We start from the raw sequence: 111,158 nt of genomic DNA on the forward strand, positions 1-111,158 counted from the left end.
GCCGACGGCATCCTTGCCGTTGGTGCGCACGATGGTGCTGTCATCGGCGACGCCGGGCGCGATTCGCGCCACATCGCCAAGGCGCACCGGGTATCCGGCAACGCGATCCAGCACGATATCGCGAAAATCCTCGATGCTGCTCATGCGGCTGTTGAGACGCACGGAGAGTTGGCGATTATAGGATTCAACCTCGCCTGCGGGCAGTTCGATATTGTTGCGCCTGAGCGCGGCCTCGATATCCGACACCGCCAGATTGCGCGCGGCAAGGGCGCGCCGGTCGATCCAGATCCGCACCGCGAAAGGGCGCGCGCCGTAAATGTCGACATTGGCCACCCCGTCAAGCGTGGCAATGCGATCAACCACGAAACGGTCGATATAATCGGTGATCTCGGCGGTGGTCATCCGGTCAGAGGTGATGGCAAGGCGCATCACCGGGTCGGCGTCGGCGTCGCTTTTGACGACCTGCGGCTCGTCGGCCTCTTCGGGGATGTCGCCGCGCACTCGCCCGACCGCGTCGCGCACATCATTGGCGGCCACGTCGATATCGGTGCCGCTGTCAAATTCGATGGTAACGCGCGAGCGGCCCTGACGGCTCTCGGAGCTGATCGAGCGGATGCCCGAGATCGAGGCAATCGCGCCCTCGATGGTTTCGGTCAGATCGGTGTCGATCACCTCGGGCGCGGCGCCGCGATAGGTGGTGGTGACGGTGACAACCGCATTGTCCACATCCGGCAGTTCGCGCACCGGCACCGAACGCAGCGCGGCGAGGCCGAAAATCACGATCAAAAGGCTGACGACAGCGGCCAGAACCGGGCGGCGGATCGAGATATCCGAGAGCGTCATGTCGCTTTTTCCGGGGTCCCGGCGTTGGATTTGGCAGTGGCGCCCTTATCCTCGCCCTTGATCTTGAGGTCGCTGCCGGGGCGGACCCGTTGCAAGCCGCGCGTGATCACCTCTTCGCCGGGCTGAAGCCCCGAAGTCACGGCAATCATGCCGTCAAGCCGCTGACCTGTGACCACCACGCGGCGCGCGGCCTTGCCGTTTTCATTCACGAAAACATAGGTTTCGGCCGCCTGAAAGATGATAGCCTCTTCGGGCACGACAAGCGCCTCTGCCTCTGACAGGATCAGCTTGAGCGACAGGAACATGCCGGCCGGCAGGGTGCTGTCGGGGTTGGGAATAAGGGCACGGGTGCGAAAGGCGCGGCTCACAGGATCAATCCGGTTGTCAACCGCATCAATCGTGCCGGTAAATTCGCGGCCCGGAAAGGCGGCGCTGAGCGCGCTCAAGCGTTGACCGCGCGACACTTGCGCAAAGACGGTTTCGGGCAGCGAGAATTCGACCTCGATTTCGCTCAGGTCATCCAGCCGGGTCAGAACCTGCCCCTCCGAGACCCGCGCGCCGACATCGTAGTTGGTGAGACCGACAACACCGGCAAAGGGGGCCTTGATCACCCGGTCTTCAAGACGGCGGCGGGTGCGTTCAACCTCGGCGGTGGCCTCGGCCAGGCGGGCGGTGGCCTCTTCCTGACTAGCCTTTGAGACGGCATTGGTCCGGCGCAACTGGCGGATACGCTCGACGCTCTGGCGCTGTTCGGTCAGCATAGCCTCGGCCTCGACCAGATCGGCGCGCTCGATGGTATCGTCAAGCCGGGCAAGGATGTCGCCCTTTTGCACGCGGGCTCCGGAGGTGATCGCAAGTTCGACAAGGCGGCCATCCACCTCGGGCACGATATCAATGGATTGCAGCGCGCGGGTGGTGCCGACTGCCTCTATGGTTTGCTGCAAGAGCCGGGTTTCGGCGATGGCCAGCTCGACCGTAACCGGGCGCGGGCCGCCGGAGGGGGCCTCGGCCACGGCATCGGTGGCGAGATAGGTCTTATAGCCCTCAAAGCCGCCATAGGCGACGCCCCCGAGCAGACAAAGCAGCAAGAGTTGTTTCCAGACTGACATGGATATCGGGGCCCCGTTTACCAAAACATGCCCTTCGCGAAGACGGGCACCGTTGACGCATTCTAAGTCATAAGAAGTATAGTAAGCTGGGCGAAAGGCAACTCTTTGTGAGGGCGCGGCGCAATCCCTGTTCAGGCAGCGCGATGGCGGGCCAGCAAATGCGCCATGGTTTCTTGCCAGAGGGTTGGCAGATCGCTCAAGAGCCTTTCTGCCTTTGCCAATTCGCCTTGCCTTAGCGCGGTTTCGGCCTGCACCAAAAGCGCTTGCAGGGCGACGGCGCCGGTTGTGGCGGCAGAACCGGCGAACCCGTGCAGCCGGTCGGCAAGTGCCTCTGGCGGCAGGGTGTCGAGGGCTTGCACATCCTCAACGATCTGCGTGCCTTCGGCCTGAAACCTGTCGAGCAGGCCGATGATGCTTGCCGCGGAAAGCGAGGTGCCAAGATGCGACAACAGGCTGTTGTCGACGCAAATCGACGGATTTCTGGCCTGCATCGGCGTGGGAATGCCCGCCAGAAGATCCCGCAGGGTCGCCCGCCGCAGAGGCTTGGTTTCTACCGCATCCATGCCCGCCGCGCGCAGCTCGGTGGCCTTTTCCGCGCTGAAATGCGCGGTGAGGGCCACGATACGGGTGCGGGCCGAGGCGCCATTGCCCTCGCGTATGCTGCGCGTGGCCTCGATCCCGTCCATGCGGGGCATGTTGATATCCATCAGGATCAGATCGTAGTGGCGCTCGCCCGCGAGTTTGACCCCCTCAACGCCGTCGCAGGCCAGCGTGACGCGGTGGCCATCGTTCTTCAGCATCGCCTCGATCACCAGCCGGTTGTTGGCGTTGTCCTCGACCACCAGCACATCGAGCGGTGCGATGATGGCGGCGGCCGCTTTGGCGCGCGGGGCAGGGGCGGCGTGGTCCTTCACCGGCAGGGGCATGCGGATCCAGAACAGGCTGCCTTCGCCGGGCACACTTTCGGCCCCGATTTCACCCCCCATCAGGGTCACGAGATGGCGCGCGATGCCAAGGCCAAGGCCGGTGCCCTCGGGTTGATTGGCATCAGATGATCCGACGCGCACGAAATCATCAAAAACGCGGGCCAGGTTGTCTTCGCTGATCCCGCCGCCGGTATCGCTGACCTGAAATTCGACCATCGGGTTCCCACCGGGCGAGGATGCGGCGCGCACCGCCTCGATGGTGATCTGGCCATTTTGGGTGTATTTGATCGCGTTTGACACCACGTTGAGAAGCACCTGATAGACCCGGCAACGGTCACCCTCGACACGGCCAAGGCCATCCTTGGCGATCAAAAGCTCAAGTGTGTTGTTTTGAGCCCGCGCAAGGGCCTGTTGGTTCTCGATCAGCTCCTGCAGCATCTCGTCAAGATCGAACACGCCCATCCGCAGGACCATCTTGCCGACCTCGGCCTGGGTCATGTCAAGGGCATCGCTGATCTGTGTCAGCAACATCTGCCCCGAGGATTTCATCACTTTGGCATAGCGTTCCTGTTCCTGGCTTAGGCCGGTGTCCTGCAATAGATCAAGCGCGCCCAGAATGCCGTGCAGCGGCGTGCGCATCTCGTGGCTGATCATCCCGAGGAAGCGCGCCTTTGCCCGCTCCCCCGAGAGGGCGCGATCACGGGCCGACAGGATCTCGGCCTCGGCGGCAAGGCGTTCAGAGAGATCGCGCACAAAGCAGATGCACACCGCAATGTCACCGCGCCGCGCGATATCGGCCGAAATTTCCGCCGGAAATTCGCGGCCATCCAGGCTTCTTACAACAAGGTCGTCAAACCGTTTCGATCCCTGTTCGCACTCCGCCAAGAGCATCCGCCCGGTCAGAGGCGTAAGGCCGCCATCCGGGTCGGTTCGAAACAGGAAGTTACTGACCGGAATGGATAATTTATCGGCGCTTGGCAGGGCGAACATGCGGTCGGCTGCGCCGTTGGTATCCTGCACCTCGCCGGTCGGTCCGACCACGAGAATGCCATCCTGCGAGGTGTTGAGAATGGTCGTCAGCCGGTTGGTGGTGTTGCGGCTTTCCTTGGCCTGCCTGCGCGAATCCTTATACAGGCGCCAGACAAGCAGGAGCGCCAGGAAAAGCGCGCTGACCATGAGCAGGGCCAGCAGCGTTAGGGTAATGATCTGTTGGGTGAGCGCGCCGCGCTCGGCATCCGCACGCTCCGCCCCGGCGGCGATGCCTGCCAGGGCAATGTCGCGAATGCTACCGGTCATGCCCATCACCAGAGACAGGATGTGATCGTTTGCCTCGAGAAGTGCTGCATCATCGCTGTCGATGATTACCACCATCTGATCCAACAGCCCGAAAACGACCTCAAGGTCGGGTTCAACCTCGGTTCCGAGCAGGATGCTGCGGTAAACGGCGCCGTTCTTAAGTGTCATCACCCGGCTGTAGAAAAGATCAAACCGCCGCCGCAGCCCATCAAAATCCGGGGTTTGGTCGGCCTTCATGCGCTCAAGCTCGACGATCAGCTTGAGTTGATCGACCTCGATCTGGGACATCGTCCAATACACGTCGTCCTGGCTTGCGGTGCTATATCTGTCGAGCTTTTCAAGAACCGTATTGATCAGGACGGACGCCGCCAGAAAGCACAGGGCGACGACCACACTGAGCGCGGTCAATTGAACGCGGCGGCTCGCGATGAATTTAAGCGCCGTACCGACAGGCATTTCCACCATCCCTTCGGGATATCTGACCCTCTCGGGTATAAGGGATTGTCCTAACGGATTATCGCCATCCGGTCGAGTTGCCATATGCTGCGGGAATAGACGGTTTCCGTGCGGTAATCGGCATTGGCGTCATAGTTATAGATCAGCCAAAGCGGCCCGTTATCGCGCAGTTTCATGGGTTTTCCATTGCGCTCATAGGCAATGATCGGCGCCCCGGCTGTGATGCCGTCAACTGGCATGGTGATGGAATAGTCGTTCACCGCCTGCATCTGAAGTTCGCGCGCCTCGATCTTGAAATGTTCAAGCAAGGCCAGAAGGGGCACGCCGGTAAAACGCTGTACTCCACTGGTCCAAATCGTGGAGGTTTCAAAGGAAATAGCGGGAAACGCGCGCAAATCCTGCTCGCTCAGGGCGATGACGGCTGTGTCACCGCTTTCGGCCTGTGGCAGGGTGATCGTCAGGACGACCGGGGCCTCTTCGGTGGCAAAAACCCCCGTTGTCGCCCCGAAAACAGTAAGAAAACAGCCTATCAGGCCAGACATGAACCAACGTTTACGCATGTAACACCCCTCTGAACGCAGATACGCCATCTTGACGGCAATAGATTTCAAATCCATCCCCCTATGCACCTGGATAGGGGCACTATATATACGTCATTATGTGCAGGGAGTTAACGCCCAACACATTCTAAACGATTTTCGCCTTTCTTTCTTTGGGTGAGTCGATATGTACCGGAACGTCCAAAGGTTGAATGAATGAAGAAACTATTGCTGGCAGATGACCATGACCTGGTCCGGGAAACCATCGCGGAGTTTCTGCGCGCTCAGGGCAATTTTGATGTTTTTGCTGCCGAATCTCTGGAAACGGCGCTCGAATGTTACGATCGCCATGGGCCCTTTGATCTTGTCCTGCTGGATTTTGTGATGCCGGGGATGGAGGCGCTTTCGGGTCTTGCGAGGATGAAGGCGCGGGCAACATGCCCTGTGGCAATTCTCTCGGGAACGGCGCCGCCGGATGTGGCGCGCCGCGTCTTGCGCTCGGGAGCGGCGGGGTTCTTGCCCAAAACGCTTGACCCGAAATCGCTGATCGCGGCGGTGCGCCATATGCTCTTGGGCGAAATCTATAAACCGATGGATTTCTTGAGCCTGGACGACAGTGACCTCAACCAGATTAATCTGACGCCGCGCGAAACCGATGTTCTGGTGGGCATTTCAGAAGGGAAATCCAACAAGGAAATCGCCCGCGACCTGGATATTCGGGAGGTGACGGTCAAGCTTCACCTCAAGACGATGTCGCGCAAACTGAACGCAAGGAACCGGACCCATGCGGCGATGCTGGCGCGGGATATGGGCCTGGCCTGACGGTCCTTATTAACATTAGAATTGTATTTTAACTCGTTGGTATAAATGAAAAAAGGCCCCGTCGATGACGAGGCCTTTTTCTGTTTGTGCTCAGGCGCGGCGGCTGCGGCTGCGGCTGCCCGCGCGACCACCGGTACGCGCGACCTCGCCGGGCTTGGGCGGGGCTTTATTGAACTTGATCCAATTGCCGCCGTGCGGGTCGTTGTTGGTCAGGAAGTTGGCGGCCATGATGGCTTCCATCTCCTTGCCCGCGCGCGGTTTGGTCGAGCCAAGGCCAAACAGCTGACAGAAGGTTTCGTCATCCATATCGGCGGGAAGCACCAGACCGGTGGCAGCAACCTCGGCCTTCTTGGCCTCGATCTCGGCCTGTTTCACCGGCAGGGCGATCGGGTTCATGATCGCGCTGGTCATGCCGGCGGCCATGGCCATCGGCAGGAAGGCGTTGTTGATGCCGTGACGGTTGGGCAGGCCAAAGCTGATGTTTGAGGCGCCGCAAGTGGTGTTCACCCCAAGCTCGTCGCGCAGGCGGCGCACGAGGGTAAAGACCTGAAGGCCGGCGGTGCCCATGGCGCCCACGGGCATGACCAGCGGATCAACCACGATGTCATGCGCGGGAATACCGAAATCGGCGGCGCGCTGAACGATCTTCTTGGCGACCTCAAAGCGTACATCGGGGTCCTCAGAGATGCCGGTATCGTCGTTCGAAATCGCCACCACCGGCACGTTGTACTTTTTGACCAGCGGCAGAACGTATTCAAGCCGATCCTCTTCACCGGTGACCGAGTTCAGAAGCGGGCGGCCTTCACAGGCCTGAAGGCCGGCCTCAAGAGCGGCGGGCACCGAGCTGTCGATGCAGAGCGGCAGGTCCACAAGCCCTTGAACCAGCTCGATGATCTTGGTCATCAGCGGCGGCTCGGTCTCGTTGGGGTTGGGGTTCGAGTTGTAAACCACGCCCGCATTGATATCGAGAACGGTGGCGCCGGCAGCGGCCTGGGCAATCGCGTCGGCCTCGACGGTCGAGAAATCGCCCGCCTCTAGCTCGGCGGCCAGTTTCTTGCGGCCCGTGGGGTTGATGCGCTCACCGATCACGCAGAACGGCTCGTCAAAGCCGATAACGGCGGTTTTGGTTTTGCTCTCGACGATGGTGCGGGTCATATGAGGTCCTTCAGGATACGTTTGCAGGTTTGCCGGCGTCGCCGCCGTTTTCGATGGCCCAGGTGGCGTTGGTCTTGATCCCGCCAAGCGGGAAGAAGTGGACCTTTTCGATGTTGAAATCGGGGTTTGCGGCCTTATGCGCGGCCAGCTCTTTCAACACGTCGTTGGGCTCGTAGGGCAGCAAAAGCTTGGTGACATCCATCGCCCGCTTTTGCAGCACCTTGAGAGAGGGGCCGACACCACAGGCAATCGCGAACTTGATCAGCGTCTGAAGCTTGGCCGGACCAGCGATACCGATGTGGATCGGCAGGGTGATGCCGGCGGCCGCAAGGTCATCGGCCCATTTGATGATCGGCTTGGCGTCAAAGGCAAACTGGGTTGCAAGCGCCATTTCGGCATCGGTGGTCTCGTTGAATTTCTGCTTCCAGCGCAGCGCGTCCATGACGTTTTGCATGCCGCCCTTGGGGTCGATATCCTTGTTGCCCTCGGGGTGGCCGGCCACGTGCAGGCGCTTGAACCCGGCGCGATCAAATTCACCGCTTTCCAGAAGTTGCATCGAGGAGTCGAAATCGCCATGCGGCTCCGTGACGCCACCGGCCAGAAGAAGCCCCTGATCGACGCCGGCCTCGCCCTGATAGCGCGCGATCCAGTCGGTGAGGGTCGCCTTGTCCTTGATGATCCGCGCCGGGAAGTGCGGCATCACCGGATAGCCATCGGTGGCCAGACGCTTGGCGGTCGCGACCATCTCTTCGATCGGGGTGCCCTCGATATGGGCGATATAGACGCGGGTGCCCGTCGGCAGCAGATCGCGAAAGTTCTCGACCTTCTCGGCGGTGCGCGGCATCACCTCGATCGAATACCCCTGCAAAAACGCCTCAAGCTGGCCATTGGCCGGTGCGGCGGTCTTTTCACGCTTCTTGAAATTCAACAAAGCCATTGCGGCCTCCCATAGCGATCCGGGGCGCATCACGCCCAGCCATTATTGGCAATCAGGGTCTTTATCCGGTCCTGATCATACTCTGCATCAAGCCGGGCCGCCTCTGATTTGGCGACCTCATCCTGATCTCCGTCAACGGAATAGGGATCTGCCTTGCGCCATGCGGCAAGATAGTCATCCGTCCCCGCCGCGCCGGTCTTCATGGCGGCGCGGTCAATCGCCTGCTCAAAGCGTTCGGGCAGCTGTACTTTGCTGCCGCGGCGGCCTTTCCCGGCGATAACCTGAGCGGGGATGTCCCGCCAGTAGACAATGGTGACGTCAACCATGGCTGATTCCTTTTCCTTAAGGTCTTTTCCTAATGCAGGCGGCCGCGTGCTCAGGGTTCGATTTCGACAGAACGGACGCGTCATGCGACCTAGCGACACTAACCGGGGGGCGCAGAGGTGACCACGGCGAGACATGCGAAAAATATTCATCATCGTTATCAAGATCGCGCTTGGGGCCTTCGCGGCGCTTGCGCGGGACCACGTAAGCCACTACCTTGGGGATAACTTGAAATGGAGGGCGTGTCGTTATGGCGCCCAAGCGTCCCGAAAGTGCGGGCGCGGTCCCGAAACCGGTTGAGAGCCCCGCACTGAACCAGCCGGATCAGATGCCGCTTTATGCGGCGCTTGATCTGGGAACAAACAGTTGCCGCATGCTGATTGCCCAACCGCGGGGCAATCAGTTCAAAGTCGTGGACAGCTTTTCCAAGTCGGTCCAGCTTGGCGCCGGGCTTGGAAGCTCGGGGCGGTTGTCGCGCGCCGCGATCTATCGCACCATTCAGGCGCTTCGGGTCTGTCGGCAAAAGCTCAAGCGCCACCGCGTGGAGCAGATGCGCCTTGTGGCGACCGAAGCCTGTCGGCGCGCCACCAACGGCGCCGATTTCATGCGGCGGGTGGAACGCGAAACCGGGTTGAAGCTTGATATCATCGCGCCGCAGGAAGAGGCCCAGCTTGCGGTCGTGTCCTGCGCCCCGCTGGTGAGCCCGAATACCGATCAGCTTTTGGTGGTTGATATCGGCGGCGGCTCGACCGAATTGGTCTGGATCGACCTGACCGGCGTGCCGCGCCCTGAACGGCGCCGCGCGATCATGCGGATGCATCTTGGCTTTAACGCCTGCGACAGCCGCTTTGCCGCCGCGCGGGTGGTCGATTGGATCAGCGTGCCGCTTGGGGTGGCGACGCTGCGCGATCAGTTCCGCGATGTCGAGGACGATTCTGCGCGCTTTGCCCTGATGAGCTGGTTTTTCGAGGAAAACCTCGCCGAATTCGCCCCCTACAAGGACGAGCAAAAGCGCGAGGGCTTTCAGATCATCGGCACCAGCGGCACCGTCACAACGGTCGCCGCCAGCCATCTTAACCTCAAGCGGTATGACCGCAACAAGGTTGACGGGATGACCATGACCAGCGACGAGATCGACCGCGTGATCCGGAGCTATCTTGCGCTTGGGCCTGCGGGGCGGCGCGCCGATCCGCGCATCGGGCTTGACCGGCAGGCGCTGATCATGTCGGGCGCGGCAATTTTACAGGCGCTTTTGCGATGCTGGCCAACCGACCGTCTGTCGGTGGCCGATCGCGGTTTGCGCGAAGGCATGCTCTACGCCCAAATGGCGGCGGATGGGGTTTTCAAGGACGGAACAGACTGATGGCCAAGACACCGGATGGCAAGAACACCTCGGGGCGCGGACAGCGTGAACTGACGGTGCAGGTAAAGACCGCGCGCGGGCGCAAACCCTCGTCGACACGCTGGCTTCAACGCCAGTTGAACGACCCCTACGTCAAGCGCGCTCAGGTCGAGGGCTATCGCGGGCGCGCGGCCTTCAAGATCATGGAGGTGGACGACAAGTTTCGCTTTCTGGTGCCGGGCGCGCGGATTGTCGATCTTGGCTGTGCGCCGGGGGGCTGGTGCCAGGTGGCGGTGCCACGGGTCAACGCGCTTGGCGAAAAGCAGGGCAAGGCGGTGGGGCGCATTCTTGGCGTCGATCTGCAAGAGGTCGAGCCGATTCCGGGCTGTGAAATCCATCAGCTTGATTTCATGGCCGATGATGCCGACGAACAGGTCAAGGAATGGCTTGGCGGCAAGGCCGATGTGGTGATGTCGGACATGGCCGCGTCAAGTTCGGGCCACAAACAGACCGACCATTTGCGCATCATCGCACTCTGCGAGGCGGCGGCTTACCTTGCCTTTGACGTGCTCGAAGTCGGCGGCACCTTCGTGTCCAAGGTTCTGGCCGGGGGCGCCGAGGGCGAGTTGCAGAAGATTCTGAAAACGCGCTTTGAAAAAGTGCATAACGTCAAACCGCCTGCGTCACGCGCCGACAGTTCGGAAAAATTCGTCGTCGCCACCGGGTTTCGCGGTTGAGTTCATAAAACCGGCGGTTGGGTCTCTGGGGGCAAGCCAAGCGAGTGTTCCGCTGCGCGGGCGATCGCCGCAAGGTCGCCCGGATCATGCGGCGGTCGGCTCAAAACCCGTTTGTTGACGTGTTTCGCCATGCTGCGCTGACGGATCAGTTCGAACAATAGCGCATGGCGCGGCGGTTTTTGCCGTAACGATGACGCGGGGGCGTGAAAAGACATACCGAACCTCTTGCGTGACTGCGGTAACGTGACGTCAATTGATTGGCATGAAATTAAGGCGGATTTGGCCCCTCACCGGTGCAATCGCGTGGCAAAAGGCGGAATTCACGTTAAAAGGGGCCAAAAATTGCGGTGACGCTGGCGATCGGCGGCGTGTCGCAGACCTGTTTGCACCGGGGCGCAAGTTGCGAGATAGTCACGTCAAAGCGACCCCGAGTCTGGTGCAAACGCGCCACGGGCCGCAAGCAGGGAAAGGACATCAAAGATGCGATATGAGGCGCCAAACAGCGTTGAGGCCGCGGTTGATCTATTGGCCGCGACCGAGGGGGCTTATGTTCTGGCCGGGGGCACCGATTTGCTGGTGAAACTGCGCGCCGAGATGCTTGAGCCGGACCTTGTGGTCGATATCAAGCGGATTGCCGGCATGAAGGACATCACGGCCGAAAACGGCGGCTGGCGCATCGGCGCGGCTGTCTCGGGGGCCGAGATGGGCGAGCATGCCGGGCTTCTCCGCGATTGGCCCGGCGTGGTCGAGGCCGTGGGTCTGATCGGCTCGACCCAGGTACAGGGCCGCGCGACACTGGCGGGCAACCTCTGCAATGCTTCGCCGGCCGCCGATAGCGTGCCCGCGATGGTTGCGGCCAATGCCACCCTGCGGATCGTCGGCCCCAAGGGCAGCCGCGATGTCGCGGTGATCGACGTGCCCGCAAGCCCGGGCAAGACCACGCTGGCGCCGGGCGAATTCATCGCCTCGGTGTTTTTACCCGCAAAGCCCGAGCACGGTGGCGATGCCTATCTGCGCTTTATCCCGCGCACCGAGATGGATATCGCCGTGGTCGGCTGTGGCGTTTCGCTTGTGCTTGACGGCGCGGGCAAGGTCAGTGCGGCGCGCGTCTCGCTTGGCGCGGTTGGCCCCAAGGTGATGCTGGTCGAGGCGGGCGCCGAGGCCCTGATTGGCCGCGCGCCCAAAGGCGACGCTCTGGAGGATCTGGCCGCCGTCTGTTCGGCTGCGGCCACCCCGATTGACGACAAACGCGGCACGGTTGATTTTCGCCGCCACGTCGCGGGCGTTCTGGCCCGCCGCGCGACCGAGATCGCCGCGATCCGCGCAAAAGGAGAAACCGCATGAGCCAGATTCACGTAACAACCTCGATCAACGGCGACGCCACGGAATTTCTGTGCGAGGCCGAAGACACGCTTTTGGATGTGCTGCGCGACCGGCTTGGCATGACCGGCTCGAAAGAGGGCTGCGGCACCGGAGATTGCGGCGCCTGTTCGGTCACGGTTGATGGGCGGCTGGTCTGTTCCTGTCTGATGCTGGGGGCCGAGGCCGAGGGCCGCGAGGTCACCACCATCGAGGGCATGGCCACGGGCGATCAACTGCACCCGCTGCAACAGAAGTTCATCGAGATGGCCGCCCTGCAATGCGGCATCTGCACGCCGGGCATCCTTGTGGCGGCGAAATCGCTTCTGGAAAAGAACCCCGATCCGACAGAGGAAGAGGTGCGCTATTGGCTGGCGGGCAATCTCTGCCGCTGCACCGGATATGACAAAATCATCCGCGCCGTGATGGAAACGGCGGCGGATCTGCGGAGGGCTTCGTGATGGCATTGGACAGCTCAGACAAACCCCGGACCTTCAAGGTTGTCGGCACGCGCCCGCTGCGCCCCGATGGCATTGACAAGGTCACTGGTCGCGCCCGCTTTGGCGCCGATATCGTTGCCCCCGGCATGCTGGTGGGGCGCGTGTTGCGCAGCCCGCATGCCCATGCCCGGATCGTCAAGATCGACACCTCGAAGGCGCGCGCACTTTCGGGCGTCAAGGCCGTGGTGACACGTGCCGATTTCGGCGCTGTGCCCGATAGCGTGGCCGATGTGATCGACAATTGCATGGCCGGTGACAAGGCACTTTACGACGGGCACGCGGTGGCCGCCGTTGCCGCCTCAAGTGCTGCCGTGGCGCGCAAGGCCCTGCGCCTTATCGAGGTCGAATATGAGGTTCTGGCGCATGTGAGCGATGTCGACGCGGCGATGAAACCCGACGCGCCGGTTCTGCACAGGGGCCGTCAGGAAGAGAGCGTGCCCGAAGGCTATTCGCAAAACGTGATGTCGCGGGTCGAGTTCGGGCATGGCGATATCGACAAGGGGCTGGCTGAGGCCGACCGCGTGGTCGAGCGCACCTATCGCACCGGCGCCACCCATCAGGGCTATATCGAGCCGCATGCGTGTTTGGCGACGATGGGCCCGGACGGGCAGGCCGATCTGTGGTGCTGTACGCAGGGCCATTACATGGTGCGCAACACCTGCGCGGCGATCCTCGGCATGGAACAGGGCCAGCTTCGCGTCACCGCAAGCGAGATCGGCGGCGGGTTTGGCGGCAAGACCACGGTCTTTCTGGAGCCTGTTGCCTTGTTGCTGTCGAAACTTTCCGGGCGCCCGGTCAAGATGGTGATGAGCCGCTCCGAGGTTCTGCGCGCCACCGGGCCGACCTCGTCAAGCTCGATTGATGTCAAGATCGGCATGACCAAGGATGGCCGCATCACCGCCGGTTTCGCGCAATTGCGCTATCAGGGCGGGGCATACCCCGGCTCGCCGGTCGATATGGGCTCGATGTCGGCCTTTGCGCCCTATGACCTTGAGAACGTGAAAACCGTCGGCTTTGACGTGGTCACCAACCGCCCCAAGGCCGCCGCTTACCGTGCGCCGGGCGCGCCGATGGCGGCCTTTGCCGTGGAAAGCGCGGTGGATGAGTTGGCCAAGGGCTTTGGCCTTGATCCGCTTGAGGTGCGCCTAAAGAATGCCGCGCGCGAGGGCACTGTTGCCTCTTACGGGCCGACCTTTCCGGCGATCGGCCTTGAGGCCACGCTAGAGGCGGCCAGGGCACATCCGCATTGGACCGCGCCCTTGGGTGAAAACCAGGGGCGGGGCGTTGCCTGTGGCTTTTGGTTCAACTTCGGTGGCGATACCTGTGTGACCCTCAATGTTACCCCCGATGGCACGGTCACCGTCTCCGAGGGCAACCCCGATATCGGCGGTTCGCGCGCCTCGATGACGATGATGGCCGCCGAAGAGCTTGGCATTCCTTACACACAGGTCCGCACGATCATCGCCGACACCGGATCGCTTGGTCAGAACGAGGTGACCGACGGTTCTCGGGTGACCTTTGCCGTTGGTCTTGCCACGATTGAGGCCGCCCGCAACGCCAAGCGCGAGATGTGCAAACGCGCCGCGATGGTCTGGGGCATCGACGAAGAGGCGGTCGAATGGGTCGATGGCGCGGCGCGCCCGGCGGGCCCGAATGCGGGCAAGCATGACCCGATGACCCTAAAGGAAATCGCCGCGATTGCCAGCAACACCGGCGGGCCGATTGCCGGGCATTACGAGGTCAATGCCGAGGGCGCCGGCGTCAGTTTTGGCACCCATATGGTGGATGTCGAGGTCGATCCCGACACCGGCGCGCCGAAAATCCTGCGCTATACGGTGTTTCAGGATGCCGGCAAGGCGGTGCATCCGGCCTATGTCGAAGGCCAGTTTCAGGGCGGCGCGGTGCAGGGCATCGGTTGGGCGCTGAACGAGGAATACATTTACGGGGAGGATGGCGTTCTGCAAAATGCCGGCTTCCTCGACTACCGTATTCCGGTCGCCTCGGACTTGCCGATGATCGACACGGTGATCCTTGAGATTGCCAATCCGGGGCATCCGTATGGTGTGCGCGGGGTTGGCGAGACGCCAATCGTGCCTCCGCTTGCGGCCATCGCCAATGCCGTGTCGGCGGCGGCGGGGGTGCGGATGACCGACCTGCCAATGTCACCGCCACGCATTCTTGCCGCCATTCAGGGGCAAAAGGGCGGCTAAGGGCATGGTCAAGGTGCGCGTCTGGGGCTCACTCGCCGAATTTACCGAAGGCCAAACCGAGGTCGAGATCAAGGCCGACACCCTGCGCGAGTTGCTGGATGGGCTGGCCGGGGAATATCCCGGCCTGCGCCCGCAGCTTGAGCGCGGGATTTCGGTGGCAATTGACGGCCGCGTTTACAACGACAGCTGGTTCACGCCAATCTCTGAGGAGAGCGAGGTTGTCTTGTTACGCCGCCTCAAGGGTGGTTGATGTAATGCATCAACAGTGACAGTTATGCCTTTATTATAAATCTACTTTACCAGCTTCACAATATCACGGAATTCAGGGTGCTCGGCAGTTGTCATCCACTCGAAGATCACCATTTCCGTAGTTACAATCTCGGCCCCGTGATGCGCCATACGCCCCAGTGCGGCGCGCCGGTTTTCCTCCATACGCGACCCGATGGCGTCTGCCACCACATAGACGCGGCGGCCATCGGACAAGAGGCCAAGCACGGTTTGAAGCACGCAGACATGCGCCTCGCAGCCCATGACGACAAGCGCCGTGTTATCGGCAAGATGTGCGGTCACCTCGGGGGTGCGACAGGCATCAAACGTCATCTTGTGGAGGACTTCTTCGCCCGGCTCGGGCGCAAGCTCGGGCAGGGTGGTGCCAAGGCCCTTGGGGTTCTGCTCGGTATAGGAAATCGGTAATTCAAGGCGCCGCGCCGCCGATAACAGGCGCCCGGCGTTCTGCACCACCGGCGCGCTGTCGTGAATGGCGGGCATAAGGCGCGCCTGAAAGTCGATCACCAAAAGGTGCGAGGTGCGCGCGTCAATTGTCAGCATGGGCCGTGTCCTGTCGTAAGGGTGGCGGTTTTCTCGGCGATATAACGCGCCATCATATCGGGGGCAGAGGCGCCGAACATACGAATGCGTCCGGTGTGCAGCAACAACAGCAATCCGGTGGCATGGGCAAAAAGATCGACGGTCAAAAGCTTGGCGTCATGGTCTGACACACCAAGATCAATCGCCGCGCGCGAGATCGGTGCAAGCGCGTCCTCAAGGGCCGCGTTGAGCGCCTCGTCGTGGTCACGGCCAAGGCCGGCGGGCTTCATGCCGCCGCGAAACAGGTAGAACCCGAGGTCAAGATCGCGGGGATGGTCGGCGTAATAGGTGAAAAACGCCATCGCCGCCGCGTTAAGGCGTGCGGAGGCGGTTTCGCCGGCCTCGCCCGCCGTGGTCGCCGCGCCAAGGCGTGCCAGCGAGGCCATCAGAACCTCGGCGTAAAGCGCCTCTTTCGAGGCGAAATGAAAGTAAAGCGCCGCCGGAGTATAGCCTGCACGCGCCGCCACCGCCCGGAGGCTTGCGCCTTCAAGTCCGTCCTGCGCAAAAATCTGCGCAGCGGCATCAAGGATCAGCGCGCGCTTGGCCTCGGTGTCTGCGCGCGGGCGTTTGGGGCGGGGGGCTGGCATCTGGCGGGCACCGCTTTGGGGAAATCGAACACCGTTCAATTTCTAGCATGCGGGCAGGCGGATTGCCAAGGGATTAGCCGCGAAATGCCGCCATCCAGCCAAGCCCTTCGGCGGTGGTCGCGGCGCGCGGCCGATATTCGGCGCCAAAGGGCGCGCTGTACCCCGCCGCCGCCATCGCGGGCAAGAGCCAGGCGTAATTGATCTCGCCGCTATCCGGCTCACCGCGATCCGGCACAGCGGCAAATTGCACATGGCCGATGAGCGGGCGCAGCACCTGAAACCGGGTAAAAAGGTCGCCTTCCATGATCTGCAGGTGGTAGCAATCAAACATCAGCTTAAGATTTTCGCGGCCAAGATCGGTGATGATCCGCGCGGCGTGGTCCGTGCTTGAGAGGTGATAGCCCGGCACGTCGCGCCGATTGATAGGCTCGATCAGAATAGTGATCTCATGCGGCGCGGCGCGATCGCAGGCATAGGCCAGATTGGCGCGAAAGCTGGCCTCGGCCGCCTTACCGCCATCGGTAACTCCTGCCATGACATGCACGGCGCGCGCCTTGATTTGTGTTGCATATTCAATCGCTTGGTCAATCGCAACGCGGGCCTCATGCTCGCGACCGGCAAGGGCCGCAAGGCCAAAATCCCCCGCGGCGCGATTGCCCGGCCAGGTGTTGAGGCCAAGCATCGAAAGCCCGGTGTCGCGCAAGGCCTGCGCCACTTCGGCGGCGGGCGTGTCATAGGGAAAGTGACATTCGACCGCGTCAAACCCGGCTTTGCGGGCCGCGTGAATCGCCTCGGGCAAGGGCAGATCGGTGAACAGAAAGCCAAGGTTGGCGGAAAATTGCATCAGTCCCAGTCCAGCTTGAATTTATCCACGACCTGCGCGATTTGATCGCCGCGCAAGGGGCGTGCCCCGGTGCCGCGCAGCAAGAGCGCGAGTTTTGCGGTTTCTTCCAGCTCTTCCATGGCAAACACCGCCGCCTCAAGGTCTTTGGACGCCACCACAGGCCCGTGATTGGCGAGCAAAACCGCCGAGCGCCGCCCCCCAAGCCCGCGCAGCGCATCGGCCATGGCCGGATCACCCGGCACGAAGAACGGCAAAAGCGCCACCTTGCCCACCCGCATCACCGCATAGGCGGTGAGCGGCGGGATTGCATCCTCGGGGTCGGTCTCGGGCAGCATCGAGAGTGCGACGGAATGGGTCGAGTGCAGATGAACCACCGCGCCGGCATTGGTGCGGGTCTCGTAGAACGCCGAATGAAGCGGCATTTCCTTGGTCGGGGCAGGGCCGTCGATATGATTGCCCTGCGCGTCAAAGCGGCTGAGCGCGGCGGGATCAAGGCGGCCAAGGCTGACGCCGGTGGGCGTGACAAAAAGCCCGCCATCGGGCGTGCGCACCGAGATATTGCCCGAGGCCCCGCCGGTGAGGCCGCGATCAAACAGGGAGGCGGCCCAAAAGCACAGATCCTCGCGAAGTTTGCTGTCGCTCACGCTGTGCCCTCCATCATGGCGGCGGCCTTGGCAAAGAAGTCCGCTGCGCCGAAGTTACCGGATTTGAGGGCCAGAACAAGGCTGTCATTGGCGCGGATCATCGGCACGCCGGGATCAATCTCGGGGCCGATTTCAAACTCTGTCACGCCAAGCCCCGACACCACTGCGCCAGAGGTCTCGCCGCCGGCACTGATCAGGCGGGTCACGCCCTTGGCGGCGAGCGCGCGGGCAAGATCGGCAAACAGGGTTTCAATGGCCTCGGCCAGCGGCGCCGCACCGTGGCGGGCCTGCGCGGCGCTCACCGCATCCGGGTCAGCCGAGGAATAGATCAGCGGCACGCCGTCCTGGCCAAGTGCCCATGTGGCGAGAGTGTCGGCATCCACCTCGTCGCTGATCACCTCGTCGGCGGTGATTTCGCGGCTAGGGTGGCTGGCGGCATGCGCCGCGACCTGCGCGCGCGTCGCGCCAGAGCAAGAGCCGGACAGCGCGACCACAGGGCCGCCTTGGCCGCGCCATTCCCCGGCGCGCCCCGACAACAGCCCCTTGGCGCGGAAATTCTCGGGCAGTCCCATGGCGATGCCCGACCCGCCCGTGATCAGCACGTGATCAGCCGCCGCATGGCCAAGCGTGATCAGGTCCGCATCGGTGATCGCGTCGGTGACGATAAGGCGATGGCCCTTTGCCGCCTCGCCGCTGAGGGCCGCGCGCACGCGTCCGACCCCGCCCATCACGGCGGTGGCGGGGACATGGCCGACGGTGCCGCGGGTCTGATGCGCGAGCCAGCGGCGCAGATCCGGGTCGCGCATCGGGGTGAGCGGGTGATGTTGCATGCCGCTTTCGCTGAGCAAGTGATCACCGACAAACAAATGCCCCTGGTAGATCGAGCGCCCGGTGGCGGGAAAGGCCGGGCAGACGATGACCTCTGTTGCGCCAAGCGCATCGGCAAGCGCTTCGGCGACAGGGCCGATATTGCCCTCGGGCGTGGAATCAAAGGTCGAGCAGTATTTGAACAAAAACTGCGTACAGCCCTGATCGCGCAGCCATTTTAACGCGGCCAGCGATTGCGCCACGGCCTCGGCCGCCGGGATCGAACGGGATTTGAGCGCGACAATCCCGGCCTCGACATCGGGCGCGGCGGGCGCATCGGGCACGCCGACATATTGCACAGACCGCATGCCCGCCTTGGTCAGCGTGTTGCCAAGGTCCGACGAGCCGGTGAAATCATCGCCGATACAGCCCAAAAGCATCACGCATCCCCCGGCAGTTTGAGCCCGGCGCGCGCCGTGATATGGCGGGTGATCGCGGCATCATCCATCGCCCCCATGCCGGCGGCAGAGGCGGCGCGATATTGCCCGAGCGCGGCTTGTGTCAGGGGCAACTCAAGCCCGGACTCGCCAGCGATATCGGTGACAATCCCAAGATCCTTTGGCCAGATGTCGATGGTCGAGCGGGGCGTATAATCGGCCTCGATCACATGCGGGGCGCGGTTTTCAAACATCCATGAGGTTCCGGCCGAAACCCCGATCACATCAAGCACGCGGGCCAGATCAAGCCCCTGCGACGTGGCAAAGGCAAGCGCCTCGCCCATGGCGGCGATGTGCACGCCCGCGAGCAGTTGATTGACCGCCTTCATCGCCGATCCGGGGCCGGCCGTCTCGCCCAGACGGTGGAGGGTTTCGGCCATGGCCGCAAGTGCCGGTGCCGCGCCGTCAAAGGCCGCCTGCGTGCCAGAGGCCATGATCGAAAGCTTGCCCTCTGCCGCCTTGATCGCGCCGCCGGAAATCGGTGCATCAAGATAGGTCAGCCCGCGTTCATGGGCGATCTCTTGCATCTCAGCGGCGAAATCCGGCGCGACCGTGGCGCAGCTTATGATCGTGCCACCCGCCACAAGGCCGCTGGCCCAGCCGGCATCGCCAAACAGCGCCCCGCGGGTCTGATCGGCGTTCAGCACGACACAGACCAAGGCCTGCGCCGCCGGGCTTTCGCGCGTCAGCGCCGCGCCACCGGCGGCGCGAAACTCTGCAAGGCGGTCGGAATTGGTGTCAAAGCCGTAAACCTCGTGGCCCGCGCGCAACAGCGATTTGGCCATGCCAAGCCCCATAGAGCCGAGGCCAAGGATATGGATGATCTGCGTCGTCATGGTGTGATTCCCAGAATGGTTTGCATCGGCCAGAGGGTGATGGCGGGCACATAGGTGATGATCATCAGCGCGCCAAAGACGGTGAGCACGAACCACAAAAGCTGTGGGATGATTGCCTCGACCGGAAGCTTGGCCACCGCGCAGGCGGCAAAGAGGTTCACGCCAAGCGGCGGGGTGATCATGCCAAGGGCGAGATTGACCACGATGATCAGGCCAAAATGCACGGGATCAACGCCGTAGGCGACGGCAATCGGCGCAAGGATCGGCGCCAGAACAAGGATCGCCGCCGAGGTCTCGATGAACATCCCCACGATCAGCAACAGGACATTCACCGCCAGAAGAAAGGCGATCCGGCTTTCGAATACATCCTTGAACCAGGCGGCGATTTCATTGGGCAGGCCAGAGCGCGTGATCAAGAAGGAAAACAGCGCCGCCCCCGAAATGATCAGCATGATCGCCGAGGTCGAAATCACCGTTGCCTTCAGGATGTCTGGCAGATCGGCGAGCTTGAGCTCGCGGTAAAACGCCATGCCGACAAGGATCGCGGCGGCCACGGCGGCGGCACTTGCCTCGGTCGGGGTGAAGACGCCCGAATAGATGCCGCCGATGATCACGAAAGGCACCACAAGTGCCGGCAGGGCAGCGACAAAGGCGGTGCCAAGGCGCGGGCGATCGGCGCCGTCGGTCTTGCCGATGCCGCGCAGCCGACACAGGATCAGCACCAGCGCCATCAGCGAGCCGGCCACCAGAAACCCTGGCCCGATACCGGCCAGAAACAGCTGACCGATCGAGGTGTCGGTGGACACGCCATAAAGGATAAGCGGGATAGAGGGCGGAATTAACACGCCCAACTCGGCAGAGCTGGCCTGAACCGAGGCGGCCATCGGCGCCGGATAGCCGTGCTTGACCATCGCCGGAATAAGGATCGCGCCGATGGCAAAGGTGGTGGCGACCGACGAGCCGGACACGCTTGCAAACATCATGCAGGTCAGCACGCAAGAGGCCGCAAGCCCGCCCTGAATGCCGCCGACGATGGATTTTGCCAGCTCAACCAAGCGGTGCGAAATCCCGCCCGCCGACATCAGGTTGCCGGCCAGAATGAAAAGCGGAATCGCCATCAGAGGAAAGCTGTCGACCCCGGTGAACATGCGCTGCGCCACAAGCAGGAGGGGCAGGCGGCCCTGCACCTCGATCCCGATGATCGAGGCCAGACCAATCGCCACGGCAATCGGCACCCCAAGCAGGAAAAAGATCGCAACCGACAGGGCGAGGGCGGTATTCATGCCTTCACCTCGGTGAGCGGCTCAAGCCCGTCTTGCCAGGCCCGCAGCATGCAGGCCAGAACGGCGATGATGGTAAAGACCGAGCCCACCGGCAGCGCCGCATAGACCCAGGCGATCGAGATTTCCAAAGCCGCCAATTTCTGGCGCATGACTCGTTCGGTCATCGACCAGCCCTGCCAGAACAGGATCGAAAAGAAGATGACCGAAAGCGATGAGGCAAAGAGGTAGAGAGCGAGCCCAAGCCGGCGCGGCAACATGCGCTGAATGATCTCGACCGCGATCATCGAGCCATGGCGAAACGCCACCGCGACGCCGGTAAAGATCGACCAGATCATGGCCGAGCGGGTGATCACCTCGGACCATGTCGAGGGGTGGCCAAAGACAAAGCGGGTGGTGACCTGATAGAGCGCCAGCGAGGTGGCAATCACCAGAAACAGGATCGACAGACGCAGGGCGATGCCGGTGGTCAGATCCTCGAATTTCAGAAACAGGCCCATGCGGATCCCCAGTAAAGACAGAACCGGCGCAGAGTGGTCCGCGCCGGTCCATTCACTTTAAATACGTTACTTAACGGCCTGAATACGCTCAACCATTTCGGTGCCATATTGGTCGGTATAAACACTATAGGACGAGGCCGCCGCCAGCTCGGCAAAGGGGGCCTTGTCGATATCGGTGATCACCTCCATGCCGTTTTCACGCAGGAGCGCAACGCCGGCCTCTTCAAGGCGGTTCACCTCGGCGCGGGTCGCGGCGGCCGAGGCATCGGCGGCGGCCTGAAACCAGCCGCGCTGTTCGTCGCTCAGCCCATCAAGCAGGATCGGCGAGGCCAGCACGACGGCGGGCGAATAGACATGGCCGGTGAGCGAGACGTATTTCTGCACCTCCCAGAATTTCGAGGCGGTGATCACGGTCACTGGGTTTTCCTGACCGTCGACAACGCCCTGTTGCAAAGCGGTGAACAGCTCTGGAAAGGCCATCGGTGTGGGCGAGGCGCCCATGCCCTGGAACGCGGCCATATGGACCTTGTTTTCCATCGTGCGCAGCTTGAGCCCGTCAAGATCGGCCGGGGTGCGAACGGCGTGCTGTGAATTGGTCACGTGGCGAAAGCCGTTTTCCGACCAGGCAAGGCCGACAAGGTTGTTCTCACCGATCTTGTCGAGCAATTCCTGACCGATGTCGCCGTCAAGCGTGGTGCGGGCATGGGCGTAATCGCGAAACAGGAACGGCAGGTCGAGCGCATAGATTTCCGGCACGAAGTTGCCAAGCGGGCCGGTCGAGGTGATGACCACGTCAAGCGAGCCGATCTGAAGCCCCTCGATCATGTCACGCTCGCCGCCAAGCTGGCCCGCAGGGGCCTGTTCGCCGGTAAAGGCGCCGCCCGAAAGCTCGGTCAGGGTGTCGATGAAGGCCTGCGCTCCGACGCCGTAATGCGAGGCGGTCGACAGGGCATGGCCGACGACGATGTTTTGCTGGGCCTGGGCCGAGGTGGCCAGTGCGGCGGCGACGATGGCGCCGGTTAGGAAATGTTTCATTGGTATCCTCCCTGGAATTGACTGTGGTTAGCTCTGGCTCAGGCCCATGGCGGTCATGTGATCCTGAACAAGATTGGTAAAGGCGGCGTCGGGGGTAAAGCCAAGCGCGCGGGCGCGCGGCGTGATGATCTCGCCCGGCCAGCTATTGACGATGGCGGCAATGGTGGCGTCGGGGGCGGGCCTGACGCGGTCGGCAACCCGGTCGCCCGCAACCCGGCGCAGGGTTTCAAGCATCTCGCCCACGGTGACGGTAATGCCGGGCAGGGTGATGGTCGTTGTCTCGCCAAGCGCATTCTGGTCAAGGCCACAGGCGGCCAGCGTATACTCAAGCGCCTTGGCAGGCGAAGCAAGGTGCAGCCGCAGATCGCGCCCCACCGGCAAAGGCGCCTCTTGCCCGGCCAAAGGTTCGCGGATGATACCGCTGGCAAAGCTCGACGCGGCCTTGTTGGGCGCGCCGGGGCGCACGGAAATCGTTGGAAACCGAAGACTGCGGCCAAGGATAAACCCCTTGCGCGTGGCGTCGCGCACCAAGAGTTCGCCCATGAGCTTTTGCGTGCCATAGGACGAGCGCGGCGCAGGCAGGGTATCTTCGGAGATGGTGTCATTCGCAGCGCAGGAAAACACCGCCACGGAGGACGAAAAGACAAACACCGGCGGGCGCGCCATGCCTCGGCAGGCGTTGATAAGGTCGATGGTCGACTGCAGGTTCACCGCCATGCCAAGGTCGAAATCGGCCTCTGCCTGTCCCGAAACCACGGCGGCAAGGTGGATGACAAGTTCGGGCGAATCTTCGGTGATACGCGCCAATATCGCCGGATCAGAGAGCGCGCCGGGCAGGGCATGCACGCGGCGATGGCTGGCGGCAAGATCGGCGAGCGGCGCTTCGGCCATGTCGCAGGCAAGGATCGCCGAAATGCATCGCTCTTGCCCGTTCAGCACAAGCGTATCGCGCGCCGCAAGCGCGCCGACAACCATACGGCCAATGAATCCGGCAGCACCGGTGACGAGTATCCGCAAATGTCCATCCTCCCGAGCGGCAAGCTTGCACTCAATGACAGCGCTGTCAATAGGGTCGGTTCTATGCTGAAAAGTGATGACCACAAGCCAAAAATATGTGACAGCCCTGTCATTTTTACGCATGATGCCCCCACCATGGACGAAAACAACATCCCGAAAAACACAGCTTCAAACCGCCGCCCGACCCTGTCGCAGGTGGCCGCCGCCGCCGGCGTCAGCGAGATCACTGCAAGCCGCGCCATGCGCGGGGGCGGGCTTGTGGCCAAGGCCACGGCGGACCGGGTGCAGGCAGCCGCGCGAGAGCTTAACTATGTGCCCAACCGCCTTGCGGGCACGCTTGCGGGCGGGGCGTCGCGACAGGTGGGGGTGATCCTGCCGTCGCTGTCCAACAGCGTCTTTGCCGATGTGCTGAAAGGGCTTGAAGATCGCCTTGAGGAGGCCGGCTATCAACCGGTTCTGGGGATTTCGAACTATGATCCGACCCGCGAAGAGCGGCTGATCGAGAACCTCTTGTCGTGGCGTCCGGCCGGGATCGTGATCGCGCCTGCAGATATGACCGCAGCAAGCCGCGCCTTGCTTTTGCGCGCTGGATTGCCGGTGGTTGAAATCATGGATGTCGATGCCACCCCGACCGATATGGCGGTGGGAATCTCGCACCTTTCGGCAGGGCGCGCGATGGCGCATTACCTTGTGGGGCGGGGCTATGAACGCTTTGCCTATCTTGGCCATTCGATAGACAGCGACCTGCGCGCCCTGGCCCGTCTTGAGGGGTTTCGAGGCGCCCTTGGCGAGGTCGGCAGAGAGCTTGCACAGTGCCTGACGCTTGCGGGGCCGTCCTCTGTCAACCTTGGGCGCGAGGGGCTGGCGCGGCTTTTGGCCGAGGCCGAACAGCCGCCCGATCTGGTTTATTTCTCGAACGACGATATGGCCGTGGGCGGCATGTTTCACTGTATGGCGGCGGGGATTTCGGTGCCGGGTGATCTTGCCTTGGCGGGGTTCAACGGGCTTGAGATCGGTCAGGCGCTGCCGGTGCCGCTGACCACCACCGCCTCGAACCGCGCCGCCATCGGCACCGAGGCCGCGCGCCAGCTGTTGCAGCGCTTCAAGGGCGGCATGCCGGAAAAGATAAGCGATGTCGGCTTTCGCCTGATCCCCGGCCAGACGGCCTGAGACGGCTTAGGGCCTGGTCAAAAGCCACCGCTGAGTGTCATGATCATACCGCAGCATCCGCGCCGCCTTTTTCTGCGGACGGGTGCGCTTGACATACTGGCGATAAAGCAGCGCGTGCAGGCGCTCCAACAGGTTGGGGCGACGCCGCAGGGCGCGAATTTCGCGGCGATACCCACCGGGCGTCTGCTTCGAGAGCTGATCGGGCTCGACCGTGAACGATCCGATATGGGTGTCGATCACGTAAAGCTCTTGGTGGCGCGCGAGCGAACGCCAAAGGAAATAGTCGCCCGCCAGCTTGCACGTCGCCAGCTTTTCCAGATCGAAATGCGTATTCAGGCCGCTGCGCCAGAGCGTGCTTTCCTGCTGCAGGACGGTCAGACGCGTGCCGTACATGCCGCAATCGAAAAAGGAGCGTCGAAAAGGATGCGGCAGGCGGCAATTGATGATCTGCCCCTTTTCATTGCGCGTCACCTCGTGCCCGGTGACCCATTGAACCTCGGGGTAGCGCGACAAGACCTCGGTGATCACGGAAAACGCGTGGGGATCAAAGGTCTCTCCCGCGGGCAGATAGCCGGTGACGTCGCCCCCGGCGCGCGCAAGCCCCTTGGCAAGCGCGTCATACATGCCGCTGTCTTGTTCCGACAGGATGGTTATGCGCGGATCGTCAAAGCCGCGTACATGATCAAGCGTGTCATCGCTCGAGGCCCCGTCGACGACAATGCAACTCAGGCGCGCCTCACCTGTGGCAAGCGCTGTCTGGGACAGCAGGCTTTCGATGGTATGCGCGATTTTGGAACCGGCATTGAAAACCGGAATGATGATGGTGAACTCCATCAGCCTGCACCACCCGTTGAAATAGCGCCTGACGCCATCTGGCGAGCCCGGTCATGCATCTCGGCGGGTTCCTGCAATCTCGTTCAAAAGCAATGTGTTATACAGAGACGTTTCGCGCAGAACCCGGCGGGTGTGGGTCTTGGACATGGGCAGAAACATTGCAAAAAGTCGCGCCTCAAGGGCACGAATGGAAGAAGAGCCATAATGCCCCCGCCCAATCCGCGCCAATTCCGCCACGTGTTTGTTGACGAAAGCATTCTGCCTCAGGCTTGGATCGGCGGCCCCAAGCAGGCGGCGGAACTCCTGACCAGAGCGGATATACTGTTTCTTGTTCCAGCGTCCGTCATGGGCAAGGTGCCAGATCTTGATACCCGTTCCGGGCAGAAATTCGCAATTTTGCCAAAACAGCATCAGCGGCAGATAATGATCCCACCACGGCATGCCATAGATCAACTGGCCACAGTCGATATTCGCAAGCGCCTCGCGCCCGGCCCCAAGAAGGTCGATGCCACCGTCATAAGGCGCATCCGCCTTGGTGTTGTCGCCGTGGTAATCGCGGCGCCGCACGCCGATTGCCTGGGTCGGGCCAAGGTTGGCGAGGCGCTGTTTTGCGGTCTCGTCCATCTCAAGCTCGATATCGGCATTGATGATGAAAATCCGCTCGCTCTGCAATGACAGGGCGGCATTCAGAAGGTCGTTCATGAACACATGCGGGCGACCGGTGAATTCCGAGGCATCGCGCGTCACACGCACAACCCTGACGTCATGTTCTTTGATCAGCGGATGCAGCGCTTCTGTCTCGGCGTTGACGGTGACCGGCTCGAACCCGCAGGCGCGCCAGGATTTTATGCAGGCCGAAAGATGAGCATCACCGATTTCCTGACCCATCGCATCCTTGCGCGAAAAGAACGGCGGTATCGACGTGACAATCGGACAACCCATAGGTGGCTTCCTTAATCCCTAAATTTAGCCGAGGCTATGACATACTCTAACTTTGGCTTCAAGTTTGCGAGCGGCGCCGCTCAAAGCCCGAGATCCGCGCGCAGCCGCGCACGCGCGCGCGCCAGACGTGACATGACGGTGCCGGGTGCAAGCCCGGTGCGACGGGCCAGATCGGCGGGGCTGGTCTCGCCCGCAGCCACCATCCGCATAAGGCGCTCCTGATCGCGCGGCAGGCGCCTGATGGCGCAGAGTGTCTCGCTTAGCGCGCAGGCATCAAGGGCATTGGGCAGGGTCATTGTCTCGACCTCTGGTGCGCCAAGCGGGATCTGGTCACGGCGCAAGCTCTGACGGTGCTGATTGCGCAGCGCGGTCATGGCATAGGCGCGCAGATCGTCAATTTCGGCGCCCGCATCAAGCCTCACCCACAGCTTTAGCAACACCTCCTGGCAGAGATCCTGCGACCGGTCCGTTTCGCGGGTAAGACGACGGGCCACCCGCATCAGGTCGGGCATCAGGTCGGTCAGGGGGGCAGTCAGCGGGTCGGGCTGGGGCATCGCAACCTCTTGGGTGAGGCTCGAGTTTTGCGACTTTCCTTGCGCGCAATCAAATGGGCAGATTCCGCCGATGCCACTTGAAGGGCCTTTTTGGGCAAGGCTTCGCCGGTTCGCAAGCCTGTGATCGGCGGGGCCTCGCGCGTTCGGGCCTGTTGCCGCTATCGGCGGGACGCCCCGGCCATCTCGGGCGTCTTGGGGTGTAAGGTTCGCGGCTGTCGCGGCCTTTCAACCTGACCTTCTAAGGAGAACAGACATGATGAAATTCATCGTACTTGTGCTTGGACTTGGCGCGCTGGCAAATGCGGCGATCGCCATGGGCGAAGCCATGGCCGAGCTTGATGCGAACGGCGATGGCATGCTCAGCGTAAGCGAGGTGCAGGCCGCCTATCCCGACATCAGCGCCGAGACCTTTTCCGAGGTCGACACCAACAGCGACGGCGCGCTTGACGAAGCAGAGCTTATCGCGGGCCAGGAACAGGGCCTCTTGCCGGATATGTCGGTGAACTAAGCGTTTTCCGACATCCCCCCGATTGGTTGCGCAGTTTCCCCAGAGTGCGCAGCCGCTCAAGGGGGGGGCGGGCCGTGTCCTTAGGCGGGTGCGGCCCGTTGTACCATCCCGAAAAGATCGCGCGGATCATCGGGATCGGCCAAGAGATCAAGGTCGATGAAAAGATCGGTGCCGTTGATATTGTCACGCACATAGCGCAGGGCAGAAAAATCCTCGATGGCAAAGCCGACACTGTCAAACAGGGTGATCTGTTCGGGCGAGGTGCGCCCCTTGACTGTGCCGTTGATCACCTCCCACATCTGGGTGACGGGGTGATCGGCGTCGAGTTGCTGAATTTCGCCTTCAATCCGGGTTTGCTCGGGGTATTCCACAAAGATATCGGCGCGATGCAGGATCGCCGGGGCCAGTTCGGTCTTGCCGGGGCAATCGCCGCCGATGGCGTTGATATGCACGCCCGCGCCGACCATGTTGTCGGTCAGGATGGTGGCATATTGCTTGTCTGCGGTGCAGGTGGTGATGATCTGCGCGCCTTCCATGCTTTCCTCGGCGGATGTGCAGGCGACAACGTCAAGACCCAGCCCCGACAGGTTGCGCGCCGCCTTGGCGGTGGCGGCGGGATCGGTGTCATAAAGGCGCACGGTTTTGATGCCACAGATCGCCTTCATCGCCATGCTCTGAAATTCGGATTGCGCGCCATTGCCGATCATCGCCATGGTGTCGGCGCCCTTGGGGGCAAGATATTTCGCCACCATCGCCGAGGTGGCGGCCGTGCGAAGGGCGGTCAGAACTGTCATTTCCGACAGTAGCACCGGATAGCCATTGCCGACATTCGCCAAAAGCCCAAAGGCGGTCACGGTCTGCAAGCCATCGGCGGTGTTCTTGGGGTGGCCGTTGACGTACTTGAACCCGTAAACCTCGCCATCCGAGGTCGGCATAAGCTCGATCACACCCTCGGCGGAATGGCTGGCAACGCGGGGCGTTTTGTCAAACAGCTCCCAACGGCGGAAATCAGCCTCGATGTACTCGGCCAGCCCGCGCAGCATCGGTTCGATCCCGATGTGATGTACCAGCTTCATCATGTTGTCGACGGAAACAAACGGCACTAGGGCCTTTTCGGAGGGGGTCAGGGTGGTCATGCGGATACCTCTTGGGAATGTCGCCTGTGGCGAAATTGGATCAGGAAAAGGCGCGGGTTGGGCGGTCAAACACGCGGCGGCCAAGCGCCGAGGCGGCGAGATCGACCATCACCTGCGCTGTGCGCCCGCGATCATCGAGGAAGGGGTTGAGTTCGACCAGATCGAGCGAGGTCATCAACCCGCTGTCGCTTATCATTTCCATCACCAGATGGGCCTCGCGGATGGTGGCGCCGCCGGGCACGGTGGTGCCGACCGCCGGGGCAACGGAGGGATCAAGGAAATCGACATCAAGCGAGACATGCAACGCGCCATTTGCCGCCGCCACATCGTCAAGAAAGGCGGAAAGCGGCGCGGCGATGCCCTGCTCGTCGATCGCGCGCATGTCGTGATAGCGGATATCGCTTTGCTGAAGCGCCTCGCGTTCGGCCATATCGACCGAGCGCAGGCCCAGAATGCAGATGTTTTCCTGCGCCACCGGATGCCTGACCTCGGGAAAGCCATGAAAGCCCTCGCGCCCGGTCACATAGCCCAGGGGCGTGCCATGCAGGTTGCCCGAGGCGGTCGATTGCGGCGTGTGAAAATCGCTATGGGCATCAAGCCAGAGCACGAATTGCGGGCGCCCCGCCCTGGCGGCATGGGCGGCAACGCCCGCGACCGAGCCCAAGGACAGGCTGTGATCGCCACCAAGGAAGATCGGCAAGCCCTGCGCCATCGCCGCTTCGCCAGCCTCGATCAGGGTGGCGGTCCAGCCTGCGGTTTCGATCGCGGCAAAGACATGCGGCGGCATATCGGGGTGAAGCTCAGCCGGGGCATGGGTGAGATTGCCCATGTCCCTGACGTCATGGCCCAGACCCGACAGCGCCTCGGCAAGGCCGGCGGTGCGATAGGCATCCGGGCCCATAAGGCAACCGCGACGATTTTTGCCGCTATCAACCGGCGCGCCGACCAGAATACAGGTTTTTGTGGTCATGATCTCTTTCCTTTTCGGGGTTGTATGCAAGTTGGTGTCAATTTGGGTTGATTTACAGCCGCTATTTTGCGCTAATCGGGTGAAGTTTTCACAAAACGAAAGAAGTAACTGACGAAATGGACGATATTGATCGCAAATTGATTTCGGCGCTGCGCCATGATGCGCGGGCCTCTCTTTCGGATCTGGCGCTTGGGCTTGGGGTGTCGCGCACCACGGTGCGCGGGCGGATTGACCGGCTGCGTCAGCGCGGCGAGATCGTCGGCTTTAGCGTGGTCTTGCGCGGCGACACGGCGCGCGATCCGGTGCGCGGGCTGATGATGCTTGGCATCGAGGGGCGCGGCGCGGATCGGATCATCCGCCAACTCAACGGGCTAAGTGCTGTGCGCGCGACCCATACCACCAACGGGCGTTGGGATGTGATCGTCGAGATCGGCACGCCGACGCTGGAAGAGCTTGATCAGGTCTTGGGCCAAATCCGCCGGTTCGACGGGATTGCCCATTCCGAAACCAGCCTTTTGCTCAACACCCGAAAATCGGGGCGTTAACCGCGCCGCCAGGCCAGGAACCAGACAGCGGCCAGCCCGAGCGACACAATCGCGTTCCAGCTTGCCATCGACAGGGTGAACATCTCCCATGGCACCTCGTCACAGCGCACAAGCGGGGCGGCCATGATCTGGGCCAGAAGGTCGTCGGTTGAAAGGCTCGTCGCGTCGCCTGCGGTGCAGGTGGTCGGGCCTTGCCAAAAGCCGCGCTCGACCCCGGTGTGATAGAACCCGATGCCCGCCGTGGCGAGAGCCGCAAGCATGCCGCCAAAAGCCATGACGCGGGGGACGAAAAACATCGCCAGCACGCCAAATCCGATGGCAATCACATGCGGCCAACGTTGCCAGAGACAAAGCTTGCAAGGCGCCATGTCGCCCAGATGCTGAAACGCGAGCGCCCCAAGCATCATCGCCGCCGAGCCACCCGCAGCCAGCAGGATCAGGTTTCTTTGCGTCACAAAGGTCATAGGTGCTTCACCAGGTAAAAGCCGGCAAACAGCAGGACCACAAAGACGATGGTCAGAATGCCAAGGCGTCGTTCGATGAAATCCCGGATCGGCGCGCCGAATTTCCGCAAGAGTGCCGCCAGGATAAAGAACCGCAAGCCGCGTGCAAGGATCGAGGTGGCGATAAAGGTGGCCAGCGGCATGCCTGTGACCCCCGACATGATGGTGATCACCTTATAGGGAAACGGCGTGACCCCGGCGGTCAGAACGGCCCAAAAGCCGAAATCGTTGAAGCGGGTGCGAAACGCTTCCATCGCATCGCCTTTGCCGAGCGCCTCAAGGATCGGCTGGCCGAGTTCCTGATAGGCAAGCGCGCCGATGGCATAGCCCAAAAGCCCGCCGGTGACCGAGGCCACAAGAGCCACACCGGCAATCAGCCAGGCACGAGACGGGCGCGCAAGGATCATAGGAATGATCAGAACATCGGGTGGAATCGGAAAGACCGAGCTTTCGATGAAAGACACAGCCGCAAGCACCCAAAGGGCGTGGCGATGATCCGCCATCCGGAGAGTCCAGTCATAAAGGCGCTTCATCATCGCGACGTTCTTTCCCTTGGTTGACCGCGAGACAGCACGCAGCGCCGGTGGGGTCAAGGGCTGCGCGGTCGCAGGGCGTAAAAACGGTGCAAAAAACCCGGTTTGGGCACTGGACGCGGGGCGCGGCCTTCGCTAGAGATTTGCCCGTGCCCAAGTGGCGGAATGGTAGACGCAGGGGATTCAAAATCCCCCGCTGGTAACAGCGTGCGAGTTCGAGTCTCGCCTTGGGCACCACATTTCGCGAAAAAGTGATGATGACCCGCATTCGCCCTCTGCGAATCATGCCCTCATTCGGGCTTTCGCCGGGCTATTGTTTCCAAACGGCAAACGATTGCAGTCGAAATTAACGATTGGTTAGTAAATAGCGTAGCTGCCGTTAACGATGTGGCGGAAATGTGGCGCAACTTTGCCCAACATACGGGCGTTTCAATGCCTGAAACAATTACACGTTAAAGGTGTGCGTTAACCTTTTGATTACCTGAAAATCGATAAAAACCAGCCATATCAGCGGAAATTTGCCGCTATTTCAGGAAACAATAGCTGTTTTGCCATCATGTATCCTACCCCAAAAGACCTGGGATTACCTTGATTTAGGCCACCATTCTGACGCGTTTCGGACAAATTTCCCTTTGGAGTTCCTTTGCCATTGGGTAAAACAAAGTCAGCCCAACTGGGGGGCGATGTCTGTAGGTCGTGGGGGCGACCGCACAATTTTACGCATCATTCGATGCGGCAAGAGGTGCGTTCGCGGAGTTATTGATAACAACGCATGAATGGCACGAGGTGTGGGTTGAATTCCCGTACCTGGCATTGTCGATCTTTGGCAATCTCCCTCTTGTATTTAGTTGTGCAGGTCGCCGTGCGCCAACACATCGTCGGCAATGGGAAAGTGATTTAACCGCCCGGTCACACTTGGGTCCGCGCGTCATAGGAGAAGAACATGCCGATTAATAAAGTGGAAGGCGACAACGCCGCGAATCCTATTGATCTTGGGTACACTGCCGATGCTGAAGGCGATCAAATCGACAACAATGACGCGGCAGATCTCTCCAATGACGACGTGGTCGACGGCTTTGGCGGCGACGACACGATTTCGTCCGAAGACGGCAATGACACCGTCTATGCCGGCTCTGGCAACGACAGCGTTGACGGCGGCATCGGCAATGACGTGATTTTTGGCGACAGCAACAGCCCCGATGCGGGCGGGCGTGAAAGCTTTGAGTGGGATCTTGCACCCGATCCCAATGATGCGGCCCCGATCGAAAGCGGCGATCCGATCTCGGGTTTCACCCAGAACACCGGCACCGTCGATGTAACCTTCTCTCAACTCGCGGCCACGGGCCCGAGCACCACCGACTTTGCGGCCAATCCGCAGACCGTCGATGGCATTGATACCGATGGCGCGCCCGCCGATCCCAACAGCTCGCTCGCGACTGACCTTGGCAGCGAAGGCACATTCACCGATCTCAAGCTTGAGTTCTCGGAAGGCGTCGAGAATATTTCGTTCCGGATCAATGACGTGGACGGTAATGAAAATATCCGGGTCTATGCGTTTGACGAATTCGACAACCTTGTCCCGGTCACCCTGACCGGCGGGGCCGCGATCCTGACCAACAGCGCGACACAAGTCGAAGGCACCGGCGCGAGCGCGACCCTGGGCGATGACAGCGCCGACAATTCGGTTCTGGTTGATATTGCGGGTCCGGCCGTGTCGCTGGTGATCCGCTATGAGGTCACCGGCCCGGATGCGGACGGCATCAACGTCACCGACGTTTATTTTGACGCGCCCGGCGGCGCCATCGACACCGGCGCGCCCGGCGATGACACCCTTTTGGGCGGTGACGGCGACGACAGCCTGTTTGGCGAAGAGGGCGACGATGTTCTCACCGGCGGCGCAGGCGCCGACTCGATCGAAGGCGGCGATGATCAGGACCTGATCATCGGCGGCACCGCAGGCGACGTGGCCGATGGCGGCAGCACCGGGGTGGACAATGACACGCTTGACCTGAGCGACTCTGGCCCGCTTCGGGTTGCCGAGGAAGCCACCGATCCGGATGGCAATTCGACCTCTGGGCGGATTGAATTCCTTGACGGCGACGGCGCAGTGACCGGCAAAATGACCTTCCGCGAGATCGAGAACCTGATCTTGCCGGAGAACAACGCGCCGGTGACGGGTGATGATACCGCGACCACCGATGAGGATACCTCGGTCGATATCCCGGTTCTGGCCAATGACAGCGATCCCGATGGCGATCTGCTGACGGTGACCGATGCGACGGCGCCGAATGGCACGGTTGTGATCAACCCCGACAACACCCTGACCTATACGCCCAACCCCGATTACAACGGGCCGGACGAGATCACCTATACGGTCGACGACGGCAATGGCGGCACGGCGACGGGCACTGTTGCGGTCACCGTGACCCCGGTCAACGACGCGCCGGTGGCGGGGGATGATGCGGTTCCGACCGACTTTGAGACCGCAATCGACATTCCCGTTCTGGGCAATGACACCGACGTGGATGGTGACACCCTGCGCGTCGATAGCGTTGGCCCGGCCAGCAATGGCACCACCGCGATCAACCCGGATGGCACCCTGGCCTATACGCCGGACGCGGGCTTTAGCGGCACCGACACGTTCGATTATACCGTGACCGATGACAACGGCGGCACCGATACCGCCACCGTGACAGTTACAGTGGCCGATGCCCCGCCGCCGACACGCGACGGGATCGTTGACGGCACGGCGGGTGATGATCTGATCGACACCGCCTATGCGGGCGATCCGGATGGTGACTTTGTCGATGCGGGCGATGCCATTCTGCCCGGCGCGGCACCGGATGATGACAGCATTCGTGCTGGCGACGGCGATGACACGATCCTGGCGGGTCTTGGCGACGATCAGGTCGACGCAGGCGACGGCAGCGATAGCGTGTTCGGCGGTGTCGGCGATGACCTGATCGACACAAGCGCCCCGCTGAGCAGCGCACCGCTTCCCGATCTCGGCTTTCCGCCTGTGGTTCCGGTTGATGGCGACCCCGAGAACGACCGCGACTTTGTCTCGGGCGGCGATGGCAATGACACCATCACCACCGGCGACGATGCCGACACCATCACAGGTGGTGCGGGCGACGACCTGATTGACGGCGGGATTGATGCCGATGTGATTGATGGTGACGATGGCAACGACACAATCGTCGGCAGCGAAGGCTCGGATACGATCCGCGCCGGCGAGGGCGATGACCTGGTCTATGGCGGGCTTGACCCAAGATTCCCGGACGAGCTTAACATCCCCGATGCCATCGATCCGGTGACCAACAACGGTCAGGACCTGATCTTTGGTGAGGACGGTAATGACACGATCTTTGGCCAGGATGATGATGACACCATCTTTGGTGGCAGCGGCGACGATGTGATCGACGGCGGCATCGACGATGATGTGATCGATGGCAACGACGGCAACGACGACCTGTCTGGTGGCGACGGCGATGACTCGGTGCGCGGTCAGGCCGGGGCTGACACGCTTGACGGTGGCCTTGGCGATGACACGCTGGCCGGCGGCGCGGACGATGACATCCTGTCGGGTGGTGCTGGCGACGACTCGCTACGCGGTCAGGGCGGTAATGACACGCTTGACGGCGGCGAGGGCAGTGACGTGCTGGCCGGTGGCGCAGGCGACGACACCATTTTCGGCGGTGCCGGCGATGACGACATCCGTGGTCAGGGGGGCAACAACCTGATCGCAGGCGATGGCGGCGACGACATTATCGGTGGCGGCTTGGGTGACGACACGGTCACCGGCGGCGATGGCAATGACCTAATCATCGGCCAGACCGGCGATGACCTTCTCAGCGGCGACGCAGGCGATGACACGATCGAAGGCGGCAATGGCGACGACACCATCTTGGGGGGCGAGGGCGCCGATCTTCTGCTGGGGCGCGCCGATTCGGATGTCTTCCGTGACGTCGGCGCAGGTGAAACGGTCGATGGTGGCACAGGCACCACCGCCGACGGCGTGGATTTCGATACGCTTGATCTCACGGGCGCGGGAGCCTTCCGCGTGGTTGACGAGACCGTCGATCCCGACGGCGACTCGACCAGCGGCACGGTCGAGTTCCTTGACGGCGCCGGTGCTGTTACCGGTACGCTTCAGTTCCGCGAGATCGAGAACCTGATCCCCTGTTTCACCCCCGGCACGGTGATTGCGACGCCGCGTGGTGAAAAGCTTGTCGAAGAGTTGCAGGTTGGTGATCGCATCATCACCCGCGACAATGGCCTTCAGGAAATCCGCTGGATCGGGCATCGCGCGCTTGGCGGTCAGGAGTTGATCAAGTCACCGCACCTCAAGCCGGTTTTGATCCGGGCAGGGGCGCTTGGTCAGGGTCTTCCGGAACGTGACATGCTGGTAAGCCCGCAGCACCGCATCCTGCTCAACAACGAACGTGCGGCGCTTTACTTTGAAGAGCGCGAAGTTCTGGCGGCAGCAAAACACCTGACCGGTCTTGACGGTGTCGATACCGTGGAAAGCAGCGGAACGACCTATATTCACTTCATGTTCGATCAACACGAAGTGGTTCTGTCGAACGGTGCCTGGACCGAAAGCTTCCAGCCTGGTGAACAGGTTCTGGATGGCATGGGCAGCGCGCAGCGCGATGAAATCTACGACCTGTTCCCGGAACTGCGCGATGTCAAAGGCCTTGAGGCCTATCAGTCGGCGCGTCGCTCTCTCAAGCGGCACGAAGCACAGTTGTTGGTGAAGTAAGTCATCCGGTTTGCAGCCGGCCTGCCAATCCCCTTTGGGGGCGGGTTGGCCAGAAATCGGTTGCGGGGGCTGACCCGGTTTCAAACTCGTGAGCAATCCCGGTCATTGCTCGGGATTGTTTCCGTTTCGGCGATAATTAAATCGGAGTTACCGCCGTCCGGCGCGCCAAGCGGCCCAGGCCTCGGGCGTGTCAAGATCCGTCGTGGCATGTGCATCGGGCAGGGTGATCTGCATCACCGGCTCTGATCGCAGGAGCGCGCGCGCGCCCTGATCGCCATTTAGACGTTTGAGCGCGGGAAATAGGCCAGCGGGAAAAATCACCGGATGACCGGCGGTACCATCGCTATTCGTAGCCCGGTAAATATTTTTGAAATCAAACGCCTGAAGCATGATCTTAAGGTCACTCACCTCAAGATCGGGCATGTCGGCCAGCACCACCATCACGCCTGTGGCGCGGCGAGACTCGGCCCATGCGGCGCCTGTTCGGATTGAGGCGGCGATGCCCTCGGCGGCCTCGGGCACCTCTTGCACGTGAAGCCGCTGATCGGTGATCCCGGCAAGTGCCGCGCGCCGCTCCGGGCGATTGGGTGGCAGGGTCACAAGCACGTCACAGCGGCTTTGCAACGCCATCAATACCTGTCGGCGCAGCAATGGCACCCCATCGACCAGTTCCAAAAGCTTGTCACGCGGCGCCATGCGCGAGGACTCACCGGCGGCGGGAATGAGCAACACGATATCGGTGGGCATCTCATGTCCTTTCGCGACCTAGCGGATCAGGTTCATCCGGACCTTTAGTCCGCGGCGCGCCTCTTGCGGCAAATGCCGGTTGAGATAGCGGTTGATCAGGCCAAAAAAGGTAATCACCGCAAGCGTCAGGATGACGAAAAAGCCCGCGAGGATCGGGTAGGGCACGAAGGGGTTGAAGGTCTTGTCGGCGAAATACTTGGCGTAATAGAGCGCATCACCGCGCTGTTGCCAGACCGGAAAGCCGGAAAAGAACACCAGCGTGGTGGCGTGAAACAGAAAGATCGCCTCGTTGGTATAGGCAGGCCAGGCCAGCCGCAGCATGGTCGGCCAGATGATCCGGCGAAACCGCGCCATGCCGCTAAAGCCATAGGCATCGGCCGCCTCGACATCGCCCTTGGGGATCGAGCGCAGCGCGCCATAGAAAATCTCGCCGGAATAGGCGGCGGTGTTGAGAAACAGCACGATTAGAGCGCCCAGAAAGGCCGAGGTCAGCACGTTGAACATCGGGCTGAGCGTCTTGAGCGAGAGGAACAGGAAATAGGCGAAAAAGAACTGGATAAACAACGGCGAGCCGCGGAATACGAAAATGAACCACTCGGAAGGTTTGCGCAAAAGCGGGTTGGGCGAGGCCTTGCCAAGCGCCACCGCGGTGGCCAGCACAAAGCCGGTCAAAAGCGCGAGCGCGCCGAAATAGACGTTCCAGATCATCCCCGACCCGATCAGCGTCACCTGCTCGCAAAGCGTAAAATCCTCGCGCGGCAAGAGGCGCTCGCCGATGCCGATGCTGCGCAGGGCGTAGTCCTGAATGGTCTGCAAACAGCTCATGCTGCGGCCTTTCTCTGGGCTTCGCCGCCTGTGGTCGCCTGCCCATGGCTGAGCTTGATCATCAGCTTTTCAAGGAACACCTCGGAAACCCGTGTAAAGCCGAGATAAAACACCAGCAGCCCAAGGAAATACCACATCCGCCAGTCGCCATGCGGGTATTCGGTAAAGCGCGGATTGACGGTTCCGCCAAGTTCGCGCGCCCAATAGACGATATCCTCGACCCCAAGCAGGAACAGCAGAGGCGTCGCCTTGATCAGCACCATCCAGAGGTTGCTAAGGCCGGGCAGGGCATAGACCCACATCTGCGGCACGAGAATGCGCCAAAAGCTTTGGCGCCGCGTCATGCCATAGGCCTCGGCGGTTTCCATCTGCGCGCGCGGCACTGCGCGCATGGCACCGAATAGAACATTGGCCGCAAAAGCGCCAAACACGATGGCAAAGGTCAGAACAGCAAGGAAAAAACCATAGGTTTCATGGACCCATTGCGGCGCGCTTCCCAGCGGAAGCTTGGCCGCCTGACAGACCACGAAATCATTGCCTTGTCGGATCGGTTGGTCCCAGTCGGGACAGAGCACCTGATGGCGCATCCATTCGAAACCCTGATCAAGGGCAATCACGAAAAACAGGAAAAACGCGATGTCGGGCACGCCGCGCACCACCGAAATATAGGATTTGCCAAACCAGCGGATCGGCAACAGATGCGAACGCGCGGCCATCGCCCCGCCAAAGCCAAAGGCAAGCGCCGCCGGCGCGGTAATTGCGAGCAATAACAGAACCGTCGCCACCGCATAATAAAGCTGCATGTGCTTGGTCGTCGTCAGATAACACGACAGCCAGTTCACCCCATCAAGGGCGGCCGGATCAGAGCAGAATGAAAACATTGCATCTGGCCTTATCGGGAAAGGGCGGGGCCGCCGTGGCCCCGCCGGAGGCGTTTATCAGAACGTGACGCCGATTTCCCATTTGTCGATCAGGGCGTTCAGGCTGCCGTCGTCTTTCATCGACTGGATCGCGCCATCAAGCGTGGCTTTCAGCTCGGCGTCGCTTTCGCGCAGACCAAGACCGACACCGCCACCGATAAGCTCCATCTGTTCGAGCAACTCAAGCGCGGCATCGTCATCGGCGATCGGCGCAAGGAAGGCGCGATCGGCCAGAACCGCGTCGGCCTCGCCATTTCGCACGGCCGCGACGGTTTCTTCGGGGGTGGCATATTCCACCAGGGTGGCGCCGCTTTCGGCCACGAAAGAGGCCTGGATCGTGCCGGTCTGGGCGGCGATCACGCCGGTTTTCACGTCAACACCGGCCGAGGCCGCAAGATAGGCGGACGGATCGGGCAGGGTATAGTTTTGTGTGAAATCAATGACTTCGTCGCGCTCGTCGGTGATCGACATGCCCGCGATGATGACGTCATAGTTGCCCGACACGAGGTTGGGGATGATGCTATCCCAATCGTTGGTGACCCATTCGCAAGTCAGCGAGGCGCGCTTGCAAAGTTCATCGCCAAGCTCGCGCTCAAAGCCGTCAACCTCGCCTTTGTCATTGATGAAGTTATACGGAGGATAGGCGCCCTCGGTGCCAAGACGGACGGTATCGGCCATCGCGAAACCGGTGGTCAGCGCCAGAGCGGCGGTGGTCAGCATTAGTTTTTTCATGTGAGTTCTCCCTTGGTTGGTGTGTTGCCTCAACCCGGATTTGTCGAGCTGAGGAATTGTTGCAGGCGCTCGGATTTCGGAGCGCCGAAAAGCGTTTCAGGCGGGCCTTGTTCTTCGATCAGGCCTTGGTGCAGAAACACCACGTGGTCGCTGACATCAGCGGCCATTTTCATGTCATGGGTGACGATCATCATGGTGCGGCCTTCGTTGGCCAGATCGCGAATGACGCGGATCACCTCTTGTTCAAGCTCGGGGTCAAGCGCACTTGTGGGTTCGTCAAACAACAGCGCCTCGGGCTCCATGCAGAGGGCGCGGGCAATCGCGGCGCGTTGTTGCTGGCCACCGGACAATTGCGCGGGAAAGACATCGCATTTGTCGCCGATCCCGACCTTGTCGAGATGCTTGCGCGCGGTCGCCTCGACCTGGGCGCGATCCCGGCCAAGAACGGTAATCGGGGCCTCCATCACGTTCTGCAGGATGGTCATATGCGCCCAGAGGTTGAACTGTTGAAACACCATCGAAAGATTGGTGCGAATGCGCAAAACCTGCGCCGCATCGGCGGGGTGACGGCCAAGGCCTTCGCCGCGCCATGTCACCGGCTCGCCCTTGAACAGGATCTCGCCCTGCTGGCTGTCTTCCAGAAGGTTGGCACAGCGCAGGACCGTCGACTTGCCCGAGCCGGAAGAGCCGATAAGCGAGACCACATCGCCCTTGCGCGCGGTGATCGAGACGCCCTTGATCACCTCAAGCGCGCCATAGGCCTTGTGCAGGTTTCGGATTTCAAGGACCGGGGTCGCATCTGACAAGGTAGGGTTCCGTTTCGCTTGGGTCTTATGTTCGTGTGTTAATAGGGCCGAAAAAATGCACCGATGCAACGTGCAAAACGGTTGATTTCACCGCTTGAGTGCCAGAATGACGGGGTTCATGCACAATTTGGCGGCGGTGGAGGTGGGTTGGGTTGGCCAAGATAGGTCTCTGCGGCAATCCGGGTCACGCCGATTATCCCGAGGGTTGCGCGGTCGTCCTGCGATAGCCCGGAGATCGCCGATTGCAGCGCGGCAAAGATCGGCGCGCGGTCGCGTCCAAGCGCGGTGATGTAGGGCAGGGTCGGGGTTGGATCGCTGCGTGCCAGAACCCTGAGGGTGGCGGCAAAGGGATCATGGCGCTGCATCATCTTCCAGCTGAGCGCATCAAGTGCTGCGATGTCGGCGCGGTTTTCGGCCACGGCACGGGCAGACGCGCGATGTGCGCCGCTCTGCACGGGGTTGGAAAAGGTAAAGCCATGGGCGGCGGCATAGGTCTGGGGGGTGGCCCAGCCCGATTGCGACAGCGCCTCGTTATAGGCAAAGCGCGCCTCGCCAAAGTCGCGCGGCCCGGCGCGCGGATCATCGGCGCGGGCGACAAACACGGAATAATACTGCCCCGGCGGGCAATCGGGCAGATCAAGCACCGGCGTGCCGACAAGCGTCACCTTGCCATGCAGGCGCGCGCGATAGGGATAGCCACAGGTCTGCGACACGATAAGGTCGGGGCTTTGCCAGTGATCCCAGGGATCGCCGCCGCGGGTCAGTTGATCCGGGCCATAGCCCAGATGCGTGCGCACCGCTTGCCAGAGCCGGTCATTGGCCGCGACCGTCTCGGGGCGGTCATACATCGGCAGGCTTGCGATCATGCGGGCGGCGTCATCCTTTGACGCGCCATCGCGCTATCGCGGTCTGTGACCCCCAAAAGGTTCGAGACCAGACGCAAAAGCGCGTCCTCGTCGGCCTCACGTACACCATCGGCAAGAACGACCTGCCAAAGCGCCTCGATCACGCCAAGGCGGTCCTCATAGGGCACCGCATCCTTGATCGCGCGGGTAAAGCGCACGGTATCGGGGGCCTCGGCCTCAAGATATTCGGCCTGCTGGCGCAGGTCCTCGGCCTCGGGTTTCGAGAGGCCATAGCGCGCGGCAATGATCCGGGTGATGCGAATGATTTCATCGGCGGAGTAATCGCCATCGCTGCGCGCGACGCGCACCAAAAGGGCCGACAGGGCGAGCCGAGCATCCGCAACGGCCAGAGGTTCCGGGGCTGGTTGCACCAGCTTTTTGAGAAATTCACCAAACATGCCCTAGGTATAGGGCGCAAGGACAGCCGGGCCAATGGTAATTTAGCTATTTTCGGCCAAGGCGCGCGCGGTGTCGCTATCGGCATGGCTCAGGCCCATGGCCTCGCGGGCGACGTCAAGCACCTGCAGCTCTTCGGGCTGGCTTGCGCCGTCCGACAACACCACTTCCCAGAGGGCCTCAAGCGCGTTGACGCGGGTCTCGATGCTGACGGTTTCGCGGATCAGATGGGCAAAGCGCTCGGTATCGGGCGCGGCATGTTCCAGCTTTTCACAGGTGGCGCGCATCTTGGCCGCCTCGATCGGCTTGAGCCCGTAAAGCCGCGCCAAAAGCCGGTCGATCCGCTTGATTTCCGCCACCTCGTAGTGATGGTCAGACTTGGCCACGCGCACCATGAGGGCGCCAAGCGCAAGCTTTTCATCCGGCTCGGGAAGAGGAACGGGTTTGGGGGCAGAAAAGGCCTTCAGAATCCTGTTTATCATGGTCTCAGATTAGCCCCGAATCCAACGGCCCCCAAGGAAATTCTAGGCAGGGCCAACAGGAAATTTCCTGGAAAACGAACCGATCGTTCCCAAAGCCCCAAAGGCGTCACAATTGCTCCAAAGAAAACGCGCTTTGTCCGGCCAATTTGCATGCACTTGATTTTATTACAGACGGAGCGCTTTATGCCCACGCCCGAATCTTTCGACTGGTCGGCGACCACCGAGGTTGATCACCTGACACAGGCGCGCACGCTTTCGGCGGACGATCTGCGCGATATGGTCAAGAGTTATGACTGGGCGCATTACCCGGATGTTGTTCTGGGCTGGGCGATGGCGCAAAAGGGGATTGATCTCTGCTCGGCCATGTCCGCATTTTTCAACGGCGAGCCGGAACGCTTTAATTACATGCCCAAAGGCCATGTGCCCGAGACCCATCGTGGCGCCGCGCGGGTGCTCGACAATATCTGTTTGCGCATCAACAGCGGGTTCTATCTTGTCTATCCCGGACATGCCCCCAAATACCGTGACAAGCTCATGAAATGGCTGGAGTATCAAAGCAGCGACCGCGCCGAAGGGCGCCGCGGTCGCTGGATTCTGGATGAACGTATTCTTGAGCCGATGCTAAAGGACGCGCTACGCTTTGATCGCTCGACCGAGGCCGACCGCTATCAAAAGCCAAGCCTCTGGCGCGATCTGCTGAGTCCGATTCTGTCACTCGGGGTTGACCGTCGGCTATTGAAACACAAACCACCGCGCGGCTGAGCGCGCGAAACGCGAGTCAGACCAGTCGAGAGGTTTCAATCGCCGCGCGTACGAAATCGGCAAACAGCGGGTGCGGCGCGAAGGGTTTGGATTTCAGCTCGGGGTGGAATTGCACCCCGATGAACCAGGGGTGATCGGCCCATTCGACGATTTCCGGCAGACGCCCATCCGGTGACATGCCCGAAAACCGCAGGCCGACCTCTTCGAGTTTCTCGCGATATTTGGTGTCGACCTCATAACGGTGACGGTGGCGTTCCTCGATGTCGAGCCCGCCATAGATATCGGCCACTTTCGAGCCTTTGGTGAGGGTGGCATCATAGGCGCCAAGGCGCATTGTGCCGCCCTTGTCGTCCGACACCTTGCGCTGCACCTTTTCGTTGCCCTGCACCCATTCCTTGAGGTGATAGACCACCGGCTCGAACCGCTTTTTGCCGGCCTCGTGGTCAAATTCCTCTGATCCTGCATCGGGCAGCCCAGCCACATTGCGCGCCGCCTCGATCACTGCCATTTGCATCCCCAAACAGATGCCAAGATAGGGAATCTTGCGGGTGCGGGCAAATTCGGCCGCCTTGATCTTGCCTTCGGTGCCGCGCTCGCCAAAGCCGCCGGGCACAAGGATGGCGTGAAACCCTTCCAGATACGGGGCCGGGTCTTCGGTATCAAACACCTCGGCATCGACCCATTGCACGTTGACCTTGACCCGGTTGGCCATGCCGCCATGGGTCAGCGCCTCTTTGATCGACTTATAGGCATCCTCAAGCTGAACGTACTTGCCGACGATGGCGACGTTGACCTCACCATCAAAGTTGTGAATGCGATCGGCCACATCCTTCCAGACGGTCAGATCGGGCTTGGGGGCAGGCGAGATATCAAAGGCGTCAAGCACCGCCTGATCAAGCCCCTCGCGGTGATAGGCAAGCGGCGCCTCGTAGATGGATTTGAGATCATAGGCCGCGACGACCGACTCCTTGCGGACATTACAAAACAGCGCGATCTTTTCGCGTTCCTTTTCGGGGATCGGATGTTCAGAGCGGCACACAAGGATATCGGGCGCGATACCGATGGATTGCAACTCTTTCACCGAATGCTGAGTCGGCTTGGTCTTGAGCTCGCCACTGGCGGCGAGATAGGGCAAGAGGGTCAGATGCATGAAGATGCACTGGCCGCGCGGCTTGTCATGGCTGAACTGGCGGATCGCCTCGAAGAACGGCAGGCCCTCGATATCGCCCACGGTGCCGCCGATTTCGCAGAGCATGAAATCGACCTCGTCATCGCCGATGGCAAGGAAATCCTTGATCTCGTTGGTGACATGCGGGACCACCTGGATGGTCTTGCCAAGGTAATCGCCGCGCCGCTCACGCTCCAGCACGTTGGAATAGATCCGCCCCGAACTCACGGAATCGGTATAGCGCGCCGGAACGCCGGTGAAGCGCTCGTAATGGCCAAGGTCAAGATCGGTCTCGGCGCCGTCATCGGTCACGAAAACCTCGCCATGCTCAAACGGGCTCATGGTGCCGGGATCAACGTTAAGATAGGGGTCAAGCTTGCGCAGGCGCACCGAAAATCCACGCGCCTGAAGCAGGGCACCAAGAGCCGCAGAGGCAAGCCCCTTGCCCAGAGATGAAACAACGCCGCCGGTAATGAAAATATAACGTGCCATGCGCGTGGCGCCCCCCGTGATTTCTTTTGTGTGATATGCGGTAAAGCGCCCAGACCGGCCATCAAAAGACCGAGGCATCACGGGGCTCAACCCTTATAGGATTCGCAACAATAGCGCAAGCCAACCGCAAGATGATGTTGCGGCACTGGTTTTGCTATCAATTCTTTGTGGTTAGTCGGCGGTCGGCGTCAAGGGGGCCGTATCGCCACTCGGCGGCGGCAAAAGCGTGTCGGCGTCGGGCAGGGCGGGAACGCTCGCCTCGGGGGCGGGCGGCGCATCGGTCAGACGATCAAGCACCGAAACCCCGGCCGCATTCTGCGCCGCGATGATCGTCAGGGTGATCGAGGTCACGATAAAGGCCGCAGCCAGAATCCAGGTCACCTTGCCAAGCGCCGTGGCCGCCGCGCGCCCGCTTACGGCACCGCCACCGCCCATGCCCAGACCGCCCCCTTCCGAACGCTGCAAAAGCACAACACCAATCAGCGCGATTGCCAGAAGAAGATGGATGGTAAGGACGACGTTTTCCATGAAGCACGGGCCTGTAAGTTAGCTTGGTCAGCCGCTATCTATGCAATTCCGCCAGTCCCCGCAACCCGGCAATGTCGATGTGATAGGACTTGGCGGAGTGAGGGTCTGTTTTTTGGACCTGCCTGTGTCGGCATGGCAGCCTTGCAAACCGGGATGATGACGCGGGGCAACGGCGGCTCTGCGGGACAAGGACGCAGCGGACGTTCGATGTTATCTCACCAAAGACCGCTTCAACGCACCGGCAAGGGGCAGGCTATTCAAGATGCGGTGAACCAGTTCGACGGTCCCAGACCATTGCCCAAAATTGCTGATCCCAATTCGTTTGGTGGCCGTCAAGGTAGCGGGATTTCCCTAGCGCGTCTCCAAGACGAGAAACAATTCCATAAAATTTCGTGTCCTCGGACCCGCAGTTAGCAAGCCAAATACGCCCGAGAGTGTAATTCAGGATCGAGTGATACAGCGTTATTCGGGTGGCTTTTTGAGGGTCATAGACGATCGGCCCACTTTCAATACACGCAGTGCTCTCTCCGGGATTGGCAAAGTGCAAACGACTTTGCCACTGAGCCAATTGCGAAGTGTAATGTGCATATGGCTGGACGGCTCCTGCCAGCTTAGCCATGAAGTCTTCCCAACTCTCCGACCAAAGTCCCGCACCATAGGAAGGCCATACTTCCCTAGCAAGCCACTGGCGGATTTTGCCGGGCGACGCTTTGCCCTTCAACCAGTCTTCTAGGATGGCTTCTCGGCCATTCGTTCGGCACATGCCCAGCTCAATTATTGCCAGCGCTTCAATGCAATATCGGGTTTGGGAAAGCGCGTTGGCGTGAATGCCTGCCTTGTTGGCTTCGTAAGCGATTTCCATGGCATGCACAAAAAAATAAACGGCTTCCTGCGGCGCCAAAGATAGGTGAGTTGGCAGACCATGCGATTTGATCGCCGCAGCAACTCTCTGGTGGACGGGATCGAATGCTTCCTCGGCCCTAGTAAACCAATCTGGTATGTCGCGTTCAGCCAATCAACTATCCCTTTTCGTTCGTGGCCTTGGAATAACGCTAGCTGGAGTTCTTGTCACGCTCATGGCAGCGCGGACATAAGCCGAACTACATGCGCATCGCAGCATTCGTCACATTAGAGCTCCCACCAGCCGTTGCCCGAGACATTATCGCCGCTCACTCATCCACGTCATCCATATCCGCCTGACCCGACAGCTTGCGGCGCACGTGGCTCCAGCTCAGGCCAATGCCAAGCACCAGCGACAGCGCCAGAAGCCCGAGCCAGACGTTGACCGACGGATTATCCAGTCGCAGGATGCCATAGTCGTAAAGCACCCACAGCAGGGCTGCGGCGATGGCCATGACAAGCCCCATACCAAAGCCGCCAATCGAGCGCAGCGTGGCGCGCAGGTAAATGATATATCCCACCAACAAGAGTAGCCCCAGCAACACGGTCAGCGGCATCTGATCGCCAAACCCCGTCTGCGCCCAGGTCACGTAATTCCACTCGGTCGGATTGAACGTCGCCGACAACAGGCCAAAGGCCATCGCCCAACGCAAAACAAAGCCCATCCGTCGATCCTTTCCCGTCAATCCCCCCTGATTTGCCGCAGGCGCCATCCCCTGTCTAGGGGCTGCGGCGATTTAGTGGTTTCGCCCGCCGCTGCGCGCCGCTATACGGGCTCCGGTTTTGACCAAATGCCGAGAGGATAATCATGGCAAATGTCGTCGTAGTCGGTGCCCAGTGGGGCGACGAGGGAAAAGGCAAGCTTGTGGACTGGCTGAGCGAGCGCGCCGATGTGATCGCGCGCTTTCAGGGCGGTCATAATGCGGGCCACACGCTTGTCATTGATGGCGAGGTCTTCAAGCTCAATGCGCTGCCTTCGGGCGTGGTGCGGGGCGGCAAGCTTAGCGTGATTGGCAATGGCGTGGTGCTCGACCCTTGGCATCTGGTCAAGGAAATTGCCTCGATCCGCAAGCAGGGTGTCGAAATCACCCCCGAAACGCTGATGATCGCGGAGAACACGCCGCTGATCCTGCCGATCCACGGCGAGCTTGACCGCGCCCGCGAAGAGGTCGCAAGCAAGGGAACCAAGATCGGCACCACCGGGCGCGGCATCGGCCCCGCCTATGAAGACAAGGTCGGGCGCCGCTCTGTCCGGGTGGCCGATCTGGCCGACGAGGCGACCCTGGTGGCACGGGTGGATCGCGCGCTTCAGCATCATGATCCGCTGCGCAAGGGGCTTGGGATTGATCCGATCGACCGCGACGCGCTGATCGCCCAACTCAGAGAGATCGCGCCGGAAATCCTGCAATACGCCGCGCCGGTCTGGAAGCTGCTGAACGAAAAGCGCCGGGCCGGCAAACGCATCCTGTTTGAGGGCGCACAAGGCGCGCTGCTCGACATCGACTTTGGCACCTATCCGTTCGTCACCTCGTCAAACGTGATCGCAGGGCAGGCGGCCACCGGAACCGGCATCGGGCCGGGTTCGATCGACTACGTGCTTGGCATCGTCAAGGCCTATACCACCCGCGTCGGCGAGGGGCCTTTCCCGACCGAGCTTGAGGATGAAGACGGTATTCGCCTTGGCACGCGCGGCCATGAATTCGGCACCGTCACCGGGCGCAAGCGCCGCTGCGGCTGGTTTGATGCCTGCCTCGTGCGCCAGACCTGCGCCACCTCGGGCGTCAACGGCATTGCCCTGACCAAGCTTGACGTCCTCGATGGCTTCGAGACCCTCAAGATCTGCGTCGCCTACGACCTTGACGGCAAACGGCTTGACTATCTGCCGACCGCCGCCGAGCAACAGGCCCGCTGCACGCCCATTTACGAGGAAATGCCGGGGTGGTCGGATTCGACCGAAGGCGCACGGAGCTGGGCCGACCTGCCGGCCGAGGCCATCAAATATGTCCGCCGCGTCGAAGAGTTGATTGATTGCCCCGTGGCCCTACTTTCAACCTCACCCGAGCGCGAGGATACCATCCTCGTGACCGACCCCTTCGCGGATTGAGGACAAACATGGCCCTAAGCTACAAGGCGCGCCGCCGCTGGTCTCTGGTGATTTTGCTGATCGGAATGCCCGCCTATGTGGTGGCAGCCGTTAGCGTGATCGGCCTGCTGGAGCGGCCCGCCATGTGGCTGGAACTCTTGATCTATGTCGCTCTTGGCATTGTCTGGATTCTGCCGTTCAAGTTCGTTTTCAAGGGCGTCGGTCAGGCCGATCCCGACGGCCCTGACAAATAATCGCTCGACGCCCAACCGCTATTTCTTCTTGGCCCAAATACTCAAATTCCGGCGCGCGCCTCTAAAGGCCTGCGCCGGAAATCTTGTCAGCCCCGCATTCGCACAGCATCCGCATCAAAGAGCGGCTCGGTGATCAAAGTGGCCGGATAGCGCTCCCCCAAAATCTCGATCTCGGCGGTCAGACCCGCCACGGCCTGATCTGCGGGAACAAGCCCGAGGGCGATGGATTTTTCGGCGTGATGCGAATAGCCGCCCGAGGTGCAAAATCCTTGCACGTCGCCCTCGATCCAGATCGGCTCATATCCGTTGACATCCGCGTCCTCGGCCTTGACTTCGAAGGCGACAAGCTTGCGTTTCGCGCCCGTCTCACGCTCGGCCTCGGCCGCCGCGCGACCGATGAAGTCGGCGGCTTTGGTGAAGCTGATAAAGCGGTCCATGCCGGTCTCGGCCGGGGTGTAATCCGGCGAAAACTCGTTCATCCAGGAGCCAAAAAAGCGGTCCAGCCGCAAGGACATCATCGCGCGCATGCCAAAGGGGCGCATGCCGTGGGCTTGCCCCTCGCGCCAGAGCACATCCCAAAGCGCGCGTTGCGCCATCGGATCGCAAAAGATTTCATAGCCAAGATCGCCGGTATAGCTGACCCGCTGCACCAGACAGTCGACCATGCCGATGGTGGCGCGGTGGATGTCCATGAATTTCATCTCCTCAACCCGGTCACGGGTCACCGCCACCAGAACCTCGCGCGCTTTCGGCCCGGCGATCTGAAACCCGTTCAGGCGGTCGCTGACATTCTCGACGCGCACATCTTCGGCGTCATTCATCGCGAACCAACGCATGTGAAACGCCTGCGCGCCGTAAGATGCGGTCAACCGAAAGGTTTCGTCGTTGAGACAAGACACCGTGAAATCGCCCCAAAGCCTGCCCCTGGGCGAAAGCATCGGCGTCAGCGACAGGCGCCCCGGTTTGGGAATGCGCCCGGCCATGATCCGGTCAAGCCAGGCGCGCGCGCCGGTGCCGGTGACAAGGTATTTGCCGAAATTGTGCACCTCGTTGATGCCGACGGCGCCGCGCACGGCGGCAACCTCGCGGGCCGTCGCCTCCCAGGCGTTCGAGCGGCGGAAGGACGGGGTTTCAAAGCGCGGCTCATCGCCTGTGGCAAAGTAATTGACCACCTCAAGCCCGTATTGCGCGCCCCAGACCGCGCCCATGCCGTCAAACACGTCATACATCGGGGTTTGGCGCAGCGGGCGCGCGGCGGGAAGTTCTTCGTTGGGGTAGCTCACGGAAAAGCGTTTCTGGTAATTCTCGATCACCTTGGGGCGGGTATAACCCGGCGTGATCCAGTCGCCAAAGCGCGCCACATCCATCGCCGTTACATCGCGCTCGCATTCGCCTGATGTCATCCATTGCGCCAGCATGAGACCGACGCCGCCGCCCTGGCTGAACCCGGCCATGACGCCGCAGGCCGACCAATAGCCGCGCATCCCTGGCACCGGACCCACCAGAGGGTTGCCGTCGGGCGCAAAGGTGAAGGGGCCGTGGATCACCGATTTGACCCCGGCCTTTTCCAGCACCGGAAAGCGGCGATAGGCAAATTCGATGCTGGCCTCGATCTTGTCGAGGTTGTCGGGCAAGAGCTCATGTCCAAACTCCCACGGGGTGCCATCCACCGCCCAGGGTTTGCAGGGTTGCTCGTAAAACCCGATGCAGAGGCCGCGGCCTTCCTGACGCAGATAGCTTTCGCCGGCGGGGTCCATCACATGCGGATGTTCCGCGTCACGCTCATAAATCTCGGGGATCTCGTCGGTGACGATATATTGGTGCTCCATCGGGTGCAGCGGCAGGTAAACCCCGGCCATCGCCGCCACTTCACGCGCCCAGAGCCCGCCGGCATTCACCACATGCTCGGTATGCACGGTGCCCTTGTCGGTGACCACGTCCCAAGTGCCATCGCCGCGCTGTTTCGTTTCGCGCACCATGCAATGGGTTTCAATCAACGCGCCACCCATCCGCGCGGCGCGTGCATAGGCATGGGTGGTGCCCGAGGGATCAAGATGACCGTCGAGCGGATCATAGAGCCCGCCAAGGATGCCGTCGATATTGGTCACCGGCGCGATTTTGGCGATTTCCTCGGGGGTGACGATATGGGTGTCAAGCCCCATGTAGCGATGCTTGGCGCGCTCGGCCAAAAGCATGTCAAACCGGTCGCGATTGTCCGCCAGGGTCACGCCACCGACGTGATGCAGCCCGCAGGACATGCCGGTGATCTCTTCGAGTTCCTTGTAAAGGCGGATGGTATAGCCCTGAAGCGCGGCCATGTTGGTATCGCCATTGAGCGTGTGAAACCCGCCTGCGGCGTGCCAAGTGCTTCCCGAGGTCAGCTCGGAGCGTTCAAGTAGAATCACATCGGACCAGCCAAGCTTGGTCAGGTGATAAAGCACCGAACAGCCGACGACACCGCCGCCGATCACGACGACGCGGGTGGTGGTTTTCATGGCGGGCCTCCTTGCGGGTTTTTAGGTTCAGAGTGAAGCCCTGTTGGGGGCGTGCATGCACATTTGCGACAGATAATGTCGTTTGTCTTGGCTGACCTGGGTTTTCCAGGTGGAGCGGCTGCGCCGCGCTGCCTATGCTTTGATGAGGGGCGCTGCCCCTCAAACTCCCCGGAGTATTTACACTAAGAAGAAGGCGAATCGGCGCGCGCGAGAAAAGCCGGAAGATGGAACCACAACGACAGAACATGTCGGAGACTGGCAATTAAAGGCGCTGCGTGGTCTTCAATATGGCGCAAGGACATAAAGCCAAGGGAAGACCCATGAAGACCCATGCACAGGCAGTCGTGATCGGCGGCGGCGTAATCGGATGCTCGATCCTTTATCACCTGGCCAAGCTTGGCTGGTCCGATGTGGTTCTGCTGGAACGTGACGAGCTAACCTCGGGGAGCACATGGCACGCAGCGGCCAATATTCACGGGCTGCATGACAGCGCCAATATCAGCCGCCTGCAACATTACACCATGACCCTCTACAACAGCCTTGAGCAGGAAACCGGCCAGTCCTGTGGCGTGTTTCAGCCCGGCAGCCTTTATCTTGCGCAGACCGAGAACCGCGAGCATCAGCTGCGCCTGCAGGCGGCCAAGGCCAAGCTTTACGGGATGAATTTTCACGAGGTGACCCGTGACGAGGCCGAGCGGCTTCATCCGCTGGTCAATTTCGACGGCATCCGCTGTATCATGTGGGAGCCCGATGGCGGCAATGTCGACCCGTCGGGTGTGACCAATGCCTATGCGGCCGGTGCGCGCCAGAGGGGCGCCGAGATCAACCGCTTTACGCCCGTGACCGGCACCGAGCAACAGCCCGACGGCACATGGATCGTGCACACGCCCAAGGGCGATATCAAGACCCAATGGGTGATCAATGCCGGTGGTCTGTGGGGGCGCGAAGTGGCCGCGCTCGCGGGGATCAAGGTGCCGTTGCAGCCGACAGAGCACCAGTATTTCGTGACCGAAACCATTGCCGAGATTGCCGCGATGGACCGCCGTTTGCCCTCGGTTGCGGATCGCGATGGCGAATATTACCTGCGTCAGGAGGGCAAGGGCCTTTTGATCGGCGCCTATGAGCAGGACATGAAGTTCTGGGCCGAAGATGGCACGCCGCTTGATTTCGCGCATGAGCTTTTTGCCGATGATCTTGACCGGATCATGGAGAATGTGATGCGCGCCATGGACCGTGTGCCGCTGGCCGCCGAAGCGGGGGTAAAGCGGGTGATCAACGGGCCGATGATCTGGTCGCCCGACAGCAATGTGATCTTGGGGCCGGTGCCCGAGTTGAAGAATTACTTCATGTGCGGTGGCATTATTCCGGGCTTTAGCCAATCGGCGGGCATGGGGTTGATGGTGGCGCAGTGGATCACCACCGGCGAGATGGAATATGACATGTTCGCCTGGGATATCGCGCGCTTTGGTCTTTGGGCAAATGACAAAAAATTCGTCAAGGCCAAGGTGCAGGATCAATATGCCCACCGTTTTGCGATCCATTACCCTAATGAGGAACGCAGCGCCGGGCGACCGCTGCGCACCCGCCCGGTATATGAGCGGCAAAAACAGTTGGGGGCGGTGTTTGGCCTTAACTACGGCTGGGAACATCCGCTTTGGTATGCGAGCGCGCCCGGCACGGCTGATACCAACGGCTTTACCCGCCAGAACTGGTGGGCGTCGGTTGGCGAGGAATGCAAAATGCTGCGCGAGCGGGCAGGTATCATCGACATCTCGAACTTTGCCAAGTACCGCGTCAAAGGGCCCGGCGCCGAGGATTGGCTAAACGCGGTTTTTGCCAACCGGATGCCACGTGCGGTGGGGCGCTCTTGCCTGACGCCGCTGATCGGGGTGCGCGGCGGGATTGCCGGGGATGCCACCGTGACGCGGCTCGGCGAGGATGAATTCTGGGTGATCTCCTCGGGCATGGCTGAGCGCTATCACAAGCGGTTTTTCGATGCCGTGCCCTTGCCCGAGGGCACCATCTTTGAGAGTCTGACCGAGGAGGTCTGCGGCTTTAACGTGGCCGGTCCGAAATCACGCGAGATGTTGCAGCGCTTGACCAATGCGTCACTGGCGACGGATGATTTCGCCTTCATGCGCTCGCAGCGCATTACCCTTGGTGGCGTCGACTGTGTTGCCCTGCGTGTAAGCTTTACCGGCGATCTGGGGTGGGAATTGCATTGCGCCACCGAAGATCAGGCGCAATTGTACGACGCGCTTCTCGAGGCGGGCAAAGAGGTTGGCGCCGGGCCGGTCGGCAGCCGAGCGCTGATGTCGATGCGGGTTGAAAAGGGCTATGGCTCGTGGAGTCGCGAATATAGCCCTGAATACTGGCCGCAAGAGGTCGGACTTGCGGGTCTTTGCAAGATGGACAAGGATTTTCTCAACAAGGGTGCGGTGCAAGAGGTGCTTGCCAAGGCCCCGCGCGAGACGCTTGTGCTGTTGCATCTGGACGAGGCGGAGGTAACTGCCTCAAACGCCGATGCCACCGGCGGCGAGCCGATCATGAAGGATGGCAAGGGCATCGGCCGGGTCACCTCGGGCACCTATGGCTATAGCGTCGGGATGAGCCTTGCGCTTGGCTATGTCAAAGGCGCCGCGCCCGGTGACGAGGTCGAGGTGATGGTGCTGGGGCGCCCGCACAAGGCGCGCATCCTGCATGAACCACCGTTCGACCCAAGCGGCGCGCGTCTGCGGGCCTGATCAGGGCAACGGCCCTGCACCACTGGTGCGGGGACCCGGGCCGCCGGTGGATCACCCCTGGCGTTAATTGGGCCTGCGCGCGAGACGTCCGCAGGGTAGTTATCGGTTGAGCGGGAGTGCGTGTCATCGGCGGCAAGCATCATCCAGTCGTGATCAACCAAAAGCTCCTGAATGCTGGTCGAGGGCATTGGCCTGCCGAAAAAGTAGCCCTGAACCTCTTTGCAGCCCTGTTGCTTGAGTTTGCGCGCCTGCGCCAGGGTTTCCACCCCTTCGGCATTTGACGTCATGCCAAGCGACGCGCCAAGGTCAATGACGGCCTGGATGATGCAATCCGCCTCGGTGCTTCGGCCAAGTCCCGCGATAAAGGATTGGTCGATCTTGATCTTGTCAAATTCGATCCGGCGCAGATAGTTCAGGCTGGAATAGCCGGTGCCGAAATCATCCATCGCGATGCGCACGCCCATGGCTTTGAGCTCGCTCAGGATCGCGATGGTTTCCTCGGTGTTTTGAAGCAAAATTCCCTCGGTGATCTCAATTTCAAGCCTGTTCGGGTCGATCCCCTCGGTATCAAGCGCGCTGCGGACGGTTTCGATGATATTGCCCTGGCGAAACTGAATCGGAGAGACATTGACGGCAAATTTCAACTCGGGCCAGTCACTTGCCTGGGCACAGGCCTGGCGAATGACCCAATCGCCGATCGGAATGATCAACCCGGTCTCTTCTGCCAGGTGCACGAACTGATCCGGCGGCACCCGGCCTTTGGTCGGGTGGTTCCAGCGCAGCAAGGCCTCGACACCGACCATCTTGCCGGATGTCAGATTGACCTGAGGTTGAAACTCCAGCTCAAGTTGACCCTCTGGAATGGCGCGTCTGAGATCGCCCTCAAGCTGTTTGCGGATCAGCAGTTGTTGGTTCATGTGTTCGGCGAAAAACTGTAACGATCCTCGGCATTTGCCCTTGGCGCGATAGAGCGCAAGATCGGCCTGTTTGAGAAGGGTCGCGGCCGTGATTTGCTCGTCACCGTTCTGGATCGTGATGCCGACGCTGACACCGACATAGGCCTCGGTCCCGTCAAGATCAAAGGGCCGTGCCAGCGCGGCGATGATCTGGCTGGCAAGCTGCGTGGCACGATGCGGCTGGTCCTTGGTTGTCTGCACGATGGCAAATTCATCGCCGCCCAACCGCGCCAGAAAGTCGTTGTGTTCAAGCAGGGCCTTTATGCGCGCCGTGGCTTGCTTCAATAGATCGTCCCCGGCTGCATGGCCAAGGGTATCGTTGACGTCCTTGAAGTGATCCAGATCAAGGCACAAGACGGCCAGTGGCTGTTCTCTGTGCTCGGTATCGACGGCAGCGTTGTCGAGCCAATCGTTGAACAACGTTCGATTGGGCAGTTTCGTCAACGGATCGTGGCTTGCCAGAAACGATGCGTGATCCATCGCCCGCCGCAAGACCCCGAGGGGAAGCGTGCGCATGGCGAGAAAGATGAGGGTTCCAATGAGGCTTGAGAATAAAAAGACCACAAGGCTGCGCTCGACCAGCGGGCGCAGGCTTTGTGTGATCTCCAGAGTGCCGGCTTTGATTCCAGCATCGAATACCGGGGCGGTGGTCGTGATCATCGGGCCGGGCAGGGCGCTATTGCCGACCTCGGTGACCAGTGCGCCGTCAATGTCATAGAGGCGGCGAATCTCGGTCTTTTCGTGCCCGTCGAGAATTTCGTTTAATCTCAGGGATTCGAACTGCCACATTTGAGGGTTGCGCCCGATAATCTGTGAGACGGACCTTGAACTCACTTTGGCCTGCGCGCTGGAACTGCCGCGGGCGTATTCATAGCCGAAGTAAAAGTAGAAAACCGGCGCCATCACGGCAAAAGCAATGGCAAGCACCAAAGCAAAAACGTCGTCAGCTGAAGGACACGCGGGTCAATCTCTCGGGTCAAGGTGCTTTGCTCAAACATTGAATTCACTTCCAGGCGGGGGGGGAATCATGGGCCAGAAGGATATAGCGGGCCTGATCGGAATAGACAAAATCCCGGAACTGGGCGGCTTGAGGCGGCAAGGTTTGCTTTGAAACCACGTAAATGGACTTCAAAAGCGCGTCTGCCCGGCCTTCGGAAAAGGCGCCGTCCGACGCCGTGTTATCCAGCCTAAGGACTTTGAGGCGTCGTTTTTCCGTTTTGATCTGCCCCCTTGCGATAAGGCCGAGAGAGCCTGTCAACCGCTCAGTGCGTCGGCGTTATCCTGATCGTTGGTTGCGTTGATCAGACCGGGGCGCTCAAGGGCCTGGTCAACCGCCAGCGCCATTCCATCGGACAGCCCTTTCAGGATCTTGGTATTGGCCTCTTCGGCGGGGCGCATGACAAGACGGATCGGCGCGCCAGTTGCCCAGCGCAGGATATGCCCGGAAAATGCCCCTTCGATGGCCTTTGTGGTGATCACGTTGATCGGATTGTCTCGTGCCGTGGCAAAGACCAGAAGGGTATGGGCTAAACCCCTCGCCTGCGCGCCCGCCGCTTGTTCCGTCGCCTTTAGCGGCCGCGCGCTTAGCCCAAGATCAATCGCCTCGGCGATCACGGCCTTGATGCCGCCACTGCTTCCGAGACTTGGAAGCACCTCGACGGTCATATCCGGGTGCTGTGTCTCATAGGCCTCGGCCAAGAGGCGTATGGCTCCGAGGGCCGTCCCGGTGCCACCGAAGCGCAGCGTGTCGGCGGATGCGACGCCGCCACAAAGCACCACCGCCAGCGTTGCCGCGGTTTTTGCGGCACTCAGCAATCTATCCTTGGCCATCGGAGTTTCCTTGGGTTTGTGTACCCGGCAAGAAAACCGCCAAAGGTTTAAAAAACAGCAAAGGGATGTGATCCCAACGACGGAAATCTGTGGAAGATTGTTTTCACTTTGGCTGAAGGAGAAAATTAGCGCGGTTGACACAAAAAGCCCCGCGCCGGGGGCTCGGCGAGGGGCTTTGGTAATTTGTACAGACGACGGTCAAGTGTAACGTAGGGTGGGTGAAACCCACGCGTGCCCGGCGCTAACGCAGAGCGCGTGGGTCCATCGCGTCGCCCGAAGTTTGCGCTGCTTCTTTCTCGGCTTTGAATTTCTTCAACTTTTCAATCAGATAAGCGCGCGCCTTAATGTTGGCGCGGCGCACGCGAACCGAGGTCAAAAAGGCCTCTTCTGCGGTCTGTGACCCGGCGCCGAGCACCTTTTGGATATCGGCAACAAGATCCTCGTCGCCGGTGACCTCGATGGCCTTGATCACGTCGCGCGCCAGCTCATCGGCAAGATCTTCGGTGACACCCATCGAGTTTGCTCCCTTTAGCGCGTGTTTTCGGTCAGACGGCGTTTGACGTAAGAGGTCACGCTTCCGATCATCGGATCCATATGCGGATCCTCAAAGAAATGACCCGCGCCCTCGACCTCTTCATGGGTGATGGTGATACCCTGCTGTTCATGCAGTTTATTCACCAATGCCGTGGTATCGGCAGGCGGCGCGACACGGTCATTGCTGCCGTTGATGATAAGCCCAGAGGCCGGGCAGGGCGCAAGGAACGAAAAGTCATACATGTTGGCCGGCGGGCTTACCGAGATGAAGCCGGTGATCTCAGGCCGACGCATCAAGAGTTGCATACCGATCCAGGCACCAAACGAAAAGCCGGCGACCCAGCAATGTTTGGAGTTGTTGTTCATCGACTGCAGATAGTCGAGCGCCGAGGCCGCATCAGACAACTCGCCAACGCCTTGATCATATTCGCCCTGGCTTCGACCGACGCCGCGAAAGTTAAAGCGCAACACGGTGAAACCCATGTTATAAAAGGCATAATGAAGGTTGTAGACTACCTTGTTGTTCATCGTGCCGCCAAATTGCGGGTGCGGGTGAAGCACGATCGCAATCGGGGCGTCCTTTTCTTTTTGCGGATGGTAGCGGCCTTCGAGCCGACCTTCTGGGCCGGGAAAGATTACCTCGGGCATGTGTTCCCTTTATCCTTGCTGTGAGGCGCGCGCGATAATCTTGACGAAATCGCTCAAGCACCTTAGAACTGTTCTAAATTGCGACCAGGGCCATAATGGCTCAAAGGGAGATAAGCCTTGCGGTGCGTAAGGTCAATCTGTTCGCGGGGGAGTGGGTCAATGAAACTGAGCACAAAAGGCAGATATGCGATGGTTGCGCTGGTGGATATCGCGCTTCAGCCGCAGGGCGCGGTGGTGACACTTGGCGAAGTGTCGCGCCGTCAGGACATTTCGCTGCCCTATCTCGAACAGCTTTTCGTGAAATTGCGCCGTGCCGAGCTTGTGGCCTCGGTGCGCGGGCCCGGCGGCGGCTATCGGCTTGCGCGGCCGGCGTCAGAGATCAGGGTGGCCGACATTCTGGCGGCTGTCGATGAGACGGTCGATGCGCTTCACAAGGGCGCCGGCGCGTCAGGTGGCGCGAGCGGGTCGCGGGCACAATCCATGGCAAACCGGCTTTGGGAAGGCCTGAGCGCGCAGGTTTATGTCTATCTGCATCAGACCCGGCTTAGCGATGTGGTTGACAACTCGCTGGCGCCCTGTCCGGCGGTGCCGCATCTGTTTTCAGTGGTGGATGAAGAATGAGCCCCGTGCTGAGAGGTGTTGCGCCGCCTTCGGCGTCGCGGCAGCGCGCCCTGGCGGGCGCTATTAAAGGTGGCGTCCTGCCGGGCGCTGAATTGGGCCTGCGGCGCGAGTATTTTTGCCAAGAAGAAGGGGAAGCCGTGTAATGGCGCGTGTTTACCTTGATTATAACGCGACGGCGCCGCTGCGGAGCGAGGCGCGTGCGGCGATGATTGCGGCGATGGATGTCGTGGGCAATCCCTCGAGTGTGCATGCCGAGGGGCGCGCGGCCAAGGGTTTGGTCGAGAGAGCGCGTGCGCAGGTGGCAGCGGCCTTTGGGGCAGAGGGGGCGGATGTGATTTTCACCTCCGGTGCAACCGAAGCGGCCGCGCTTGCCTGTGCAGGACGAGGGCTTGCCGGGGCTGGCGTTGAGCATGATGCGGTCGGGGCCTGGGTGAGCGATGAGCTTGAGGTTGATGAGGACGGCCGTGTCGGTGTGCCTGATCCGGCGCGCTCGGTTTTACAGATGGCCAATTCCGAGACCGGCGTTGTTCAGGCCCTTCCCGAAGGTCTTGCGGTAAGTGACATGACGCAGGCCTTTGGCAAATTGCCGATGGCGTTCAACTGGTCAGGATGTCAGATGGCGCTTGTTTCTGCGCATAAGCTTGGCGGGCCGAAAGGGATTGGCGCACTTGTGGTGAAGCGGGGCACGGATGTAGCGGCCCAGATCCTTGGCGGTGGTCAGGAAATGGGGCGTCGGGCCGGCACGGAGAACGTGATCGGCATCGCCGGATTCGGCGCTGCTGCCGAGGCGGCAGCCCGTGATCTTGAGGGCGAGACTTGGGCCAGGGTGGAAAAACTTAGAAACATTCTAGAATCCACTATTGCACAGTTTGCAAATGAGACTATTTTTGTCGGGAAAGCCGTTGATCGCTTGCCCAACACCAGCTGCTTCATTACGCCGGGCTGGAAAGGCGAGACGCAGGTGATGGCGATGGACCTTGCCGGGTTTGCCATTTCGGCGGGCAGTGCGTGTTCCAGTGGCAAGGTGCGCGCCAGCAAGGTTTTGCGCGCGATGGGATTTGACGAGGCCAAGGCAAGCTCCGCGATACGCGTCTCGCTTGGGCCCCAGACGACAGAAGATGAGATCATGCGCTTTGCCGAAGACTGGCTGAAGCGTTGGCAAAAACATCAGGGCCGGATGGTCTGAGAGGTTAAGGAGATAGGAATGGCTGTTTTGGACGACGTTCAGGTCAAGGAAGGCGTAGATCAGGAAACCGTCGATGCCGTGCGCGAGGTGGGCGGCGCCTATAAATACGGCTGGGAAACCGATATCGAGATGGAATACGCCCCGCTTGGGCTTAACGAGGATATCGTCCGTCTGATCAGCTCGAAGAACGAAGAGCCCGAGTGGATGACCGAGTGGCGCCTCGAAGCCTATCGCCGCTGGTTGACCAAGGAAGAGCCAACCTGGGCGATGGTCGACTATCCCAAAATCGACTTTCAGAACCAGTATTACTATGCCCGCCCGAAAAGCATGGAGGTCAAGCCCAAGTCATTGGACGAGGTCGACCCCAAGCTTTTGGCGACCTATGCCAAGCTTGGTATTCCGCTCAAGGAGCAGATGATCCTTGCCGGGGTTGAAGGCGCCGAGGACATGCCCGCCGAAGGGCGCAAGGTGGCCGTGGATGCGGTGTTTGATTCCGTGTCGGTCGGCACCACCTTTCAGGCCGAATTGCGCAAGGCCGGGGTGATTTTCTGTTCGATCTCGGAAGCGATCAAAGAGCATCCCGAGCTTGTCAGGAAATACCTCGGGTCGGTCGTGCCGGTGAGCGACAATTACTATGCCACGCTCAATTCGGCGGTCTTCTCGGATGGCTCGTTTGTCTATGTGCCGCCGGGCGTGCGCTGCCCGATGGAGCTTAGCACCTATTTCCGCATCAATGCCGAGAACACCGGCCAGTTCGAGCGCACCCTGATCATCGCCGACAAGGGCAGCTACGTGAGCTATCTTGAGGGCTGTACCGCGCCCAAGCGCGACGTGGCACAGCTTCATGCCGCGGTGGTCGAGATCATCATCGAGGAAGACGCCGAGGTGAAATATTCCACGGTCCAGAACTGGTATCCGGGGGATGAGAACGGCAAGGGCGGGATCTATAACTTTGTGACCAAGCGCGCCGATTGTCGGGGTGATCGGGCCAAGGTGATGTGGACGCAGGTCGAAACCGGCTCTGCTGTGACGTGGAAATACCCGAGTTGCATCCTGCGCGGCGATCAAAGCCAGGGCGAGTTCTATTCGATCGCCATTGCCAATAATTACCAGCAGGCCGACACCGGCACCAAGATGATCCATCTGGGCAAGAACACGCGTTCGCGCATCGTCAGCAAGGGGATCAGCGCGGGGCATGCGCAAAACACCTATCGCGGGCTTGTGTCGATGCATCCCAAGGCCAAGGACAGCCGCAACTATACCCAATGCGACAGCCTTTTGATCGGCGATAAATGCGGGGCACATACGGTGCCTTACATCGAGGTCAAGAACAACTCGAGCCGAGTAGAGCACGAGGCGACCACATCCAAGGTGGATGACGACCAGATGTTCTATTGCCGCTCGCGCGGGATGGACGAGGAAGAGGCCGTCGCGCTTGTGGTCAACGGCTTCTGCAAGGACGTGCTTCAGGCGCTGCCGATGGAATTTGCCATGGAAGCACAGCAGTTGGTGGCGATTTCGCTGGAAGGGTCGGTCGGCTAGGGCGTGGGTTTCACCCACCCTACGCATGAACGATAGGAGGCTAGACGGCGATGATCATCACCACCACCCAAAGCGTCGAGGGGCGCCCGATCACCGATTATCGCGGCATTGTTGTCGGCGAGGCGATCATGGGGGCCAATATCATGCGCGATTTCTTCGCCCAGATTACCGATGTGGTCGGCGGGCGCTCTGGCGCTTATGAAACCAAGCTTGCGGATGCGCGCGAGGTGGCGCTGCGCGAGCTTGAAGAGCGCGCGGCGGCGCTTGGGGCGGATGCGGTGGTCGGGGTTGATCTTGATTGCGAGGTTGTCGGGGAGTCGATGTTGATGGTCTCGGCCTCGGGCACGGCGGTGGTGCTGGGCTAGGATGTCGGGCGTATCCGTCATAGAGCGGCCCGAGCTGACCCTGCCAGAGGCGGAGGCGGCGGCGGTGCGCGCGGCCTATGAGGGGGCCTCGGTGATCCTGGAATACGGATCGGGTGGCTCGACGGTGATGGCCTCGGAAATGCCGGGCAAACAGGTGTTTAGCGTCGAAAGCGATCAGGATTGGGCGCAGATGATGCGCGGCTTTCTGGCGCAAAACCCGCCCGCCGAGGCGACCGAGGTTGATGTGATCTGGTCCGATATCGGGCCGACCAAGGAATGGGGGTTTCCCCGCAACAATAGCGGCTGGAAGCGCTATGCCTCCTATCCGCTGGAGGTCTGGGACCTGCCGGAATTTCGCCAGCCCGATGTGGTGCTGGTCGATGGGCGGTTTCGTACCGGCTGTGCGATGGCGGTGGCGCTGCGCACGACCCGGCCGGTGAAGGTGTTGGTCGATGACTATAAACGTCGTCGCCAATACCATCAGATCGAAGAGTTTCTGGGCGCGCCTTTGCGCCTGCATGGCCGCATGGCCGAGTTTGACGTCAAGCCGATGGCCCTGCCGGCGGATCGGCTTTTGAAGATAATCGAGATGATGACCCGGCCTTGAGGCGGGTTTGAACGCAACACACGGTGAGGACATAAAATGTTGGAAATCAAGAACCTGCACGTCGATCTTGAAGAAGAGGACAAGACCATCCTGAAGGGTGTGAACCTGACCGTCGAGGCGGGCAAAGTGCATGCGATCATGGGGCCGAACGGCTCTGGTAAATCAACGCTGTCCTATGTTCTTTCGGGGCGCGATGGCTATACCGTGACAGAGGGCAGTGCCACGCTTGAGGGCGAGGACATCCTTGAGATGGAGCCGGAAGAGCGCGCCGCGGCGGGCCTGTTCCTGGCCTTCCAATACCCTGTCGAGATCCCCGGCGTGGGCAACATGACCTTTCTGCGCACCGCAATGAACGCTCAGCGCAAGGCGCGCGGCGAAGATGAGATCAGCGCCGCCGATTTCCTCAAGCTGGTGCGTGAAAAGGCCAAGACCCTCAAGATCGACGCTGACATGCTCAAGCGGCCCGTAAACGTCGGCTTTTCGGGCGGCGAGAAAAAGCGCAATGAAATCCTTCAGATGGCGATGCTTGAGCCGAAGATGTGCATTCTCGACGAGACCGATTCCGGTCTTGACGTGGATGCGATGAAACTTGTGTCGGAAGGGGTGAACGCCCTGCGCGATGCGGGTCGCGGCTTTCTTGTGATCACCCACTACCAGCGCCTGCTCGATCATATCAAACCCGACGTGGTGCACATCATGTTCGATGGCCGTATCATCAAGACCGGCGGGCCGGAGCTGGCGCTTGAGGTCGAGAAGAACGGCTATGCCGATATCCTGTCGGAGGTGGCATGATGGCGGCCCCGCAGGCAAAAATGACCGCCAACCAAGAGCGTCTTGCGGCGCTTTCGCTTCCCGAAGGGGGCACATGGGCCATGGCGGCGCGCGGCGCGGCGCTTGACCGGCTACGGGCCATGGGCCTGCCCGAGCGGCGCGATGAATACTGGAAATTCACCCGTCCCGACAGCCTTGTTCAGGCCGAAGCCCCGAAAGCGGCCCTGTTTGACACTGGCGGCGAGGCCGAGATGTTCGGCGGTGTTGACCGCCTTCGGATCGTCTTCGTGGATGGGGTTTTTGATGCCGAGGCCAGCGATGACCTCGCGCTTGAGGGTGTGCGCATCGAGCGTCTGGCCGAGGCCGGTCAAAGCGATATCCACTGGGCGAAAGACACCTATGGCGTGCTCGAAGAGCGCGGCCAGACGCCGGTGGCGCGCCCGCTTGCGGCGCTTAATACCGCGCTCGCAACCGATGGCGTGCTGATCCATGTGACGGCGGCGGCCAGCAAACCCATAAACCTGATTTACATCCACAAATCAGATACTTCCGATGCGGTTTTACACCACATCGTCAAGCTTGATGCCGACACCGAAGCCACCATTCTCGAAAACGGCCCGGCGGCGGCGCGCTTTAACAAGGTGATGGAGGTCGAGGTTGGCGACGGCGCGACCTTCCACCACGTGCGCACCCAAGGGCGCGATCACGAGCGGCGCGCGGCGACGCATATCTTTGCCCGCCTTGGGACAAAGAGCGCCTTCAAGAGCTTTACCATGACCGCCAATGGCGTGATGACGCGCAACGAATGCGTGATCGAGCTTACCGGCGATGATGCGACCGCTCATGTGGCGGGCGCGGCCATGGGTGACGGTGACTTTCATCACGACGACACCGTGTTCATCACCCATGACGCCGAGCGCTGTGAAAGCCGCCAGGTGTTCAAGAAGGTGCTGCGCAACGGCGCGACGGGCGTGTTTCAGGGCAAGATCCTGGTCAAGGCCGGCGCGCAAAAAACCGATGGCTATCAGATCAGCCAGGCGCTCTTGCTGGAGGACGACAGCCAGTTCCTGGCCAAGCCCGAGCTTGAGATTTACGCCGATGACGTGGCCTGTTCACACGGCAGCACCACCGGCGCAATTGACGAGGATGCGCTTTATTACCTGCGCGCGCGCGGTGTGCCAAAGGCCATCGCAACCGACCTTCTGACACTGGCCTTTTTGGCCGAAGCGGTCGAGGAAATCTCGGATGAGGCCCTGCGCGGGGAAATAAACAGTCGGCTTGAGGGCTGGCTGGAGCGTCGGCGCGGCTGATGCCGGTCACACGCGACATCGTCGCCACCTATAAGGGGCCGCGCCGGGTGGTGCGGCGCCTGCTTGATGCTGGTCCCCGCGAGGATCGGGCTCTGGTCATTCTCGTGGCCGCTTGCGGGGTGATTTTCATCGCGCAATGGCCGCGTCTTGCCCGCGAGGCGCATCTGACCGGGCAAGAGCTTAACCCGATGCTGGGCGGCGCGCTTTTGGCCTGGATATTCATTGCGCCGCTGATCCTTTACACGCTGGCGCTTATCAGCCACGGGCTTGCGCGCGTGCTTGGTGCCAAGGGCACTGGTTATGGCGCGCGCGTCGCGCTGTTCTGGGCTCTGCTGGCGACAAGCCCGATCATGCTTTTGCACGGGCTTGTGGCCGGCTTTATCGGTCCGGGGCCGGGGCTTCAGGCGGTTGGCCTGATCTGGTTGAGTTTCTTCGGCTGGTTCTGGGTCGCCGGCTGGCTAGAGGCGGAGTGGAGCAAAGCATGACACAGGCCGGGTTCAAGGCCCTTCTGGTGCAGACATTATTTGCCCCGCGCAGCGCCGCAGGGGTTCTGATCTCGCTCAACCTGCCGCAGCGATGGCTCTGGACGGCGCTTGCCCTGATGTCGGTGCTCAACTCGATCGTCTATTCGGTCACGTTGCAACTGACGCCGACAAGCGATCCGATGGCGACCGCAATGATGCCGCCGGCCTTTCATTCGCCGGTTCTGTTCACGATGTTTCTGTTTGGCGCCCTCGCGATCACGGTGCTGACGCTTTACTGGATCGGGCAGGGCTTTGGTGGCAAGGGGCGTCTGGATGACATGCTTGTGCTGATCTGCTGGCTTCAGGTGCTGCGGCTTATCCTGCAACTGGTGGTGGCGGTTCTTGTGATCGTGGCGCCTGTTCTTGGCGCAATGGTGATTTTCATAGCCTCGCTCTGGGGCATTTATATTCTGATCGGATTTGTCGATGCCGCGCATCGCTTTGACAATATGTTCAAGGCGGCGGGGGTGATTGTTTTGGCGATGGTGGCCATGGCCGTGGGCCTGTCCATGTTGCTAAGCATGATCGGCGTGGCCGCTATGGGAGGGGCATGAGATGCTCGATGTAGAGAAAATTCGCGCCGATTTCCCGATTCTTGCACGAGAAGTGAACGGCAAGCCTTTGATTTACCTTGATAATGGGGCCTCCGCGCAAAAGCCGCAGGTGGTGATTGATGCCATCACAACCGCCTATAGCTATGAGTATGCCAATGTGCATCGCGGGCTGCATTACCTCAGTAACCTGGCGACCGAAAAGTACGAATCCGTGCGCGGCACGATTGCGCGTTTCCTTGGTGTTGCCGACGAGGATCAGATCGTGCTGAATTCCGGCACCACCGAGGGCATCAATATGGTCGCCTATGGCTGGGCCATGCCGCGCATGCAGGCGGGCGATGAGATCATCCTGTCTGTGATGGAGCATCACGCCAATATCGTGCCCTGGCATTTCCTTCGCGAACGTCAGGGCGTCGCCCTCAAGTGGGTGGATGTGGATGCACGCGGCTATCTTGATCCGCAAAAGGTGATCGACGCCATTACGCCACGCACCAAGCTGATCGCAATTACACAGCTTTCCAATGTGTTGGGAACCAAAGTTGATGTGAAAACCATCTGCGACGCCGCCCATGCCAAGGGCGTGCCTGTGCTGGTGGATGGAAGCCAGGGCGCGGTGCATATGCCAGTCAATGTCGATGAGATGGGCTGTGATTTCTATGCAATAACGGGACACAAACTTTACGGGCCCTCGGGCTCTGGTGCGATCTTTGTCAAGAAAGAGCGGATGACCGAAATGCGCCCCTTCATGGGCGGCGGCGACATGATCCGCGAAGTCAGCAAGGACGCCGTCACCTATAACGACCCGCCGATGAAATTCGAGGCCGGCACCCCCGGCATCGTGCAGACTATCGGCCTTGGCGTCGCGCTTGAGTATATGATGGGCGTCGGGATGGAGGCGATTGCCGCCCATGAAGACGAGTTGAGCCACTATGCGCAGGGCAAACTGGCCGGGCTGAACTGGATTTCGCAACAGGGCATCTTGCCCGACAAGGCCGCGATTTTCTCGTTCACCATGGAGGGCGCGGCGCATGCCCATGACATTTCGACGATCCTCGACAAAAAGGGCGTCGCGGTGCGCGCCGGTCATCACTGTGCCGGGCCGCTGATGGATCACATGGGGGTAACGGCCACGTGCCGGGCATCATTTGCGATGTATAACACGCATGCAGAGGTCGATGCCCTTATCGACGCGCTTGAGTTGGCGCACGAGCTTTTCGGCTGATTTTTGCGATTGCGGGGCAGGGAATGCCCCGCTATACCACGCCGCAGGTGTGGACCCATAGCTCAGCTGGATAGAGCGCTGCCCTCCGAAGGCAGAGGTCGCTGGTTCGAATCCAGCTGGGTTCACCATTTTTCCTTACGGTCAAAAGACTTGGCGTAATTCGCCACTGGCATTCGGCCCGCCGTGACAGCGGGCCGTGTCATCGCAGGCTTACGGGATCAGCAGAACCGACCCCGAGGTGCGGCGTGCCTCGATATCGGCGTGGGCCTTGGCCGCATCGCCTAGCGCATAGGTCGTAATCGTATCGGCGCGCACAACGCCCGCCGCAATTGCCGCAAAGAGGTTTTGCGCGGCGGCCTCGTATTCGGCGCGCACAGCCGTGTAATGCGCGATTGAGGGCCGGGTGAGGAAAAGCGACCCCTTGCCGCCCAAAAGGCCGATGGCCAGCGGTGGCACCGGGCCAGAGGCTTCGCCAAAGCTTACCATCGTGCCGCGCGGGCGCAGGCAATCCAGCGATTTGGCGAAGGTATCGGCCCCGACCGAATCGTAGACCACCTTGACGCCGGTGCCGCCGGTGATCTCGGCAACGCGGGCCGGAAAATCCTCTTCGGTATAGATAATCGCATGCGCGCAGCCATTGGCCTTGGCGGTGGCTGCCTTTGCCGCGGTGCTCACGGTGCCGATCACCGTCACGCCCATATGGTGCAGCCATTGACAGGCAATAAGCCCGACACCCCCCGCCGCCGCATGCACAAGAACGGTGTCGCCCTTGGTGACCGGCGCGCAGCGGTGGATCAGGTATTCAACCGTCAGCCCCTTGAAGATCAGCGCGGCGATATCGCGATCGCTCAGCGCCTCGGGCACGGCAAGGGCCCGCGCGACGGGCAGGTTGCGATGGGTGGCATAGGCGCCCGGCGGACCACCGACATAGGCCAGACGCTGCCCCACGGCAAACCCCTCAACGCCCTCGCCAATCGCTGTTACGCGGCCGACGCCCTCCATGCCAAGACCGGTCGGCACGGGCAGGGGCGGCGCGAAGACGCCCTTGCGGTGATAGATGTCGATGAAATTAACGCCGATGGCCAAATGCTCGATCTGAACTTCGCCGGGCCCCGGCGCGGCGAGATCCAGCGTTTCGGCCTTCAAGACCTCTGGCGCACCATGTGCGGCAAGCCGCATGGCGGTGATCTGTTGTGTCATTGTCCTGCTCCCTGATTGATCGCCTATGAGATAGACGAAATACGGGCACAGTCCAGACGTCGTGGCACTGTTGGTCAGCCCTCGGTAAAGCGGACCTTGCCGATATAGGGCAGGTTGCGGTTTCTCTGGGCAAAGTCGATGCCATAGCCGACAACAAATTCGTCCGGAATTTCAAACCCGGTCCAGTCGGCGCGAATATCGGCCTCGCGGCGCGACGGTTTATCCAAAAGGGCAATGGTGCGCAATTTATGCGGCCGACGGCTATTGAGCAGGTTCAGCACGTGAAAAAGTGTGTGACCAGTATCGACGATATCTTCGACAACCAACACGTCGCGCCCTTCAATATCGCCGCGCAAGTCCTTGAGAATACGCACTTCCCGACTGCTTTCTGTGGAGTTTCCATAAGACGAGGTTTCAACGAAATCCACCTCGACCGGCAGGTCAAGTTCGCGCACAAGATCGGCGATGAACACGAATGAGCCGCGCAAAAGGCCCACCACAGTCAGCTTTTTGGTGCCTGCAAATTCGGCCTCGATCTCGTGTGACAGTGCCTCGATGCGGGCGGCGATGCTTTTGGCTGAGATCAGTTTGTCGATCACATAAGGACGATCCGGCATAACACCCCCTTGAAATTTCCGCCCCAGTCTATGACAAAGCGCGCCACTGTCACGTGAAAACCACTGTACATCCGGGGCCCTTATGCCATCACATTCCGAGACACGCACCCTGCGCTATTCAGCGGATCAGATGTATGGGCTGGTGGCCGATGTGGCCAACTATCCCAAATTCCTGCCCTGGACGGCCGCCTCGCGGGTCCGAAGTGTGACGCCGCAGGCCGATGGATCAGAGGTGATGGAGGCCGATCTCGTGGTCAGCTTCAAGGTCTTCCGTGAACGCTTTACAAGCCGGGTCGTGCTCTGGCCTGCGGCCCAACGGATCGAGACCGAGTATCTTGACGGGCCGTTCAAATACCTCAAGTCCAACTGGCAGTTCCGCGATATCGAGGGTGGCTGTGAGATTGCCTTTGATGTGGATTTCGCCTTCAAGAACAGAATTTTGCAGTCCGCAGCTGATCTGTTTTTCTTTGAGGCTATGAAGCGGATCGTGCGCGCGTTCGAAGAGCGCGCCGATGATCTTTACGGCTAGGCCAGACACGCAAGCCAGCCCGTCAAGGGGGTCAACCCATAAACAAAAAGATCGGGCGCTTTGCGATGGTTGTCGCAAAGCGCCCTTTGGTGAGGAAGAATATATTCTCAGCCGCCAATGATATCGTCTTCACCCCAGATGGTAACAAAGAGTGTGGCCGTGTCGCCGCCTTCGATCGCATAGGTGAATTCGGTTTGGGCGGTTTCGTCGGTGCCAAGATAGTCGAACTGACCATCCGCCGAGAAATCTACACTGCCATCGGCATACATGATGAGCAGCCCACCGCTCAAGCCGCTGACGATCTGCGCCACAGCCGTCGTATCGCCATTCACGCCTTCAACCTGACCCAGATATTGAAGGTCATCTGTTGTGTCGTTCTGAAGAACGGATGTCATGCGCCCTTCCAGGGCATCGCCGCTGCCATCCCGGTTGAAGCCTTCGGTTTCAAACACGAAAAGAAAGTCGTCATTGGCGATATGTACCGGATCCGGGTCGACGGCCGGGTCCGCCTCGATTGGCGCTTCGCCCCCGATTTTAAGCGAATCCTCCCGGCTGCCGTCTTCTTGGCCGACACTGGTCAGGCGAACGGCAAAATCCTGGCCCAGGATGCTTTCAATGGTCAGATCGACATTGCTTTGGGACAGAATAAAGCTTGTCTCGCGAATATCGTCTTCTCCGATGTCGGCGGTCCCGAACTGAACACCGCTGTCGAATTTACCGTAATCATTGACCACTTCGCCATTGATATTGGTGAAGCTGTCGATTTTGGATGACACCATCCACCTTGAATTTCACCCCGGTGACATCATCGCCTGAGACGGTCAAACCGTCAGCAAGGCTGTCGTCCGCTAGGTCAAAGAAGATTGCGTTCAGATCACCAATAGAGCCGGTGTCATCCAGCACGGAAAGGTCAAATTTCAGCGATCCATCTTCAAGTTCAGTCACGATGATCTTGATATTGACATCGCCTGTCAGCACGAAGGTTGAGGTACTCATAAGTGTCTATCTCCCAAGAAAGTAATTTTTTGCACAAAATGCTCTGTGTGGCGGAGGGAGGCTAAACAAGGCTGCTATATGGCGTAATAGCGGCGATTAGCGCCGATTTATAAAAACAGTGTTGAATATTCCTCATGGTATGACCGGGGCCTGGCTGTCTTGACCGGGCGTTCAGAGAGGCCCGATCAAGACATTTTGCCGCCTAGCTGCTCATGTCGTAGGCGCGCTCGCCGTGAACGCTTAGGTCAAGACCGTTGGTTTCGGTTTCAAGATCAACCCGAAGCGGCGTGACAAGCGACACCAGCTTGACCAGAACCACCGTGACAACCGTCGTGAAGATGCCCACGATGGCGAGCGAGCCAAGTTGCGCCGCCCAGGTTCCGGCGCCAAAGGCCGCGATCATGATCGTGCCGAAAATGCCGCCCACGCCATGCACCGCGAAGACATCCAGCGTGTCGTCGATGTGCAGCTTTTCGCGGATCAGGTTGACCGCCTCCTGACACAGAACCCCGGCAATCGCGCCGATGATAAGCGCCTCTACCGGGCTGACAAAGCCGCTTGCGGGTGTGATTGACGCAAGTCCGGCGATGGTGCCGGTCACGATGCCGACAAGCGAGGCGCGGCCGAACTTGATCTTTTCCCAGAGCGCCCAGCTGAGCGAGGCGGTTGCCGCCGAGATATGAGTCACGGTCAGCGCCATCGCGGCGCCGCCGTCGGCCGCCAATTGCGAGCCGCCATTAAAGCCGAACCAGCCGACCCAGAGCATCGCCGCCCCGATCATCACGAAACCGGGGTTGTGCGGCGGCGTGGTGCGGTTCTTGCGCGCCCCAAGCATCACCGCGATGATCAGCGCCGCCAGACCGGCCGTTTCATGCACCACGATGCCGCCGGCGAAATCCTTGACGCCGGTCTCGCCGAAAATGCCGCCATCCGCCAGAAAGCCGCCGCCCCAGATCCAATGGGTCACCGGCGCATAACAGAGCAGCATCCAGAGGCCCGAGAACAGCAGGACAAAGCCAAACCCAATCCGCTCGACATAGGCGCCAACAATCAGCGCCGGGGTGATGATCGCGAATGTCATCTGAAAGGCAAAGAACAGAACCTCGGGCAGGGTGCCCGACAGGCTATCGGCGGTGACGCCACTGAGGAACATCTTGCCCAAGCCGCCCCAGAGCGCGTTGCCATCGCCAAAGGCAATGGAGTACCCGGCGACAAGCCAAAGCACGCTCATCAAACAGGCAATCGCATAACACTGCATGAACACGCTCAGCACGTTGCGCGCGCGCACGAGGCCGCCGTAAAACAGGGCAAGCCCCGGCAATGTCATAAACAGCACCAGCGCCGTTGCCACAATGATCCAGGCGGTATCCGCTCCGTTCATCTCTTTTCCTCTCCATGGGTTTTTTTCGGTTTGTGACGGTTCAACCGAATACGGAGCGGTAAAAAAAGCGGCAATCGTATCTGAAGGCGCCCAAAGAGCGGGCGTTATGCAAAGCGCCTAAAAATTAGGCTGTAATTCGGGCCTGCGCCCAATTTGCACGCGAAGTCAGTTTACGGCTTTTGCCAGAAGATCAAGCGCATGCGCGGTGCTGGCAAGGCGCACGCCCTCACGGCCAAGGGCACCGAATTCGATGGTTTCAACCAGCACCGGCGCGCCCCTTTGGGCAAGACCAAAGCAGACCCGGCCCTCGGGCTTGTGCTCTGATCCGCCGGGGCCTGCGATGCCGGTGACGGACACCGCGATATCGGCAGCAGAGTGGTGCAGGGCGCCCGACGCCATCTCGGCGGCCACCTGTTCCGAGACCGCGCCATGGGCGTCTAGCGTGGCCGTGGCAACGCCAAGCATGTCCTGTTTCGCCGCGTTGGAATAGGTTACGAAGCCCCGGTCAAACGCATCCGAAGAGCCCGCTATATCGGTCAGCCGCGCGGCGATCATCCCGCCGGTACAGCTTTCGGCGGTGGCGATGCGCAGGCCCTTTTCGCGCGCTCGCGCAAGGATCTCGGAAACCGTCATGCGCCCAGGAGGCCATGCGAGATCGCGGCCCCTGCCATGACGCAAAGCGCTGCGGCGATACCGGCGAAGATATCATCAAGCATCACGCCAAGCGGGTCATTGCGCCGATCCGCCCAGCCGATCGGGCCGGGCTTGAGGATATCGAACAGGCGAAACGCCACGAAACCCGTGACCCAACCCGGCCAAAGCGCCAGCATGTCGACGCCCGCGTGGGTCGCGCCGATCGAGACCGGCAAAAGCGCAAGCCATTGTCCGGCGACCTCGTCGATCACGATCTCGGAGGGGTCGTGATCATCTTTTCCTTTTGTTTCCCGTGCTGTGGCCCACACTCCTAATGTGAATGAAAGGGCAACACCAAGCGCCAAAAGGATCGGACCACCCAGCACATGCAAGGCCCATGCCGTCGGCAGGGCGGCGAGCGATCCCCATGTTCCGGGTGCCGGGCGCAGGTGGCCGACACAGAAAAACGTTGCAATCAAATGACTTACGCGCATATCTTCACCAATGTTACGGCGGCTTGTGCCGCGATGCCTTCTTCGCGCCCGGTAAACCCGAGCCGCTCTGACGTGGTTGCCTTGACCGAAATCCGGTCAACCGTGACGCCGGTGATCTCGGCCAATGCCGCCTGCATGGCGGCGGAATGGGGCGTGATCTTGGGGCGCTCACAGATAAGAGTGACGTCCATATTGTTGATTTTAAATCCATGTTCCGTCGCAAGGGCAACGGCATGGCGCAGGAAGATATGGCTTTCGGCGCCTTTCCATTGCGGATCACTTGGGGGGAAATGACGCCCGATATCGCCCATGGCCATCCCGCCGTAGATCGCATCGGTGAGCGCATGCATGCCAACATCGGCGTCGGAGTGCCCCTGAAGCCCGCGCTCATGCGGCACGGCGACACCACAGAGCATGACATGATCGCCCGCGCCAAAACGGTGCACGTCAAAGCCTGAGCCGATGCGAATATCCATTTGATCCCTCAGTATTTTCTCTGCCCGTTCAAAATCGGGCGGATGGGTGATTTTCAGGTTGCTCTCATCGCCCTCAACGATGCTGACCGCAAGCCCTGCGGCGCGCGCGACCTCGACATCATCGGAGGCACCACCCGGATGGGCGCGATGCGCGGCAAGGATGGCCACAAAATCAAAGGCTTGCGGGGTCTGGGCGCGGTAAAGGCCGCTTCGATCTTTCGTGCCTGCGACCTGTCCGTCAGCGCCAATCCAAAGGGCATCGGTCACCGCAAGGGCCGGGGCGACGCCGGGGGTGTCGCCGGTTTGAACCCGCGCAGCAATCTGGGCGATATGCGCCGGGGTGATACAGCACCGGGCGACATCGTGGATCAGGACATGGGTAACATCGCCACCATTCGCGGCGAGATACTCAAGCCCGTTGCGCACCGACCCGGCGCGGCTGTCACCGCCGGTTGTGATCTCTATATCCGGTGAGTCGGGCAAAAGCCCGAGGTCATCGGCGTGCAGCACCACGAGGATGCGACTGACCACAGGCGTGGCGTGAAAGGCGTCCAGCGTCCAGTCGATCACCCGGCGCCCGCCAAGCGGCTGCCATTGCTTGGGGCCTGGCGTGCCTGCGCGCTGGCCTCGGCCTGCGGCAACGATAAGGGCGGCGATTGTCATGCCCTTGATTTATGCCGCGCCGCAGACAAGCGCAATGGCTGTGCGGTTGCCTAAAAATTAAGCACAGGCGCTTTCAATGTTGCTATTTTAGGCCTGTGAACATTGTTTCAGGCTGGATTCACAGCTAGAACAGCGCCATTGCACAAGGATTAGGCATGTGACCCTGCAAGTGACCGATCACCCGATGACGACCCCGGTTTTGCTCGCCCCTCTGGCGGGAATCACCGACTTGCCGTTTCGCAACGTGGTCTCGCGCTTTGGCGCGGGGCTCGTGGTCAGTGAAATGATCGCAAGTCAGGAAATGGTGCAGGCCCGCCCCTGTGCGCGCGGCAAGGCCGAGCTTGGCTTTGGGATTGAAAACACCGCCGTGCAACTGGCCGGGCGCGAGGCGCATTGGATGGCCGAGGCCGCCCGCATGGTCGAGGCCAATGGCGCGCGGATCATTGATATCAACATGGGCTGCCCGGCGAAAAAGGTTACGAGTGCGGCGGGCAACGGCGCCAGCGGCTCGGCCCTGATGAAGGACCTCGATCACGCGCTCGGCCTGATCGAGGCGGTGGTTGGCGCGGTCACGGTGCCGGTCACGCTCAAGACGCGGCTTGGCTGGGATGACGCGCTCATGAATGCGCCCGAGCTGGCCAAGCGCGCCGAAGCCGCGGGCATCGCGATGATCACCATTCACGGGCGCACCCGCTGTCAGTTTTATAAGGGCCGCGCCGATTGGGCGGCGATTGCAGATGTCAAACAGGCGGTTGGCATCCCGGTGATTGCCAATGGCGATATCACTGGCGTTGCGCAAGCGCGCGAGGCGCTGCACCTGTCGGGGGCGGATGGGGTGATGATCGGGCGCGGGGCGCAAGGGCGCCCGTGGATTTTGGCCCAGGTCGCGGCGGCGCTTTACGGCGCGCCTGCGCCAAAGGTGCCACAAGGCGCGGCCCTGGCCGAGCTTGTTGGCGAGCATTACGAGGCAATGATCCGATTTTACGGCGCGGTCCTTGGGCTGCGCAACGCGCGCAAGCATCTTGGCTGGTATATGGATGCGGTTGGCACCGAACCGGCGCTGCGTCGGCGCATCCTGACCAGCAAACAGATCGACGAGGTTCTGGCCCTGATCCCGGCGGCCATGGCGGATGCAAATCCCGGAAAGGTGGCGGCATGATTGATCAGGATGCCATCTGGGCCTCGCTTCCGGTGCCGGCACTTGTGCTTGACGACAGCGACATGATCGTGCGGATCAACCCGGCCGCCGAGGGATTCCTGATGACTTCGTCAAAGGCGCTGATCGGTCAGCCGGTCTGGGACAAGCTGGCGGTGAATGCGCCGCTGGAAGAGGCCTTCGAGAGGGCGCGCGCCAACAATGCGCCACTTTTTGTCAACGACGTCGATGTCGGCAATGGCGAGCGCGCGCCGATGCAGTGCAATTTGCAGGTCTCGCCGCTGGCCGGGCAGGCGGGGCATATGCTCATGCTGATCAGCCCGCGCGAGCTTGCCGGGCGCATGACCCAGAACAGCAGCGTCAAGGCGGCGGCCAAATCGGCGATCGGCATGGCCGAGATGCTGGCCCATGAGATCAAGAACCCGCTGGCGGGCATCACCGGCGCAGCCCAGCTATTGTCGATGACGCTTAGCCCCGAGGACCTTGAGCTGACCGATCTGATCGTCAGCGAGAGCCGACGCATCGTCGCCCTGCTGGAGCGGGTTGAACAGTTCGGCAATATCGTCGCGCCCGATCTCAAACCGGTGAACCTGCATGATGTGCTGGATCGCGCGCGTCGTTCGGCGATGCTTGGCTTTGCGGCGCATATGGCGCTGGTCGAGGATTACGATCCCTCGCTGCCGCTGGCGCTTGGCGATGCGGATCAGCTTTTGCAGGTGGTGCTGAACCTGTTGAAAAATGCCAGTGAGGCGGCCGGGGGCAAGCCTGGCACGATCCGCCTCAGAACCTATTACGAGCAATCCCTGCGGGTGCGCGGGGGCGATGGCGCGGAAAAGGCGCTTCCGCTGCAAATCGAGATTACCGATGACGGGCCGGGCCTTCCGCCCGAGATTGCCGAGGATGTGTTCGACCCTTTCGTGTCGGGGCGTGAAAACGGCACCGGCCTTGGGCTCGCGCTCGCGGCCAAGATCATTTCGGACCACGACGGCTGGATTTCGGTCACCTCGGTGCCCGGACGCACCGTGTTCCGGATTTCTCTGCAACGCGCAGTAACCAACAGATAAGGGAGCATAAGCCATGGATGGCACGGTACTTGTTGCTGATGATGACCGCACGATCAGGACAGTTCTGACGCAGGCCCTGACGCGGGCGGGGTGCAAGGTCCATGCCACCTCAAGCCTGACCACGCTGATGCGGTGGGTCGGCGAGGGCAAGGGCGACGTGGTGATCAGCGACGTGATGATGCCCGACGGGAATGGTCTTGAGATGCTGCCCAAGATCGCCGCCGACCGGCCCGGATTGCCGGTGATCGTCATCTCGGCGCAAAACACCATCATGACGGCGATCAAGGCGGCCGAGGCCGAGGCCTATGATTACCTGCCCAAGCCGTTCGACCTGCCTGACCTGATGAAGCGCACGGCGCGCGCGCTTGAAAGCAGGGTGCGCACGGCGCCGCGCATCAACACCGAGGCCGAGCGCCCGGACGAGTTGCCGCTGATCGGGCGCACCCCGGCGATGCAGGCGCTTTACCGGGTGGTTGCGCGGATCATGAACACCGACCTGCCGGTGATGATCTGTGGCGAATCGGGCACCGGAAAGTCGCTGATTGCCAAGGCGATCCATGATTTCTCGGATCGCCGCACCCTGCCGTTCGTGACCGTCAGGCCGAGCGATCTGCGCGATATGGATGGTCCCGCCAAGGTGATGGCGCGGGCCAAGGGCGGCACCATCGTTCTGGACGAGATCACCGATCTTCCGCCCGAAGCACAGGGGCGGGTTGTGCGGATGATGGATGCGCCCGGCGATCACGTGCCGCGTTTCATGGCCACAAGCCAGGCCCAGCCCGGCGGGGCGCTCGAGGCGGGCACGCTGCGAGAGGATCTCTATTACCGGCTGAGTGGCGCGGTGATCGACGTGCCGGCCCTGCGCGAGCGGGTCGAGGATATTCCGCTTTTGGCCGAACATTTCCTGGCCCGCGACGAGCGTGACGGCCAGCCGCCGCGCCATCTTTCGCCAGAGGCCGCAGAGCTTATCCGCGCCTATAGCTGGCCGGGCAACGTGCGCCAGCTTGAGAATGCGGTGCGCCGCATCGGGCTGACGGCGATGGCCGAAGAAATCAACCGCTCCGAGGTAGAGGCGGTGCTTGGCAATCAGCCGCGTGCCGAGCCGGTGATGGGCCAGCAGCGCGGTGAGAGCCTCTCGGCTTCGGTGGCGGGGCATTTGCAACGCTACTTTGATCTGCATGGCACGGCACTTCCGCCGCCGGGCCTCTATGCGCGAATCCTGCGCGAGATCGAGATGCCGCTTTTGGAAATCGCCCTTGATGCGACGGGCGGAAATCAGGCGAAATGCGCCGACCTTCTGGGCATCAACCGCAATACTTTGCGCAAGAAGATCACCGATCTGGATATTAACGTGACACGCCGCCGCAAGTTGATGTAAAACTGCAACAGGACTGTGACTATTTGGGGCGTCCCGTCCCGAATTGTCCAGATGTTGCGGGGGGCATCTTGTCACCCCACTAGCCGATGGGGGGCATGCGTGGCAACGCAGACACGCAAATTGCGCAGCGGGCGCCTGTCGTGGAACACGATAAGCCGTTTGCGGCGCCTGCAACAGTTGCAAAACTGGGCCGCTTTGGGGCTTGTGGTTCTGGGGCCGTTTCTGGCGCTTCTGACCTATCTGCTGATGGGGCCGCTGGATCAGGGGGCCTCGTCCAACGGGCTTCGGCTGGTTCTGCTCAGCGACATGGTTTACGTGCTGATGGTCGCGGGCCTTGTGATGCAGCGCGTGGCGCGCATGGTGGCGGCGCGCAACAAGCGCTCGGCGGGCTCGCGGCTTCACCTGCGGCTCACGGGCGTGTTCGCGCTGATGGCGCTTGTGCCGACGGTGACGGTCGCGGTTTTCGCGACGCTGTCGATCAACATGGGGCTTGAGGCGTGGTTTTCCGACCGGGTTGGCCGGGTGGTCGATAGCTCGGTCGCCGCCGCCGAGGCCTATCAGGAAGAGCACCGCCGCGATTTGGTGACCGACATCCAGGTTCTGGCCTCGGTTCTCAATGCCACCAAGCGGGCGGCCGTGTTCATGAATGACGGCGATATCCGCCAGGTTCTATCGAGCGGGCAGCGCGAAATTCAGCGCGGCCTGCGCGAGGCCTTTGTGATCGACGGCACCGGCGCGATTCGCGCCCGCGGCGAGCAATCCTATCTGTTTGATTTCGAACGCCCGACGCGCGAGCAGATCGAGACCGCCTATGACGAGGGCGTGCTGGTGATCCGCGATTGGGACAACAACGAATTCCGCGCCCTGATGCCGCTGACGGCGATCCCGGACCGCCTTTTGTATGTCAGCCGCAATGTCGATGGCGCGATCCTGAGCCTGCTGGATGACACCAAGGAAACCGCCACCTTCTACAAGCAGCGCGAAAGCGAGCGCGGCCGGGTCCTGTTTGAATTTGGACTTTTGTATCTTGGCTTTGCGGTGATCCTTATCCTTGCCGCGATCTGGCTTGGCATGTGGTTTGCCGAACGCCTGTCGCTGCCGGTGGGGCGGCTGACCAGTGCGGCGCAGCGGGTTGGCGAAGGCGATCTTGACACCCAGGTGCGCGAGGAAGAGGGCGACGACGAAATCGCCATGCTCAGCACCTATTTCAACCAGATGACCCGCCAGCTCAAGGGGCAGCGCGACACGCTTTTGGCAAACACGCAACAGATCGAGCGCCGTCGTCGGCTGTTTGATTCGGTACTCGGCTCGGTCTCGTCGGGGGTGCTTGGGCTTGATGCGAAGGGGCGCGTGACCTTTGTGAACCGCGCCGCCGAGCGGCTTTTGGACTGGCAGGAAGATCAGCAATCCGTCGCGCTCAGTGTGGCCGTACCCGAATTCGGCGCTTTGTTTGAAAAGCTGCGCAAGACCCCGAGCGGTTTCGTGCAGGAAGAAATCAAGGTGACGCGCGGCAACCGGCAGGAAAACCTGCTGGTGCGCATGTCGACGCGGATCAGTGCCGAGCGGCGGCGCGAGGGCTATGTGGTTGCCTTTGACGATGTGACCGATCTTGTCGCCGCGCAGCGGATGGCGGCCTGGGGCGACGTGGCGCGCCGGATTGCCCATGAGATCAAGAACCCGCTCACCCCGATCCAGCTGTCGGCCGAGCGCATCAAGCGCAAATTTGCCCGCCAGCTTGAGCCGGATCAGGCCGAGAGCCTTGAACAGCTCACCGATGTGGTGGTGCGCCAGACCAACGACCTGCGCCGGATCGTCGATGAGTTCTCGAAATTCGCGCGCATGCCCGAGCCCCAGACCAAGCAGGAAAGCCTGACCCGGCTGTTGTGTGACGTGGCTTTGCTTCAGGAAAGCGGCCAGCCGGATGTGCGCTTTGATCTCGATTTTGCCGAGGCGCCGCTCTGGGCCGAGATTGATGCCACGATGATCGCCCAGGCGCTGACGAACCTGATCAAGAACGCCGGTGAAGCGATTGAAAGCTATCAGGAAAAAGGCGCGCCCGAGGGGCATATCCCGCAAATCCGGGTGCAAAGCGCCCTTGAGGAGCAGATGGCGGTGATCCGGATTTCGGACAATGGCATCGGTCTGCCACAGGATCGTTCGCGCCTGTTCGAGCCCTACGTGACAACCCGCGAGAAGGGCACCGGGCTTGGTCTGCCGATCGTGAAAAAGATCATCGAAGAACATGGCGGCACCCTGATGCTGGAAGATGCCGACCCGTTTGAAGAGGGCGCCCATCCCGGTGCGATGGCGGTGATCCGCCTGCCGCTGGTGGCGGTGCCAGAAGACACAGTAGAGGCCCAAAAGGCAGTATGAGGGACACATGAGTGATATTCTGATTGTCGATGACGAGCGCGATATTCGCGAGCTGATTTCGGATATTTTGCAGGACGAGGGCTATACCACCCGTCTTGCGGGCAATTCCGACGACGCGATGGCGGAAATTGCCGGGGAACAGCCGGCGCTGCTGATCCTTGATATCTGGCTCAAGGACAGCCGGATGGACGGGATTGATATCCTCAAGACGGTCAAGCGCGATTACCCGGATGTGCCGGTGGTGATCATCTCGGGGCATGGCAATATCGAAATCGCGGTCGCGGCGATCAAGCAGGGCGCCTATGACTTCATCGAAAAGCCCTTCAATATCGACCAGCTGATGGTGGTGATCCGGCGCGGCATGGAAACCAGTCGTTTGCGGCGTGAAAATCAGGCGCTCAAGCGGCGCGACACCACCCCGGCCGAGATGCTCGGCGACTCGCCGGCCTTTCGCACCCTGATCGGACAGTTGGACAAGGTCACCAAATCCAACGGCCGGGTCATGCTGAGCGGGCCGGCAGGGTCGGGCAAGGAGCTGGCGGCGCGCTATATCCACGCCAATTCAAACCGCGCCGATGCGCCCTTTGTCAGTGTCGGCTGCGCCTCGATCGAGGCCGACCGGATGGAAGAGGTCTTGTTCGGGCGCGAAAGCGAGGAGGGCGGGGTGACGCCGGGCCTTTTGGAAGAGGCCAATCGCGGGGTGATCTATTTCGACGAGGTCGCCGATATGCCGCCCGGAACCCAGTCGAAGATCCTTCGGGTGCTGGTCGATCAGACATTTTTAAGGGTTGGCGGGTCGGAAAAGGTGCAGGTCGATCTGCGGGTGATTTCCTCGACCAGCCGCGATCTCGAGGCCGAAATTGCCGCCGACCGGTTTCGGCGCGAGCTGTTTCACCGACTCAACGTGGTGCCGATCACGGTGCCAAGCCTTGAGGAGCGGCGCGAGGATATTCCGGCGCTGGCGGATCACTTTATCCAGATGTTCAACAAGACCCAAGGCTTGCCGCTGCGCAGCGTTAGCAATGAAGCGGCGGCCTTGTTGCAGACCATGCGCTGGCCCGGAAATGTGCGCCAGATGCGTAACGTGATCGAACGGGTGCTGATCCTTGGCGAGGGCGCCGATCCGATCCAGGTGCGCGAATTGCCGGGTGAAACCGGTGCGTCGGCGGATGAGGGGCGCGTGGTTCTGTCGGGGGCGATTGCAACGATGGCCCTGCGCGAGGCCCGCGAGGCGTTCGAGCGCGAATATCTGCTGACCCAGATCAACCGCTTCGGCGGCAATATCAGCCGCACCGCCGAGTTTGTCGGCATGGAGCGCAGCGCACTGCACCGCAAGCTCAAGTCGCTTGGTGTGGTCACCAGTGGCAAGGGTGGCGTGCGCAATGGCGATGAGGATGCGCAAGAGCAGGCTGCGGGATAGAGCCGTAAACGGCTTCGCCTGCGGCGAGCGCGGTGAGGGGCCAGCCCCTCACACTCCCCGGGATATTTGGGGCAAGAAGAAACGGCAGGTCAGGGTGTGACGATCTGCCAGTTGCCGGATTTGAGCCGGATTGCGCAGCTTTTGGGCGTCAGCGGCGGCAGGGTTTTGGTGGCGGTAAGCGCGGTTTTGCGGGTGGTTTCGGCGTTGCATTGCGGCAGCGCGACCGGGCGATAGCCGACCATGGCCATGCACTGATCCACGACTTTGACGCGCAGGCGCGCGTTGGCGTCATAGGTTTCGGTGCGCGCCGGGCTGATCATTCGGTAATGCGTGCTGCAATATCCGGCGGCGTTGCAATGGGTGTAGGGCGCGTAGCGCGCCGGAACATAGCGGGTCCGGATGTCGCGTGGCACCTCTTTGAGGGCCGAAACTTGGCATTGGGTCAGGTTGATCTCGGATTGCACCACATCGGCGCCTTCCTTGTAATAGATCGAGAGCGGCGCGCAGGCGCCGAGCAGGACGAGGGCCAAGAGGGTGAGGCTGCGGATCTTGTACATGCCCGCCAGTATAGCGCAGTCGCTTGGGAGGACAAAGGAATTGACCCGCCCGGACCCTTCTGTCATGCAACACGCTCAGACAGGATGAGGCAGGGCAATGAAGGTCATCATCTGCGGGGCCGGTCAGGTGGGCTGGCAGATCGCACGCCATCTTTCGGGCGAACGCAACGACGTCACGGTCGTGGACAACAACCCCGATCTGGTGCGCCGTGCCACCGATACGCTGGATGTGCAGGGGATCACCGGCTTTGCCTCTTACCCTGATGTGCTTGATCGGGCAGGCGCGCGCGACGCCGACATGATCATTGCCGCGACCTATTCCGACGAGGTCAACATGGTGACCTGTCAGGTGGCGCATTCGGTCTTTGGCATCAGCCGCAAGATCGCGCGTCTGCGCAGCCAGTCCTATCTTGATGCGATTTATTCCGATCTTTACCGGCGCGATCACATGCCGATTGACGTGGTGATCAGCCCCGAGCGAGAGGTCGCGGTGGCGGCCCTGCAACGGCTTGCGGCGCCGGCCGCCTTTGACACCGAGATGTTCATGGACGGCAAGGCTCAGCTTATGGGGTTGCGCCTCGAAGAGGATTGCCCGGTTCTCAACACGCCGCTGCGCCAGCTGAGCGATCTGTTTTCGACGCTGCGGGTGGTGGTTCTGGCGGTGCGCCGCGAGGGGCGGCTTTTCGCGCCTGAATCCGGCGATCAGCTTTTTGAGGGCGACGAGTGTTATCTGTTTGCCCCGATCGAGGATGTGCCGCGCACGCTGGACGTTTTTGGCAAGTCGCAAAAGAAGCAAGAGCGGGTGGTGATCATCGGCGGCGGCAATATCGGCCTTGCTGTGGCGCAGGCGCTTGAGACGCGCAGCGGCGGGCGTATTCGCGCCAAGGTTATCGAACGCAACCGCCCCCAGGCCGAACGCGCCGCGGATGCGCTTGAGCGGACCATCGTTCTTAACGGCGACGGGTTGAACGCCGCGCTTCTGGCCGAGGCGGGGATTTCGCGCGCCGATGCGGTGCTTGCGGTGACGGATGACGACAAGACCAACATGCTTGCCGCCGTGCGTGCCAAGACCGAGGGCTGTCCGTTTGCTATCGCGCTGATCAACGATCCGACCATGATCCCGATGCTGGAGCCGCTTGGCATTGACGCCTATATCAACCCGCGCGCCACCACGGTCAGTTCGATCCTGCGCCATATCCGCCATGGCCGGGTGCGCGGTGTCTATTCGATCGGCGACGCAGAGGCCGAGGTGATCGAGGCCGAAGTGATGTCGACCTCTTCCATCGCCGGCGCCGCGATCCGCGACATAAGCTTTCCCGAGGGCGTGCTGGTCGGCGGCGTCAGAAAAGGCGACAAGATCGTCAAACCCGCAGGCGGTATGCGGATCGAGGCCGGCGATGTGATCGTGCTTTTTGCGTTGGCGGCAGATGTGGCGGCGGTCGAGCAGCTGTTGCAGGTCTCGATAGATTTCTTCTAGCCGATGATCGCCCGGATTCTCACCTTTCCGCTTATCCTGATCCTGGCCGGCATCGCGTCGATCATGATGCTGCTGCCGACGATTGACGCCTTGATGCGCAACGACACCAGCGTGGCGCGCGCCTTTGGCTACTCCGCCATTCTCGGCATGGCCTTGGTGATGATCATCGGCCTTGCCATGTCGGGGCGCGAGAGACGCGAGATCAGCGACAGCCAGAACCTTGTGTCGCTCTTGCTGGCCTATCTGATCCTGCCGCTGTTTCTTGCGGTGCCGTTTTACGAGGGCGTCGGCAACACCACCTTTTTGAATGCCTATTTCGAGATGGTTTCAAGCTTTACCACCACAGGCGCCACCTTGTTCGGCGCCACGGGGCGGCTGGTGGACAGCCTGCATTTCTGGCGCGCCCTGGTCGGCTGGGGCGGTGGGCTTTTGATCTGGATCTCGGCCTCGGCGGTTCTGGCGCCGCTGAACCTTGGCGGATTTGAGGTAACGGCACGCGCCGAGCCGGGCCAGGATGACGCCCGCGCCGGGCGGTTTCAGCGCGCCAGCCCGGCCAAGCGGTTGGCGCAGATCACCGCCGGGCTGGCCCCGGTCTATATCGGGCTGACCGGTGCGCTCTGGGTGATCCTGATGATGGGGGGCGAGCGGGCCTTCGTGGCGATGGTCCATGCCATGTCGACACTGGCGACAAGCGGGATTTCCTCGATTGGCGGGGTCCACAACGGTGCCTCTGGATTTGGCGGAGAGTTCGCGATTTTCCTGTTCCTGCTGTTTGCCCTGTCGCGCCTTACCTTTTCGTCTGACACCATCACATCCGCGCGTCCCGGCGTGCTTTACGACCCTGAGTTCCGGCTGGGGGTGATGCTGGTGCTTGGGGTGCCGCTCTTGCTGGTGGCGCGGCACTGGATTGCCGCCTTCGAGGTGGTCGAGGCCGATAATTTCGCCGTGGGCCTGCGTGCCTTTTGGGGCGGGATGTTCACCGTGCTGTCGTTCCTGTCGACCACCGGATTCGAAAGCGCCGATTGGCAGGCGGCGCGCGACTGGTCCGGGCTTGGCACGCCGGGGCTTGTGCTCTTGGGGCTGTCGCTTGTCGGCGGCGGCGTCGCCACCACCGCCGGCGGGGTCAAGCTTTTGCGGGTCTATGCGCTCTACCTGCATGGCAAGCGCGAGGTTGAACGCCTGGTTCATCCGTCCTCTGTCGGGCGCTCGACGCGGGCCGGGCGGCGGATTAGGCGGCATGGCGCCTATATCGCCTGGGTCTTCTTCATGCTGTTCGCGATGTCGCTGACCTTTGTGACGCTTTTGCTTGCGCTCTTTGGCCAGGATTTCGAATCCTCGCTGATCCTGTCGATTTCGGGGCTCTCCACCACCGGGCCGTTGATCATTCTGGCCAGTGACACGCCAATCCGCCTGTTCGAGCTAAGCGCCGGTGCCAAGCTCTGTTATGGTGCGGCGATGGTGCTGGGGCGGCTTGAGACGCTGGCGATGATCGCCCTGCTGAACCCGGCGGTCTGGCGCGACTAGGGCAGGGCGCGAGCGTGCCACACCCCGATTGCATTTTTAGGCTGGAAAGTCATGCGCGGGCAAGACATACTCGCGCCATATGCAAGATCCTCAGGCATCGGTTCGCGATGTGTGCAAGAATAAAGGCTTTGAACATAAATGGCTTCTGATCGACAAAATTTGCAGGACGCGTTCCTCAATCAGGTTCGCAAGACAAAAATCCCGGTCACGGTTTTCCTGATCAACGGGGTCAAATTGCAGGGGGTCATCACCTGGTTTGACAACTTCTGCATCCTGCTGCGCCGTGATGGGCAATCCCAGCTGGTTTATAAACATGCCGTGTCGACGATCATGCCGTCGCAACCGGTCAACCTGTATGATGGTGAAGACACCAATTGACCGATAACGCGCGCCCCGTGACACGGGCATGGGTCATTCATCCTGAAATTCCCTCTGCCGGGTCAGAGCGCGATCCCGATCTCGCTCTGGAAGAGGCTGTGTCGCTGGCGCATGCCTTACCCGAGATCGAGGTGGTCGGCGCGCAGGTCGTGCGATTGCGCAAACCCGATGCCGGGAAATTGTTCGGCAAGGGCAAGCTTGAAGAGCTGCGCCAGGCGATCGAGGCCTCCGAGACCGAGCTGGTGCTGGTCGATGGCCCGGTCACGCCGGTGCAACAGCGCAATCTCGAAAAGGCCTGGGAGGTCAAGGTGCTCGATCGCACCGGGTTGATTCTGGAAATCTTCAGCGACCGAGCCGCCACCCGTGAAGGCGTGCTTCAGGTCGAGATGGCCGCGCTGTCCTATCAACGCACCCGCCTCGTGCGCGCCTGGACCCACCTTGAACGCCAGCGGGGCGGATTGGGCTTTGTCGGCGGCCCCGGCGAAACCCAGATCGAGGCCGACCGCCGCGCCATCGACGAGCAATTGGTGCGCCTGCGCGGTCAACTCAAGAAGGTGGTGAAAACCCGCGCCCTGCATCGCGCCGCGCGCGCCAAGGTGCCGTTCCCGATTGTCGCGCTTGTCGGTTACACCAACGCCGGCAAATCCACCCTGTTCAACCGCCTGACCGGGGCCGAGGTGATGGCCAAGGACATGCTCTTTGCCACGCTTGACCCGACCATGCGGCGCATCAAGCTGCCCGGCGGCGGCCCCGAGGTGATCCTGTCGGACACGGTCGGCTTTATCAGCGACCTGCCCACCGAACTCGTCGCCTCGTTCCGCGCCACATTGGAAGAGGTGCTCGCCGCCGATCTGATCTGCCATGTGCGCGACATCTCGCATCCCGAGACCGAGGCGCAGGCCCAAGATGTCACCACCATCCTCAACAGCCTCGGCGTCAAGGACACGACCCCCCAGATCGAAATCTGGAACAAGATCGACCGGCTTGACGACGACGCCCGCGCCGCCACTCTGACCAAGGCCGCCCGGCTTGATCATGTTCAGGCCCTTTCGGCCATCACCGGACAGGGCATTGATGATCTCGTCGACGCCATCACCGAGGCCTTGGCCGATGTGACCCATGTTACCGAGCTTCACCTTGGCTTTGACGCGGGGCGCAAACGCGCGTGGCTATTTGAAAAAGACCTGGTCGAGGCCGAAGCCCAGACCGAAGACGGCTTTGATCTCACTGTGCGCTGGTCCACCCGCCAAGAGGCGCAATTCAGAGACCTCTGATTAGTCCCCGAAGCCCGGCACCTTCAACCGGGCTTCTTCTTGGCAAAAATACTCAAAATCCCGCCGTTGCCCCGGAGCGCGCGCGCTTAATACCCGCGCCAGATCCAGCCGCCGCCAAGCACCCGCGTGCCGTCGGCCTCGTAAAACACACAGGCCTGCCCCGGCGACACGCCCTCTTCGGGCACCAGCAATTCGACCTCGGCTTCGGTTTCCGAAATCGGGCGCAGGATCGCCTCGCGCACCGGTCGGGTAGAGCGCACCTTGACGGCCACGGTCCATTCGGGCCGCGACATCAGCGGCTCATCGCCGAGCCAGTTGATTTCGCGCAGCGGCACCTTTCGGGTCGAGAGCATCTCCTTGGGGCCGACGATGACCTGTTTGGCATCCACATCAAGGCGCACCACGTAGAGCGGATCGGCAAGCCCGCCGATGCCAAGGCCGCGGCGCTGACCGATGGTATAGTGGATCACCCCCTCGTGTGCCCCAAGCACCCGGCCATCGGCATGCACGATCTCGCCCGGGTCTGCAGCGCCGGGGCGCAGTTTCTCGATCACGCTGGCGTAATTGCCGTCCGGCACGAAACAGATATCCTGGCTGTCGGGCTTGTCTGCGACCTGCAATCCGTATTTCGCCGCCAGCTCTCGGGTGGCGTCCTTGGACGGCAAATGCCCAAGCGGAAAGCGCAGGTATTCGAGTTGTTCCGCGGTCGTCGAGAACAGAAAATATGACTGATCGCGATTCGAATCAGCCGCGCAGTGCAATTCCGCGCCGTTCAAACCGGTCTTGCGCTGAATATAATGACCCGTCGCCATGCAATCGGCGTCAAGATCGCGCGCGGTCTGCAACAGGTCCTTGAACTTGACCCGCTCGTTACAGCGGATACAGGGCACCGGCGTTGCCCCCGCAAGATAGCTGTCGGCAAATTCGTCGATGACCGCGTCGCGGAAAATGTTTTCATAATCCAGCACATAATGCGGAAAACCCACGTCTTCTGCGACCCGGCGTGCGTCGTGAATATCGATCCCCGCACAGCAGGCGCCCTTCTTGGCAAGCGCCGCGCCGTGGTCATAAAGTTGCAGAGTTACCCCCACGACATCATAGCCCTGTTCCGCAAGGTAAGCCGCCACAACAGAGCTGTCGACGCCACCAGACATGGCCACAACCACGCGAGTATCGGCCGGGTCTTTTGCAAAACCAAGGGAGTTCAGGGGATTATCACTATCAAGCGCCATATCGGCCTCCGATCAGGGTCGTTCAGAATATAGGAAAATCCTAATTACTCTCAAGCCCCGGTTTCACCTGCCGTTAAGCCTGATGCTGTCATTTTGGTCCACATCAGAAGAAGGGTGAGAGTGATGTATCTGAAGAAAGTAGAAGGGCCAAGGGCCGTCAGCCTGCCGGATGGCACGATATTGAGTCGCGCAGACCTGCCCCCCGCCGATACCCGGCGATGGGTGGCCTCGCGCAAACTGGCCGTGGTGCGCGGGGTGGCCTATGGGCTTATTACCCGCAGCGAGGCGATGGCGACTTACGGGCTGAGCGAGGAAGAGTTCGACGCCTGGGTCACAGCCGTCAGCAGCCATGGAGAACAGGCGCTGAAGGTAACCGCGCTCAAGGAATATAGACAACTTTAGGGGTGTTGGCAGAATGTTCCTGCAATGGTAACGTGTGGTTAACCATTTTTGACGAGTGTTGATCTTAATGAAGCACTGATCTGTGGAGAACCCATATGCGCGTACTACTGGTCGAGGACGATCCGACAACCTCGAAAAGCATTGAACTGATGCTGACTCATGCAAACCTGAACGTTTATACGACCGATCTGGGCGAAGAGGGGGTCGATCTGGCCAAGCTCTACGACTATGATCTGATCCTGCTGGATCTTGGTCTGCCGGATATGAACGGCCATGATGTTCTGCGTCAACTGCGCATGGCGCGGATTGATACGCCGATCCTTATCCTGTCGGGTGCCGATGACACCGAAAGCAAGATCAAGGGCTTTGGGTTCGGGGCCGATGATTACCTGACCAAGCCGTTTCACCGCGAAGAGCTTGTGGCGCGCATTCATGCGATTATCCGCCGGTCAAAGGGTCATTCGCAATCTGTCATCCGCACCGGCAAGATCAACGTCAACCTGGATGCCAAGACGGTGGATGTGGGCGGTAAAACCGTGCATCTGACCGGCAAGGAATACCAGATGCTCGAGTTGTTGTCGTTGCGCAAGGGCGCGACGCTGACCAAAGAGATGTTCCTCAACCACCTTTACGGCGGCATGGACGAACCCGAGCTCAAGATCATCGACGTCTTCATCTGTAAGCTGCGCAAGAAGGTCAGCGAAGCGACCGATGGCGCGAATTACATCGAAACTGTCTGGGGCCGGGGCTATGTGCTGCGCGATCCCGATCCGAGCGAGATGGATGACCAAAGGCTTGCGATTGGCGCCTGAAGCGCGCCGTGACATCTGGACCTCTGCCAGACAGGGCCCTATCACTTTGACCTGAAAGATCGAGGGCGTGAAACGTCCTCGGCACAAAAGGACAGAGGGGCCCATGAGCGATACGCGCACGGTTGAAAGCCTGAGCAAAGATGAAGCGCGGCAAGAGCTAGAACGGCTCGCCGCGCTTATTTCCGTAGCCAATGAGGCCTATCACACCAAAGATGCCCCGGTCATGTCGGATGCGGAATTTGATGCGTTCAAAGCCCGCAATGCCGCGATCGAGGCGCTCTTTCCCGATCTCAAACGCCCAGACAGCCCCAGTGAAATGGTCGGCGCCGCGCCCTCCGACGGCTTTGCCAAGATCACGCATGCGGTGCGCATGCTCAGCCTCGGGAATGCGTTTGACGATGAAGATGTCGCCGAATTTGACGCCCGCATTCGCCGCTATCTTGGCCTTGGACCCGAGGCCGATCTTGCCTATACCTCCGAGCCCAAGATCGACGGGTTAAGCCTCAGCCTGCGCTATGAAGGTGGCCAGTTGATACAGGCGGCAACGCGCGGCGACGGGCAGGTCGGCGAAAATGTCACCGCCAATGCCCGCACGATCACCGATATTCCCCAGATGTTGACCGGCGCACCGGATATTCTTGAGGTGCGCGGCGAGGTCTACATGAGCCATGCCGACTTCGAGGCGCTCAATGCGCGGCAGGCCGCAAGGTCTGACAAGCCCTTCGCCAATCCGCGCAACGCCGCCGCAGGGTCATTGCGTCAACTGGATTCCAAGATCACCGCCGCGCGCCCGCTGAGGTTTTTCGCCTATGCCTGGGGCGAGGTCAGCGCGCCGCTGGCCGACACGCAAATGGGCGCGATTGAACGCCTTGCCGCCCTCGGGTTTCAAACCAATCCGCTCACTACGCTCTGTGCCGGGCCGGATGACTTGCTGGCCGAATACGGGCGCATCGAACAGCGCCGCGCCACGCTTGGCTATGACATCGACGGGGTGGTCTACAAGGTCAACGACCTTGCCCTTCAGCACCGCCTTGGCTTTCGCTCGACCACGCCACGATGGGCGATTGCGCATAAATTCCCGGCCGAGCTTGCCTGGACCCGGCTTGAGGCGATCGACATTCAGGTTGGGCGCACCGGCGCGCTAAGCCCGGTCGCGCGGCTGACCCCGGTCACCGTCGGCGGCGTTGTGGTCTCCAATGCCACGCTTCATAACGAGGATTACATCCTTGGCCGCGACAGCAAAGGCGAGGAAATTCGCGATGGCAAGGATATCCGCATCGGGGATTGGGTTCAGGTCTATCGAGCGGGTGACGTGATCCCAAAAATCGCCGATGTGGACCTTGCCAAACGCCCTGCGGATGCCGTGCCCTACGCCTTCCCGCAGACTTGTCCTGAATGCGGATCGGATGCGGTGCGCGAAGAGGGCGACGCGGCGCGCCGCTGCATCGGCGGGTTGATCTGTCCGGCGCAGGCGGTGGAGAAGCTAAAACATTTCGTCAGCCGCGCCGCCTTTGACATCGAAGGTCTTGGCGCCAAGCAGGTGGAACAATTCTACCGCGATGGCTGGATCAGGGAACCGGCGGATATCTTCACGCTTGAGGCGCGCTATGGCAGCGGGATGCAACAGCTCAAGAACCGCGAAGGATGGGGCGACAAGAGCGCGAAGAACCTCTTTCAGGCCATTGAAGAAAAACGACAAATCCCGTTCGGGCGATTGTTGTTCGCGCTCGGAATCCGCCATGTTGGCGAAGCCGCCAGCAACACGATCGCGCGGTTTTATGGCAGCTGGGAGGACTTCACGCAGGCAATGGACGCCGCACAAGGGTTTGAAGGCCCCGAATGGGAGCGGCTTTTGGGCATCGACGGCGTCGGCGAAGTGATGGCGCGCTCGCTGGTGGGCGCTTTTGGCGAGGCCAATGAACGCGCCAGCATCGACCGGCTTGTGGCGCATCTTGACGTGCAAGACGCCGCGCGCCCCGACACCAGCAGCAGCCCCGTGGCGGGCAAAACCGTCGTTTTCACCGGCACGCTTGAGAAAATGACCCGCGCCGAGGCCAAGGCCCGCGCCGAGGCGCTTGGCGCCAAGGTTGCCGGAAGCGTATCGGCCAAGACCGATCTTCTGGTGGCGGGGCCCGGCGCCGGGTCCAAGGCGAAAAAGGCCGCCGAGCTTGGCATCGAAACGCTGGACGAAGACGGCTGGCTTGACCTGATTGGCCAGACATGACCGGCCGCCCCGAAATCCTGTTTCCGCTTTTCGCAGAGCTTGAGACGCTGCCCGGCGTGGGGCCGAAAACCGTGCAAAACCTGGCCGCGCTTGATGTGACGCGCCCGCGCGATTTGCTGTTCACGCTGCCCTATACGGGGGTGGATCGGCGCAAGCGGACCACGGTGCAGGGTGCCGATTTGCCCGGTGTGGTCACGGTCGAGGTTGTCATCGGCCAGCACCGCGCCCCAAGCCGCCGGGGTGGGGCCTATCGGGTGACGGTCGAGGATGCGGAAACCACGTTTCAGCTGGTGTTTTTCCATGCGCGTGACGAATACCTGCGCAAGGTCCTGCCCACCGGCGCGCGGCGTGTGGTGTCGGGCAAGGTGGAACTCTTCGACGGAATCGCCCAGATGGTGCACCCCGATCACATGCTGTCGGTCGATGAGAGTGGCGATATCCCCGATTTCGAGCCGGTCTATCCGCTGACCGCCGGGGTCACGCAGAAGATGATGGTCAAGGCGCAGCAGGGCGCGCTTGCCCGTGTGCCCGACCTCGATGAATGGATCGACCCGGTGCAAAAGGCCCAGGCCGGTTGGCCCGATTGGGCCGATGCGATACGCGCGGCGCATGCGCCGCAGGATTTTCAGGATCTCTCGGCGGCGCATCCCGCCCGCGAACGGCTGGCCTATGACGAGTTGATGGCGCATCAACTCACGCTTGCCTTGGCGCGCTCGAAATTACGCCGGGCCAAGGGGCGCGCGACGATCGGCACCGGGAGATTGCAGGCCAAGGTGCTTGAGGCGCTGCCCTATGCGCTGACCGGGGCGCAGACCCGTGCGATTGCCGAGATTGCCAGCGATATGGCCGCGCCTCTCAGGATGAACCGCCTGTTGCAGGGCGATGTTGGTGCCGGCAAAACATTGGTCGCCTTCAAGGCGCTTTTGATCGCCGTTGAGGCAGGCGGGCAGGGGGTGATGATGGCCCCGACCGAGATTCTGGCGCGCCAGCATTTGCAGGGCCTGCGCCCGCTAGCCGAGAGTGCCGGTGTCGTGTTGGAAATCCTGACCGGGCGTGACAAGGGGGCCGAGCGGCGCGCCAAACTGGCGGCGCTCGCGCGGGGCGATATCCAGATTTTGGTCGGCACCCATGCGGTGTTTCAAAAGGACGTGGAATTTGGCGATCTCAGGCTGGCGATTGTCGATGAACAGCACCGCTTTGGCGTGCGTCAACGCCTAGAACTTGGCAAAAAGGGGGCGCAGGCAGATGTGCTTGTGATGACCGCCACGCCGATCCCGCGCAGCCTGGCGTTGGCGCAATACGGCGATATGGATGTCAGTATCCTTGATGAAAAGCCGCCGGGCCGCAAACCGATCAAGACGGCGCTGGTCAACATGGCACGGATGGATGAGGTGATCGCGCATATGCGCCGCGCAATTGACGAGGGGCGGCAGGCCTATTGGGTCTGTCCGCTGGTCGAGGAAAGCGAAAGCGTCGATCTGAGCAGCGCCGAAGAGCGATTCCGGCGGTTGCGCGCCGTGTTTGGCGAAGGTGTCGTTGGGCTTGTTCATGGCCAGATGCCGCCCGAGGATAAGGACGCGGCCATGGCCGCCTTTCAGCGCGGCGACACCTCGGTGCTGGTGTCGACGACGGTGATCGAGGTCGGGGTCGATGTGCCCAATGCCTCGATCATGGTGATTGAACGCGCGGAAAGTTTCGGCCTTGCGCAATTGCACCAATTGCGTGGCCGGGTCGGGCGGGGCGAGGCGGCCTCGACCTGTCTTTTGATGTATCAGGCGCCGCTGAGCGAAGGCGGAGAACGTCGGCTAACCACCATGCGCGATACCGATGACGGGTTTCGCATCGCCGAGGTCGATCTTGAAATGCGTGGCGCGGGCGATCTTATCGGCACGGCGCAATCGGGGCTGCCTCGGTTTCGGGTGGCGGACCTTGAAGGGCAGTCGGCGCTGATGGCAGTGGCGCAATCGGATGCACGCAAGCTTTTGCACGATGACCCGGAGTTAACCTCACCGCGTGGCACGGCGGCGCGTGTTCTCTTGTGGCTCATGGAACAGGATCAGGCGATTCGTTTGATTTCAGTGGGTTAGAGAAATTCGTTCCACATAGTTCACAAATGTTCTTAAAAAGTTCTTTACTTTGGTTAACGGAAATGAGAACAAAGGAGCAACACAAGGTTTTCAAAAGGAAGCGCCCCATGTTGCACCAGATCAAGACAGCCGCCGCCCGGTCGCAAGACACGTTGCTGGCCGATGCCCTAGGTGCTGCGGCGCTGATGATAACCTTGGTCGGGGCGCTCTATTTGCCCGGATTGTTCTGAGTTTCTGCCTGGCGGGGTGACCCTGTTGTCGCCTGCACCCCCTCTGTCCCAACTTCGGGGTGCCAAAGTTTCTGCCTGTTCCTTTGCTATTTTCGGGGTTTGCCTCATTCCCCCCGATAAGCGTGACAGGGTCCGCAAACCTCGCTTACCTTGCCGCCGCCGTTCACCCGAACGCGCGGCGGTTTTTTTGCGAAACGGATTGACCCATGTCAATAAGCCGAGGGCAAGCGGGTCTACCATTCCCTTTCGTTTAGGGAGGTAGTCTCATGAAAATTCTAGCTTATGCTGCTATGGTTGCGATTTTGGGGTCTTCACAGTCGGCTCTTGCGCAAGACAACACATTCGGAGCCATAGAATACGGAAATTCCTGTGCCCAGTGTCACGGCATGGATGGTAAGGGCGGGGGGCCGATGGCTGGTTTCCTGACCGGCACCCTGCCGGATCTTACACAGCTTCAGAAAGACAATGGCGGCGTGTTCCCGGTGACCCGCGTCTATGGCGTAATTGATGGCAGCACTGAATTGGGCCCGCATGGCACACGTGAAATGCCGGCATGGGGCAACCGCTATAAGCTCGATGCGCAAGAGCACCTGTCCTATGATTTCGGTCCGAGCCGCGAAACCTATGTTCGCACGCGAATCCTGGCCCTGATCGAACATCTTGCCGCCATGCAGGACTAGGCCTCCTTCAGGCGCAGGAACTTTGGGCTTTGGCCTGTTCCATCGCCTCAACGGCGGCTTCGAGAGTGAGAAGGATCGAGGCGTGGCGGTTCTTGTAATCGCGCGCCGGTCGCAACACCCCGAGGCCGTCAAAGGGTGTCGGCGGTGTCGGGCCGTCGTTTTTCAGCATCTCTTTCAGCGCATCACGCGCCGCTGTCACCTGCGCCAGATCACAGCCGATGATGTGCTCGCCGACCACCGATGCGGCGGCCTGACCCAAGGCGCAGGCCTTGACCTCAGCGGCATAATCGCTGATGCGGCCATTCTCGCAGGTGATATCGACGGTCACCGTCGAACCACAGAGTGGGGCACGCCGTTTGACGCTTGCATCGGGCGCAGCAAGGCGACCGTGATGGGGAATATCCGCGGCGAGCGCCAGAATGCGCGCCGAGTAAAGTTTGATCAGGTCAGTTTCGCCGCTCATGGCTTTCCCTTTCGGTTCTGACCTCATAAATAGGCCTCAGACGCGCAGATGCAAAAGGTTTTCCGCAATGGAATTTGATCCGGCCACACTAAAGTATGACGCAAACGGGTTGATCCCGGCGATTGCCCAGGATGCGACCAGCGGCGAGGTTCTCATGATGGCCTGGATGAATGGCGAGGCGGTGGCACGCACACTTGCAACCGGGCGCGTGACCTATTGGAGCCGTTCACGACAGGCGTTCTGGATCAAGGGCGAAACCAGCGGACATGTGCAGAACTTGGTGGATTTCCGGGTTGATTGTGATCGCGATTGTCTTTTGGTCACGGTCAATCAGGTCGGGCCGGCCTGTCATACCAACCGGCGGAGCTGTTTCTATACGGCTGTGCGGCAGGGCGATGAGACCGAGATCATGGCGCCTATGGACAGCTCTGAGTGAGTATTTGAGCCAAGAAGAAGCTTAGAGGCCGATCATCCGGCGAATGTCATCGGGGCTGGCACCTTCGGAGCGGTAGGTGGCAATCGCGCGGGCATCATCGCGTTTGGCGAGGCGTTTTCCGGTCTCGTCGCGGATCAACCCGTGATGATGATAGAGTGGGCTTGGCAGGGCGAGCAGACCTTGCAGGAGAACGTGGATTTGCGTCGCCTCGAAAAGATCCTGGCCTCGGATCACGTGGGTGATGCGTTGATCCGCATCGTCGATGACCACCGAGAGATGATAGGACGCCCCCATTTCGCGACGGGCCAGCACCACGTCACCGACGGTTTGGGCCATATTTTGCGAGGTGATCAAACCGGTTTCACCGTTTGGTCCTTCGCCGGTTTCGGTGAAGGTTGGCGGCGTGGAGAGGCGATCAAGTGCGCGCGCCATGTCGAGACGCAGGGCGCTGTCGGTGGGCATCGGCCCCACCGGCGGTGTGGCGGGGCGGCAGGTTCCGGGATAGATCAGCCCGTCGGGGCCGTGCAGGGCCACGCCTTCTTGCGGGGCGGATGCGGCGGCACGGATGTCGGCGCGGGTGCAGGAGCAGGGGTAGAGCAGGCCCATGTCCCAGAGTCGCAAGAGGCCGTCGCGATAGCGCGGCAAGCGTTCGGATTGGCGCAGCACCGGGGTGAGCCAGTTCAGGCCAAGCCAGTGCAGATCGTCAAAAATCTGCGCCTCCCATGCGGGGCGGCTTCGGCTCTGGTCGATATCGTCAATCCGCAGGTGGAAGATGCCGCTGGCGGCCATGGCCATGTCATAGGCCGTGATCGCCGAAAAGGCATGCCCCAGATGCAGGGGGCCCGTCGGGGACGGGGCGAAGCGGGTGCAAAAAGTCACGCCTTTTGAAGTATATAAACGTTGGAGTTCAACCCCTGACCGGGGAGGTGGGGGCCGTAGTCCTTGCTCAGAAGGCGGGCCGCGCCGCAATCAAGCCAGCCGTTGAGCGCGCCTTCATAAATCGGGTCGGCAAGGGCGTGGTCGTTGTAGCTGAAGACCAGGTACCCGCCGCGATCGAGCGCCTTCATCAGGAGATCAAAGGTCGAGACCGGGGCCGCGCCGGGGCCGATCACGCCAATCGCCGCGATGGCCTTGTAGGCGCCTTTCGGGACCGGGGTTTTGGCGGTCACGTCAAGTGATGACAGGCTGCGATAAACGCCTTTGGCCGTGGCCTGCGCCAGCATGTCGGGGCTTGGGTCGATGCCGTCGATCACCTCAAACCCGGCCAGTTTGAGCGCCAGACCAGAGAGGCCGGTGCCGCAGCCGTAATCAAGCACCGGGGTCTGTGGCTCGGGTAGTTTGGCAAAAAGCGCCTTGGCACAACGGCCCGGCGTGGCATAGCCGTTCTCGGCGATCTCCGCGTCATATGTGCTTGCCCAGTCGTTATAAAACTGGCTGGCGTCCTCGTTTGTGTCCAGCCCGTAGGCCTTATCCAGAAATTTTTCACTCATGCTTTAAGAGTGGCCGAAGAGTTACGCCACGTCCAGTCAAGACTTTGCCAGCCAGTCGCTCCAAGCGGCCTTGGCGCGGTCGGTATAGGCCTTGTAGCGGTCTTTGCGGCCACGTCGCCCACCCTTGAGGCCGTCAACCGGGCGAAACAGGCCGAAATTGACGTTCATCGGCTGAAAGGTCTTGGCCTCGGCTCCGCCGGTGATGTGGTGGATCAGCGCGCCCATGGCGCTATCCTGGGGCGGATCGGCAAGCGGCGCGCCGAGGATTTCGGCGGCGGCCATGCGACCGGCCAAAAGCCCCATGGCGGCGGATTCGACGTAGCCCTCGACGCCGGTGATCTGACCGGCAAAGCGGATGTGCGGGCGCGAGCGCAGGCGCATCTGGTTGTCGAGCAGAGTGGGCGAATTGATGAAGGTGTTGCGGTGAATGCCGCCAAGGCGGGCAAAGCTGGCGTTTTCCAGACCAGGGATCATGCGCAGCACTTCTTTCTGCGCGCCATATTTCATTTTAGTCTGAAATCCCACGATGTTATAGAGTGTTCCTAATGCATTATCCCGGCGCAGCTGGACCACCGCCCATGGCTTGATATCCGGCTGATGCGGGTTGGTCAGGCCGACCGGTTTCATCGGGCCGTGGCGCAGGGTTTCGCGACCGCGTTCGGCCATCACCTCGATCGGCAGGCAGCCGTCGAAATACCCGGCGGTCTCGCCCTCGTGGAACTCGGTTTTCTCGGCGGTGAGCAAAGCGTCGATAAAGGCCTCGTATTGGGCCTTGTCCATCGGGCAGTTGAGGTAGGCGGTGCGCTCTTCCTCGGTTTCACCCTTGTCATAGCGCGACTGCATCCAGGCGCGCGACATGTCGATGCTGTCATAATAAAGGATCGGCGCGATGGCGTCGAAAAACGCCAGCGACTCGGCGCCGGTCTCACTGGCGATTGCCTTGCCAAGCCCCTCAGAGGTGAGCGGGCCGGTGGCGATGATCCAGTGTCCATCCTCCGGTAGGGTGTCGATGGCGCCGTATTCAACCGTGATATTGGGATGCGCCACAAGCGCCGCGGTCACCGATTGTGCAAAGGGGTCGCGATCCACCGCAAGCGCGCCGCCGGCTGGAATGCGGTGCTTTTCGGCGGTCTGCATGATCAGGCCGTTTGCCGCGCGCATCTCCCAATGCAACAGGCCGACTGCGTTTTGTTCGTCGTCATCCGAGCGGAACGAATTGGAACAGACCATTTCGGCCAGATCGCCGGTGCGATGGGCAAAGGTTTTCACCTCTGGGCGCATCTCGTGGATGACAACGGGCACGCCCATATGGGCGGCCTGCCATGCGGCCTCGGAGCCGGCCATGCCGCCGCCGATGATATGTAATGTTTTGCTCATGGCGCGGGATGTAGGCGATTGCAGGGGGTTTGAAAAGGGGCGCTCACTGATCCCAATCCGGGGCGCGTTTTTCGATAAAGGCGTTGATGCCCTCGGCGGTGTCGCGATCGAGCATGTTTTCCACCATCACCGCGCCGGTATGGGCATAGGCCGCATCGACGTCCATTTCGAGCTGGTCGTAAAAGGCGCGTTTGCCGATGCGCACGGCACTTCCAAGCTTGGCGGCGACGGTTTCGGCGAGGGCGAGCGTGGCCGCGTCAAGATCTTCGGGTGACACCGCGCGGTTGATAAGGCCAAGCTCTGCAGCGCGCATGGTGTCGATGAATTCGCCGGTGGTGAGCATCTCGAAGGCCTGTTTGCGCGGGATGTTGCGGCTGAGCGCGACCATCGGGGTTGAGCAGAACAGGCCGATATTAACCCCGTTGACGCCAAAGCGCGTGCCGTGGGCGGCGACGGCCATGTCACAGCTTGCCACAAGCTGACAGCCCGCGGCGGTGGCGATGCCGTGGGGCGCGGCAATCACCGGCTGTGGCAGGGTGCGGATGGCCCGCATCACGCTGGTGCAGCGATTGAACAGATCGGCGAAATAGGCGCGCCCGCCATCGGGCGACTGACGGCCAGCGGTCATTTCCTTGAGGTCGTGACCGGCGCAAAATGCCTTGCCTGCGCCCGCGAGCGTAACCACGCGAATGGTTTTATCCTGCGCCAGTTGATCGAACTGATCCTGCAGGGCGGCGAGCATCGCGTCGCTGAGAGCGTTGAGTTTTTCCGGCGCGTTCAATGTGAGCCGGGCAATGGCGCCGGTATCCTGGCGGTCGAGAATTGTCATCTTGTATCCCTTCAAAGCTTGTGGCCATTCTAGCGCGCGATTGGGCAAGGAGCAAAGCATGAGCCTTAAAATGACGCGCGACGAGCTGACGGTGTTTCTGGATCGGGAATTTCCCCAGGTGAAGGGTGATTTTGCCATCGAAGAGGTCGGCGACATGCGCGTGCGGGTGCGCCTTGTGGTGGCCGACAAGCACTTGCGCCCCGGTGGCACGGTGTCCGGCCCGTCGATCTTTGCGCTTGCGGATGTGGCGGTTTATCTTGCGACGCTGGCGATGATCGGCCCCAAGGCCATGGCCGTCACCACCAATTGCAGTATTGATTTCATGCGCAAGCCGACGGCGGGCGTTGATCTTGTGGCCGAATGCAGGTTGCTCAAACTGGGCAGGACCCTGTCTGTCGGTGATGTTCTTATCTTTTCCGAGGGCATGGAGGCCCCGGTGGCGCGCGCCAGCCTGACCTATGCGATCCCGCCTAAATAGGTGAGGCCGGGGGGCTGTCTGCCCCCGGACCCCCCGTGAGTATTTAGGCCAAGAAGAAGAAGGCAGGGCGGGCAGGGGGTATTTGCGGGAGAAAGTGCGCAGCGAAGTGGGGTATTATATTACCTAATTTTCAAGTCATTGATTTGGCTTTGTTTAATTGGGGTGACTGTGGTTGACCTGACAGTTCAAGCGTCTATAACCCGCCCATCGTATCAGCGCGGCCAAATCGCGGCCGAGGCGGATCAAGACGAAAGATCAAGCACAAGGTTTTGCCTGAAATGAAAACATTCTCTGCTACCCCGGCAGATATCGACAAGAAATGGATCCTGATCGACGCTGAAGGCGTTGTTCTTGGTCGTCTTGCCTCGATCATCGCCGTTCGCCTGCGCGGCAAGCACAAGGCCAGCTTTACCCCTCACATGGACATGGGTGACAACGTGATCGTCATCAATGCCGACAAGGTACAGCTGACCGGCAACAAGCGCGAAAAGCCGAACTATTGGCACACCGGCCACCCTGGTGGTATCAAGTCGCGCACAACGGGCCAGATCCTGGAAGGGAAATACCCCGAGCGCGTCGTGATGCAGGCCGTCAAGCGCATGCTTCCGGGCAACCGCCTGTCGCGCACCCTGATGACCAACCTGCGCGTTTATGCAGGTTCCGAGCACCCCCACGAGGCCCAGAGCCCCGCAGTGCTGGACGTCAAATCCATGAACTCCAAGAATACGCGGGTGGCATACTGATGGCTGACGAAATCAAATCCCTCGAAGGTCTGGAATCGATCGCAGAAGGCGTCGTTGCCGAGACCGAAACCATGGTACGCCACGAGCAGGTTCGTGACGAGCTTGGCCGTTCCTATGCCACAGGCAAGCGCAAGGACGCGGTTGCCCGCGTCTGGATCAAGCCGGGCTCTGGCAAGGTCGTTGTCAATGGCCGTGAAATGAACGCCTATTTTGCACGCCCCGTGTTGCAGATGATCCTGCGTCAGCCCTTTACCGTGGCCGGCGTCGAAGATCAGTTCGACGTGATGGCAACCGTCAAGGGCGGTGGTCTTTCGGGTCAGGCCGGTGCGGTCAAGCACGGCATCTCGAAGGCGCTTCAGCTTTATGATCCCGCCCTGCGCGGTGCTCTGAAGGCTGCGGGCTTCCTGACACGCGACAGCCGCGTTGTGGAACGTAAGAAATTCGGTAAGGCCAAGGCGCGTAAGAGCTTCCAGTTCTCCAAGCGTTAAGCGACCGAGCCACGTTTCGTGGTTACAGATATGGAAAGGCGCGGCTTCGGCTGCGCCTTTTCGCTTTTGGATGTCGGGAAAAAGGCGCTTGGGTCTGCTCAGGCCCTATCGGGCAGGCCAAGCCCGCGCAGGTAGGTGGCTAGCCCCGCCTCAAGCATCTCTTCGGGGGCGACGTGATCCGAGAGGCCGGCCGAGTTGCGCAAGAACAGCTCGACAACGCCATGGCTCATTGCCCAGATATGCGCGGTCAGAAGGCTTGCCTCGGGGCAGCGCTCGGCCGCAATCAGGGGGCAGAGCGCATCGCAGGCACCATGCATCAAGGCGCGCGCACGCCCGGCGGCCTCGGCCAGACCCGGCAGGCGGTTGATGTCGATGCTGCTTTCGAACATCGCGATGTAATGGCCCGGATTGCTTCGGGCAAAACCAAGGTAGGCGCGGGCAAGCGCGTGGATTTGCCCGGCCCCGCCCGGCGCGGTGGCGCGCGCCGCCTCAAGCCCCTCGGCAAAGACGACATAGCCCTGGCGCGCCGCCTCTGAGATAAGATCGTCGCGCCCGGCAAAATGGCGGTAAACGGCGGCTGGTGTCACACCGGCGCTTTTGGCGGCCTGCGACAGGGTAAAACCGGCCGGGCCCTTGGTCTCGATCAGGCTCAGCGCACCATCGACAAGCGTCTGGCGCAGATTGCCGTGATGATAGCCCTGTTTAGCCATGCCAAATCTCTGGACCCGCGGCGATGGCCGGGTCAAGCGTGCCGATCGCGCGGCTGTCCTTGCGGGCATAGTCGATCGAGGTCAGCATCGAACGGATCGCCGCCAAACGCGCACGGCGTTTGTCATCGGATCGGATCACTGTCCAGGGCGCGTGATCGGTGTGGCTCCGGGTCAGGGTCTCGGGGATGGCGGCGCTATACGCCTCCCATTTCTTGAGGCCCTCGACGTCGATCCAGCTGAGCTTCCATTGCTTGAGGGGATCGCTCTCGCGCCCGAGAAACCGGCGCAATTGTTCGGCGCGCCCGACGTTCAGCCAGAATTTGAACAGGCGAATGCCCTCATCGACCAGCATCCGTTCGAAATCGGGCACCTGGGCGAAGAAATGCTCGCGCTGGTCGTCGGTGCAAAAGCCAAAGACCTTTTCCACCACGCCCCGATTGTACCAGCTGCGATCAAAAAACACGATCTCGCCACCGCCGGGAAGATGGTCGATGTAGCGTTGGAAATACCATTGCGTCGCCTCGGTATCCGAGGGTTTCGACAGGGCCACGACGCGCGCGCCGCGGGGGTTGAGGTTTTCGCGGAACCGCTTGATCGTGCCGCCCTTGCCGGCCGCATCGCGCCCCTCGAACACACAGACGATCCGCGCGCCGCTTTCACGTGCCCAAGCTTGAAGCTTGACCAGCTCGATCTGAAGCTTTTCCAGCTCTTTTTCATAGGCCTTGCGCGGCATGCGTTCGGAATAGGGATACTCATGCCCAAGGATATCGCCCTTGTCCGCGCGACGGATTTCGTTGCGGATATCGTCGGGGATGTCTTTTTCGAAGAACGCGCTGATCGCGCCGTCAAAGGGCAGATCCATGGTCGGGCCTCACTCTTGTTTTGCCTGAGTATGGCCGCTCAGTCGGCGGGGTGCAATCGCGCGCGCACAGCAACCCGAAGGATGGCGGCAATCACCTGATCGGGCACCGCATGCTGGGGCATGTGGCCGATGCCGGGCAGGGACGTCAGGATCGCGCCACCAATCTGGCGCGATAGGGGCGCGGCATGGATGTGCAGGCCCACGGTGGTATCGGCGGTGCCGTGCAGGATTTCGACCGGCAGGTCGATCTCGCCATATCGGTGATGAATCGCCGTGACCTCGGCCAGAAGGTTGGCACGTTGCAAGGCATTGGCGCGCAAGGAGTGGCGGCGCAGGGTGAGTCCTGCGCCGATATGGTGCAGATAGCCATCGGGCGCGGTTTGCGGCTCGAATATCTCGCCGACGGCCTGTTCAACGCGGCTATCGTCGACAAAGGCGGTCAGAAAGGGGATCACCAGCGGCCCGAGAAGCGGATGCGACAGCACCTTGTAATAGGTCGAAAGCGCGCTCTCCCAGGGCTTGGCCGCCCCGGCGAGCATCACCAGCCCCGAGATGGCCTCTGGGTGATTGAGCGCCCAGGCGAGGGCGACCGCGCCACCATAGCTATGGCCCAAAACAATGGGGCGCTCTGCGCCAAGCTGGCTCGCGGCTTGTTGCAGCAAATCGGCCTGCTGGCCAATGGTGGCGCCGCTCTGGTTGATCCGCGCGGTATAGCCAAGGCCGGGGCGGTCAAACACGATCACGCGGTAATCGCTGGCAAGTTTCGGCGCCAGATCAAAGGTCATGTCGCGGGTATTGCCCGAGGCGCCGTGGATAAGCACCACGGCAGGCGCATCCTTGGGGCCCATGACCACCGCATGAACCGGGTGGCCATCGACCTCGATGATCTCGCCCTCCGGGGGAAAGGCCGCCTCGGCGCGGGCCTCGTGGGCGCGCGCGCAGTGGATGGCATAGGCCCAGAGGCCAGCCAACAGGACCGTGAGGATGACAAGGGATTTAACGGCCAATGTCATTCATATCAAACGGCGTCGATTGATAGATCGCGTTGATCCAATTGCCGTAAAGCTGGTGAGCGTGGCTGCGCCAACGGTTTTGCGGTGGCTTGCTGGGATCGTCATTCGGGTAATAGTTGCAGGGCACGTTGATCGGCGTGCCCGCCTCTATATCGCGGTCATATTCCTGCTTGAGGGTGTCGCTGTCATATTCAAAATGATTGAAGATATAGAGCGCGCGATGTTTGGGGTCCTCGACCAGGGCGGGGCCAACTTCGTCACTGTATAAAAGCGTGGTCAGACCACCGGCGGCCTCGATCTCATCCTGGCGCATTTCGGTCCAGCGGCTGACCGGAATCACGCATTCATCCGAAAATCCGCGCAGATAGGGCGAGGCGGGCACAAGGTTGCGATGCCGGAAACAGCCGAAGGCCTTATGCTCCAGCATATGCTTCTTGACCCCGTGGAAATAGTTGATCATCGCCATGCCGCCCCAGCACACGCCGAAGGTCGATTGCACATGGGTCTGGGTCCACTCGAACACCCGTTCAAGTTCGCCCCAATAGGTGACGGCGTCAAACTCCAGATGCTCGATCGGCGCGCCGGTGATGATCAGCCCGTCATATTTGTCGCCCGAGGCCTCGACTTCTTCAAAGGTGCGATAAAAGCTTTCCATATGCTCGGCGGCGGTGTTCTTGGCCTGATGTTCGCTCATCCGGATGAGGTGCAGGTCGATCTGAAGCGGGGTCGCGCCGATCAGCCGCGCGAATTGGTTCTCGGTCTGGATCTTCTTCGGCATCAGGTTGAGCAAGCCGATGCGCAGCGGGCGGATGTCCTGACGGGCGGCCTGATCCTCGTCCATGACCATGACGCCTTCGCGCGTAAGCACGTCATAGGCGGGCAGGTTGGCGGGGATCTTGATGGGCATTGGCGTGCGACTCCTCAGGGTAACGGGATTAGATAGGCGTATCGGCGCGCCGCTCAAGGGCGGTCGCGATCAGGTGATCGAAATCTGCCGGGGTCTTGACCGTTGCGACCTCATCGTCGCTGACGGTGACGCCCCAAGGGGCCATGGCCTCGTATCGTGGCTGGCGGTGCGCAAGCGCGCGCGCATAGGTCCAGCGGATAAAGCTATCTGGATCAACTTCGTCGGCTTCGATGTTGTTTTCGCTTAGGTATTCTTCCCAAGAAGCGTCCAGAAACGCGGGCTGATAGGCCATTGGCTTGGGGGCGCGATCAAACCGGCGGATCAATTCCTGAGTATGGGCCTCGCTGCCTTCGATATAGATCAAAAGGCATTGCTGCGACAGCTCGCAGAGGATCGGATCGTTGGGGTCATCGCCCTCGACCCATTCGCAGATCGAGCCACCGGTATCGCAGATGAAATTCGAATAGCCATAAAGCGCATCAGCGCGCGCGATGAAATGCCCGGTGTCCATCAAGGCGGCAATTTCGGCCTGGCGGAACTGATCCTGGCGGCGGCGGTATTCATCAATCGGCAGGCCGCCCTTGGCCGGGTCGCCCGGCTTGCCGAGATAGGTCGAAACCGGGGCGAGATTGTTGAAGGTGATGTTCGATCCGATATAGATCGAATCCGTCAGCAACAGATCGCGCAGGAACGGCACCTGCATGGCATAGGCCTTGGCATTATCGGCAATCAGCTCGCCCATGTAGCGCGTGCCGATGCGGTAATCTATCGAGTAGTGAAACCAATCCCCGCCATCGCGCAGCATGTTCGAGAGGTACGTCTTGCCAAGGCCGGACATGCCGTAAAACAGCACCCGTTTATGCGTCGCCGCCCGCCAGTCCTGTGCCGAAGTGTAGATCATCGCCGCTCCCCTTTGGGATCGTGCTACAAACTGCGGTTGCCGGGGTCAATCCAAAGCAGTCGTGCGACGAAAAAACCCCGCCCGGATAAGAGGGCGGGGCCTGATCCTGCTTGCGATGGGCGTTTAGAATTTAAACCCGACCTTGGTGCCGAACGCAATCGCATCACTGCCCAAAAAGCTTGAGACCGACGTGTCCGCGCTGCCAACATCAAAATAGCGAACACCGGCGGTGATTTTTATGGCTTCGTTTTCATAAGTTGCCGCCAGCCCGTAGCTGATATAGCCGTCCTTGCCCGAAAGGTTGCCAACAACATCACCTTGGTCCTTTTCGTATCCCAGGATGGCTGCGCCACTCCAGTTTTTACTCAACTTGCGACCGATACCAAGCTCATATGTCCAGATATCGCTGGGGCCGCTTGCAATCGGCACGTTTACGGGGGCCGGGGAAAACTGGAAGAAGTCGGCCGGCTGCACCTTGAATTTTGTCCATTCCCGCCATTTGACAGAGCCGAAAAGCAGCGTATCGGTGGCTATGCCGGATTGTGCATGAAGCGTGACAGCCTGAGGAATTTCAACTTTGAACGGAGACCCGTTGTTATCGCGGAAATCATGCTCCGTTTTGGATTCATAGGTCAGCGCGACGCGCATTGCGATGCTGGGGATTTCATAGGCCGCGCCCACAAGATACCCGAACTGATAATCCTTATCCACGTTGAGAGAATAAGGCCCGGGGGGCGCCAGGGCGCTACCACCTGTAGCCGGCGAGATAACCTGAATGTTTCCGCTAAGGCCCATATAGCGCAGGCCGCCATAGACGCTCATCCGGTCATTGAACTTATACTTTGCCATCCCGGTCACGGCGATAGAGTTTACCTCTGCATTCGATCCGGCGAAGAATGCACCGGCTCTGCTGTAATCTACAGAAGCCCCAATAGGTTCGTCGATGACCAGGGCCAGAGCAACCTTTTCATTCAGCTGATGTTTGTAGCCACCCGCGAATGACTGATAACTTTTCTGAATATTGCCAGTCGGGCCGGTTGGCACACCTCGCGGCGCACCGGAAACGTTGGGGTGAAGAGTTGCCGCAGATAGCTCGACATAGTTTTTACTCTTCTCGAACAAAATCATCGATGGGTCGCCTCGGCGCTCAATCTCGCCTGCCTGAGCGGTGCCTGCGACAGCAACCAGGGTGGATGCTGCAAGTGTGAGTCTTTTCATTGGGCCTCTCCTCCAGAAGTTGCCCCGATCTTTATCGGCAGTAATCTGCCGGTCAATCTTTGACGCGGCGTCACTGACGTCAGGGAAGGGTGGGGTTGCCTGATGGTCACACTTTAAACGCGAGGTCTGGGACGATCAGCGTCTTTTTGCGGTTTCTGACCACAAATTCAGATAGTTCGCGCCGAAAATGATCAAAGCGCCAAGGATGACAAAGGCATCTATCGGCTCGTTATAGACCAAAAGCCCGATCACCGCGATCAGCGGAAGGCGGGTGAAATCGACCGGGCTCACAAGAGTGGCGGGCGCAATCGACAGGGCCGTGGTCAGACAGAAATGCGCCGTCAGTCCGGCACAGGCAATCACCACAAGCCAGGGCGTCGAGGGTAGCGAGGGCAGGGCGATGTCACCGTCGTACCCGGCACAGACAAGACCGAAAATACTCTGGCTCAGGGTCATCCAGAACAGGATGCAGGTCAGTGTTTCGCTGCGCGTCAGCCGCTTGGTGAACAGGATCGAGCCGGCAAAACCAATGGCGGCCGCTGCGGCCGCGATGGTGCCAAGGCTCAGTGTCTCGGGGCTTGGGCGCGCGACGATAAGGATGCCGACAAAGCCGATGATCGCGGCCAGCACGCGCATTTTCGTAAGCCGCTCGCCAAGCACCAGCGGCGACAGGATCAGCACCCAAAGCGGCGCGGTGAACTCAAGCGCAAAGACCTGCGCCAGCGGGATCACCGTGATCGCGTAAAACCAGAGGTTCTGCCCGGAAAAGTGAAACAGGTTGCGAATCAGATGGGTGGTGGGGCTTCGGGTGGTGATCTGGCGATAATGGCCGGTCAGGCCCGCGACGATCACCACAAGGCCGAGGCCGATCATACTTCGGTACATCATGACCTCGAAGGTATCGAGCTCGAAGCTGACCGCGCGGCCCGCCACCGCCATTGACGAAAACGCCAGCACCGCGCCCAGCATCCAAAGCGCCGCACGCAACACGGCGGCCGGATCGGTGCGTGGCGGTGCTGAGACGATGGTCATTCAGCCACGCCACCAGACCTCGGGGATCACAACGTCGGGATTGGCAGGTACGTTCGGATGGTCCTGTGGATGGGGCAGGGACACCACGCCCCCCGTCGCCAGATCGGCCAGGCGATCACGGCGCAGATAGCTAACCTCGAACACCGGCGGCACCTCGAGCCCCCTGCAAGTGGCAAGAGGTGAGCAGTTGTTGGCGTGCATGTGAACGATCGCAAACTGGCTGTGAAGTTTGCGGAACACCGCCTTGATCAACGGCAGGCTGTTGCGTTCGAAAATCCGCTGCATCGAATGGTATTCGATCACCATCATGCGGAACTTGCGAAGCGTCTCGACAGAGCTTTCGATCAGCACGTCAAATTCAGCGCCCTCGATATCCATCTGAAGGACAAGATCATTGCCTGTTTGATCGCCTAGCTTTTGGGTCATCCAGCTGTTGAGCGTTGTAAAGATGTCGTCATTATAGGCGCCGAGGAACTTTTTATCGAACTCGAACAGGGGGTTATCCATCGGGGGATTGTCAACACTGGCATCGGCGAGGAACGATTTGATGCCATAGTCACGTGCAATATGGTCTTCAAAATCCGCAGTGATCGATACGCCTGGCGAAAAGCAATGGGTGATTCCGTCAAAATCGTCGGGCATCATGTAGCCACCGTCGCCGTCACCACCAATGCGCACAAGACGCGTCGGCGTATAGGCGGCCCGAAAGTCACTTATCAACTCTTCGACGTCGGAACGCTTGGCTGCCGCTTGGCGGATATGGCCGTGGTCCAGCAATTTGCGGTCGAAAAACTTTCTAAGGAACATGTTACCTCCTGTCTTGGCACAGCTGTGCCCGCGCGCGTGGTGCATCCCCCAAACAGGGGGCTTGCCTGTAAACGCCGTGATGAGATCCGCCGCTCATTCCCACTCAATCGTGCCCGGAGGTTTCGAAGTGATATCATAGGTGACGCGGTTGATGCCTTTGACCTCGTTGATGATCCGGGTTGCGGTTTCACCGAGAAATTCGTGGCTGAACGGATAATAATCCGCCGTCATGCCATCCACCGAATTCACCGCGCGCAGGGCACAGGCAAAATCATAGGTCCGCCCGTCGCCCATCACACCAACGGTGCGCACCGGCAGAATGGCGACGAAGGCCTGCCAGATATCATCGTACAGCCCATGCTTGCGGATCTGGTCGATATAGACCGCATCCGCCTTGCGCAGGATTTCAAGCTTTTCGCGGGTGATTTCACCGGGGCAGCGAATGGCAAGACCCGGCCCGGGAAACGGATGACGGCCGATAAAGCTTGCCGGCAGGCCAAGTTCATGACCAAGCGCGCGCACCTCGTCCTTGAACAGCTCGCGCAGCGGCTCGACAAGCTTGAGGCCCATCTTTTCCGGCAGACCGCCCACGTTGTGGTGCGACTTGATGGTGACGCTCGGACCGCCCGAAAAGCTGACGCTCTCGATCACGTCGGGGTAAAGCGTGCCCTGGGCCAGAAACTCTGCGCCCTCGATCTGATTGGCGTATTTCTGGAACACGTCAATGAACAGGCGGCCAATGATCTTTCTCTTGGTTTCAGGGTCACTTACGCCGTCAAGCTCACCTAGAAAAAGCTCTGATTCATCGGCATGGATCAGCGGAATATTATAGTTGTCACGGAACATCGTGACGACTTCGTCGGCCTCGTTGAGACGCAGCAAACCGTGATCGACAAACACACAAGTGAGCTGATCACCGATCGCCTCGTGGATCAGGACCGCCGCCACAGAGCTATCGACGCCACCGGAAAGACCACAGATCACCTGTTTGTCGCCGACCTGTTCGCGGATGATGCGAATGGCCTCTTCCTTATAGGCGCCCATGGTCCAGTCGCCGGTGAACCCGGCGAGGCGCACGAAGTTCTCATAGAGCGTCTTGCCGTTCGGGGTGTGGTGCACCTCGGGGTGGAACTGCACGGCAAAGAAATTGCGGTTGAGGTCGGCGGTGACGGCAAAGGGTGCATTGGGCGAGGTGCCATAGACGGCAAAGCCGGGAGCGATCTTGCTTACATGGTCGCCGTGGCTCATCCAGACCTGTTCGCGGGTCTCAAGGAACCAGCCGTTGAGCAAGCCAATGCGCTCTTCGGTCGGGGTGACATAGGCGCGGCCAAATTCCGCGGTGCCATCGCCACGCTCGACCTTGCCGCCAAGCATATGCATCATCACCTGCTGGCCGTAGCAGATCCCGAGGATCGGCACGCCAAGGTCGAACACGCTTGCGGGCGGGCGCGGCGAGCCTTCGTCGATCACGCTGCACGGGCCACCCGACAGGATCACGGCCTTGGGCGCAAACTCTGTCAGGAACGCATCGGTGACGTTCTGATAGGGGTGGATTTCACAATAAACGTTCAGCTCTCGCAGGCGACGCGCGATCAGCTGCGTTACCTGGCTGCCAAAGTCTATAATCAAGAGGCGGTCATGGGATATCTGGCTCATGACCGCCTCGTATAGCGCACCTGCGTTTTGCGCAAGAGAAAGCCGCGTCTTACCAGCTATAGCTAAGGCCGGTTGCGATCTCGTGCTGGCGCATTCTGAGGCGCACAGGCTGGGCCACGCCGGTCAGTGCCGTGTTGACCCCGGTGATGCTATTTGAAAACGCGTGGGTATAGGCAAAGGTAAAACCCCAACGATCATTGATCTTGTAGCTGCCACCGAAAGACGCATGCCATTGCGGCGTTGCGGGGGCGATGGTGTTGATCACCGCCTCGCGATTATTGGTGAATTCGGTCGAATAGCTGATCCCGCTGCGCAGCGTCAGGCGCTCGCTCCGGCGATAGATCGCGGCGAGACGCAGGACATCGACATCCTTCCAGCCAAAGCCGACACCGTTGCTTGCGCCAAGCGGGCCTTGCGGCGGCGCACTTGTATTGGCGATGGCGTTCACATCGCCATAATGAATCCGCTGGAATTCGCCGGTAATGGTCAATTTCGGTTGATATGCGGGCGTATAGGCCGCCCCGAGCGTCAGCATGGCCGGCACGTCGAAATCGCCGCCGCCCGCGAACAGGCCGCTGTATTTGCTCAATGACGACATCTGGATGCGGCTGCGATAGGCCGCGCCGATGGTCCATTGCGGGCTTGCCTCGTAGAGCAGGCCAAGGTTGAAGCCGAGGCCCGTTGACCAGTCATGGCCCTGATTGGTGACCTTGCCGGGGGCAAGCGAGAGGCCCGAAAAAGCCTCAAGCCCGGTGGCCTTGAAGCGCTGTACCGCCAGGATTGGCGAGACCCCGAAGGTCAGCCGGTCACTGACCTTGCGGGCATAGTTCACGGTGACAAAAGCCTGTTCAAGGTTGACACCCAAAGGCGCCGATCCGGCGCCGAGACCGGAAAAGAAGTTGGTCTTGTATTCGGTGTTCATGCCGCCATTTGCAAAGACGAAAACCCCAAGCGACGAACGCTCGTCGAGCGCCCAGTTGGCGCCGCCGCAGGGAATGAGAAAGACGTCATTCTCGCTTTTGTGGGTGCCCGGCGTCAGCGGCCCGCCGGGGGCGACGCGAACGGTGCGATCCGGCGCGAAAGTTGTCAGGCAAAAGCCCGCCGCATTGCCGACCTTGACCCCGGTGGCCGGGTTCTGCGCCATGCCAAGAACGCCGGTGGGCACGGCAACACCGGCGCCCGCCATGCCCTTGGACTTGCCGCCATAGCCATTTGCAAAATATCCGTTGGTTGAAAATGCGGGTGTGCTGAGCAGGCAAAGCCCCAGCACGGCAAAGGCCTTGGCCCCGCGATCAAACATCGCTTTCATCGTCACTGTCCCTTCGAAGCGTGAGTTTTTTTCTTGCTATTGGGCTATTTGCCCCCGGTTCTGCCAGCCCTCGCCGGGGTCAGAGGCAAATAAAATCAAACCGCTGCGAAATCATCACAAGGGAATTCATCATATTTACAGGACCGGGCGTTAACGAGGTCGGGCGAATGTCGCTTTTTCCCCGCATTCGCCGGAATCCTCTAATGGCGCGGCGGGGCAAAACGGTATGACGGGGCAACCCCTGCCGTATCGGCGGGCGATTTGGCGTTAGCAATTGACCATATAGAGGGTGCAATCATGGCAGAAGCAGAAGCAGAAGCACGCGGCCGACGGGCACGAGGCGGCGGCGGGGCCGCACGTCGCGCGGAACGCACCGCCGTCAGCATCGAGACCGCGCGTTATATCGAGCGCAACATTCCCAACTTCGAGGTTCTGACCGAAGAGGCGCTCGAGATCATCGAGGCCAACGCCGATACCATCCTTGAAGAGGTTGGCGTCAACTTCGTCGACAATCCGGCCGCTCTTGAACGCTGGCGCAATGCCGGCGCGGATGTCACCGGCGAGCGTGTCCGCATCCCGCGTGGCCTTGCCCGCAAGCTCTGCTCGACCGCGCCGTCGCGCATCATCCAGCACGCCCGCAACCCCGAGCGCACCGTCGAAATCGGTGGCAAGTCGCTTGTGCTTGCGCCGGTCTATGGCCCGCCGTTCGTGCGCGACATGGAAGGTGGCCGCCGCTATGCCACGATGGACGATTTCCGCAAATTCGTGAAACTCGGCTATATGTCGAAGTGGCTTCACCATTCCGGCGGCACCGTTTGCGAGCCGACCGATGTACCGGTGAACAAGCGCCACCTTGATATGCTTCATGCGCATATGACCCTGTCGGACAAGCCGTTCATGGGCTCGGTCACCGAACCAAGCCGCGCGCAGGACAGCGTCGACATGTGCGGTATCCTGTTCGGCAAGGACTTCGTTCAAGACAACACGGTCATGACCAGCCTGATCAACGTCAACTCGCCGATGACCTTCGACGATGTGATGATGGGCTCGCTTGAAGTTTATGCCCAGAACAATCAGGCCTGTATCCTGTCACCCTTTATCGTTGGCGGCGCGATGGCGCCGGTCTCGGTGATGGGTACGCTGACACAGGTTCTGGCCGAGGCCCTGGCCGGCATCGCCTATAGTCAGCTTGTCCGCCCCGGTGCGCCGATGATCATGGGCGCCTTCGTGACCTCGATCGACATGAACTCGGGCGCGCCGACCTTCGGCACCCCCGAAGCCGCGCATATCACCTATGGCGCAGGTCAGCTTGCCCGCCGCCTTGGCCTGCCGTTCCGCTCGTCG

General features: G+C 61.0%; 112 protein-coding genes, 2 tRNA genes and 1 pseudogene (2 of these 115 running past the window's edge). 48 read left to right on the plus strand and 67 right to left on the minus strand.

Annotation, left to right across the window (positions count from 1 at the left end; genetic code table 11):
• The 4 genes from ROG8370_RS00250 to ROG8370_RS00265 form a co-directional block, all read right to left on the minus strand.
• Nucleotides 1–843: the 5' end (the start) of an efflux RND transporter permease subunit gene (locus tag ROG8370_RS00250; RefSeq protein ID WP_085825086.1), read on the minus strand. It extends 2,256 nt beyond the left edge of the window; 843 of the gene's 3,099 nt are visible here — the first part of the coding sequence; the start codon lies at nt 841–843; its stop codon lies beyond the left edge, outside the window.
• The gene (locus ROG8370_RS00255) at nt 840–1,952 is read right to left on the minus strand and encodes an efflux RND transporter periplasmic adaptor subunit (protein WP_085825087.1); all 1,113 of its coding nucleotides are present in this window, start codon (nt 1,950–1,952) and stop codon (nt 840–842) included. Before ROG8370_RS00255 ends, ROG8370_RS00250 begins: the two co-directional genes overlap by 4 nt.
• Before the next feature lie 131 nt (nt 1,953–2,083).
• Nucleotides 2,084–4,630, minus strand: a complete 2,547-nt coding sequence (locus tag ROG8370_RS00260) for an ATP-binding protein (RefSeq protein WP_085825260.1) — start codon at nt 4,628–4,630, stop codon at nt 2,084–2,086.
• Between the two features lie 50 nt (nt 4,631–4,680).
• A complete protein-coding gene (locus tag ROG8370_RS00265; RefSeq protein WP_139838000.1) occupies nt 4,681–5,190 on the minus strand; it encodes a putative pterin-binding protein in 510 nt (169 codons plus the stop codon).
• A 195-nt stretch (nt 5,191–5,385) separates the two neighbouring features.
• On the opposite strand from ROG8370_RS00265, the gene ROG8370_RS00270 reads away from it, so the two are divergent.
• Complete coding sequence (locus tag ROG8370_RS00270; protein WP_085825089.1) at nt 5,386–5,991, plus strand: response regulator transcription factor; 606 nt, start codon at nt 5,386–5,388, stop codon at nt 5,989–5,991.
• Nucleotides 5,992–6,081: 90 nt separating this feature from the next.
• Here the strand turns inward: ROG8370_RS00270 and ROG8370_RS00275 are convergent, their stop codons facing one another.
• The 3 genes from ROG8370_RS00275 to ROG8370_RS00285 are packed head-to-tail and all read right to left on the minus strand — an operon-like array spanning nt 6,082 to nt 8,409.
• Nucleotides 6,082–7,146 (minus strand): methyltetrahydrofolate cobalamin methyltransferase, encoded by a 1,065-nt coding sequence (locus ROG8370_RS00275; RefSeq protein ID WP_085825090.1) that lies wholly within the window; start codon nt 7,144–7,146, stop codon nt 6,082–6,084.
• Nucleotides 7,147–7,156: 10 nt separating this feature from the next.
• Nucleotides 7,157–8,083 carry a methylenetetrahydrofolate reductase gene (locus ROG8370_RS00280; RefSeq protein WP_085825261.1) on the minus strand — a complete coding sequence of 309 codons (927 nt, stop codon included), beginning with the start codon at nt 8,081–8,083 and terminating at the stop codon, nt 7,157–7,159.
• Nucleotides 8,084–8,112: 29 nt separating this feature from the next.
• Nucleotides 8,113–8,409 (minus strand): virulence factor, encoded by a 297-nt coding sequence (locus tag ROG8370_RS00285; protein ID WP_085825091.1) that lies wholly within the window; start codon nt 8,407–8,409, stop codon nt 8,113–8,115.
• A 248-nt stretch (nt 8,410–8,657) separates the two neighbouring features.
• Between ROG8370_RS00285 and ROG8370_RS00290 the strand changes: the two genes are divergently transcribed.
• Complete coding sequence (locus tag ROG8370_RS00290; protein ID WP_085825092.1) at nt 8,658–9,770, plus strand: Ppx/GppA phosphatase family protein; 1,113 nt, start codon at nt 8,658–8,660, stop codon at nt 9,768–9,770.
• Nucleotides 9,770–10,486: an RlmE family RNA methyltransferase gene (locus tag ROG8370_RS00295; RefSeq protein ID WP_085825093.1), complete on the plus strand. Its 717-nt coding sequence runs from the start codon at nt 9,770–9,772 to the stop codon at nt 10,484–10,486. Before ROG8370_RS00290 ends, ROG8370_RS00295 begins: the two co-directional genes overlap by 1 nt.
• A gap of 2 nt (nt 10,487–10,488) precedes the next feature.
• On the opposite strand, the gene ROG8370_RS00300 is transcribed toward ROG8370_RS00295, so the two are convergent.
• Complete coding sequence (locus ROG8370_RS00300) at nt 10,489–10,701, minus strand: hypothetical protein (protein ID WP_085825094.1); 213 nt, start codon at nt 10,699–10,701, stop codon at nt 10,489–10,491.
• Nucleotides 10,702–10,966: 265 nt separating this feature from the next.
• On the opposite strand from ROG8370_RS00300, the gene ROG8370_RS00305 reads away from it, so the two are divergent.
• From ROG8370_RS00305 to ROG8370_RS00320, 4 genes are read left to right on the plus strand one after another with little or no spacing between them, the layout of a single operon-like run.
• The gene (locus ROG8370_RS00305; protein WP_085825095.1) at nt 10,967–11,830 is read left to right on the plus strand and encodes an FAD binding domain-containing protein; all 864 of its coding nucleotides are present in this window, start codon (nt 10,967–10,969) and stop codon (nt 11,828–11,830) included.
• Nucleotides 11,827–12,306 carry a (2Fe-2S)-binding protein gene (locus ROG8370_RS00310; protein WP_085825096.1) on the plus strand — a complete coding sequence of 160 codons (480 nt, stop codon included), beginning with the start codon at nt 11,827–11,829 and terminating at the stop codon, nt 12,304–12,306. Before ROG8370_RS00305 ends, ROG8370_RS00310 begins: the two co-directional genes overlap by 4 nt.
• Nucleotides 12,306–14,555: a xanthine dehydrogenase family protein molybdopterin-binding subunit gene (locus ROG8370_RS00315; RefSeq protein WP_085825097.1), complete on the plus strand. Its 2,250-nt coding sequence runs from the start codon at nt 12,306–12,308 to the stop codon at nt 14,553–14,555. Before ROG8370_RS00310 ends, ROG8370_RS00315 begins: the two co-directional genes overlap by 1 nt.
• A 4-nt stretch (nt 14,556–14,559) precedes the next feature.
• Nucleotides 14,560–14,805: a MoaD/ThiS family protein gene (locus ROG8370_RS00320; RefSeq protein ID WP_085825098.1), complete on the plus strand. Its 246-nt coding sequence runs from the start codon at nt 14,560–14,562 to the stop codon at nt 14,803–14,805.
• Between the two features lie 41 nt (nt 14,806–14,846).
• Here ROG8370_RS00320 and ROG8370_RS00325 read toward each other — a convergent pair whose 3' ends face one another.
• The 10 genes from ROG8370_RS00325 to denD form a co-directional block, all read right to left on the minus strand.
• Nucleotides 14,847–15,383: an isochorismatase family protein gene (locus ROG8370_RS00325; RefSeq protein WP_085825099.1), complete on the minus strand. Its 537-nt coding sequence runs from the start codon at nt 15,381–15,383 to the stop codon at nt 14,847–14,849.
• Complete coding sequence (locus ROG8370_RS00330) at nt 15,377–16,009, minus strand: TetR/AcrR family transcriptional regulator (protein WP_085825100.1); 633 nt, start codon at nt 16,007–16,009, stop codon at nt 15,377–15,379. The genes ROG8370_RS00325 and ROG8370_RS00330 overlap by 7 nt, the downstream gene beginning before the upstream one ends.
• A 73-nt stretch (nt 16,010–16,082) precedes the next feature.
• The gene (locus ROG8370_RS00335; RefSeq protein ID WP_085825101.1) at nt 16,083–16,853 is read right to left on the minus strand and encodes a hydroxypyruvate isomerase family protein; all 771 of its coding nucleotides are present in this window, start codon (nt 16,851–16,853) and stop codon (nt 16,083–16,085) included.
• Nucleotides 16,853–17,497 carry a 3-oxo-tetronate 4-phosphate decarboxylase gene (gene otnC / locus ROG8370_RS00340; RefSeq protein ID WP_085825102.1) on the minus strand — a complete coding sequence of 215 codons (645 nt, stop codon included), beginning with the start codon at nt 17,495–17,497 and terminating at the stop codon, nt 16,853–16,855. The genes ROG8370_RS00335 and otnC overlap by 1 nt, the downstream gene beginning before the upstream one ends.
• Nucleotides 17,494–18,744 carry a 3-oxo-tetronate kinase gene (gene otnK / locus ROG8370_RS00345; RefSeq protein ID WP_085825262.1) on the minus strand — a complete coding sequence of 417 codons (1,251 nt, stop codon included), beginning with the start codon at nt 18,742–18,744 and terminating at the stop codon, nt 17,494–17,496. Before otnK ends, otnC begins: the two co-directional genes overlap by 4 nt.
• Nucleotides 18,744–19,637: an L-threonate dehydrogenase gene (ltnD, locus tag ROG8370_RS00350; RefSeq protein WP_085825103.1), complete on the minus strand. Its 894-nt coding sequence runs from the start codon at nt 19,635–19,637 to the stop codon at nt 18,744–18,746. Before ltnD ends, otnK begins: the two co-directional genes overlap by 1 nt.
• Nucleotides 19,634–20,920 (minus strand): TRAP transporter large permease, encoded by a 1,287-nt coding sequence (locus tag ROG8370_RS00355; RefSeq protein ID WP_085825104.1) that lies wholly within the window; start codon nt 20,918–20,920, stop codon nt 19,634–19,636. Before ROG8370_RS00355 ends, ltnD begins: the two co-directional genes overlap by 4 nt.
• The gene (locus tag ROG8370_RS00360) at nt 20,917–21,417 is read right to left on the minus strand and encodes a TRAP transporter small permease (protein ID WP_085825105.1); all 501 of its coding nucleotides are present in this window, start codon (nt 21,415–21,417) and stop codon (nt 20,917–20,919) included. The genes ROG8370_RS00355 and ROG8370_RS00360 overlap by 4 nt, the downstream gene beginning before the upstream one ends.
• A 66-nt stretch (nt 21,418–21,483) precedes the next feature.
• Nucleotides 21,484–22,452: a TRAP transporter substrate-binding protein gene (locus ROG8370_RS00365; protein WP_085825106.1), complete on the minus strand. Its 969-nt coding sequence runs from the start codon at nt 22,450–22,452 to the stop codon at nt 21,484–21,486.
• Nucleotides 22,453–22,479: 27 nt separating this feature from the next.
• Entirely contained in the window at nt 22,480–23,469 is a 990-nt protein-coding gene (gene denD, locus ROG8370_RS00370; RefSeq protein ID WP_085825263.1) for a D-erythronate dehydrogenase, read from the minus strand.
• Between the two features lie 135 nt (nt 23,470–23,604).
• On the opposite strand from denD, the gene ROG8370_RS00375 reads away from it, so the two are divergent.
• On the plus strand, nt 23,605–24,639 hold the full coding sequence (locus tag ROG8370_RS00375) for a LacI family DNA-binding transcriptional regulator (RefSeq protein WP_085825107.1): 1,035 nt from the start codon (nt 23,605–23,607) through the stop codon (nt 24,637–24,639).
• A 6-nt stretch (nt 24,640–24,645) separates the two neighbouring features.
• On the opposite strand, the gene ROG8370_RS00380 is transcribed toward ROG8370_RS00375, so the two are convergent.
• The 3 genes from ROG8370_RS00380 to ROG8370_RS00390 form a co-directional block, all read right to left on the minus strand.
• Nucleotides 24,646–25,473, minus strand: a complete 828-nt coding sequence (locus ROG8370_RS00380) for a glycosyltransferase (RefSeq protein WP_085825108.1) — start codon at nt 25,471–25,473, stop codon at nt 24,646–24,648.
• A gap of 51 nt (nt 25,474–25,524) precedes the next feature.
• Nucleotides 25,525–26,415, minus strand: coding sequence for a hypothetical protein (locus ROG8370_RS00385; protein WP_085825109.1), 891 nt, complete (start codon nt 26,413–26,415; stop codon nt 25,525–25,527).
• 80 nt (nt 26,416–26,495) lie between these two features.
• Complete coding sequence (locus ROG8370_RS00390; protein ID WP_085825110.1) at nt 26,496–26,969, minus strand: RNA polymerase sigma factor; 474 nt, start codon at nt 26,967–26,969, stop codon at nt 26,496–26,498.
• Between the two features lie 253 nt (nt 26,970–27,222).
• Between ROG8370_RS00390 and ROG8370_RS00395 the strand changes: the two genes are divergently transcribed.
• Entirely contained in the window at nt 27,223–27,477 is a 255-nt protein-coding gene (locus ROG8370_RS00395; protein ID WP_085825111.1) for an EF-hand domain-containing protein, read from the plus strand.
• Nucleotides 27,478–27,557: 80 nt separating this feature from the next.
• Here ROG8370_RS00395 and ocd read toward each other — a convergent pair whose 3' ends face one another.
• Nucleotides 27,558–28,613: an ornithine cyclodeaminase gene (gene ocd / locus ROG8370_RS00400; protein WP_085825112.1), complete on the minus strand. Its 1,056-nt coding sequence runs from the start codon at nt 28,611–28,613 to the stop codon at nt 27,558–27,560.
• Between the two features lie 40 nt (nt 28,614–28,653).
• Complete coding sequence (gene rocF, locus ROG8370_RS00405; protein ID WP_085825113.1) at nt 28,654–29,583, minus strand: arginase; 930 nt, start codon at nt 29,581–29,583, stop codon at nt 28,654–28,656.
• Between the two features lie 116 nt (nt 29,584–29,699).
• On the opposite strand from rocF, the gene ROG8370_RS00410 reads away from it, so the two are divergent.
• Entirely contained in the window at nt 29,700–30,128 is a 429-nt protein-coding gene (locus tag ROG8370_RS00410) for an Lrp/AsnC family transcriptional regulator (protein ID WP_085825114.1), read from the plus strand.
• On the opposite strand, the gene ROG8370_RS00415 is transcribed toward ROG8370_RS00410, so the two are convergent.
• On the minus strand, nt 30,125–30,592 hold the full coding sequence (locus tag ROG8370_RS00415) for a disulfide bond formation protein B (RefSeq protein WP_085825115.1): 468 nt from the start codon (nt 30,590–30,592) through the stop codon (nt 30,125–30,127). The genes ROG8370_RS00410 and ROG8370_RS00415 overlap by 4 nt on opposite strands.
• Entirely contained in the window at nt 30,589–31,167 is a 579-nt protein-coding gene (locus tag ROG8370_RS00420; RefSeq protein ID WP_085825264.1) for a YqaA family protein, read from the minus strand. Before ROG8370_RS00420 ends, ROG8370_RS00415 begins: the two co-directional genes overlap by 4 nt.
• A 148-nt stretch (nt 31,168–31,315) precedes the next feature.
• On the opposite strand from ROG8370_RS00420, the gene ROG8370_RS00425 reads away from it, so the two are divergent.
• Both ROG8370_RS00425 and ROG8370_RS00430 read left to right on the plus strand, forming a co-directional pair.
• Nucleotides 31,316–31,401: transfer RNA gene (locus tag ROG8370_RS00425), tRNA-Leu, on the plus strand.
• Nucleotides 31,402–32,107: 706 nt separating this feature from the next.
• Nucleotides 32,108–35,929: a Hint domain-containing protein gene (locus ROG8370_RS00430; protein ID WP_139838001.1), complete on the plus strand. Its 3,822-nt coding sequence runs from the start codon at nt 32,108–32,110 to the stop codon at nt 35,927–35,929.
• A gap of 147 nt (nt 35,930–36,076) precedes the next feature.
• Here the strand turns inward: ROG8370_RS00430 and ROG8370_RS00435 are convergent, their stop codons facing one another.
• From ROG8370_RS00435 to ROG8370_RS00470, 8 genes are all read right to left on the minus strand, one after another.
• Nucleotides 36,077–36,676 carry a nucleotidyltransferase family protein gene (locus tag ROG8370_RS00435; RefSeq protein WP_085825116.1) on the minus strand — a complete coding sequence of 200 codons (600 nt, stop codon included), beginning with the start codon at nt 36,674–36,676 and terminating at the stop codon, nt 36,077–36,079.
• An 18-nt stretch (nt 36,677–36,694) separates the two neighbouring features.
• Nucleotides 36,695–37,501 carry an ABC transporter permease gene (locus ROG8370_RS00440; RefSeq protein ID WP_085825117.1) on the minus strand — a complete coding sequence of 269 codons (807 nt, stop codon included), beginning with the start codon at nt 37,499–37,501 and terminating at the stop codon, nt 36,695–36,697.
• Entirely contained in the window at nt 37,498–38,382 is an 885-nt protein-coding gene (locus tag ROG8370_RS00445; protein ID WP_085825118.1) for an ABC transporter permease, read from the minus strand. Before ROG8370_RS00445 ends, ROG8370_RS00440 begins: the two co-directional genes overlap by 4 nt.
• A gap of 57 nt (nt 38,383–38,439) precedes the next feature.
• Entirely contained in the window at nt 38,440–39,153 is a 714-nt protein-coding gene (locus tag ROG8370_RS00450; protein ID WP_085825119.1) for a transporter substrate-binding domain-containing protein, read from the minus strand.
• A gap of 29 nt (nt 39,154–39,182) precedes the next feature.
• Nucleotides 39,183–39,959: an ABC transporter ATP-binding protein gene (locus ROG8370_RS00455; protein ID WP_085825120.1), complete on the minus strand. Its 777-nt coding sequence runs from the start codon at nt 39,957–39,959 to the stop codon at nt 39,183–39,185.
• 116 nt (nt 39,960–40,075) lie between these two features.
• Entirely contained in the window at nt 40,076–40,825 is a 750-nt protein-coding gene (locus tag ROG8370_RS00460) for a phosphate/phosphite/phosphonate ABC transporter substrate-binding protein (RefSeq protein ID WP_085825121.1), read from the minus strand.
• Nucleotides 40,822–41,262, minus strand: coding sequence for a tellurite resistance TerB family protein (locus ROG8370_RS00465; protein WP_085825122.1), 441 nt, complete (start codon nt 41,260–41,262; stop codon nt 40,822–40,824). Before ROG8370_RS00465 ends, ROG8370_RS00460 begins: the two co-directional genes overlap by 4 nt.
• A 42-nt stretch (nt 41,263–41,304) precedes the next feature.
• Nucleotides 41,305–41,742 (minus strand): tellurite resistance TerB family protein, encoded by a 438-nt coding sequence (locus ROG8370_RS00470; RefSeq protein WP_085825123.1) that lies wholly within the window; start codon nt 41,740–41,742, stop codon nt 41,305–41,307.
• 183 nt (nt 41,743–41,925) lie between these two features.
• Between ROG8370_RS00470 and ROG8370_RS00475 the strand changes: the two genes are divergently transcribed.
• Nucleotides 41,926–42,504 carry a hypothetical protein gene (locus tag ROG8370_RS00475; protein ID WP_085825124.1) on the plus strand — a complete coding sequence of 193 codons (579 nt, stop codon included), beginning with the start codon at nt 41,926–41,928 and terminating at the stop codon, nt 42,502–42,504.
• Between the two features lie 16 nt (nt 42,505–42,520).
• On the opposite strand, the gene pyrG is transcribed toward ROG8370_RS00475, so the two are convergent.
• From pyrG to ROG8370_RS00495, 4 genes are all read right to left on the minus strand, one after another.
• Complete coding sequence (gene pyrG / locus ROG8370_RS00480; protein WP_085825266.1) at nt 42,521–44,164, minus strand: CTP synthase; 1,644 nt, start codon at nt 44,162–44,164, stop codon at nt 42,521–42,523.
• A gap of 171 nt (nt 44,165–44,335) precedes the next feature.
• Nucleotides 44,336–44,692 carry a preprotein translocase subunit SecG gene (gene secG, locus ROG8370_RS00485; protein WP_085825125.1) on the minus strand — a complete coding sequence of 119 codons (357 nt, stop codon included), beginning with the start codon at nt 44,690–44,692 and terminating at the stop codon, nt 44,336–44,338.
• A gap of 253 nt (nt 44,693–44,945) precedes the next feature.
• Nucleotides 44,946–45,707, minus strand: coding sequence for a hypothetical protein (locus ROG8370_RS00490; RefSeq protein ID WP_085825126.1), 762 nt, complete (start codon nt 45,705–45,707; stop codon nt 44,946–44,948).
• Between the two features lie 154 nt (nt 45,708–45,861).
• Nucleotides 45,862–46,257 (minus strand): DUF6524 family protein, encoded by a 396-nt coding sequence (locus ROG8370_RS00495; RefSeq protein WP_085825127.1) that lies wholly within the window; start codon nt 46,255–46,257, stop codon nt 45,862–45,864.
• 143 nt (nt 46,258–46,400) lie between these two features.
• Here ROG8370_RS00495 and ROG8370_RS00500 point away from each other — a divergent pair, with 143 nt between their 5' ends.
• Both ROG8370_RS00500 and ROG8370_RS00505 read left to right on the plus strand, forming a co-directional pair.
• Nucleotides 46,401–47,696, plus strand: a complete 1,296-nt coding sequence (locus ROG8370_RS00500; protein ID WP_085825128.1) for an adenylosuccinate synthase — start codon at nt 46,401–46,403, stop codon at nt 47,694–47,696.
• An 8-nt stretch (nt 47,697–47,704) separates the two neighbouring features.
• Nucleotides 47,705–47,929, plus strand: a complete 225-nt coding sequence (locus tag ROG8370_RS00505) for a DUF2842 domain-containing protein (RefSeq protein WP_085825129.1) — start codon at nt 47,705–47,707, stop codon at nt 47,927–47,929.
• 86 nt (nt 47,930–48,015) lie between these two features.
• Here the strand turns inward: ROG8370_RS00505 and ROG8370_RS00510 are convergent, their stop codons facing one another.
• Nucleotides 48,016–50,424: a GcvT family protein gene (locus ROG8370_RS00510; RefSeq protein WP_085825130.1), complete on the minus strand. Its 2,409-nt coding sequence runs from the start codon at nt 50,422–50,424 to the stop codon at nt 48,016–48,018.
• A 320-nt stretch (nt 50,425–50,744) separates the two neighbouring features.
• Here ROG8370_RS00510 and ROG8370_RS20840 point away from each other — a divergent pair, with 320 nt between their 5' ends.
• The gene (locus ROG8370_RS20840) at nt 50,745–53,168 is read left to right on the plus strand and encodes a GcvT family protein (protein ID WP_085825131.1); all 2,424 of its coding nucleotides are present in this window, start codon (nt 50,745–50,747) and stop codon (nt 53,166–53,168) included.
• A 200-nt stretch (nt 53,169–53,368) separates the two neighbouring features.
• On the opposite strand, the pseudogene ROG8370_RS20845 reads toward ROG8370_RS20840, so the two are convergent.
• The 4 genes and pseudogenes from ROG8370_RS20845 to ROG8370_RS00540 form a co-directional block, all read right to left on the minus strand.
• Nucleotides 53,369–55,027, minus strand: a pseudogene (locus ROG8370_RS20845) (putative bifunctional diguanylate cyclase/phosphodiesterase); the annotation flags it as partial.
• 351 nt (nt 55,028–55,378) lie between these two features.
• Nucleotides 55,379–55,954, minus strand: a complete 576-nt coding sequence (locus ROG8370_RS00530) for a PstS family phosphate ABC transporter substrate-binding protein (RefSeq protein WP_085825134.1) — start codon at nt 55,952–55,954, stop codon at nt 55,379–55,381.
• 241 nt (nt 55,955–56,195) lie between these two features.
• Nucleotides 56,196–56,468 carry a hypothetical protein gene (locus ROG8370_RS00535; protein ID WP_085825135.1) on the minus strand — a complete coding sequence of 91 codons (273 nt, stop codon included), beginning with the start codon at nt 56,466–56,468 and terminating at the stop codon, nt 56,196–56,198.
• Between the two features lie 14 nt (nt 56,469–56,482).
• On the minus strand, nt 56,483–57,136 hold the full coding sequence (locus ROG8370_RS00540) for an alpha/beta hydrolase (RefSeq protein ID WP_085825136.1): 654 nt from the start codon (nt 57,134–57,136) through the stop codon (nt 56,483–56,485).
• A 159-nt stretch (nt 57,137–57,295) separates the two neighbouring features.
• Here ROG8370_RS00540 and iscR point away from each other — a divergent pair, with 159 nt between their 5' ends.
• The 11 genes from iscR to ROG8370_RS00595 all read left to right on the plus strand — a co-directional run bounded on the left by iscR (nt 57,296) and on the right by ROG8370_RS00595 (nt 65,966).
• A complete protein-coding gene (iscR, locus tag ROG8370_RS00545) occupies nt 57,296–57,757 on the plus strand; it encodes a Fe-S cluster assembly transcriptional regulator IscR (protein ID WP_085825137.1) in 462 nt (153 codons plus the stop codon).
• Nucleotides 57,758–57,899: 142 nt separating this feature from the next.
• The gene (locus tag ROG8370_RS00550; RefSeq protein WP_085825138.1) at nt 57,900–58,943 is read left to right on the plus strand and encodes a cysteine desulfurase family protein; all 1,044 of its coding nucleotides are present in this window, start codon (nt 57,900–57,902) and stop codon (nt 58,941–58,943) included.
• 18 nt (nt 58,944–58,961) lie between these two features.
• Nucleotides 58,962–60,485 carry a Fe-S cluster assembly protein SufB gene (gene sufB, locus ROG8370_RS00555; protein ID WP_085825139.1) on the plus strand — a complete coding sequence of 508 codons (1,524 nt, stop codon included), beginning with the start codon at nt 58,962–58,964 and terminating at the stop codon, nt 60,483–60,485.
• 50 nt (nt 60,486–60,535) lie between these two features.
• A complete protein-coding gene (locus ROG8370_RS00560; protein WP_085825140.1) occupies nt 60,536–60,850 on the plus strand; it encodes a heavy metal-binding domain-containing protein in 315 nt (104 codons plus the stop codon).
• Nucleotide 60,851: 1 nt separating this feature from the next.
• Entirely contained in the window at nt 60,852–61,457 is a 606-nt protein-coding gene (locus ROG8370_RS00565) for a hypothetical protein (RefSeq protein ID WP_085825141.1), read from the plus strand.
• A 36-nt stretch (nt 61,458–61,493) separates the two neighbouring features.
• Nucleotides 61,494–62,249 (plus strand): Fe-S cluster assembly ATPase SufC, encoded by a 756-nt coding sequence (gene sufC / locus ROG8370_RS00570; RefSeq protein WP_085825142.1) that lies wholly within the window; start codon nt 61,494–61,496, stop codon nt 62,247–62,249.
• Complete coding sequence (gene sufD / locus ROG8370_RS00575) at nt 62,249–63,538, plus strand: Fe-S cluster assembly protein SufD (RefSeq protein WP_085825267.1); 1,290 nt, start codon at nt 62,249–62,251, stop codon at nt 63,536–63,538. The genes sufC and sufD overlap by 1 nt, the downstream gene beginning before the upstream one ends.
• Nucleotides 63,538–64,023: a YIP1 family protein gene (locus tag ROG8370_RS00580; protein ID WP_085825143.1), complete on the plus strand. Its 486-nt coding sequence runs from the start codon at nt 63,538–63,540 to the stop codon at nt 64,021–64,023. The genes sufD and ROG8370_RS00580 overlap by 1 nt, the downstream gene beginning before the upstream one ends.
• Nucleotides 64,020–64,616 carry a YIP1 family protein gene (locus ROG8370_RS00585; protein ID WP_245827129.1) on the plus strand — a complete coding sequence of 199 codons (597 nt, stop codon included), beginning with the start codon at nt 64,020–64,022 and terminating at the stop codon, nt 64,614–64,616. The genes ROG8370_RS00580 and ROG8370_RS00585 overlap by 4 nt, the downstream gene beginning before the upstream one ends.
• 1 nt (nt 64,617) lies before the next feature.
• A complete protein-coding gene (locus ROG8370_RS00590; protein WP_085825145.1) occupies nt 64,618–65,838 on the plus strand; it encodes a cysteine desulfurase in 1,221 nt (406 codons plus the stop codon).
• Nucleotides 65,839–65,889: 51 nt separating this feature from the next.
• Nucleotides 65,890–65,966, plus strand: a tRNA-Arg gene (locus ROG8370_RS00595).
• An 82-nt stretch (nt 65,967–66,048) separates the two neighbouring features.
• Here ROG8370_RS00595 and ROG8370_RS00600 read toward each other — a convergent pair.
• Both ROG8370_RS00600 and hpt read right to left on the minus strand, forming a co-directional pair.
• Nucleotides 66,049–67,038: a quinone oxidoreductase family protein gene (locus ROG8370_RS00600; protein ID WP_085825146.1), complete on the minus strand. Its 990-nt coding sequence runs from the start codon at nt 67,036–67,038 to the stop codon at nt 66,049–66,051.
• 74 nt (nt 67,039–67,112) lie between these two features.
• Nucleotides 67,113–67,655: a hypoxanthine phosphoribosyltransferase gene (gene hpt / locus ROG8370_RS00605; protein WP_085825147.1), complete on the minus strand. Its 543-nt coding sequence runs from the start codon at nt 67,653–67,655 to the stop codon at nt 67,113–67,115.
• A gap of 82 nt (nt 67,656–67,737) precedes the next feature.
• Between hpt and ROG8370_RS00610 the strand changes: the two genes are divergently transcribed.
• Nucleotides 67,738–68,184, plus strand: a complete 447-nt coding sequence (locus tag ROG8370_RS00610) for a type II toxin-antitoxin system RatA family toxin (RefSeq protein WP_085825148.1) — start codon at nt 67,738–67,740, stop codon at nt 68,182–68,184.
• A 107-nt stretch (nt 68,185–68,291) separates the two neighbouring features.
• Here the strand turns inward: ROG8370_RS00610 and ROG8370_RS00615 are convergent, their stop codons facing one another.
• The 6 genes from ROG8370_RS00615 to ROG8370_RS00640 form a co-directional block, all read right to left on the minus strand.
• Entirely contained in the window at nt 68,292–68,963 is a 672-nt protein-coding gene (locus tag ROG8370_RS00615) for a hypothetical protein (protein ID WP_139838002.1), read from the minus strand.
• On the minus strand, nt 68,908–69,180 hold the full coding sequence (locus ROG8370_RS00620; protein ID WP_085825150.1) for a hypothetical protein: 273 nt from the start codon (nt 69,178–69,180) through the stop codon (nt 68,908–68,910). The genes ROG8370_RS00615 and ROG8370_RS00620 overlap by 56 nt, the downstream gene beginning before the upstream one ends.
• A 202-nt stretch (nt 69,181–69,382) precedes the next feature.
• On the minus strand, nt 69,383–70,561 hold the full coding sequence (locus tag ROG8370_RS00625; RefSeq protein WP_085825151.1) for an ammonium transporter: 1,179 nt from the start codon (nt 70,559–70,561) through the stop codon (nt 69,383–69,385).
• 165 nt (nt 70,562–70,726) lie between these two features.
• Complete coding sequence (locus ROG8370_RS00630; RefSeq protein ID WP_085825152.1) at nt 70,727–71,194, minus strand: CinA family protein; 468 nt, start codon at nt 71,192–71,194, stop codon at nt 70,727–70,729.
• On the minus strand, nt 71,191–71,688 hold the full coding sequence (locus tag ROG8370_RS00635; RefSeq protein ID WP_085825153.1) for a phosphatidylglycerophosphatase A family protein: 498 nt from the start codon (nt 71,686–71,688) through the stop codon (nt 71,191–71,193). The genes ROG8370_RS00630 and ROG8370_RS00635 overlap by 4 nt, the downstream gene beginning before the upstream one ends.
• Nucleotides 71,679–72,827, minus strand: coding sequence for a bifunctional 2-C-methyl-D-erythritol 4-phosphate cytidylyltransferase/2-C-methyl-D-erythritol 2,4-cyclodiphosphate synthase (locus ROG8370_RS00640; RefSeq protein WP_085825154.1), 1,149 nt, complete (start codon nt 72,825–72,827; stop codon nt 71,679–71,681). Before ROG8370_RS00640 ends, ROG8370_RS00635 begins: the two co-directional genes overlap by 10 nt.
• Before the next feature lie 184 nt (nt 72,828–73,011).
• Here ROG8370_RS00640 and dusB point away from each other — a divergent pair, with 184 nt between their 5' ends.
• Genes dusB through ntrX form a run of 5 tightly spaced genes read left to right on the plus strand, consistent with a single transcriptional unit; the run spans nt 73,012 to nt 80,218 of the window.
• The gene (gene dusB / locus ROG8370_RS00645; protein ID WP_085825268.1) at nt 73,012–73,986 is read left to right on the plus strand and encodes a tRNA dihydrouridine synthase DusB; all 975 of its coding nucleotides are present in this window, start codon (nt 73,012–73,014) and stop codon (nt 73,984–73,986) included.
• The gene (locus tag ROG8370_RS00650) at nt 73,983–75,047 is read left to right on the plus strand and encodes a two-component system sensor histidine kinase NtrB (protein WP_085825155.1); all 1,065 of its coding nucleotides are present in this window, start codon (nt 73,983–73,985) and stop codon (nt 75,045–75,047) included. Before dusB ends, ROG8370_RS00650 begins: the two co-directional genes overlap by 4 nt.
• 13 nt (nt 75,048–75,060) lie before the next feature.
• Entirely contained in the window at nt 75,061–76,425 is a 1,365-nt protein-coding gene (locus tag ROG8370_RS00655; RefSeq protein WP_085825156.1) for a response regulator, read from the plus strand.
• A 51-nt stretch (nt 76,426–76,476) separates the two neighbouring features.
• Complete coding sequence (locus tag ROG8370_RS00660; RefSeq protein ID WP_085825157.1) at nt 76,477–78,798, plus strand: sensor histidine kinase NtrY-like; 2,322 nt, start codon at nt 76,477–76,479, stop codon at nt 78,796–78,798.
• A gap of 7 nt (nt 78,799–78,805) precedes the next feature.
• Nucleotides 78,806–80,218, plus strand: a complete 1,413-nt coding sequence (gene ntrX, locus ROG8370_RS00665; RefSeq protein WP_085825158.1) for a nitrogen assimilation response regulator NtrX — start codon at nt 78,806–78,808, stop codon at nt 80,216–80,218.
• Nucleotides 80,219–80,307: 89 nt separating this feature from the next.
• Here the strand turns inward: ntrX and ROG8370_RS00670 are convergent, their stop codons facing one another.
• Nucleotides 80,308–80,841 carry a hypothetical protein gene (locus tag ROG8370_RS00670; RefSeq protein ID WP_139838003.1) on the minus strand — a complete coding sequence of 178 codons (534 nt, stop codon included), beginning with the start codon at nt 80,839–80,841 and terminating at the stop codon, nt 80,308–80,310.
• Nucleotides 80,842–80,872: 31 nt separating this feature from the next.
• On the opposite strand from ROG8370_RS00670, the gene trkA reads away from it, so the two are divergent.
• The 4 genes from trkA (at nt 80,873) to hflX (ending at nt 85,428) form a co-directional block, all read left to right on the plus strand.
• Nucleotides 80,873–82,252: a Trk system potassium transporter TrkA gene (trkA, locus tag ROG8370_RS00675; RefSeq protein WP_085825160.1), complete on the plus strand. Its 1,380-nt coding sequence runs from the start codon at nt 80,873–80,875 to the stop codon at nt 82,250–82,252.
• A gap of 3 nt (nt 82,253–82,255) precedes the next feature.
• Nucleotides 82,256–83,776 carry a TrkH family potassium uptake protein gene (locus ROG8370_RS00680; RefSeq protein ID WP_085825161.1) on the plus strand — a complete coding sequence of 507 codons (1,521 nt, stop codon included), beginning with the start codon at nt 82,256–82,258 and terminating at the stop codon, nt 83,774–83,776.
• 138 nt (nt 83,777–83,914) lie between these two features.
• Nucleotides 83,915–84,154 (plus strand): RNA chaperone Hfq, encoded by a 240-nt coding sequence (gene hfq / locus ROG8370_RS00685; protein ID WP_073194026.1) that lies wholly within the window; start codon nt 83,915–83,917, stop codon nt 84,152–84,154.
• Nucleotides 84,151–85,428, plus strand: coding sequence for a GTPase HflX (hflX, locus tag ROG8370_RS00690; RefSeq protein ID WP_085825162.1), 1,278 nt, complete (start codon nt 84,151–84,153; stop codon nt 85,426–85,428). Before hfq ends, hflX begins: the two co-directional genes overlap by 4 nt.
• Before the next feature lie 86 nt (nt 85,429–85,514).
• Here the strand turns inward: hflX and mnmA are convergent, their stop codons facing one another.
• Nucleotides 85,515–86,660: a tRNA 2-thiouridine(34) synthase MnmA gene (gene mnmA, locus ROG8370_RS00695; protein WP_085825163.1), complete on the minus strand. Its 1,146-nt coding sequence runs from the start codon at nt 86,658–86,660 to the stop codon at nt 85,515–85,517.
• 123 nt (nt 86,661–86,783) lie between these two features.
• On the opposite strand from mnmA, the gene sciP reads away from it, so the two are divergent.
• From sciP to ROG8370_RS00725, 6 genes are all read left to right on the plus strand, one after another.
• Nucleotides 86,784–87,062: a CtrA inhibitor SciP gene (gene sciP / locus ROG8370_RS00700; protein ID WP_085825164.1), complete on the plus strand. Its 279-nt coding sequence runs from the start codon at nt 86,784–86,786 to the stop codon at nt 87,060–87,062.
• A 95-nt stretch (nt 87,063–87,157) separates the two neighbouring features.
• Nucleotides 87,158–87,874 (plus strand): response regulator transcription factor CtrA, encoded by a 717-nt coding sequence (gene ctrA / locus ROG8370_RS00705; RefSeq protein ID WP_085825165.1) that lies wholly within the window; start codon nt 87,158–87,160, stop codon nt 87,872–87,874.
• A gap of 103 nt (nt 87,875–87,977) precedes the next feature.
• Nucleotides 87,978–90,098, plus strand: a complete 2,121-nt coding sequence (ligA, locus tag ROG8370_RS00710) for an NAD-dependent DNA ligase LigA (RefSeq protein ID WP_085825166.1) — start codon at nt 87,978–87,980, stop codon at nt 90,096–90,098.
• Nucleotides 90,095–92,185: an ATP-dependent DNA helicase RecG gene (recG, locus tag ROG8370_RS00715; protein ID WP_085825167.1), complete on the plus strand. Its 2,091-nt coding sequence runs from the start codon at nt 90,095–90,097 to the stop codon at nt 92,183–92,185. Before ligA ends, recG begins: the two co-directional genes overlap by 4 nt.
• 107 nt (nt 92,186–92,292) lie before the next feature.
• Nucleotides 92,293–92,415 carry a hypothetical protein gene (locus ROG8370_RS21220; RefSeq protein ID WP_281248824.1) on the plus strand — a complete coding sequence of 41 codons (123 nt, stop codon included), beginning with the start codon at nt 92,293–92,295 and terminating at the stop codon, nt 92,413–92,415.
• A 410-nt stretch (nt 92,416–92,825) separates the two neighbouring features.
• Complete coding sequence (locus ROG8370_RS00725) at nt 92,826–93,095, plus strand: hypothetical protein (RefSeq protein ID WP_212580030.1); 270 nt, start codon at nt 92,826–92,828, stop codon at nt 93,093–93,095.
• 7 nt (nt 93,096–93,102) lie between these two features.
• Here the strand turns inward: ROG8370_RS00725 and ROG8370_RS00730 are convergent, their stop codons facing one another.
• Nucleotides 93,103–93,558 carry an iron-sulfur cluster assembly scaffold protein gene (locus ROG8370_RS00730; RefSeq protein ID WP_085825170.1) on the minus strand — a complete coding sequence of 152 codons (456 nt, stop codon included), beginning with the start codon at nt 93,556–93,558 and terminating at the stop codon, nt 93,103–93,105.
• Nucleotides 93,559–93,625: 67 nt separating this feature from the next.
• Between ROG8370_RS00730 and hisI the strand changes: the two genes are divergently transcribed.
• Nucleotides 93,626–93,994 (plus strand): phosphoribosyl-AMP cyclohydrolase, encoded by a 369-nt coding sequence (hisI, locus tag ROG8370_RS00735; protein WP_085825171.1) that lies wholly within the window; start codon nt 93,626–93,628, stop codon nt 93,992–93,994.
• A 21-nt stretch (nt 93,995–94,015) separates the two neighbouring features.
• Here hisI and gluQRS read toward each other — a convergent pair whose 3' ends face one another.
• The 4 genes from gluQRS to ROG8370_RS00755 are packed head-to-tail and all read right to left on the minus strand — an operon-like array spanning nt 94,016 to nt 97,690.
• Nucleotides 94,016–94,873: a tRNA glutamyl-Q(34) synthetase GluQRS gene (gluQRS, locus tag ROG8370_RS00740; protein ID WP_085825172.1), complete on the minus strand. Its 858-nt coding sequence runs from the start codon at nt 94,871–94,873 to the stop codon at nt 94,016–94,018.
• On the minus strand, nt 94,870–95,484 hold the full coding sequence (locus ROG8370_RS00745) for a class I SAM-dependent DNA methyltransferase (RefSeq protein WP_085825173.1): 615 nt from the start codon (nt 95,482–95,484) through the stop codon (nt 94,870–94,872). The genes gluQRS and ROG8370_RS00745 overlap by 4 nt, the downstream gene beginning before the upstream one ends.
• Nucleotides 95,485–95,520: 36 nt before the next feature.
• A complete protein-coding gene (trmFO, locus tag ROG8370_RS00750) occupies nt 95,521–96,861 on the minus strand; it encodes a methylenetetrahydrofolate--tRNA-(uracil(54)-C(5))-methyltransferase (FADH(2)-oxidizing) TrmFO (RefSeq protein ID WP_085825174.1) in 1,341 nt (446 codons plus the stop codon).
• Between the two features lie 43 nt (nt 96,862–96,904).
• Entirely contained in the window at nt 96,905–97,690 is a 786-nt protein-coding gene (locus tag ROG8370_RS00755) for an enoyl-CoA hydratase (protein ID WP_085825175.1), read from the minus strand.
• 58 nt (nt 97,691–97,748) lie between these two features.
• Between ROG8370_RS00755 and ROG8370_RS00760 the strand changes: the two genes are divergently transcribed.
• From ROG8370_RS00760 to rpsI, 3 genes are all read left to right on the plus strand, one after another.
• Nucleotides 97,749–98,168, plus strand: a complete 420-nt coding sequence (locus ROG8370_RS00760) for a PaaI family thioesterase (RefSeq protein WP_085825269.1) — start codon at nt 97,749–97,751, stop codon at nt 98,166–98,168.
• Nucleotides 98,169–98,446: 278 nt separating this feature from the next.
• The gene (gene rplM, locus ROG8370_RS00765; protein ID WP_085825176.1) at nt 98,447–98,911 is read left to right on the plus strand and encodes a 50S ribosomal protein L13; all 465 of its coding nucleotides are present in this window, start codon (nt 98,447–98,449) and stop codon (nt 98,909–98,911) included.
• Complete coding sequence (rpsI, locus tag ROG8370_RS00770) at nt 98,911–99,399, plus strand: 30S ribosomal protein S9 (RefSeq protein WP_085825177.1); 489 nt, start codon at nt 98,911–98,913, stop codon at nt 99,397–99,399. The genes rplM and rpsI overlap by 1 nt, the downstream gene beginning before the upstream one ends.
• A 98-nt stretch (nt 99,400–99,497) precedes the next feature.
• Here rpsI and ROG8370_RS00775 read toward each other — a convergent pair whose 3' ends face one another.
• The 10 genes from ROG8370_RS00775 to ROG8370_RS00820 all read right to left on the minus strand — a co-directional run bounded on the left by ROG8370_RS00775 (nt 99,498) and on the right by ROG8370_RS00820 (nt 109,814).
• Entirely contained in the window at nt 99,498–100,109 is a 612-nt protein-coding gene (locus ROG8370_RS00775) for a TetR/AcrR family transcriptional regulator (RefSeq protein WP_085825178.1), read from the minus strand.
• Nucleotides 100,102–100,971 (minus strand): polyphosphate kinase 2, encoded by an 870-nt coding sequence (gene ppk2, locus ROG8370_RS00780; protein ID WP_085825179.1) that lies wholly within the window; start codon nt 100,969–100,971, stop codon nt 100,102–100,104. The genes ROG8370_RS00775 and ppk2 overlap by 8 nt, the downstream gene beginning before the upstream one ends.
• Before the next feature lie 38 nt (nt 100,972–101,009).
• Nucleotides 101,010–101,984: an alpha/beta fold hydrolase gene (locus ROG8370_RS00785; protein WP_085825180.1), complete on the minus strand. Its 975-nt coding sequence runs from the start codon at nt 101,982–101,984 to the stop codon at nt 101,010–101,012.
• Nucleotides 101,968–102,891, minus strand: a complete 924-nt coding sequence (gene metA, locus ROG8370_RS00790; RefSeq protein WP_085825181.1) for a homoserine O-acetyltransferase MetA — start codon at nt 102,889–102,891, stop codon at nt 101,968–101,970. The genes ROG8370_RS00785 and metA overlap by 17 nt, the downstream gene beginning before the upstream one ends.
• Nucleotides 102,892–102,919: 28 nt before the next feature.
• Nucleotides 102,920–103,792 (minus strand): ATPase, encoded by an 873-nt coding sequence (locus tag ROG8370_RS00795; protein WP_085825182.1) that lies wholly within the window; start codon nt 103,790–103,792, stop codon nt 102,920–102,922.
• A 123-nt stretch (nt 103,793–103,915) separates the two neighbouring features.
• Entirely contained in the window at nt 103,916–105,010 is a 1,095-nt protein-coding gene (locus ROG8370_RS00800; protein WP_085825183.1) for an OmpP1/FadL family transporter, read from the minus strand.
• A 135-nt stretch (nt 105,011–105,145) separates the two neighbouring features.
• Nucleotides 105,146–106,042 (minus strand): DMT family transporter, encoded by an 897-nt coding sequence (locus tag ROG8370_RS00805; protein ID WP_085825184.1) that lies wholly within the window; start codon nt 106,040–106,042, stop codon nt 105,146–105,148.
• A complete protein-coding gene (locus ROG8370_RS00810) occupies nt 106,043–106,849 on the minus strand; it encodes an FkbM family methyltransferase (RefSeq protein WP_085825185.1) in 807 nt (268 codons plus the stop codon).
• 93 nt (nt 106,850–106,942) lie between these two features.
• Nucleotides 106,943–108,505: a glutamine-hydrolyzing GMP synthase gene (gene guaA, locus ROG8370_RS00815; protein ID WP_085825186.1), complete on the minus strand. Its 1,563-nt coding sequence runs from the start codon at nt 108,503–108,505 to the stop codon at nt 106,943–106,945.
• A gap of 49 nt (nt 108,506–108,554) precedes the next feature.
• A complete protein-coding gene (locus ROG8370_RS00820; RefSeq protein ID WP_085825187.1) occupies nt 108,555–109,814 on the minus strand; it encodes an OmpP1/FadL family transporter in 1,260 nt (419 codons plus the stop codon).
• Nucleotides 109,815–110,111: 297 nt separating this feature from the next.
• Here ROG8370_RS00820 and ROG8370_RS00825 point away from each other — a divergent pair, with 297 nt between their 5' ends.
• Nucleotides 110,112–111,158: the 5' portion of a trimethylamine methyltransferase family protein gene (locus ROG8370_RS00825; protein WP_085825188.1), read on the plus strand. The gene runs 507 nt beyond the window's last position; only the first 1,047 of its 1,554 coding nucleotides appear in the window; its start codon is at nt 110,112–110,114; its stop codon lies beyond the right edge, outside the window.

This window comes from Roseovarius gaetbuli (genome assembly GCF_900172365.1).
Classification (GTDB): domain Bacteria; phylum Pseudomonadota; class Alphaproteobacteria; order Rhodobacterales; family Rhodobacteraceae; genus Roseovarius; species Roseovarius gaetbuli.

Bases quoted from the DNA above. Each gene is read 5' to 3' on its own strand.
- mnmA (WP_085825163.1), bottom strand. From the start codon at position 86,660: ATGGCGCTTGATAGTGATAATCCCCTGAACTCCCTTGGTTTTGCAAAA.
- recG (WP_085825167.1), top strand. From the start codon at position 90,095: ATGACCGGCCGCCCCGAAATCCTGTTTCCGCTTTTCGCAGAGCTTGAG.
- ROG8370_RS00330 (WP_085825100.1), bottom strand. From the start codon at position 16,009: ATGCCAGCCCCCCGCCCCAAACGCCCGCGCGCAGACACCGAGGCCAAG.
- rpsI (WP_085825177.1), top strand. From the start codon at position 98,911: ATGGCTGACGAAATCAAATCCCTCGAAGGTCTGGAATCGATCGCAGAA.
- ROG8370_RS00650 (WP_085825155.1), top strand. From the start codon at position 73,983: ATGATTGATCAGGATGCCATCTGGGCCTCGCTTCCGGTGCCGGCACTT.
- ROG8370_RS00390 (WP_085825110.1), bottom strand. From the start codon at position 26,969: ATGCCCCAGCCCGACCCGCTGACTGCCCCCCTGACCGACCTGATGCCC.
- ROG8370_RS00360 (WP_085825105.1), bottom strand. From the start codon at position 21,417: ATGGGCCTGTTTCTGAAATTCGAGGATCTGACCACCGGCATCGCCCTG.
- rocF (WP_085825113.1), bottom strand. From the start codon at position 29,583: ATGACCACAAAAACCTGTATTCTGGTCGGCGCGCCGGTTGATAGCGGC.
- trkA (WP_085825160.1), top strand. From the start codon at position 80,873: ATGAAGGTCATCATCTGCGGGGCCGGTCAGGTGGGCTGGCAGATCGCA.
- ROG8370_RS00785 (WP_085825180.1), bottom strand. From the start codon at position 101,984: ATGACATTGGCCGTTAAATCCCTTGTCATCCTCACGGTCCTGTTGGCT.
- ROG8370_RS00460 (WP_085825121.1), bottom strand. From the start codon at position 40,825: ATGATCGCAAGCCTGCCGATGTATGACCGCCCCGAGACGGTCGCGGCC.
- ROG8370_RS00385 (WP_085825109.1), bottom strand. From the start codon at position 26,415: ATGGGTTGTCCGATTGTCACGTCGATACCGCCGTTCTTTTCGCGCAAG.
- sufB (WP_085825139.1), top strand. From the start codon at position 58,962: ATGGCTGTTTTGGACGACGTTCAGGTCAAGGAAGGCGTAGATCAGGAA.
- dusB (WP_085825268.1), top strand. From the start codon at position 73,012: ATGACGACCCCGGTTTTGCTCGCCCCTCTGGCGGGAATCACCGACTTG.
- ROG8370_RS00620 (WP_085825150.1), bottom strand. From the start codon at position 69,180: ATGAGTACCTCAACCTTCGTGCTGACAGGCGATGTCAATATCAAGATC.
- ligA (WP_085825166.1), top strand. From the start codon at position 87,978: ATGAGCGATACGCGCACGGTTGAAAGCCTGAGCAAAGATGAAGCGCGG.
- ctrA (WP_085825165.1), top strand. From the start codon at position 87,158: ATGCGCGTACTACTGGTCGAGGACGATCCGACAACCTCGAAAAGCATT.
- ROG8370_RS00535 (WP_085825135.1), bottom strand. From the start codon at position 56,468: ATGGGTGTCACCGAAGATCTTGCCGATGAGCTGGCGCGCGACGTGATC.
- ROG8370_RS00320 (WP_085825098.1), top strand. From the start codon at position 14,560: ATGGTCAAGGTGCGCGTCTGGGGCTCACTCGCCGAATTTACCGAAGGC.
- ROG8370_RS00625 (WP_085825151.1), bottom strand. From the start codon at position 70,561: ATGAACGGAGCGGATACCGCCTGGATCATTGTGGCAACGGCGCTGGTG.
- ROG8370_RS00430 (WP_139838001.1), top strand. From the start codon at position 32,108: ATGCCGATTAATAAAGTGGAAGGCGACAACGCCGCGAATCCTATTGAT.
- ROG8370_RS00755 (WP_085825175.1), bottom strand. From the start codon at position 97,690: ATGACAATTCTCGACCGCCAGGATACCGGCGCCATTGCCCGGCTCACA.
- ROG8370_RS00795 (WP_085825182.1), bottom strand. From the start codon at position 103,792: ATGATCTACACTTCGGCACAGGACTGGCGGGCGGCGACGCATAAACGG.
- ROG8370_RS00270 (WP_085825089.1), top strand. From the start codon at position 5,386: ATGAAGAAACTATTGCTGGCAGATGACCATGACCTGGTCCGGGAAACC.
- guaA (WP_085825186.1), bottom strand. From the start codon at position 108,505: ATGAGCCAGATATCCCATGACCGCCTCTTGATTATAGACTTTGGCAGC.
- ROG8370_RS00600 (WP_085825146.1), bottom strand. From the start codon at position 67,038: ATGACACAACAGATCACCGCCATGCGGCTTGCCGCACATGGTGCGCCA.
- ROG8370_RS00420 (WP_085825264.1), bottom strand. From the start codon at position 31,167: ATGATGAAGCGCCTTTATGACTGGACTCTCCGGATGGCGGATCATCGC.
- ROG8370_RS00730 (WP_085825170.1), bottom strand. From the start codon at position 93,558: ATGAGCGGCGAAACTGACCTGATCAAACTTTACTCGGCGCGCATTCTG.
- otnK (WP_085825262.1), bottom strand. From the start codon at position 18,744: ATGCTTTTGGGCTGTATCGGCGATGATTTCACCGGCTCGTCGGACCTT.
- ROG8370_RS00380 (WP_085825108.1), bottom strand. From the start codon at position 25,473: ATGGAGTTCACCATCATCATTCCGGTTTTCAATGCCGGTTCCAAAATC.
- ROG8370_RS00810 (WP_085825185.1), bottom strand. From the start codon at position 106,849: ATGTTCCTTAGAAAGTTTTTCGACCGCAAATTGCTGGACCACGGCCAT.
- ocd (WP_085825112.1), bottom strand. From the start codon at position 28,613: ATGACCACCCTGACCCCCTCCGAAAAGGCCCTAGTGCCGTTTGTTTCC.
- pyrG (WP_085825266.1), bottom strand. From the start codon at position 44,164: ATGGCACGTTATATTTTCATTACCGGCGGCGTTGTTTCATCTCTGGGC.
- iscR (WP_085825137.1), top strand. From the start codon at position 57,296: ATGAAACTGAGCACAAAAGGCAGATATGCGATGGTTGCGCTGGTGGAT.
- ROG8370_RS00325 (WP_085825099.1), bottom strand. From the start codon at position 15,383: ATGCTGACAATTGACGCGCGCACCTCGCACCTTTTGGTGATCGACTTT.
- ROG8370_RS00450 (WP_085825119.1), bottom strand. From the start codon at position 39,153: ATGAAAAAACTAATGCTGACCACCGCCGCTCTGGCGCTGACCACCGGT.
- ROG8370_RS00300 (WP_085825094.1), bottom strand. From the start codon at position 10,701: ATGTCTTTTCACGCCCCCGCGTCATCGTTACGGCAAAAACCGCCGCGC.
- ROG8370_RS00375 (WP_085825107.1), top strand. From the start codon at position 23,605: ATGGACGAAAACAACATCCCGAAAAACACAGCTTCAAACCGCCGCCCG.
- ROG8370_RS00640 (WP_085825154.1), bottom strand. From the start codon at position 72,827: ATGACAATCGCCGCCCTTATCGTTGCCGCAGGCCGAGGCCAGCGCGCA.
- ROG8370_RS00475 (WP_085825124.1), top strand. From the start codon at position 41,926: ATGCCCACGCCCGAATCTTTCGACTGGTCGGCGACCACCGAGGTTGAT.
- ROG8370_RS00660 (WP_085825157.1), top strand. From the start codon at position 76,477: ATGTTGCGGGGGGCATCTTGTCACCCCACTAGCCGATGGGGGGCATGC.
- ROG8370_RS00435 (WP_085825116.1), bottom strand. From the start codon at position 36,676: ATGCCCACCGATATCGTGTTGCTCATTCCCGCCGCCGGTGAGTCCTCG.
- ROG8370_RS00410 (WP_085825114.1), top strand. From the start codon at position 29,700: ATGGACGATATTGATCGCAAATTGATTTCGGCGCTGCGCCATGATGCG.
- ROG8370_RS00305 (WP_085825095.1), top strand. From the start codon at position 10,967: ATGCGATATGAGGCGCCAAACAGCGTTGAGGCCGCGGTTGATCTATTG.
- metA (WP_085825181.1), bottom strand. From the start codon at position 102,891: ATGCCCATCAAGATCCCCGCCAACCTGCCCGCCTATGACGTGCTTACG.
- ROG8370_RS00465 (WP_085825122.1), bottom strand. From the start codon at position 41,262: ATGTTTGGTGAATTTCTCAAAAAGCTGGTGCAACCAGCCCCGGAACCT.
- hpt (WP_085825147.1), bottom strand. From the start codon at position 67,655: ATGCCGGATCGTCCTTATGTGATCGACAAACTGATCTCAGCCAAAAGC.
- hisI (WP_085825171.1), top strand. From the start codon at position 93,626: ATGGAATTTGATCCGGCCACACTAAAGTATGACGCAAACGGGTTGATC.
- ROG8370_RS00565 (WP_085825141.1), top strand. From the start codon at position 60,852: ATGTCGGGCGTATCCGTCATAGAGCGGCCCGAGCTGACCCTGCCAGAG.
- ROG8370_RS00290 (WP_085825092.1), top strand. From the start codon at position 8,658: ATGGCGCCCAAGCGTCCCGAAAGTGCGGGCGCGGTCCCGAAACCGGTT.
- ROG8370_RS00745 (WP_085825173.1), bottom strand. From the start codon at position 95,484: ATGAGTGAAAAATTTCTGGATAAGGCCTACGGGCTGGACACAAACGAG.
- ROG8370_RS00265 (WP_139838000.1), bottom strand. From the start codon at position 5,190: ATGCGTAAACGTTGGTTCATGTCTGGCCTGATAGGCTGTTTTCTTACT.
- ROG8370_RS00415 (WP_085825115.1), bottom strand. From the start codon at position 30,592: ATGACCTTTGTGACGCAAAGAAACCTGATCCTGCTGGCTGCGGGTGGC.
- ROG8370_RS00295 (WP_085825093.1), top strand. From the start codon at position 9,770: ATGGCCAAGACACCGGATGGCAAGAACACCTCGGGGCGCGGACAGCGT.
- ROG8370_RS00280 (WP_085825261.1), bottom strand. From the start codon at position 8,083: ATGGCTTTGTTGAATTTCAAGAAGCGTGAAAAGACCGCCGCACCGGCC.
- sciP (WP_085825164.1), top strand. From the start codon at position 86,784: ATGTATCTGAAGAAAGTAGAAGGGCCAAGGGCCGTCAGCCTGCCGGAT.
- ROG8370_RS00335 (WP_085825101.1), bottom strand. From the start codon at position 16,853: ATGCAATTTTCCGCCAACCTTGGCTTTCTGTTCACCGATCTGCCCTTG.
- ROG8370_RS00440 (WP_085825117.1), bottom strand. From the start codon at position 37,501: ATGAGCTGTTTGCAGACCATTCAGGACTACGCCCTGCGCAGCATCGGC.
- ppk2 (WP_085825179.1), bottom strand. From the start codon at position 100,971: ATGGATCTGCCCTTTGACGGCGCGATCAGCGCGTTCTTCGAAAAAGAC.
- ROG8370_RS00585 (WP_245827129.1), top strand. From the start codon at position 64,020: ATGACACAGGCCGGGTTCAAGGCCCTTCTGGTGCAGACATTATTTGCC.
- ROG8370_RS00760 (WP_085825269.1), top strand. From the start codon at position 97,749: ATGAGCCTTAAAATGACGCGCGACGAGCTGACGGTGTTTCTGGATCGG.
- ROG8370_RS00315 (WP_085825097.1), top strand. From the start codon at position 12,306: ATGGCATTGGACAGCTCAGACAAACCCCGGACCTTCAAGGTTGTCGGC.
- ROG8370_RS00820 (WP_085825187.1), bottom strand. From the start codon at position 109,814: ATGAAAGCGATGTTTGATCGCGGGGCCAAGGCCTTTGCCGTGCTGGGG.
- ROG8370_RS00355 (WP_085825104.1), bottom strand. From the start codon at position 20,920: ATGAATACCGCCCTCGCCCTGTCGGTTGCGATCTTTTTCCTGCTTGGG.
- ROG8370_RS00285 (WP_085825091.1), bottom strand. From the start codon at position 8,409: ATGGTTGACGTCACCATTGTCTACTGGCGGGACATCCCCGCTCAGGTT.
- ROG8370_RS00500 (WP_085825128.1), top strand. From the start codon at position 46,401: ATGGCAAATGTCGTCGTAGTCGGTGCCCAGTGGGGCGACGAGGGAAAA.
- ROG8370_RS00470 (WP_085825123.1), bottom strand. From the start codon at position 41,742: ATGATAAACAGGATTCTGAAGGCCTTTTCTGCCCCCAAACCCGTTCCT.
- ROG8370_RS20840 (WP_085825131.1), top strand. From the start codon at position 50,745: ATGAAGACCCATGCACAGGCAGTCGTGATCGGCGGCGGCGTAATCGGA.
- ROG8370_RS00505 (WP_085825129.1), top strand. From the start codon at position 47,705: ATGGCCCTAAGCTACAAGGCGCGCCGCCGCTGGTCTCTGGTGATTTTG.
- ROG8370_RS00495 (WP_085825127.1), bottom strand. From the start codon at position 46,257: ATGGGCTTTGTTTTGCGTTGGGCGATGGCCTTTGGCCTGTTGTCGGCG.
- ROG8370_RS00680 (WP_085825161.1), top strand. From the start codon at position 82,256: ATGATCGCCCGGATTCTCACCTTTCCGCTTATCCTGATCCTGGCCGGC.
- ROG8370_RS00310 (WP_085825096.1), top strand. From the start codon at position 11,827: ATGAGCCAGATTCACGTAACAACCTCGATCAACGGCGACGCCACGGAA.
- rplM (WP_085825176.1), top strand. From the start codon at position 98,447: ATGAAAACATTCTCTGCTACCCCGGCAGATATCGACAAGAAATGGATC.
- ROG8370_RS00560 (WP_085825140.1), top strand. From the start codon at position 60,536: ATGATCATCACCACCACCCAAAGCGTCGAGGGGCGCCCGATCACCGAT.
- ROG8370_RS00365 (WP_085825106.1), bottom strand. From the start codon at position 22,452: ATGAAACATTTCCTAACCGGCGCCATCGTCGCCGCCGCACTGGCCACC.
- ntrX (WP_085825158.1), top strand. From the start codon at position 78,806: ATGAGTGATATTCTGATTGTCGATGACGAGCGCGATATTCGCGAGCTG.
- ROG8370_RS00630 (WP_085825152.1), bottom strand. From the start codon at position 71,194: ATGACGGTTTCCGAGATCCTTGCGCGAGCGCGCGAAAAGGGCCTGCGC.
- sufC (WP_085825142.1), top strand. From the start codon at position 61,494: ATGTTGGAAATCAAGAACCTGCACGTCGATCTTGAAGAAGAGGACAAG.
- ROG8370_RS00655 (WP_085825156.1), top strand. From the start codon at position 75,061: ATGGATGGCACGGTACTTGTTGCTGATGATGACCGCACGATCAGGACA.
- ROG8370_RS00580 (WP_085825143.1), top strand. From the start codon at position 63,538: ATGCCGGTCACACGCGACATCGTCGCCACCTATAAGGGGCCGCGCCGG.
- ROG8370_RS00615 (WP_139838002.1), bottom strand. From the start codon at position 68,963: ATGGTGTCATCCAAAATCGACAGCTTCACCAATATCAATGGCGAAGTG.
- ROG8370_RS00510 (WP_085825130.1), bottom strand. From the start codon at position 50,424: ATGAAAACCACCACCCGCGTCGTCGTGATCGGCGGCGGTGTCGTCGGC.
- sufD (WP_085825267.1), top strand. From the start codon at position 62,249: ATGGCGGCCCCGCAGGCAAAAATGACCGCCAACCAAGAGCGTCTTGCG.
- ROG8370_RS00530 (WP_085825134.1), bottom strand. From the start codon at position 55,954: ATGGCCAAGGATAGATTGCTGAGTGCCGCAAAAACCGCGGCAACGCTG.
- ROG8370_RS00805 (WP_085825184.1), bottom strand. From the start codon at position 106,042: ATGACCATCGTCTCAGCACCGCCACGCACCGATCCGGCCGCCGTGTTG.
- ROG8370_RS00260 (WP_085825260.1), bottom strand. From the start codon at position 4,630: ATGCCTGTCGGTACGGCGCTTAAATTCATCGCGAGCCGCCGCGTTCAA.
- ROG8370_RS00725 (WP_212580030.1), top strand. From the start codon at position 92,826: ATGGCTGGTTTCCTGACCGGCACCCTGCCGGATCTTACACAGCTTCAG.
- ROG8370_RS00635 (WP_085825153.1), bottom strand. From the start codon at position 71,688: ATGCGCGTAAGTCATTTGATTGCAACGTTTTTCTGTGTCGGCCACCTG.
- ROG8370_RS00275 (WP_085825090.1), bottom strand. From the start codon at position 7,146: ATGACCCGCACCATCGTCGAGAGCAAAACCAAAACCGCCGTTATCGGC.
- ROG8370_RS00255 (WP_085825087.1), bottom strand. From the start codon at position 1,952: ATGTCAGTCTGGAAACAACTCTTGCTGCTTTGTCTGCTCGGGGGCGTC.
- ROG8370_RS00540 (WP_085825136.1), bottom strand. From the start codon at position 57,136: ATGCCCGAGGTAATCTTTCCCGGCCCAGAAGGTCGGCTCGAAGGCCGC.
- ROG8370_RS00550 (WP_085825138.1), top strand. From the start codon at position 57,900: ATGGCGCGTGTTTACCTTGATTATAACGCGACGGCGCCGCTGCGGAGC.
- ROG8370_RS00445 (WP_085825118.1), bottom strand. From the start codon at position 38,382: ATGTTTTCATTCTGCTCTGATCCGGCCGCCCTTGATGGGGTGAACTGG.
- ROG8370_RS00775 (WP_085825178.1), bottom strand. From the start codon at position 100,109: ATGGCTAAACAGGGCTATCATCACGGCAATCTGCGCCAGACGCTTGTC.
- ROG8370_RS00800 (WP_085825183.1), bottom strand. From the start codon at position 105,010: ATGAAAAGACTCACACTTGCAGCATCCACCCTGGTTGCTGTCGCAGGC.
- trmFO (WP_085825174.1), bottom strand. From the start codon at position 96,861: ATGAGCAAAACATTACATATCATCGGCGGCGGCATGGCCGGCTCCGAG.
- ROG8370_RS21220 (WP_281248824.1), top strand. From the start codon at position 92,293: ATGTTGCACCAGATCAAGACAGCCGCCGCCCGGTCGCAAGACACGTTG.
- ROG8370_RS00395 (WP_085825111.1), top strand. From the start codon at position 27,223: ATGATGAAATTCATCGTACTTGTGCTTGGACTTGGCGCGCTGGCAAAT.
- ROG8370_RS00610 (WP_085825148.1), top strand. From the start codon at position 67,738: ATGCCATCACATTCCGAGACACGCACCCTGCGCTATTCAGCGGATCAG.
- ltnD (WP_085825103.1), bottom strand. From the start codon at position 19,637: ATGACGACGCAGATCATCCATATCCTTGGCCTCGGCTCTATGGGGCTT.
- hfq (WP_073194026.1), top strand. From the start codon at position 83,915: ATGGCTTCTGATCGACAAAATTTGCAGGACGCGTTCCTCAATCAGGTT.
- secG (WP_085825125.1), bottom strand. From the start codon at position 44,692: ATGGAAAACGTCGTCCTTACCATCCATCTTCTTCTGGCAATCGCGCTG.
- ROG8370_RS00670 (WP_139838003.1), bottom strand. From the start codon at position 80,841: ATGACAGAAGGGTCCGGGCGGGTCAATTCCTTTGTCCTCCCAAGCGAC.
- ROG8370_RS00590 (WP_085825145.1), top strand. From the start codon at position 64,618: ATGCTCGATGTAGAGAAAATTCGCGCCGATTTCCCGATTCTTGCACGA.